The organism is Levilactobacillus namurensis (assembly GCF_032197885.1).
In the GTDB taxonomy this organism is placed as follows: Bacteria; Bacillota; Bacilli; order Lactobacillales; family Lactobacillaceae; genus Levilactobacillus; species Levilactobacillus namurensis_A.
This window is the reverse complement of record NZ_CP134159.1, coordinates 2,476,882-2,592,224: the sequence shown is the minus strand read 5'-3', so window position 1 is coordinate 2,592,224 and position 115,343 is coordinate 2,476,882. Positions and strand designations below refer to the sequence as shown.

At 54.2% G+C, this 115,343-nt stretch carries 100 protein-coding genes, 2 tRNA genes, 1 pseudogene and 1 riboswitch (2 of these 104 only partly in view); of the genes and pseudogenes, 70 read left to right on the top strand and 33 right to left on the bottom strand.

Going from position 1 to position 115,343, the window contains the following annotated elements; translation table 11 throughout:
• Positions 1 to 398, top strand: the 3' portion of a protein-coding gene (locus tag RIN67_RS12285; protein ID WP_265000123.1) for a nucleoside 2-deoxyribosyltransferase. 70 nt of this gene lie to the left of the window's left edge; only the last 398 of its 468 coding nucleotides appear in the window; the start codon falls outside the window, past its left edge; its stop codon occupies positions 396 to 398.
• A gap of 92 nt (positions 399 to 490) precedes the next feature.
• On the opposite strand, the gene RIN67_RS12280 is transcribed toward RIN67_RS12285, so the two are convergent.
• Positions 491 to 1,264: an SDR family NAD(P)-dependent oxidoreductase gene (locus tag RIN67_RS12280; protein ID WP_265000124.1), complete on the bottom strand. Its 774-nt coding sequence runs from the start codon at positions 1,262 to 1,264 to the stop codon at positions 491 to 493.
• A 149-nt stretch (positions 1,265 to 1,413) separates the two neighbouring features.
• The gene (locus RIN67_RS12275; RefSeq protein ID WP_313826127.1) at positions 1,414 to 4,437 is read right to left on the bottom strand and encodes a MucBP domain-containing protein; all 3,024 of its coding nucleotides are present in this window, start codon (positions 4,435 to 4,437) and stop codon (positions 1,414 to 1,416) included.
• Positions 4,438 to 5,075: 638 nt separating this feature from the next.
• Here RIN67_RS12275 and RIN67_RS12270 point away from each other — a divergent pair.
• The 8 genes and pseudogenes from RIN67_RS12270 (at position 5,076) to RIN67_RS12235 (ending at position 12,772) form a co-directional block, all read left to right on the top strand.
• Positions 5,076 to 5,639, top strand: a complete 564-nt coding sequence (locus RIN67_RS12270) for a matrixin family metalloprotease (RefSeq protein WP_265000067.1) — start codon at positions 5,076 to 5,078, stop codon at positions 5,637 to 5,639.
• A gap of 383 nt (positions 5,640 to 6,022) precedes the next feature.
• Positions 6,023 to 7,456: an MFS transporter gene (locus tag RIN67_RS12265; protein ID WP_265000068.1), complete on the top strand. Its 1,434-nt coding sequence runs from the start codon at positions 6,023 to 6,025 to the stop codon at positions 7,454 to 7,456.
• Positions 7,443 to 8,306 (top strand): alpha/beta hydrolase, encoded by an 864-nt coding sequence (locus RIN67_RS12260; protein WP_265000069.1) that lies wholly within the window; start codon positions 7,443 to 7,445, stop codon positions 8,304 to 8,306. The genes RIN67_RS12265 and RIN67_RS12260 overlap by 14 nt, the downstream gene beginning before the upstream one ends.
• 65 nt (positions 8,307 to 8,371) lie before the next feature.
• Positions 8,372 to 8,764 carry a hypothetical protein gene (locus RIN67_RS12255; RefSeq protein WP_265000070.1) on the top strand — a complete coding sequence of 131 codons (393 nt, stop codon included), beginning with the start codon at positions 8,372 to 8,374 and terminating at the stop codon, positions 8,762 to 8,764.
• On the top strand, positions 8,733 to 9,368 hold the full coding sequence (locus RIN67_RS12250) for an alpha/beta hydrolase (RefSeq protein ID WP_265000071.1): 636 nt from the start codon (positions 8,733 to 8,735) through the stop codon (positions 9,366 to 9,368). Before RIN67_RS12255 ends, RIN67_RS12250 begins: the two co-directional genes overlap by 32 nt.
• Positions 9,369 to 9,433: 65 nt before the next feature.
• Positions 9,434 to 9,972, top strand: a pseudogene (locus RIN67_RS13405) (glycoside hydrolase family 65 protein); the annotation flags it as partial.
• A 54-nt stretch (positions 9,973 to 10,026) separates the two neighbouring features.
• Positions 10,027 to 11,586 (top strand): glycoside hydrolase family 65 protein, encoded by a 1,560-nt coding sequence (locus RIN67_RS12240; RefSeq protein WP_265000096.1) that lies wholly within the window; start codon positions 10,027 to 10,029, stop codon positions 11,584 to 11,586.
• 352 nt (positions 11,587 to 11,938) lie between these two features.
• Positions 11,939 to 12,772 carry a histidine phosphatase family protein gene (locus tag RIN67_RS12235; RefSeq protein ID WP_056944492.1) on the top strand — a complete coding sequence of 278 codons (834 nt, stop codon included), beginning with the start codon at positions 11,939 to 11,941 and terminating at the stop codon, positions 12,770 to 12,772.
• Between the two features lie 526 nt (positions 12,773 to 13,298).
• On the opposite strand, the gene RIN67_RS12230 is transcribed toward RIN67_RS12235, so the two are convergent.
• The 3 genes from RIN67_RS12230 to RIN67_RS12220 all read right to left on the bottom strand — a co-directional run bounded on the left by RIN67_RS12230 (position 13,299) and on the right by RIN67_RS12220 (position 15,717).
• A complete protein-coding gene (locus RIN67_RS12230) occupies positions 13,299 to 14,918 on the bottom strand; it encodes a putative polysaccharide biosynthesis protein (protein WP_265000072.1) in 1,620 nt (539 codons plus the stop codon).
• A gap of 157 nt (positions 14,919 to 15,075) precedes the next feature.
• Positions 15,076 to 15,390, bottom strand: coding sequence for a DMT family transporter (locus tag RIN67_RS12225; RefSeq protein WP_107738237.1), 315 nt, complete (start codon positions 15,388 to 15,390; stop codon positions 15,076 to 15,078).
• Between the two features lie 3 nt (positions 15,391 to 15,393).
• Positions 15,394 to 15,717, bottom strand: a complete 324-nt coding sequence (locus tag RIN67_RS12220) for a DMT family transporter (protein WP_024747329.1) — start codon at positions 15,715 to 15,717, stop codon at positions 15,394 to 15,396.
• A gap of 70 nt (positions 15,718 to 15,787) precedes the next feature.
• Positions 15,788 to 15,884, bottom strand: a riboswitch (guanidine-I (ykkC/yxkD leader).
• A 372-nt stretch (positions 15,885 to 16,256) separates the two neighbouring features.
• Here RIN67_RS12220 and RIN67_RS12215 point away from each other — a divergent pair.
• From RIN67_RS12215 to RIN67_RS12190, 6 genes are all read left to right on the top strand, one after another.
• Entirely contained in the window at positions 16,257 to 17,036 is a 780-nt protein-coding gene (locus RIN67_RS12215; RefSeq protein WP_107738239.1) for a fructose permease, read from the top strand.
• Positions 17,037 to 17,763: 727 nt separating this feature from the next.
• Positions 17,764 to 18,639 (top strand): fructokinase ScrK, encoded by an 876-nt coding sequence (gene scrK / locus RIN67_RS12210; RefSeq protein ID WP_265000073.1) that lies wholly within the window; start codon positions 17,764 to 17,766, stop codon positions 18,637 to 18,639.
• A gap of 26 nt (positions 18,640 to 18,665) precedes the next feature.
• A complete protein-coding gene (locus RIN67_RS12205) occupies positions 18,666 to 19,676 on the top strand; it encodes a zinc-dependent alcohol dehydrogenase family protein (protein ID WP_024747332.1) in 1,011 nt (336 codons plus the stop codon).
• A gap of 47 nt (positions 19,677 to 19,723) precedes the next feature.
• On the top strand, positions 19,724 to 20,506 hold the full coding sequence (locus tag RIN67_RS12200) for a hypothetical protein (protein WP_034545371.1): 783 nt from the start codon (positions 19,724 to 19,726) through the stop codon (positions 20,504 to 20,506).
• Between the two features lie 3 nt (positions 20,507 to 20,509).
• Entirely contained in the window at positions 20,510 to 20,899 is a 390-nt protein-coding gene (locus RIN67_RS12195) for a VOC family protein (RefSeq protein ID WP_024747334.1), read from the top strand.
• A 341-nt stretch (positions 20,900 to 21,240) separates the two neighbouring features.
• Positions 21,241 to 22,323, top strand: coding sequence for a hypothetical protein (locus tag RIN67_RS12190; RefSeq protein WP_265000074.1), 1,083 nt, complete (start codon positions 21,241 to 21,243; stop codon positions 22,321 to 22,323).
• Positions 22,324 to 22,453: 130 nt separating this feature from the next.
• On the opposite strand, the gene RIN67_RS12185 is transcribed toward RIN67_RS12190, so the two are convergent.
• Complete coding sequence (locus RIN67_RS12185; protein WP_369075929.1) at positions 22,454 to 23,428, bottom strand: LacI family DNA-binding transcriptional regulator; 975 nt, start codon at positions 23,426 to 23,428, stop codon at positions 22,454 to 22,456.
• 256 nt (positions 23,429 to 23,684) lie between these two features.
• On the opposite strand from RIN67_RS12185, the gene RIN67_RS12180 reads away from it, so the two are divergent.
• The 5 genes from RIN67_RS12180 (at position 23,685) to rihA (ending at position 28,699) form a co-directional block, all read left to right on the top strand.
• A tRNA-Gln gene (locus tag RIN67_RS12180) sits at positions 23,685 to 23,756 on the top strand.
• A 185-nt stretch (positions 23,757 to 23,941) separates the two neighbouring features.
• Entirely contained in the window at positions 23,942 to 24,640 is a 699-nt protein-coding gene (locus RIN67_RS12175; RefSeq protein WP_265000076.1) for a class I SAM-dependent methyltransferase, read from the top strand.
• A 231-nt stretch (positions 24,641 to 24,871) separates the two neighbouring features.
• A complete protein-coding gene (gene nrdJ, locus RIN67_RS12170) occupies positions 24,872 to 27,121 on the top strand; it encodes a ribonucleoside-triphosphate reductase, adenosylcobalamin-dependent (RefSeq protein WP_390894568.1) in 2,250 nt (749 codons plus the stop codon).
• A 9-nt stretch (positions 27,122 to 27,130) separates the two neighbouring features.
• A complete protein-coding gene (locus RIN67_RS12165) occupies positions 27,131 to 27,670 on the top strand; it encodes a cob(I)yrinic acid a,c-diamide adenosyltransferase (RefSeq protein WP_265000078.1) in 540 nt (179 codons plus the stop codon).
• Positions 27,671 to 27,763: 93 nt separating this feature from the next.
• Positions 27,764 to 28,699 (top strand): pyrimidine-specific ribonucleoside hydrolase RihA, encoded by a 936-nt coding sequence (gene rihA / locus RIN67_RS12160; protein WP_265000079.1) that lies wholly within the window; start codon positions 27,764 to 27,766, stop codon positions 28,697 to 28,699.
• Between the two features lie 91 nt (positions 28,700 to 28,790).
• Here the strand turns inward: rihA and RIN67_RS12155 are convergent, their stop codons facing one another.
• Both RIN67_RS12155 and RIN67_RS12150 read right to left on the bottom strand, forming a co-directional pair.
• A complete protein-coding gene (locus RIN67_RS12155) occupies positions 28,791 to 30,722 on the bottom strand; it encodes an LPXTG cell wall anchor domain-containing protein (RefSeq protein WP_265000080.1) in 1,932 nt (643 codons plus the stop codon).
• A 19-nt stretch (positions 30,723 to 30,741) separates the two neighbouring features.
• Positions 30,742 to 32,067 carry a KxYKxGKxW signal peptide domain-containing protein gene (locus RIN67_RS12150; RefSeq protein ID WP_313826128.1) on the bottom strand — a complete coding sequence of 442 codons (1,326 nt, stop codon included), beginning with the start codon at positions 32,065 to 32,067 and terminating at the stop codon, positions 30,742 to 30,744.
• Between the two features lie 473 nt (positions 32,068 to 32,540).
• Between RIN67_RS12150 and RIN67_RS12145 the strand changes: the two genes are divergently transcribed.
• The 3 genes from RIN67_RS12145 (at position 32,541) to RIN67_RS12135 (ending at position 34,945) form a co-directional block, all read left to right on the top strand.
• Positions 32,541 to 33,242 carry a matrixin family metalloprotease gene (locus RIN67_RS12145; RefSeq protein ID WP_265000082.1) on the top strand — a complete coding sequence of 234 codons (702 nt, stop codon included), beginning with the start codon at positions 32,541 to 32,543 and terminating at the stop codon, positions 33,240 to 33,242.
• 243 nt (positions 33,243 to 33,485) lie between these two features.
• Positions 33,486 to 34,175 carry a matrixin family metalloprotease gene (locus tag RIN67_RS12140; protein ID WP_265000083.1) on the top strand — a complete coding sequence of 230 codons (690 nt, stop codon included), beginning with the start codon at positions 33,486 to 33,488 and terminating at the stop codon, positions 34,173 to 34,175.
• 119 nt (positions 34,176 to 34,294) lie between these two features.
• Entirely contained in the window at positions 34,295 to 34,945 is a 651-nt protein-coding gene (locus RIN67_RS12135; protein ID WP_265000084.1) for a matrixin family metalloprotease, read from the top strand.
• Between the two features lie 99 nt (positions 34,946 to 35,044).
• Here RIN67_RS12135 and RIN67_RS12130 read toward each other — a convergent pair whose 3' ends face one another.
• Positions 35,045 to 36,775, bottom strand: coding sequence for an aryl-sulfate sulfotransferase (locus RIN67_RS12130; RefSeq protein WP_265000085.1), 1,731 nt, complete (start codon positions 36,773 to 36,775; stop codon positions 35,045 to 35,047).
• Positions 36,776 to 37,163: 388 nt separating this feature from the next.
• On the opposite strand from RIN67_RS12130, the gene RIN67_RS12125 reads away from it, so the two are divergent.
• Both RIN67_RS12125 and RIN67_RS12120 read left to right on the top strand, forming a co-directional pair.
• Positions 37,164 to 38,111, top strand: a complete 948-nt coding sequence (locus tag RIN67_RS12125; protein WP_265000086.1) for an AMP-binding protein — start codon at positions 37,164 to 37,166, stop codon at positions 38,109 to 38,111.
• 24 nt (positions 38,112 to 38,135) lie between these two features.
• On the top strand, positions 38,136 to 39,281 hold the full coding sequence (locus tag RIN67_RS12120; protein WP_265000087.1) for a glycerate kinase: 1,146 nt from the start codon (positions 38,136 to 38,138) through the stop codon (positions 39,279 to 39,281).
• 64 nt (positions 39,282 to 39,345) lie between these two features.
• On the opposite strand, the gene RIN67_RS12115 is transcribed toward RIN67_RS12120, so the two are convergent.
• The 4 genes from RIN67_RS12115 to RIN67_RS12100 all read right to left on the bottom strand — a co-directional run bounded on the left by RIN67_RS12115 (position 39,346) and on the right by RIN67_RS12100 (position 44,000).
• Complete coding sequence (locus RIN67_RS12115) at positions 39,346 to 41,100, bottom strand: hypothetical protein (protein ID WP_313826129.1); 1,755 nt, start codon at positions 41,098 to 41,100, stop codon at positions 39,346 to 39,348.
• A gap of 280 nt (positions 41,101 to 41,380) precedes the next feature.
• Entirely contained in the window at positions 41,381 to 42,382 is a 1,002-nt protein-coding gene (locus tag RIN67_RS12110) for a DUF5776 domain-containing protein (protein WP_390894570.1), read from the bottom strand.
• Between the two features lie 49 nt (positions 42,383 to 42,431).
• The gene (locus RIN67_RS12105) at positions 42,432 to 43,271 is read right to left on the bottom strand and encodes a C39 family peptidase (protein ID WP_107738268.1); all 840 of its coding nucleotides are present in this window, start codon (positions 43,269 to 43,271) and stop codon (positions 42,432 to 42,434) included.
• Between the two features lie 174 nt (positions 43,272 to 43,445).
• Complete coding sequence (locus RIN67_RS12100) at positions 43,446 to 44,000, bottom strand: cysteine hydrolase family protein (protein WP_265000091.1); 555 nt, start codon at positions 43,998 to 44,000, stop codon at positions 43,446 to 43,448.
• Between the two features lie 219 nt (positions 44,001 to 44,219).
• On the opposite strand from RIN67_RS12100, the gene RIN67_RS12095 reads away from it, so the two are divergent.
• From RIN67_RS12095 to RIN67_RS12065, 7 genes are all read left to right on the top strand, one after another.
• On the top strand, positions 44,220 to 44,537 hold the full coding sequence (locus RIN67_RS12095) for a PadR family transcriptional regulator (protein WP_024747359.1): 318 nt from the start codon (positions 44,220 to 44,222) through the stop codon (positions 44,535 to 44,537).
• Positions 44,530 to 45,165 (top strand): DUF1700 domain-containing protein, encoded by a 636-nt coding sequence (locus tag RIN67_RS12090; RefSeq protein WP_265000092.1) that lies wholly within the window; start codon positions 44,530 to 44,532, stop codon positions 45,163 to 45,165. The genes RIN67_RS12095 and RIN67_RS12090 overlap by 8 nt, the downstream gene beginning before the upstream one ends.
• On the top strand, positions 45,162 to 46,133 hold the full coding sequence (locus tag RIN67_RS12085; protein WP_265000093.1) for a DUF4097 domain-containing protein: 972 nt from the start codon (positions 45,162 to 45,164) through the stop codon (positions 46,131 to 46,133). The genes RIN67_RS12090 and RIN67_RS12085 overlap by 4 nt, the downstream gene beginning before the upstream one ends.
• Positions 46,134 to 46,233: 100 nt before the next feature.
• Positions 46,234 to 47,229 carry a tRNA dihydrouridine synthase gene (locus RIN67_RS12080; protein ID WP_024747362.1) on the top strand — a complete coding sequence of 332 codons (996 nt, stop codon included), beginning with the start codon at positions 46,234 to 46,236 and terminating at the stop codon, positions 47,227 to 47,229.
• Positions 47,230 to 48,166: 937 nt separating this feature from the next.
• Positions 48,167 to 48,442 carry a hypothetical protein gene (locus tag RIN67_RS12075; RefSeq protein WP_265000094.1) on the top strand — a complete coding sequence of 92 codons (276 nt, stop codon included), beginning with the start codon at positions 48,167 to 48,169 and terminating at the stop codon, positions 48,440 to 48,442.
• A 406-nt stretch (positions 48,443 to 48,848) separates the two neighbouring features.
• Complete coding sequence (locus tag RIN67_RS12070; protein ID WP_265000095.1) at positions 48,849 to 49,301, top strand: flavodoxin domain-containing protein; 453 nt, start codon at positions 48,849 to 48,851, stop codon at positions 49,299 to 49,301.
• A gap of 17 nt (positions 49,302 to 49,318) precedes the next feature.
• Entirely contained in the window at positions 49,319 to 49,867 is a 549-nt protein-coding gene (locus tag RIN67_RS12065; RefSeq protein ID WP_024747365.1) for a GNAT family N-acetyltransferase, read from the top strand.
• Positions 49,868 to 49,973: 106 nt separating this feature from the next.
• On the opposite strand, the gene RIN67_RS12060 is transcribed toward RIN67_RS12065, so the two are convergent.
• A complete protein-coding gene (locus RIN67_RS12060; RefSeq protein ID WP_264999748.1) occupies positions 49,974 to 50,441 on the bottom strand; it encodes a hypothetical protein in 468 nt (155 codons plus the stop codon).
• Between the two features lie 424 nt (positions 50,442 to 50,865).
• Here RIN67_RS12060 and RIN67_RS12055 point away from each other — a divergent pair, with 424 nt between their 5' ends.
• The 6 genes from RIN67_RS12055 to RIN67_RS12030 all read left to right on the top strand — a co-directional run bounded on the left by RIN67_RS12055 (position 50,866) and on the right by RIN67_RS12030 (position 57,026).
• Positions 50,866 to 52,230, top strand: a complete 1,365-nt coding sequence (locus RIN67_RS12055; protein WP_264999749.1) for an amino acid permease — start codon at positions 50,866 to 50,868, stop codon at positions 52,228 to 52,230.
• Between the two features lie 36 nt (positions 52,231 to 52,266).
• Complete coding sequence (locus tag RIN67_RS12050; RefSeq protein WP_264999750.1) at positions 52,267 to 52,929, top strand: hypothetical protein; 663 nt, start codon at positions 52,267 to 52,269, stop codon at positions 52,927 to 52,929.
• 191 nt (positions 52,930 to 53,120) lie between these two features.
• On the top strand, positions 53,121 to 53,747 hold the full coding sequence (locus tag RIN67_RS12045) for a WxL domain-containing protein (protein ID WP_264999751.1): 627 nt from the start codon (positions 53,121 to 53,123) through the stop codon (positions 53,745 to 53,747).
• A gap of 130 nt (positions 53,748 to 53,877) precedes the next feature.
• Positions 53,878 to 54,894: a DUF916 and DUF3324 domain-containing protein gene (locus tag RIN67_RS12040; RefSeq protein WP_264999752.1), complete on the top strand. Its 1,017-nt coding sequence runs from the start codon at positions 53,878 to 53,880 to the stop codon at positions 54,892 to 54,894.
• Between the two features lie 22 nt (positions 54,895 to 54,916).
• Complete coding sequence (locus RIN67_RS12035; RefSeq protein ID WP_313872927.1) at positions 54,917 to 56,566, top strand: L-type lectin family protein; 1,650 nt, start codon at positions 54,917 to 54,919, stop codon at positions 56,564 to 56,566.
• On the top strand, positions 56,520 to 57,026 hold the full coding sequence (locus RIN67_RS12030) for a WxL domain-containing protein (RefSeq protein WP_313872926.1): 507 nt from the start codon (positions 56,520 to 56,522) through the stop codon (positions 57,024 to 57,026). Before RIN67_RS12035 ends, RIN67_RS12030 begins: the two co-directional genes overlap by 47 nt.
• Before the next feature lie 66 nt (positions 57,027 to 57,092).
• Here RIN67_RS12030 and RIN67_RS12025 read toward each other — a convergent pair whose 3' ends face one another.
• Both RIN67_RS12025 and RIN67_RS12020 read right to left on the bottom strand, forming a co-directional pair.
• Positions 57,093 to 57,587 carry a GtrA family protein gene (locus tag RIN67_RS12025; RefSeq protein ID WP_264999754.1) on the bottom strand — a complete coding sequence of 165 codons (495 nt, stop codon included), beginning with the start codon at positions 57,585 to 57,587 and terminating at the stop codon, positions 57,093 to 57,095.
• 24 nt (positions 57,588 to 57,611) lie between these two features.
• Entirely contained in the window at positions 57,612 to 58,847 is a 1,236-nt protein-coding gene (locus RIN67_RS12020) for an ArgE/DapE family deacylase (RefSeq protein WP_264999755.1), read from the bottom strand.
• A gap of 353 nt (positions 58,848 to 59,200) precedes the next feature.
• Between RIN67_RS12020 and adhP (RIN67_RS12015) the strand changes: the two genes are divergently transcribed.
• The gene (adhP, locus tag RIN67_RS12015) at positions 59,201 to 60,217 is read left to right on the top strand and encodes an alcohol dehydrogenase AdhP (RefSeq protein ID WP_264999756.1); all 1,017 of its coding nucleotides are present in this window, start codon (positions 59,201 to 59,203) and stop codon (positions 60,215 to 60,217) included.
• A 361-nt stretch (positions 60,218 to 60,578) separates the two neighbouring features.
• Here the strand turns inward: adhP (RIN67_RS12015) and RIN67_RS12010 are convergent, their stop codons facing one another.
• Positions 60,579 to 61,073: a GtrA family protein gene (locus tag RIN67_RS12010; RefSeq protein WP_264999754.1), complete on the bottom strand. Its 495-nt coding sequence runs from the start codon at positions 61,071 to 61,073 to the stop codon at positions 60,579 to 60,581.
• A 24-nt stretch (positions 61,074 to 61,097) separates the two neighbouring features.
• Entirely contained in the window at positions 61,098 to 62,333 is a 1,236-nt protein-coding gene (locus RIN67_RS12005; RefSeq protein ID WP_264999755.1) for an ArgE/DapE family deacylase, read from the bottom strand.
• A 353-nt stretch (positions 62,334 to 62,686) separates the two neighbouring features.
• Here RIN67_RS12005 and adhP (RIN67_RS12000) point away from each other — a divergent pair, with 353 nt between their 5' ends.
• The 3 genes from adhP (RIN67_RS12000) to RIN67_RS11990 all read left to right on the top strand — a co-directional run bounded on the left by adhP (RIN67_RS12000) (position 62,687) and on the right by RIN67_RS11990 (position 66,642).
• Positions 62,687 to 63,703, top strand: a complete 1,017-nt coding sequence (adhP, locus tag RIN67_RS12000) for an alcohol dehydrogenase AdhP (RefSeq protein WP_264999756.1) — start codon at positions 62,687 to 62,689, stop codon at positions 63,701 to 63,703.
• Between the two features lie 948 nt (positions 63,704 to 64,651).
• On the top strand, positions 64,652 to 65,785 hold the full coding sequence (locus RIN67_RS11995) for a vitamin B12 independent methionine synthase (RefSeq protein ID WP_264999757.1): 1,134 nt from the start codon (positions 64,652 to 64,654) through the stop codon (positions 65,783 to 65,785).
• Positions 65,786 to 65,934: 149 nt separating this feature from the next.
• The gene (locus RIN67_RS11990) at positions 65,935 to 66,642 is read left to right on the top strand and encodes a glycerophosphodiester phosphodiesterase family protein (protein WP_264999758.1); all 708 of its coding nucleotides are present in this window, start codon (positions 65,935 to 65,937) and stop codon (positions 66,640 to 66,642) included.
• A 710-nt stretch (positions 66,643 to 67,352) separates the two neighbouring features.
• Here the strand turns inward: RIN67_RS11990 and RIN67_RS11985 are convergent.
• The gene (locus RIN67_RS11985; protein ID WP_024747378.1) at positions 67,353 to 67,910 is read right to left on the bottom strand and encodes an NADPH-dependent FMN reductase; all 558 of its coding nucleotides are present in this window, start codon (positions 67,908 to 67,910) and stop codon (positions 67,353 to 67,355) included.
• A 120-nt stretch (positions 67,911 to 68,030) separates the two neighbouring features.
• Between RIN67_RS11985 and RIN67_RS11980 the strand changes: the two genes are divergently transcribed.
• The 5 genes from RIN67_RS11980 (at position 68,031) to RIN67_RS11960 (ending at position 73,982) form a co-directional block, all read left to right on the top strand.
• Complete coding sequence (locus RIN67_RS11980) at positions 68,031 to 68,459, top strand: MarR family winged helix-turn-helix transcriptional regulator (RefSeq protein ID WP_264999760.1); 429 nt, start codon at positions 68,031 to 68,033, stop codon at positions 68,457 to 68,459.
• A gap of 366 nt (positions 68,460 to 68,825) precedes the next feature.
• Entirely contained in the window at positions 68,826 to 69,674 is an 849-nt protein-coding gene (locus tag RIN67_RS11975; RefSeq protein ID WP_024747380.1) for an aldo/keto reductase, read from the top strand.
• A 532-nt stretch (positions 69,675 to 70,206) separates the two neighbouring features.
• Positions 70,207 to 71,550: an APC family permease gene (locus RIN67_RS11970; RefSeq protein WP_056943606.1), complete on the top strand. Its 1,344-nt coding sequence runs from the start codon at positions 70,207 to 70,209 to the stop codon at positions 71,548 to 71,550.
• Positions 71,551 to 71,563: 13 nt separating this feature from the next.
• Complete coding sequence (locus tag RIN67_RS11965; RefSeq protein WP_264999761.1) at positions 71,564 to 72,463, top strand: ROK family protein; 900 nt, start codon at positions 71,564 to 71,566, stop codon at positions 72,461 to 72,463.
• Between the two features lie 259 nt (positions 72,464 to 72,722).
• The gene (locus RIN67_RS11960) at positions 72,723 to 73,982 is read left to right on the top strand and encodes an ATP-binding protein (protein ID WP_264999762.1); all 1,260 of its coding nucleotides are present in this window, start codon (positions 72,723 to 72,725) and stop codon (positions 73,980 to 73,982) included.
• A gap of 72 nt (positions 73,983 to 74,054) precedes the next feature.
• On the opposite strand, the gene RIN67_RS11955 is transcribed toward RIN67_RS11960, so the two are convergent.
• Both RIN67_RS11955 and RIN67_RS11950 read right to left on the bottom strand, forming a co-directional pair.
• Positions 74,055 to 74,138, bottom strand: a tRNA-Leu gene (locus RIN67_RS11955).
• 87 nt (positions 74,139 to 74,225) lie between these two features.
• A complete protein-coding gene (locus RIN67_RS11950; RefSeq protein ID WP_313825843.1) occupies positions 74,226 to 75,434 on the bottom strand; it encodes an MFS transporter in 1,209 nt (402 codons plus the stop codon).
• A gap of 362 nt (positions 75,435 to 75,796) precedes the next feature.
• On the opposite strand from RIN67_RS11950, the gene RIN67_RS11945 reads away from it, so the two are divergent.
• Both RIN67_RS11945 and RIN67_RS11940 read left to right on the top strand, forming a co-directional pair.
• The gene (locus tag RIN67_RS11945; protein ID WP_390894161.1) at positions 75,797 to 78,562 is read left to right on the top strand and encodes an HAD-IC family P-type ATPase; all 2,766 of its coding nucleotides are present in this window, start codon (positions 75,797 to 75,799) and stop codon (positions 78,560 to 78,562) included.
• 388 nt (positions 78,563 to 78,950) lie between these two features.
• Complete coding sequence (locus tag RIN67_RS11940; RefSeq protein WP_024747384.1) at positions 78,951 to 79,160, top strand: hypothetical protein; 210 nt, start codon at positions 78,951 to 78,953, stop codon at positions 79,158 to 79,160.
• A 139-nt stretch (positions 79,161 to 79,299) separates the two neighbouring features.
• Here the strand turns inward: RIN67_RS11940 and RIN67_RS11935 are convergent, their stop codons facing one another.
• Positions 79,300 to 80,655, bottom strand: a complete 1,356-nt coding sequence (locus tag RIN67_RS11935; protein WP_264999764.1) for a sugar porter family MFS transporter — start codon at positions 80,653 to 80,655, stop codon at positions 79,300 to 79,302.
• Positions 80,656 to 81,074: 419 nt separating this feature from the next.
• On the opposite strand from RIN67_RS11935, the gene RIN67_RS11930 reads away from it, so the two are divergent.
• From RIN67_RS11930 to RIN67_RS11920, 3 genes are all read left to right on the top strand, one after another.
• Positions 81,075 to 81,266 carry a hypothetical protein gene (locus RIN67_RS11930; protein WP_024747386.1) on the top strand — a complete coding sequence of 64 codons (192 nt, stop codon included), beginning with the start codon at positions 81,075 to 81,077 and terminating at the stop codon, positions 81,264 to 81,266.
• Between the two features lie 185 nt (positions 81,267 to 81,451).
• Positions 81,452 to 81,688: a type II toxin-antitoxin system PemI/MazE family antitoxin gene (mazE, locus tag RIN67_RS11925; protein ID WP_056943602.1), complete on the top strand. Its 237-nt coding sequence runs from the start codon at positions 81,452 to 81,454 to the stop codon at positions 81,686 to 81,688.
• The gene (locus RIN67_RS11920; protein WP_225426480.1) at positions 81,654 to 82,043 is read left to right on the top strand and encodes a type II toxin-antitoxin system PemK/MazF family toxin; all 390 of its coding nucleotides are present in this window, start codon (positions 81,654 to 81,656) and stop codon (positions 82,041 to 82,043) included. The genes mazE and RIN67_RS11920 overlap by 35 nt, the downstream gene beginning before the upstream one ends.
• A gap of 115 nt (positions 82,044 to 82,158) precedes the next feature.
• Here the strand turns inward: RIN67_RS11920 and RIN67_RS11915 are convergent, their stop codons facing one another.
• Positions 82,159 to 83,352: a helix-turn-helix domain-containing protein gene (locus RIN67_RS11915; RefSeq protein WP_264999765.1), complete on the bottom strand. Its 1,194-nt coding sequence runs from the start codon at positions 83,350 to 83,352 to the stop codon at positions 82,159 to 82,161.
• A gap of 178 nt (positions 83,353 to 83,530) precedes the next feature.
• Between RIN67_RS11915 and RIN67_RS11910 the strand changes: the two genes are divergently transcribed.
• From RIN67_RS11910 to RIN67_RS11890, 5 genes are all read left to right on the top strand, one after another.
• A complete protein-coding gene (locus RIN67_RS11910) occupies positions 83,531 to 85,564 on the top strand; it encodes a right-handed parallel beta-helix repeat-containing protein (protein WP_264999766.1) in 2,034 nt (677 codons plus the stop codon).
• 176 nt (positions 85,565 to 85,740) lie between these two features.
• Positions 85,741 to 86,988, top strand: a complete 1,248-nt coding sequence (locus RIN67_RS11905) for an MFS transporter (protein ID WP_264999767.1) — start codon at positions 85,741 to 85,743, stop codon at positions 86,986 to 86,988.
• Between the two features lie 89 nt (positions 86,989 to 87,077).
• Positions 87,078 to 87,335 (top strand): hypothetical protein, encoded by a 258-nt coding sequence (locus RIN67_RS11900; RefSeq protein ID WP_264999768.1) that lies wholly within the window; start codon positions 87,078 to 87,080, stop codon positions 87,333 to 87,335.
• 15 nt (positions 87,336 to 87,350) lie between these two features.
• On the top strand, positions 87,351 to 87,590 hold the full coding sequence (locus RIN67_RS11895; protein ID WP_264999769.1) for a hypothetical protein: 240 nt from the start codon (positions 87,351 to 87,353) through the stop codon (positions 87,588 to 87,590).
• Positions 87,591 to 87,669: 79 nt separating this feature from the next.
• The gene (locus RIN67_RS11890) at positions 87,670 to 89,094 is read left to right on the top strand and encodes a C69 family dipeptidase (RefSeq protein WP_264999770.1); all 1,425 of its coding nucleotides are present in this window, start codon (positions 87,670 to 87,672) and stop codon (positions 89,092 to 89,094) included.
• Between the two features lie 439 nt (positions 89,095 to 89,533).
• On the opposite strand, the gene RIN67_RS11885 is transcribed toward RIN67_RS11890, so the two are convergent.
• From RIN67_RS11885 to RIN67_RS11875, 3 genes are all read right to left on the bottom strand, one after another.
• The gene (locus RIN67_RS11885; protein ID WP_313825844.1) at positions 89,534 to 90,049 is read right to left on the bottom strand and encodes a methylated-DNA--[protein]-cysteine S-methyltransferase; all 516 of its coding nucleotides are present in this window, start codon (positions 90,047 to 90,049) and stop codon (positions 89,534 to 89,536) included.
• Positions 90,050 to 90,166: 117 nt separating this feature from the next.
• Positions 90,167 to 92,254 (bottom strand): heavy metal translocating P-type ATPase, encoded by a 2,088-nt coding sequence (locus RIN67_RS11880; RefSeq protein WP_390894539.1) that lies wholly within the window; start codon positions 92,252 to 92,254, stop codon positions 90,167 to 90,169.
• A 35-nt stretch (positions 92,255 to 92,289) separates the two neighbouring features.
• Positions 92,290 to 92,736 (bottom strand): CopY/TcrY family copper transport repressor, encoded by a 447-nt coding sequence (locus tag RIN67_RS11875; RefSeq protein WP_264999772.1) that lies wholly within the window; start codon positions 92,734 to 92,736, stop codon positions 92,290 to 92,292.
• A gap of 228 nt (positions 92,737 to 92,964) precedes the next feature.
• Here RIN67_RS11875 and RIN67_RS11870 point away from each other — a divergent pair, with 228 nt between their 5' ends.
• Positions 92,965 to 94,233 carry a D-alanyl-D-alanine carboxypeptidase family protein gene (locus tag RIN67_RS11870; RefSeq protein WP_264999773.1) on the top strand — a complete coding sequence of 423 codons (1,269 nt, stop codon included), beginning with the start codon at positions 92,965 to 92,967 and terminating at the stop codon, positions 94,231 to 94,233.
• A gap of 392 nt (positions 94,234 to 94,625) precedes the next feature.
• Here the strand turns inward: RIN67_RS11870 and RIN67_RS11865 are convergent, their stop codons facing one another.
• The 3 genes from RIN67_RS11865 to add all read right to left on the bottom strand — a co-directional run bounded on the left by RIN67_RS11865 (position 94,626) and on the right by add (position 97,829).
• Positions 94,626 to 95,477 (bottom strand): alpha/beta hydrolase, encoded by an 852-nt coding sequence (locus tag RIN67_RS11865; protein WP_264999774.1) that lies wholly within the window; start codon positions 95,475 to 95,477, stop codon positions 94,626 to 94,628.
• A gap of 411 nt (positions 95,478 to 95,888) precedes the next feature.
• Positions 95,889 to 96,713 carry a phage integrase N-terminal SAM-like domain-containing protein gene (locus tag RIN67_RS11860; protein ID WP_264999775.1) on the bottom strand — a complete coding sequence of 275 codons (825 nt, stop codon included), beginning with the start codon at positions 96,711 to 96,713 and terminating at the stop codon, positions 95,889 to 95,891.
• A gap of 87 nt (positions 96,714 to 96,800) precedes the next feature.
• Positions 96,801 to 97,829: an adenosine deaminase gene (gene add / locus RIN67_RS11855; RefSeq protein ID WP_313825845.1), complete on the bottom strand. Its 1,029-nt coding sequence runs from the start codon at positions 97,827 to 97,829 to the stop codon at positions 96,801 to 96,803.
• Positions 97,830 to 98,289: 460 nt separating this feature from the next.
• Between add and RIN67_RS11850 the strand changes: the two genes are divergently transcribed.
• The 3 genes from RIN67_RS11850 (at position 98,290) to RIN67_RS11840 (ending at position 103,307) form a co-directional block, all read left to right on the top strand.
• Entirely contained in the window at positions 98,290 to 100,251 is a 1,962-nt protein-coding gene (locus tag RIN67_RS11850) for an acyltransferase family protein (RefSeq protein ID WP_264999777.1), read from the top strand.
• Between the two features lie 243 nt (positions 100,252 to 100,494).
• Positions 100,495 to 101,385: a hypothetical protein gene (locus RIN67_RS11845; protein WP_313825846.1), complete on the top strand. Its 891-nt coding sequence runs from the start codon at positions 100,495 to 100,497 to the stop codon at positions 101,383 to 101,385.
• Positions 101,386 to 101,612: 227 nt separating this feature from the next.
• Positions 101,613 to 103,307 (top strand): oleate hydratase, encoded by a 1,695-nt coding sequence (locus RIN67_RS11840; RefSeq protein WP_264999779.1) that lies wholly within the window; start codon positions 101,613 to 101,615, stop codon positions 103,305 to 103,307.
• An 87-nt stretch (positions 103,308 to 103,394) separates the two neighbouring features.
• Here the strand turns inward: RIN67_RS11840 and lepB are convergent, their stop codons facing one another.
• The gene (gene lepB / locus RIN67_RS11835; RefSeq protein WP_264999780.1) at positions 103,395 to 103,979 is read right to left on the bottom strand and encodes a signal peptidase I; all 585 of its coding nucleotides are present in this window, start codon (positions 103,977 to 103,979) and stop codon (positions 103,395 to 103,397) included.
• A gap of 277 nt (positions 103,980 to 104,256) precedes the next feature.
• Between lepB and RIN67_RS11830 the strand changes: the two genes are divergently transcribed.
• The 8 genes from RIN67_RS11830 (at position 104,257) to RIN67_RS11795 (ending at position 112,347) form a co-directional block, all read left to right on the top strand.
• Positions 104,257 to 105,120, top strand: a complete 864-nt coding sequence (locus RIN67_RS11830) for a diguanylate cyclase domain-containing protein (protein WP_264999781.1) — start codon at positions 104,257 to 104,259, stop codon at positions 105,118 to 105,120.
• Positions 105,121 to 105,134: 14 nt separating this feature from the next.
• Complete coding sequence (locus RIN67_RS11825) at positions 105,135 to 105,272, top strand: hypothetical protein (RefSeq protein ID WP_158267199.1); 138 nt, start codon at positions 105,135 to 105,137, stop codon at positions 105,270 to 105,272.
• Positions 105,259 to 106,563: a glycosyltransferase family 2 protein gene (locus tag RIN67_RS11820; RefSeq protein WP_390894163.1), complete on the top strand. Its 1,305-nt coding sequence runs from the start codon at positions 105,259 to 105,261 to the stop codon at positions 106,561 to 106,563. Before RIN67_RS11825 ends, RIN67_RS11820 begins: the two co-directional genes overlap by 14 nt.
• A gap of 12 nt (positions 106,564 to 106,575) precedes the next feature.
• Positions 106,576 to 107,736: a glycosyl hydrolase family 8 gene (locus RIN67_RS11815; protein WP_264999783.1), complete on the top strand. Its 1,161-nt coding sequence runs from the start codon at positions 106,576 to 106,578 to the stop codon at positions 107,734 to 107,736.
• A gap of 238 nt (positions 107,737 to 107,974) precedes the next feature.
• Positions 107,975 to 108,325 (top strand): PadR family transcriptional regulator, encoded by a 351-nt coding sequence (locus RIN67_RS11810; protein ID WP_107738344.1) that lies wholly within the window; start codon positions 107,975 to 107,977, stop codon positions 108,323 to 108,325.
• A gap of 2 nt (positions 108,326 to 108,327) precedes the next feature.
• A complete protein-coding gene (locus tag RIN67_RS11805) occupies positions 108,328 to 109,857 on the top strand; it encodes a DUF4097 domain-containing protein (protein WP_264999784.1) in 1,530 nt (509 codons plus the stop codon).
• Between the two features lie 820 nt (positions 109,858 to 110,677).
• Entirely contained in the window at positions 110,678 to 111,226 is a 549-nt protein-coding gene (locus RIN67_RS11800) for a MarR family winged helix-turn-helix transcriptional regulator (protein WP_056943585.1), read from the top strand.
• A gap of 725 nt (positions 111,227 to 111,951) precedes the next feature.
• Positions 111,952 to 112,347: an iron-sulfur cluster biosynthesis family protein gene (locus tag RIN67_RS11795; protein ID WP_024747409.1), complete on the top strand. Its 396-nt coding sequence runs from the start codon at positions 111,952 to 111,954 to the stop codon at positions 112,345 to 112,347.
• A gap of 83 nt (positions 112,348 to 112,430) precedes the next feature.
• Here RIN67_RS11795 and RIN67_RS11790 read toward each other — a convergent pair whose 3' ends face one another.
• The 3 genes from RIN67_RS11790 to RIN67_RS11780 form a co-directional block, all read right to left on the bottom strand.
• Positions 112,431 to 113,774 (bottom strand): MFS transporter, encoded by a 1,344-nt coding sequence (locus tag RIN67_RS11790; protein ID WP_264999785.1) that lies wholly within the window; start codon positions 113,772 to 113,774, stop codon positions 112,431 to 112,433.
• A gap of 16 nt (positions 113,775 to 113,790) precedes the next feature.
• Positions 113,791 to 114,309, bottom strand: coding sequence for a DUF1440 domain-containing protein (locus RIN67_RS11785; RefSeq protein ID WP_024747411.1), 519 nt, complete (start codon positions 114,307 to 114,309; stop codon positions 113,791 to 113,793).
• Between the two features lie 77 nt (positions 114,310 to 114,386).
• Positions 114,387 to 114,977, bottom strand: coding sequence for an NADPH-dependent FMN reductase (locus RIN67_RS11780; protein ID WP_264999786.1), 591 nt, complete (start codon positions 114,975 to 114,977; stop codon positions 114,387 to 114,389).
• 220 nt (positions 114,978 to 115,197) lie between these two features.
• Here RIN67_RS11780 and RIN67_RS11775 point away from each other — a divergent pair, with 220 nt between their 5' ends.
• A protein-coding gene (locus tag RIN67_RS11775; RefSeq protein WP_264999787.1) for an excinuclease ABC subunit UvrA crosses the window boundary here: on the top strand, positions 115,198 to 115,343 show its beginning. Its footprint extends 2,122 nt past the window's final position; 146 of the gene's 2,268 nt are visible here — the first part of the coding sequence; its start codon is at positions 115,198 to 115,200; the stop codon falls past the right edge of the window.

Genomic DNA, 115,343 nt, shown 5'->3' with positions numbered 1-115,343 from the left:
CAGGAGAACCGGAACGCTTGGGCGCCTTAGAGAACTTGATGAATGACATGGGCATCAGCTACTATTCACCGCGTCTAGACGGAATCGACTTGACGCCGGACGCGACGGATGCCGACCGGGATGCGGTCTTTGCCGATAACACGGCGCATCTGAAGACCGCCAAGTTGGTCTTGGCCGTGGTCGACGACTACGATACCGGAACTATCTGGGAGACGGGGATGGCCTTCGGGCGCGAGATCCCCATCGCGTACTACATGGAGACCCTGAAGACGGGGGAGACGTTCAACGTGATGTTGGCGAAATCGGCCGTAGCGGTCTTAGAGGACCTCAATCAGACCCGTCAATTCCTAGCGGACCCCACCAGCAAGGACTTCACGTACCATGGGGCAATTCGGTAATTGAAAAGTTGCATCAAAAAAGCCACGGATAAGGTATCCGTGGCTTTTAATTGTCTAACTATTAATAACTAGACAATTAATTATTAGATTAATTACATATTAACGAAGCCGGCATCGACGTTGAGTGTGGTCCCGGTAATGTAGCTGGCCATGTCCGAGGCCAAGAATAAACTCCCTTGGGCAATTTCACGCGGGTCGCCAAAACGGTTAAGTTCACTCAATGTTTTAGCGAATTCTTTAGGATCCAGACCCGCGGCCTTCAAGGAACTGTGGAGCATTGGTGTATCAATGGCACCGGGAGCGAGACTGTTGACCCGAATATTGTGCGGACCATTTTCGAGGGCGGCTACTTTAGTCATTCCCCGAACACCATGTTTAGCAGCGACGTAAGTCATGTTGTTCGGTTGCGGCCGGTAACCGGAGACTGACGAAATGTTAACGATGGAGCCACCGGTGTTTTGTTTGATCATTGCTTGGAGTTCATATTTCATGCATAACGCGGTTCCTTTTAGGTCAACGGCGACTAAGCGGTCAAAGTAATCTTCGTTAAAGTCGGCAACGGGGGCGTTATCTGGTGCTAGTGCGGCGTTATTAATGGCAACATCTAAACTACCATAAGTCTTTAGGGTAGTTTGGATTAGTTGCTGGACTTCTTGACTATTTGAAATATCAACATGGACAAAGGTAGCTTCTAAGCCCTGGTCCTGGATGTCTTGAGCTACGGCTTGTCCTTTTTCATCGTTGAAGTCGGCCACAATGACTTTGGCCTTAGCTTCGGCAAATAGCTTAGCGGTGGCTTCACCCATGCCCATTGCAGCACCGGTTACGATTGCGACTTTATCTTGTAAGATTGGATAAACTGTCATCTATAAAACCTCCTGATTGACCTTTGCGAGCAAACTACAAGTCCAGTATAACAAGTCATTGTTTTGCTTGTAAGCGGATTCATAAAAGAACCATAAAAAGCCGCAGACTTCGTGTCCGCGGCTTTTAGTCTAATGACTAGTTGTTGACTTTAGTGTTCCCGCCGCTTGAACCGCAGGAAGCCTAGGCCACCAATGGCGATAGCGGCCAGCCAACCGATGAGACTGGTAGTCGACTTTTGTTCGTTAGTTTGTGGCAGGGTAGCTTGCGCCGTCTGGTTAGGAGCGGCGGTTGCGGCCGCTTTGCCAGTTATCAGGGCCGTTGGGGTGCTATTATTACCCGTCTGAGGTGTCCGTAAGCCCGTTGCGGCGTTCCCGGAACTTACCAAGTCGCCGGCGCTCGTGTTACCAGATTGGCCAGGAGTGGTTGGTTTGGTTGGCGTCGTTGGAACTTCGGGATCAACGGTATTGCCATTTTCCCCGGTATCGATATCGCCACCGCCATTGTTGCCGTCGCCAGTGTCGATGTCGCCACCGCCGTTGTCACCACCGCCAGTGTCGATGTCGCCGCCACCGTTGCCACCATTGTCGCCACCGCCGTTATCACCGCCACCGTTACCGCCGCCAGTGTTCACGGCTTGGTAAACGTAGGTGATGTCGAGGTTCCCGGCAGTGTATTTACCGGAGGCGTTGTCCGGAGTCTTGACCAGTGTGTAGCCGTCGATGGTCCGCGGCGTCGTGGTGTAGTCGCTGCCCTCGTCACCGGTCATGGTCGTCGGTTCCGCAATAGCTGTTCCGTTCTCATCAACGTAGTGGACAGTGATGGTCCCTTGCGCGGCTTTGTCGGCCGTGTAAACGTAGGTGACCTCTTGCACTTCTGTGGTCACGGTCCCGGTTGGATTGCCGGTGACTTCCTTGAAGGTGTAGCCGTCGATGTCCTTTTGTTCGGTGGTGTAGTCGCTACCCACGTCTTGGGTGAGGACTTCATCTGGGGCGATAGTGTTGCCTTGGTCATCGACGTAGTGGACGGTCACGGTACTCTGTTCCGCGGGATCTTGAGTGTAAACGTAGGTGACCTCTTGGGCTTCTGTGGTCACAGTCCCGGTTGGATTGCCGGTGACTTCCTTGAAGGTGTAGCCGTCGATCTCCTTTTGTTCGGTGGTGTAGTCACTACCGACATCTTGGGTGAGAACCTCATCTGGGGCGATGGTGTTGCCCTGGTCATCGACGTAGTGGACGGTCACGGTACCTTGTTCCGCGGGATCTTGGGTGTAAACGTAGGTGACCTCTTGGGTTTCTGCGGTAACGGTCCCGGTTGGGTTACCAGTAACTTCCTTAAAGGTGTAGCCGTCGATAGCCTTTTGTTCGGTGGTGTAGTCACTACCGACGTCTTGGGTGAGAACTTCATCTGGGGAAATAGTGTTGCCCTGGTCATCGACGTAGTGGACGGTCACGGTACCCTGTTCCGCGGGATCTTGGGTGTAGATGTAGGTCACTTCTTGGTCTTTATCCGTAAATTGACCCGTAGCGTTTCCTTGGATTTCTTGGAACGTATAGCCATCAATGTCCTGTTGCTGGGTGGTGTAGTCGCCGCCCACGTCACCGTAAAGGACTTGGTCGTCGGCGATGGTGTTGCCCTGGGTGTCCTGGTAGTGAACGGTCACCGTTGAATCGTAGAGGATGTAAGGCTGAACCAGGGCGAATTGAACGATTCCCGACACCACAGAGGAACCAGTGAGGAAGTAGCGATCTTTAACGGGGACGACCGTTGAACCGTTATATTCACCGGTAATTCCCGGTTCTTGCTCTTTAATATTGGTAAAGTTTAGGCCTCCATTGCCGTCTTGTGTCACCTCACCCTTATCTGAAGCTGAAAAGTACCAACTATACTTAAATTGAAGGGTGTTAAGATTTATATGGATGGGTTTACCAACCTGAGCATTGGCTTCTAGAGTGACTTTAGTACCGTCGACTAGATAGAGATCGCTAGGAAGATTAGCTGTCTTATCCGTCCGGCTAACGTAAATGGGGGTGTCTTTAATGATGACTTGGTTTCCGTAGGTGATATCTTTCAAGTTAGTCAAACCTTGGAGAGGCCGGAAATCAGAAATGTGGTTAAAGGAGGCTGAAAAACTGGTTAAATTAACCAAATTAGCTAGCGGCGTGAGGTCACTTATGCTGTTGTTTTGGATGTTTAGTTCAGTCAGATTGGTTAATCCAGCCAGTGGCGTGAGATCACGGACGTCACCATAGTACATACCCGAGGGCGCATTAAATCCCTCATTAAGTTGAAGTCTGGTTAAGTTCGTGGCGTACTCTAGGCCGTCTAAGGCATAAGCGGTTTCACCGTCAATATAGGTGTCGGTCATGAAGAGCTTTGTTAAAAGTTGCATGTCTTCCTTGGTAATATCGTCAACACTGGACCAGGTTTTCCCGGTATTTTTTAAACTTTGAAGTTCTTTCAAAACTTCATTTTGTAAAAGTGTATTCGGCATCCAGTCATTGATGGTTTCCGTGGCATCCGTGGTTAGTGCAGTCGGTGCGGTTGCGCTGAAAGCCGCCGGTGCGATGGAATTGTTGAGTTGGTTGTCGTCCGTCCCATCCGTTTGGTTTTGATTTGAAAGGTCATCGGTTAGGTCTTCGGGTGAAGTCGTTGTGTTGGAGTCGTCCGCATCAGTGGTTGCATCGGGATTTTCAGTTTCCGTGGTAGTGTCTGGATCGGCTGGTTCGGTGGTGTTGTCAGTTTCTGTCGTTGTATTTGGATCGGCGGGTTGCGTGGTATCTTCAGTTTCTGTAGTGGTGTCTGGATTAGTCGGTTCGGTGGTGTCGTCAGTTTCTGTCGTTGTATTTGGATCAGTTGGTTGCGTGGTGTCTTCGGTTTCCGTGGTGGTGTCTGGGTCAGTTGGTTCCGTTGTGTCGTCAGTTTCGGTAGCAGGCGCGGGAGTATCCGGGTCCGTGGTTTCCACTTTCGTCGTAGAAGTTAACGTGACCGTCTTGGATGGGGTCACAGAAGCGGTCGTCGCTTGACTCTGCTGGTCCGCCGCCTCAGTCGTCGTGTCCGCCTGGGCGCTGGTACTGGTCGCTGATAAAAAGGCCAGTGAGAGGGCCGTCGAGCTTAAGAGTAGCCATTGGTAACGCTTACTTTTTAGTGTACGTGCATTGTGTGTCGTCATCATCCATACTTCCCTTCTAAAATCAATAAGTTCGGGTTTGGTTGGGTCTAACACCGTCTAAGTCGCTAGATCATTTATCCCAATCTAGAATAACACGTGATAACTATTTAGTCCACACTGCAAAAGATTTTTATGCATTATTACTTAGTAAGTTTGCCGAAAATACCAATTTAAAAGGGTTTTATTAGAAACCATCTCATGTCTTATCCGTTGCACAAACAATAAAATGTGTCTATGCCAATACTGCAAAAATGGTGGGTCGGGTAGCGAATCATCGGCAGTGGACGAACAATGACAGAGATTTTTAACGACTTTAAAGATGAATGTTCGGATTTTTCATCACCCACTTTAATGACTCTCCCCAACAACTAAATCGCCTAGAAAAAAACACCAAGCAAATTAGTTTTAGCCCAGTTTGATGGTTAAGCGTTTTCTCATAATTCACAAGCCTTAAGAATTCTAGGGGATTGGCGGCTAAATTAGCGTAAAAGGTATGAAATATATCCACATCATTAAGATTGTCACCATGAAAATGTCCATAGTGCGTCAGATGGGCATATTGTTCACGGCTCGCTGCCCCCATACTAGGGACTTACAAGTAATGACCCCCTCAATCACGGAAAGCGAGTAATTTAACCTATATGACGTTTAAATCTTTAAAGATCAGTTTCTTAGTAATCTTCACCATGAGCTTAGCCTTCATCGGCAGCACCGCCCACGCCGACGCAGCGGCTAAGACGCCTTCTTGGGGTCATTGGGAATCATCTAAAATCACCTATACTTACAGCGGCAGCTCCAAATACTACCAAAAGATCTGGAAAAGCGCCGTTAAAAAATGGAACAAGACCGGTGCGGTGAAGTTAAAGGCCGTCAAGAGTCAGAAAAAAGCCGACATCGTGTTACAAACGTCTGCTTCCCTGAGTACCCAAAAGGGCCTATTCACCGGCTACACCAACTATTCTTTCTACAACCATCAGGATGAGGATGCCGAGATTGTGTCGGCGAACTCCACGTTAAACCGGGACCTGTTGACGTCGTTCAGCTACACCAAGAAGCAACGGACCAACGTGGCGACCCATGAACTGGGCCACGCCCTGGGCCTGAGCCATTCCAAGAGTCGCCGTAGCGTAATGTACGCCAGCAACCGTTACGAGTCCATCAGCCATCAAGATAAGGTCGCCTTGGAAAAGGCCTACGCGGACTAAGCAGTCGTCCGGGTTAAGTCCAGGTGGCTTTCAGGTTAAGTCAAAATTAAAACGGGTCACTCCGCCGAGGATGGTGGGGTGGCCCGTTTTCGTATGGCCAGCGATGGCGGTAGCGTTTTTAACCCCGAACGGTTGACCAGAATCCCGGGAGCGTCACAGGTTAGTTAAGCACCAACAATAACTTATCCCGGTGAGACGCCATTTATTGAAGGTTTCGTAGAAATTAGGTTAAATAGATAAGAGCGTTAGAAAAGGTAAGTCGATAGTCAAAAAGCGGGATTACGGTTTAGCGGCGCAACCAGTATGCTAGCAATATGAAAACGATTACAAAAACAAGATTATTAAGACAGACCTGATTCACTCTTAAGGAGGAGGGAAATTTCATGAGTAAATGGCAATTATGGAAACAACGGGGGTTCTACGGGGCCACAGATATGGCCGGGAACCTGATTTGGCAAATCGTTGGGCTATACCTTCTGTTCTACTACACCACGGTTCTGGGAATCTCGCCCGCGTTCGTGGGGACCCTGTTCTTGGTGGTCCGGGTGATCGATGCGTTCGACGGCGTGGTCTACGGCTACCTGATCGACCACACACATTCAAAGTACGGCAAGTCCCGACCCTACTTCCTGTGGTTCGGGGTGCCTTTGGGCCTATTGACCATGCTATTATTCTTTAACCCGTCGTTCGGCGGGAACCGGGCCTTCCAACTGGCCTGGATCTCCGTGGTCTACACCTTGTTCAGCCTGGTCTACTCCGGAGCCAATACGCCCATCACGGCGATTCTGCCGAGTCTGACGTCAGACCCGGACGAGCGAACCAACCTCGCCAGTGCCCGGATGGTCATGACCAACATCGGGACCGCCGTGATCGGGGCCATCTCCTTACCGATGGTCGCTAAGTTAGGCGGGGGCAACACCAAGCTAGGCTGGACGATCTGGGCCGTGATTATTGGGGCCGTGATCATGCTGCTGTTCTTCGGCGCCTTCCTGAATTTGCGGGAACACAACGCTGTCGAGACCACCCAACAGACCGATGATGCGAACGGCATCAAGAGCCACCTCTCCGTGGGGGAATCTCTGAAAGGGGCCGTGAAGAACAAGCCGTGGGTGATTCTAAGTCTGGGCTTCATCCTGTTACAGACCTTCTGGGTCATCCGGATGCAAACGGCGGTCTACTACCTGACCTACGTCTACCGGCGGACGGACATGATTGGCCTGTTCAACGGGCTGATTATCGTGGCCGTCATCGGGAACCTCTCCGTGCCGTTCTTGAGTAAGGTCATGAAGCACCGCAACGTGATGATGGTGTCCCTGGTCACCTTTGCCATCGGTGAAGCCATCATGCCACTGGGGCTGAGTTCGGGGAACCTGGTCTTCCTGTTTGCCGGGACCGTGATTGCGACGATCGCTATGGGGGCGGCGTTCTCCATTTCCTTCGTGATGATCGCCGATACCGTTGAGTATTCACGGTTGGCGCTCAAAATCGATGAACCCGGCATCCTGTCCTCGGTCCCCATGGTAGGGGCCAAGCTGGGCATGGGCCTGGGGGGCTTCTTGTCCGGCTGGATCTTGTCCTGGGGCGGGTTCCAAGCCACGGCCAAGGTTCAGAGTGCCACGGCCAACGCGGCCATCTCCATCAGTTTCATCTGGGTTCCGGTAATCTTATCCCTAGCGATTGCCGGCATCCTACTCTTCTACAAGCTGGATGAAGACCAAGTGGCCGCCTCGATGAAGGCCGCAAAAGCGGAACAGGTCGCCGCGGAAGTTGCGCCGGTGACTGACGATGAGGAGTTGAATAGCGATGAAGGTCTCTAAACGGACGTTGGGTGCGGGCGATTACCGGGTGACGGTAACCTATTATCAACCGGACCCGATTGCGGATCTGCACGTGATTCAGAAGCGGCCCTTGGCGATCATCTTGCCGGGCGGTGGCTTTACCTTCTACTCGCAACGGGAAAGCGAAATTATTGCGTTAAATTATCTGGCCCAAGGATTTGCGGCGGTGGTGGTGGATTACCGGTTAGCCGACCAACCCCCAGTATTGCCCACGGCCCTGTACCAGTTAGGGACGGTGGTGGCTTACTTCCGGGCCCGGGCGGTCGCCGATCATCTGTCGCCTGACCACTTTATCCTGGCGGGCTTCTCGGCCGGGGGTTACCTGGCCGCCCTCTATGCGGATCACTGGTCGGCGCCGTTTCTGACCCAGACCTTGGGGGTTGCGTCGGATCAGTTGAAAGTCAACGCCTTAGCGCTAGCGTACCCGGTAATCGGGTTACGCCTGGGCTGGCCTAGCACGGCTCCCGAACGAGAAGCGATTGCCGGGGAATGGCCCTACCATGAAGCAGACCAGCTGGTCACGGCGGCCAACCCGCCGACCTTTATCTGGGCGACCCAGACGGATGAGCTGGTGCCGGTCACCAACGCCCAGCACTATATCCAGGCCTTACGGGCGGCGGGTGTTTCTGTCCAGAGTACCATCTACGCGACGGGGCCTCACGGGTTATCGCTGGCTCGCGCCTTCACGGCGTTTCCCAAGAGCTACGACGCGGCCGATGCGACGTTCGGGGCGGCCTTCGTCCAACCCACGGTCGCCCACTGGTTCGCCGATGAGCTAGACTGGCTGGACCAGGTCTGGAACCTGACCGCATTTTGGCGGAATCAATGAACTTGCGGTAACGCGCGACCGACGGATAACGGCGCAATCACTTGAGTTATGGGGAGGACGATACCATGTTAAATGACACGACAACCAAACGGTCGACGGACTATCAAGATGAGCTGACGCGCTTGGCACACTTGACGGCGCATCAGGTTCAAAACGGGGTGACCAGCTGGTTCAAGGAGCGGGTGACGCCGCACACCTACGAGCCGTTAATCTGGGAGACCGTGAAAGATCTTCCGGAGAATCCGCACCTGGACACCGACCTGACCAGTTTACGGCAGGGGACGGAAACCTCCGGGCAGCGGGACCTGACCACAACTGACATGAAGATTCAGATGCGTCAGATTGTGGCCATGAACCGGCGGGTGCGGGTGATTCGAATCGCCCGGATGGATCACTTGAACGCAGACCACGCTTTGGTGTATTTTCATGGCGGAACAGGCCAACTGCGTGGTCTATAACGTCGATTACGCCTTAGCACCCGAACAACCGTATCCGGCGGGGATCTTGGACGGGTTGGCGGTCATCGCCGATTTGAAAGCGACCTACGCCCAGATCTCGGTCAGCGGGGACTCGGCGGGGGCCTCGATTGCCTTGGCCGTGAGCCAGCTGTGCCGGTCGATGGGCATCTGCGAGATTGCCAGCCACATCCTGTTCTACCCCACCGTGATTCAGGGGTCCGACTATCAAGGGGATCTCTGGAACGACCGTCAGATTGACGTGGTCGCGAGCCAGCGCCCCGCGTTACACCGATCCTACCAACTCTTTGAACAATTAGACGAGATCATGAGCGACTACTACGTCAACGGCCAAGCGGTCGACTTCAAGGCGCCACTCCTGTCGCCGCTCTTGGCGGACCCGCACAACTTCAAGAAGACCACCGTGTTGATTGGAGAGTTCGATCCGTTTCGGCTCCAGGCCGAGGCCTTTATTCGCCAGGTGGGCTCCGCGAATCAGGACGCCCGCTATATTCGCTACGGCGGCATGAGCCACGCGTTTTTGAACTTTACCGGTAACGTTCCGGCGGTCCAGGATGCCTTGAAGATGGCGGCGCAGTCACTTTAAAATTTTGCAGGCATAGGGGAGGAATTATTTTGACGACACAGGATTATCATTTGACCTTACGGGACGTGGGTAGCGACCGGCCGGAGTATCTGGAGACCATCTTCTCGTTAGCCAACGGCCATTTCGGCGTCCGGGCCACGGATCCCATCAGCGGCAACCCGATTAGCGGGACGTTGATCAACGGCTTTTATGAAACCGCACCCATTACTTGGGGTACGCGAAGCAGCACCAGACCATCGTGAACCTGGCGGACTTGCGGCACCTGACCATCACCACGGTTAACGGGCACTTGTTCACGGCTAGCAAACGACTCGCGGCGGACCTGAACCTGACCACGGGGAAACTGACGGAACAGTATCAGGCCAGGTCACAACAGGGGGAGACCATCCAAATCACGGTCGACTCCCTGATTGGTCAGGATCGCGACGACTTCTGGGCGGTGCGGTACACCTTGTCCGCGGACAACTACGCGGGCCCGCTGGTGGTCAGCAAGTCCATCGCAGTCCCGGCCGCGGCCGAAGCCATTGCCTCGGCCGACCCGCGGAAGACCCGGATGGCGGGCCTGCCGAACTGCAAGACCGCGTTTACAGCCCCGAACCTTCAGCGGTACCAGATTCAGACCAAGCAATCCCAACTGGCGGTGACCCTCTACCTGCGGATGAATACGCCGGGGGGGACGCTGTTGAACTACCGGGTCGACCTCAGCGACAACCAGCCGCACGTGCTGGACTACCAGGCCTACGTGGGCGCGGTCAGTGAGTTCAACACCATCGACCCAGTGACCCCGGCGCTAGATAGTTCCCTCGAGGAGCTGGCTGACGATAACCAGCGCTTCTGGCAAAAGGTCTGGCGACACGGTGAAGTCCGGGTGGGGGGCAACCCGTCCCTGGACCTGGCCATTCACTATAACGTCTTTCAGCTGAATCAGTCCGCGGGGCGGGACGGCCGAACCAATATCCCGGCGAAGGGCCTGAGTGGTTCGGGGTACGAAGGGCATTACTTCTGGGATACTGAAATGTTCATGTTGCCCTACTTCATCTATACCCATCCGCAGATGGCCCGGCAGCTGTTGCAGTACCGCTACCAGGTCCTGCCGCAGGCGCGGGAACGGGCTCGCCAGATGGGGGTCGAACACGGCGCGCTGTTCGCTTGGCGGACCATCAACGGGCAGGAAGCCTCGGCCTACTATCCGGCCGGAACGGCGCAGTACCATATTGACGCCGACATAGCCTACGCGGTGGGCAAGTACTACGACGTGACCGGCGACTGGGACTTTATCGCCCAGTGTGGGTTCGAGATGGTCCTGGAGACGGCGCGGTTCTGGGCCGATTTCGGCACTTGGCACCAGGTGGGGGACCTCCGGCGCTTCGAATTCTTGACCGTCACGGGGCCCGACGAATACACGGCGTTGGTCAACAACAACTACTACACCAATCGGATGGCCAAACACAACTTGGAGCTGGTGGTCCAGTTAGCGGACGACCTGGCCAAGCATGACCCGGAACGCTTGATGGACCTGCATGTGACGCCGGCGGACCTAGCACATTTCCGGGACTTAGCGGCGCACATCTACCTGCCTTACAGTCAAGACTATAAGATCAATGCGCAGGACGACAGCTTCCTCAGTAAGCCGCACTGGCCAGCCGACCGGATGACACCGGATAACTTCCCGTTGCTGTTGCACTACCACCCGTTGACCATCTACCGCTATCAGGTCGCCAAGCAGGCGGATACCATGTTGGCGGACTACCTGTTCCCGGACGACCTGGACCCGGAACAGTTGAAACGCGAGTACACCTATTACGAAGGCGTCACTACTCACGATTCATCGCTATCGCGGTCGACCTTTAGCATCTTGGCGGCCCGGTTGGGAGACACCGAGAAGGCCTACCGCTACTTCATGGATACGGCGCGGATGGACCTGGTCAACCTCCAAGGCAATACCGCCGATGGCCTGCATTTGGCCAATCTGGGCGGCAGCTGGTTAGCGTTAGTGGCGGGGTTCTCCGGTTTCCATGTCCAAGCTGGCGTGGTCCACGTGACCAACCATTTGCCCCAGGAGCTGACGGCGCTGTCCTACCGCTTAACGGTGGGCAAGAGTGTCTTGGAAGTTGACTTAGCGGCCGATGTGACGCGGGTGCGCTTAATCAGCGGGCCTAGTGTGCACGTAAGCGTCAACGGCCGACCGGAATCTTTGATTGCGGTGACGAAGAACTAAAGTGAAACCTGCAGCGCAACCCTAGATCGGTTGACGATGTGGGCAAGCACCACCGGTGGGAGAACCTGCCGGTGGTTTTTTGTAGCGAACGTGAGGGGGAAATCCAATCACCAGTTATAGGCTGAAATGTTAGCTATACCAATTTTGAAAGCGGTCGGCAGGTAGGTTGTTTTCTGAAACTAACCGTAAATCCTGAAGCCAATTAAAAATTCACTAAAATAGGGGTTGCGGGTCAAAACAGGTTGTGGTATTTTTAGATTTGTAAGCGATTCCAGTTCTCAATAAAACGATTCACGTGAGATGGCTTTGAAACTAGACCACTTACAACTTACATATAGGAGGCATCATGCTCATGAAGTTAGCACAGACCCTAAAGACCACCCTTAGTATCGCGCTTATCGCGACCGGTGCGTTCGCCTTATCCGGGACCACGTCGGCCCAAGCCAAGAAGAAGACCACTACGAAACCCGTGACGATCTACTTGACGCGGCACGGCGAAACCACGGGTAACGTGATGGGCCGGGTTCAAGGCTGGAGTGATTTCCCGTTGACTAAGAACGGGTTAGCGGTCGCCAACGATTTGGGCCGGGGGTTAAAGGGGAAGACCTTCAAGTACGCCTATGCAGGGAACCTGACTCGGCAGGAAGTCACGGCCAAGCACGCGTTGAAGTACTCCGGTAACGCCAAGGTCAAAGTCAAGATCTCTTCTGCCTTACGCGAAGGCGGCTACGGGAGCTTTGAAGGGGACAGTATCGCCACGGATAACGCCCTGATCGCCGGTGTATACGGCTACAAGAACGGTGACGAGATGATGGCTAAGCAGGGGAAGGCTTACTGGACCAAGTTACAGGACGCCTACTACACCTTAGACAAGCAGAACAGTCAAAAGACTAAGCTGGTCAAGGGTGACCGGGCCGAAAGTTCCAAGCAAGTTCAGAAGCGGATGGCTAAGGAACTGAAGCAGATCGCCAAGACCACCAAGCGCCACGGGGGCGGGAACGTCCTGGTGGTCAGCTCAGGGATGTCGATCAACGAATACCTGGCAAGTATGACCAAGAAGTACAAAGGCACGCCGCTGAAGAACGCTTCAGTGACGAAGCTGACGTACAAGAACAATAAGTTATCGGTTTCCGGCAAGATTGGTTCCCTGTACTACGTGAACAAGGGTGCCAAGCTGGCAAAATAACCCAAGTTAATTGAATTAGTCACCCAAAACGACCGGCGCTCCCTTGCGTGCCGGCCGTTTTGGCGTTGTGGGTCTGGTCATGGATGCTGGGAGTTGACGGGACATTGTTAAAATAGTGTGGGTCAGCGGTTTACCGGGTAGTCAGGACTGAAACACTGTGGGCATCACTTCGAGCCAAAGAGCGGTCTCGAAGCTGGACCTTTGACTAAGAAAGACCAAGACATTCCCCTAGTCAACTTTCACGACTGGTGATGGGGTTGTCCTAACGTCTAAACTGAGTGAACTTTTAAATCTTCTTGGAACCTACCAAGTTCGATTTATGCTTACACATATTGAAGAAGAAAGTATGGTTTTGTTTACCATCGAAAAGTCGGAAAATGAGCATTTGGGTAAATTATTGCAGTCACTGCCTCATTTGAACGGGAAGACATGACCAGGAAATTAAAATGGGATTCCATGACGACACTAAACCGGGCACTAGAAATCAACAATTTCTAGTGCCCGGTTTAATTAAACAATCAATTTTTTAGCCGAAATGCTTGTACCGGAAGTACTTGTAGCCCAGCTTCTTATGGAACAGTTGCTGGGTCAAGCCGGAACGGTTCGCCAACAACAGGTAGATGCCCAGGTAGATCAGGCCCCAGACGGCCACGTAGACCATGGCCACGAACTTGTTGGTGATGCCCGTCATGGGGTGGTACAGGCCGTGGGTCGCAATGATCAAGACCACCATGACGACCAGTAACAGGGCGTTAACGATGCCCGTCTTCTTGAGACTGGTCAGGTTCAAGGCGTAGTGGTGGCGGATCAAGCGAAGACTCGCCAGCAACACGAATCCAAAGGCGATACTGGTCGCGAGGATGGCGCCCAACCCTTGCCAGAAGTAGACCAGCGGGTACTGGAGCGCCAGCTTGATGACCAAGCCGCCCAAGAGAATCCAAGTCGCCTTCTTACTCATCCGTAAGGCCTGCATGACCGTCAATACGTTGATGGCCATCCCCAGGATAAAGCTCTGAAGGACGTTGTAGATCAGGTAATGGCCGCCCAGCCGGTCGAAGTTGAAGAAGACCCCGTAAATCGGAAACGCCAGGGCGCAAATCATCAGTACGGCCGGCAACAGGAAGAAGGTCATCAGGTTGAGGTTCGATTCGATGTCCTGTTCGATTCCTGCGCGGTTGTCTCGCAGGTTCGCGATTTTACTGGAAATCAGCGGAAGCGACGTCTCCGAGATGGCCATGGCCAGCGAGATGACCACCGTGGTGATCTTGTTGGGGTTGGCCGAGAAGATGGTGTAGGCGTACTGGGTCTTGATGGCGGAGAGGTGTAAGGCCCCCTGCATGATTTGTTTGAAAAACAGTTGGTCGAAGAGCTGGCACAGCGAGATGCCGGACCCCACGAAGATAAATGGAATTGACTCGTAGACCACGATACGTAACATCCGCAGGAGTTCGCGCCGCGAGACGGCTGCGTCTGCGGTCGGGGCTTGGGTGCGGTAGCCGCCCAGTTGTTTTAACAGGTACAGGTAACTGGCTACAGCCCCGATGAAGGCGGCGAAGACACTCACGAAGACGGCGTATTTGTAATTATTCCCGAAGACCTCAATGATCAGGTAGGTCCCCAGCAGGATGGTCACGATGCGAATGAACTGTTCCCAGAGTTGGGACAGGCCGTAGGGTTTCAGGTCAGAATTCCCCTGGAACCAGCCCCGCAGGACGCTCATCGATGGAATCAAGATGATGGCCGGGACCAGGCTGCGGATGGCAATGATGGCATCGTTGGGGGACGCCACGGGACTGGAGTGGGCGATGGTGGGCGCCAGCAGGTAGAGCAAGATCCCACACAAGACCCCCGAGGCCAGCATGACCAGGAAGCCAATCTTGGCGACGCTCCGGGCGTTGGCCGGCTCATCCTTCCCGTTGAAGTAGGCGACGCGGCGGGCGACCGCCGAGGGGAACCCGGCCGTCCCTAGCGAGATGAACAGCGCGTAGGGCGTGTAGGCGGTGTTGAACAGGGCCTGCGCGGCGGTCTGATGATAGGGCGAGCCAATCATGTACAGCCAGGGAATCAGGTAGACGACGCCCAGAATCCGCGACACGATGCTCCCGAAGGACAGCCAGAAGGTTCCGGAGATGATTTTCTTATTCATTTTTAGGCACTCTCTTACTCAGCCAAAACGGCGATTAGTTTGATTTAAACGGTCATGGAACCGCATTTGTCCATTTTAAAGGTTCTTAAATCAAAAGAAAAGACCGTTAGCCGGGTCTAGCGGGGATTTTCGACCCCAGATTTGACGAGGTGAGCGATTAGGCGATCAGTTTCAACCCCACCGTGGCACTTAAAATCACGACGACCCAGAGCAACTTACGCCAGTCCCGCGATTCGCCGAAGAACAACATGCCCGTGATCACGCCGCCCGCGGCCCCGATGCCGGTCCAGATGGCGTAGGCCGTACCCATGGGCAGCGTTTGTAAGGCCAGTTCCAAACAGCCGAAGCTCCCGGTAAAGGCCACGACCATGGCAGTCCAGAGCTGCCAGGTATGCCGGTGTAAGGCCCAGTTCATGAAGGTGACGCCCATCATTTCACACAAGCCCGCAATGATTAACCAGATCCAAGCCATGCTTTACGCCTCCTTTTCCGTGACGGTCTGGAGCCCGCCGATTCCGACTAACAACAGTAAAATCAAGCCAATCTTCAAGAGACTGACGGCCTCGCCGAAGAGCAACATGCCCACCGTGGTGGTGCCCAGGGTCCCCAGACCCACGAAGACGGCGTAGGCCGTTCCGGCCGGCAAGTGGCGACTGGCCGTGATCAAGAAGTAGAAGCTCAGGTAGACGGCGATGGCGGTCAGCCCCCATTCCCACCAAGTCGTGGCGTGCTTGAACCCTACGACCCACGAGACTTCAAAGACGGCGCCGTAGATGACGCTGAACCAGTGTTTCCACATCGAAAATTCCTCCTGTACGCAGGTAAAATGGTTAGAAAAAAGCCTGAGGGATTCTGTCGATGACGACAAAATCTCCCAGGCTTTTCTCCTTCCGTGTCCCGGAACGTTTTCCGGGGCCTTCTCTCGGACCAGACTCACGTGGTGACGGAACCCTAGAAGGCACTTCTGCGTGTTTAATTGGGGTTAGCTTAGCAAGAATTGGGACTTTTAGCAAGGAAAATCTAAAAAATTCAATTTAATGTGATTAAAATCACGAAAAAATACAATCGATTACATCGAAAGCTTAACGGGGATTTGCGCAATTTCGGAGCGCTAAATGCCCGTAGAAACGGCTATAATTTAGGATTGTGAATGATATACTAATCTCGCTTTTAAAAATCAGGGCAACTGATAAGTGAATGCGGTGTGCCGAAATTACCGGAGATTGTGATTTAACCGACGATAAATTTTGGTGCCAACCATGACCTTCCCGGGAATTAAGGTGGCGTTCATTGCAACCGGCTGTCCGAAACGGGTTAAGTGAGAAAGGAACATCAAAAATGAAAGTTGAAGCAACTTCGGATTTGGCTGCGACGGCCAATCCTAGCGCGGCTCGAACCATTTCAATGGGGAAAGCCATTGCGTACTTTGCGTTTTCACTGGTCATCAACTCCGCGGGGAACGTGTTGACGTTGGTCACCAGTGCCAAGATTCACCCGTCCTTCTTGGGGGCCGCCTATTGGACGGCGGCGGAAGCCAACTTAGGGACGGCGTTTCACTGGAACCTCTTCTGGGCGTTTCTAATCATGGGCTTCTTAACGGCGGTCTTAAACGCGGTGCTGATGCATCACTGGAGCTGGAAACGAATTATCGGCAACATGGTCTTCATGGTACCGTTCTCCGCGTTGATCCAGGTCTTTGAAGACTTCTTTATGGGCAGTTACCCGACCTTGTTCGGCGGGCTACCGGATGCGCGCAGTACGGGGATGGTCATCTTCTACGTCTTCTTGAACTTTGTTGGGGTGGCATTGATTGCGACCGCCATTTCCATCTATCAACGGGTCAACTTGGTTCTGCACCCAGCGGACGACCTGATGCAGATTCTGCGCTTCCGCTACTTCAAGGGGCAAGCTGCTAAGGCGATGTGGGCGTCCTACATTCCGCCGACTTTGATGGCCATCGTGGCGATCATCGTGACTCGGCAGTTCACCAACTTCGGTTTAGGGACCATCTTCGCTTTCGTCGCCCAAGGCGGCATCACGGGGATCGCCGACAAGTGGGTCTTCCCTAAGCTCAAACACCAAGCCCTCGACGTGGGTAAGCCAACGGACAACGACTAGTCGTGTTGGTGGCCTCTATCCGGTCCCGCTTGGCGCCTTACCGGGCGGCCAGCTAGGGCTGGAACGCAGTGGGCACCACTTCGAGCCAAAGAGCGGTCTCGAAGCTGGGCCTTTGACTAGGGCAGCTGAGAAACGCTTCCCAAGTCAAATTTCACTGCTGAGCCCTAGCTGACCGCCCTCACGGCTCACGTTAGCGTTACATGAGCAACTGTGTCACGCAATATCGCGTACCAACGTGAGGTCCCGTCAGCCGATAGGGCCCAGCCGGTGACATTAGCGTTAGGCCAGCGGCTTTCTGGCCTTAGGCTAAGGCCGAGCTTTGAGATTCGCGCCCTTGGCGAAGCTCAAAGTCGTGCCCACTGGCGTCACGGCCCTGCCAATCGGCTGACGGGACCGGATGTTTTGACCACAAGTTAGACATTAATAGGAAAGATTTGGAAAAAGGAAGGGAGATGAGGCCCGTTAGTGGAACTGATGGAGATGAAAAGTAACGGGAAATGGGAGTAATTGTGAAATAATGGTCGAATGTCGTAATCGATTACATTCTGACCAGCCCAAGCTTTCTTGACCTTTTCATCAAAATAACCGATATGAAAACGGCTAGGCAACGTTGGGTAACGATGCTATGATGAAAGCGTTTTAAAGGTGATGACATCAGTCACGACTAACGATATAAATTTAAGCGGAATCGCGTCTCAGAATTCCGCAACCACTGGAGGTGGCAATTTTGCAACTAGGTAGCATTGAAGCGGGGGGAACCAAGTTCGTCTGTGCCGTGGGTAATGAGGATTACCGGACGCTAGATAAGGTGCGGATTCCAACGACCACGCCCGAAGAAACCTTGGACAAAACCGTCGCTTATTTCAAAAAATTTCCTGATTTAAAAGCCATTGCGATCTCATCCTTTGGCCCCATCGAACTGCGGCGGAATTCGCCAAAGTACGGGTTCATCACGGATACGCCGAAGAAGGGCTGGGCCAATACCGATTTTCTAGGACGGCTCAAGCAAGACTTCGACATCCCGATGGCCTGGACCACTGACGTGAACGGGTCAGCTTACGGTGAGTACGTGACCTCGACGCTCTTCAATGAAAAGATCAATTCATTGGTCTACTTCACGATTGGGACCGGGGTCGGTGCGGGTGCCGTAATCGACGGCAAGTTCATCGGCAGTATGGGTCACCCAGAAGTCGGCCACGTGCGCTTGAAACGTCACCCGGACGACCTGGACTTCCCAGGTATCTGCCCGTTCCACGGAGATTGCTTGGAAGGCCTGGTCAGTGGACCAACGTTTGATGCCCGGCTGGGGAAACCTGGTAAGGACGTGCCGTTGACGAATCACGTCTGGGACATCATGGCGTACTACGTGGCGCAAGCCGCTTTACAGGAAACGCTGCTACTGCGGCCAGACAAGATTGTCTTCGGTGGCGGCGTGGTCAGCGAACCCTTCTTAGTGAAGGTCCGCGCTGAGTTCGCCAAACTCTTGAACGGCTACGTGGACGTCGGTGATCTGACCGACTACATCGTGATGCCATTGGTTAAGGAGAACGGGTCCGCCACCTTAGGGGACTACGCCTTAGCCCTGAAAGAATACAACAAATAATTAGCTTTAAAAGGAGTAATTTAGTTATGAAGTCATTAGTTTTAACGGGTACCAAGAAGTTTGAAATCCAAGATCTGCCAACGCCAGAAGTTAAGCCGGACGAAGTCTTAGTCAACACCGCTTACGCGGGTATCTGTGGGACTGACCGGGCCTTATACGCCGGCTTGCCAGGTTCTGCGGACGCTGTGCCACCAATCGTATTGGGTCACGAAAACTCCGGGGTCGTTGCGGCCGTAGGTTCTGAAGTGAAGAACGTTAAGCCGGGTGACCGGGTCGTCGTAGATCCTAACATCTACTGTGGCAAGTGTGAATACTGCTTGACTGATCGTCCAGAACTCTGTGACAACTTATCCGCCGTTGGGGTTACCCGTAACGGTGGGTTGGAAGAATCCTTCACGGCACCAGAATCCGTGGTTTACCCAATTCCTGACAGTGTTTCCTTGAAGGACGCTGCCACGACGGAACCATTATCCTGTGCCGTTCACGGTGTTCAACTGTTGAAGTTGACGCCTTACCAAAAGGCTTTGGTCATCGGTGATGGCTTCATGGGTCAATTGTTCGTTCAATTGCTGGAAGCTTACGGTGTCCACCAAGTTGACTTAGCCGGTGTGATTGACGAAAAGCTGAACTTGAACAAGGAAAAGTTCAACGTTAAGAACACTTACAACACTGCTAAGGGTGACAAGATTCCAGCCGACTACGACGTGGTTATCGAAGCCGTTGGGATGCCTCAAACTCAAGAAGAAGCCGTTGAAGCCACTAAGAAGGGCGCTCAAGTTCTGATGTTTGGTGTCGGCAAGCCTGATCAACACTTCTCCATGAACACTTACGAAGTTTACCAAAAGCAACTGACCATCCAAGGGTCCTTCATCAACCCATACGCTTTCAAGGACGCTATTGCCCTGTTAGCTAGTGGTGAAGTCAACGTTGACCCATTGATCAGCCATGAAGTTGAATTGAACCAAGTTGAAGATGTCCTTGGCGGCAAGATCAAGGGTGTCAGCAAGGCGGTCGTTAAGGTCGGCGGCGAAAAGTAGTCACTGGACTGAACGACAGTCAGTAAAGGGTCGTGGTAATCGTGAAAATGACGGCAACATCTAAGCTAAGTGAGGCGCAAACTATGACGAATCAACGGACCATGTCCATGTCGAAAGCGCTGGCGTTCTTCGCCCTATCACTAGTGATCAACTCCGCCGGCAACGTGCTGACGCTGGTCACCAGTGCGAAGATCCATCCCTCGTTTTTGGGGGCGGCCTTCTGGACCGCCGCCGAAGCCAATATGGGGACGGCGTTACACTGGAACCTCTTCTGGGCGTTTCTAATCGTGGGGTTTCTGACCTCCGTGTTAAACGCCATCCTGATCCACCATTGGGAATGGAAACGGGTGATCGGCAACATGGCCTTCATGGTCCCCTTCTCCGCGTTAATCCAGGTTTTCGAGGATTTCTTCACGGGTAAGTATCCCCAACTTTACGTGGGACTGCCCGAAGCACATGGCGTGGGGATGGTGCTGTTATACGTGGCGCTGAACTTCTTAGGGGTCGCCTTCATTGCGGTCGCGATTTCCATCTACCAACGGGTCAACTTGGTCTTACACCCATCCGATGATTTGATGCAGATTCTGCGGTTCCGTTACTTCAAGGGCAACGCGACCACGGCCATGTGGGTCTCCTACGTGCCACCGTTTTTGATGGCGGTCTTTGCGGCCATCGTGACGGGTCAGATTGTTAACTTTGGGTTAGGAACGCTATTCGCCTTCCTCTTCCAAGGAAGCATTACCGGTTGGGCCGACAAAGTGGTCTTCCCACACCTGAAGCACCAAGCACTAGACGTGGGAAATACCAGTGTTATGTCTAAGGAGGAGTAACTTATGGCAGTATCAGATTACATTACGGGAGTCCAACATATCGGGATTCCATCCATCGATTTAGATAAGACGATTGCCTTTTACAAGAGCATCGGGTTCGAACAGGCGGGCCTGTTCCACAACGGCGAGAACCGCTGTGCCTTCATGCGGTTGGGCAACCTAACGATTGAGACCTGGGAAGGCGATCCAACCAACCCAGAAGCTGGGGCGATCAATCACGTTTCTCTGAACACTACGGACGTCGATAAGGCGTTCGCTGCGGCCAAAGAGCAGGGGTTGAACTTGGTCAACACCGAGATTCAATCCATCCCAACGTTCTGGGATAAGGGGATTCGCTTCTTCAACATCTTGGGACCCAATCATGAAACGATTGAGTTCTGCCAGATTCTCTAAACACGAACCGTTACTTTAAACGTTATGGCTCCGGAAATCAGTTGATGATTTCCGGAGCCATTTTTTTGGACCTACCTTAAAATAACCCAATTGTGATACCAGACGGCTGACAGTCGGGCCACCCTGCTAGTTGGCTGTTTGAGTGGCCCGATTCACTTTCAGACAGGCCCTAGTCGATAGTGGTTCTAATCAGTAATTGGGTAAGTGGTTATCCTAAGCGATGGTTAGCGGTTGTCAGTGGTTAGGCGGGGTCTCTATAGTGGAAGTAAAGAATGGAGCGGGTGTGGGATTGACCCGCTGCTAAACGTTTCTAATGGGTTGTTTCGGGGGAGTGTCATGACATGAAGAAATGGTTAACGGATATTCTACAAGGCCCGACGTTTGATGCCACGCGCCAAGCGAAGGCCGATATCGCGACGATTGGGCAGGCGGCCGGGTACCACATCATTGATATTCGCCGCTACGGGGGCCTCAAAGAGTCGAATGAGGCCCTGATGGCCCGGATTCAGGGCGCAACGGCGGGCGTGGCCCAGGGCGACTTGCTGGTCTACCAGTACCCGTCCTTGAATGACGGGCGCTACGAGGACTTCTTTATTCGCCAGATGCATCGCCGGGGAGTCCGGGTAGTGGCCCTGATTCACGACATCGAGACGTTGCGGGACCAACACGCTCCACGGTGGATTCACGAGTTTGCCTTCTTCAACCAGTGTGATGTGTTGATCGTCCACAGCGAACGGATGACGGCTTATTTGCGCCAACAGGGGGTCACTACGCCGGTAGTCTATCAGTATCTATTGGATTACTTAGATGACGGTGCAACGGGCGTCCGCCACGTGATTCAGCCGCAGGACTTCCAACGCCGAGTGGTCTTGGCGGGGAACCTACAGAAGTCGCAGTACCTGGGGGATTGGTCGGCCCAGACGCCCATCACGGTGTTTGGGGCCGCGAATCCTCAACTGACCCGGTCCCTGATGGCCAATCCGCAAGTGGACTACCGGGGCTCACGGGTCCGGCGCCAACTCTTGCGGGAGCTGCCGCCGACCTTCGGCTTAGCCTGGGACGGGAACACGGCGACTTACCGCTATAGTTCCTACACCCGCTACAACCACCCACATAAGGTTTCGATGTACCTGTCGCACGGGTTGCCGGTGATCGTCTGGAAGGAAGCGGCGGTTGCCGACCTGATTGTCCGCAACCACCTGGGATTGGCGATTGATTCGTTAGACCAACTGGATCAGGCGGTTCAACAGCTCAGTGCCGCAGATTTGGCGGCCATGTTGGCTAACGTGGCCCAGGTCGGCCAGCTGATTCGCAGCGGCTGGTTCACCCGTCAAGCTTTGGTCGCCGCTGAAGCCAAGGTCTTGGCCCCCAAGTTTACCCTGCAGGTCACGGGACCGCTGAGCCAGAAGGTCTTAAGTCGGTAAGTGACGGTGTTCAAGCGCGTCCGGCAAACGGTCGTGAGTTGGGTCGTGAGTTGGTGCGCACGAACGTTCCATCTATTCAGAGATGCTAAAAAGGAGCCTTGGCGGTTTGTCGGAGGCTCCTTTTGATGTATTAGTGTGTGATAATTTGGGCGGGCAACCGGAATTCCTCTGGGGCCATGCGGGGTTGGCGAATCCGCTCGAGTAGCCGGTCGACCGCCGTTTGGGCAATCTGGGTAATGGGTTGCTTGGCCGTGACAATGTGGTAGGGCAGAAAGTCGAACCAATCCTGGTCATCGAAGCCCCCCAGTTGAAAGGCCGGTAGTTGGAGCTCGGGGATGCGGTGGAGGACCGTGTCCATGATGGTGTTGTCCGCGGCGAAGAGGCCATCGCACCGTTGGTTGACCAACAGTTGCCGGGTCATCTGCGAGACGTTAGAGTTGTCCGTACGGGCGTTGACTTCAATGGCGGGGTCAAAGGTCATGCCGGCTTTCTGCAGGGCTCGATGATACCCCTGTAGCCGTTCAGTGGCCGTCATGGAGACAGCACTGTTGATGATACCCACGCGGGTGGCCCCCCGGTCGATCAACCGGGTGACCAGGTCTTCGGTAGCTTGGACGTTATCGACCAACACCCGGTCGAAGCGCTTGGCCTTGTGGAGGGGCATCCGGTCAACGAAGACCGCGGGGGTGCCCCCTAAACGCGTCGCGTAGTCGGTGGGACCACCGGCGCTGGTGATGATCACGCCGTCGACCCGCTTTTCTAGCATCAAGTCGAGCGCCTTAGTCTCCCGGGATAAGTGCTCGTCGGTGTTCATGATCAGCACGTCGTAACCGGCCGCATCGGCCGCGTCCTCGATGGCCCGGACGATTTGGGTGAAGAAGGCGTTTAAGATGTCGGGGATGATGACGCCCAGGGTGTGGGTGTGCTGAACACGAATGCTTCGGGCCAGACCGTTGGGGTGGTACCCCAGTTGCCGAGCCAGTTCCTGGATCCGCTGGCGGGTGTGGGCCTTGACCTGGGGACTATCGTTGAGCGCCCGGGACACCGTGGCTTCGGAGACGCCAGCTTGGGTCGCAACGTCTTTGATGGTGATTTTGTGCGACATCGTGCGCACCTCCTTTAGATAAATTTGTTTCAGTCAGTCGAAACCGGCGAGTCCCGTAGGATCGCCGGTACTGTAAGCTATCAATTCTATAGTAGCGTTAACTGGTTTTCGCCGTCAACTAATAACCATCGACTGGAGCGGGCCCTGGCGGAGTAAAAAATGGCCAGAACGGTAAAAAGTTTGAAAAAAGAGGTTGCGCGATTGTGGGGTTAAATGCTAAAATTATTACCTGTTGAGTCAGTGATGACGCAATTATTGGGCTATAGCCAAGTGGTAAGGCAACGGGTTTTGATCCCGTGATGCGCTGGTTCGAACCCAGCTAGCCCAATCAAAATCGCCGTTGAAGCCGTCGTGCTTTGACGGCTTTTTTTGTGCGCACAAATGCGGTGATGCCGGGGATGCGTGGCGAATTATAAAAACTGTAATCATTAATTTTGCGTTCCGGGCACTTTGTCACCAGCTATCGGGGGAGTCTTTGCTATACTCATACCAGCAAATAAAGGGGTGAAGAGGATGCAAGTGAGTCGTGAATGGGGACTTGGCGACGGACGCCAGGTTGTCGGCTGGTTCTTGGCAGGGGTCGTGGGATTCGGCGCTTGGGTGGTGTTCCGTCAAGTTGGTTGGTTACTGGTCAGCGGGGCCATCTGGTTACATAAGGCGTGGCTGGGCCGAAAACGGCTCTGGCATCAGCTGTTGGCGACGGTTCCTCTCAATGATCAGACCCGGGCGTTGGACCTAGGTTGTATGTCCGGGCCCTTCCATCAGCTGGCAGAGCGGCTACCAGTGGGTGGTCAGGTCACGGGGGTCGTCCCGGTGGATTTTGCCGCGCGATGCCCGGCGTTGATGTCGCGGTGGCAAGCGACTGATCGGGCCGACCGGATAACCGTTCAGGCGGCCGACCTACGAGATCTGCCCTGGCGGCCGAACCAGTTCAATCTGGTGGTCTCTAGCCTAGCACTTCACCGGGTCCAGCCCAGAGCCGGACGGTTACAGGCGCTCCAGGAGCTGAACCGGGTCCTGGCACCGGGCGGTCGCGTCTTGATCATGGACTGGGGCTTTGCCTGTGCTGAGTACCGTGAGGCCTTACAGCGCTTGGGTTACCAAGACATCCAGGTGACGGGGACCGGCTACCACGGCTGGTGGGGTGGTCCCTGGTTACCCACGCTGACGTTAACGGCGGTCAAACCGCACGAGGGGACCTTAGTCAGCTGAACGAAAAAACTCACGGGGAAAATCGAACCTTTTACCCGTAAAACGGTTAAGGTGGCAAAAACGCGTGGGACGGGTGCGTAAATCGCTAAATCTGGCTTTGTCCAGTTTAGGGGATGGTCTGAAATCTCAAAAGTCAACACCCACTTTCAAATAACTATATATTGTGTGGACTCCGGAATGGGTGCTACTATATATAGCGTAGTTTCATTTGAGATGGGAGCGATGAGAATGATGAATACGGCAACCGCTGCACCGATTACGTTATCCGCAGCATTTATCAAAGAAGTTGAACAGACGGTGACCCCCCACTGGGGCGAACTCGGGTGGGTGACGTATAAACGGACTTATGCGCGCTGGCTACCGGACCAACAACGCACCGAAGAGTGGCCGGAAACGGTCCAACGGGTGGTTGAAGGGAACATCAATCTGGACCCCCGCTTGCAGGGCGATACGGTGAGTGACCAGTTGCGCGCGGAATTGACGCAAGAAGCCCAACGGCTCTTTAAGCTGATCTATGGGCTGAGTGCCACGCCATCCGGGCGGAACCTGTGGATCTCGGGGACCAACTACCAGCACCGTAATGGTGACGCGTTGAACAACTGCTGGTTCATCGCCGTGCGGCCCCAGGCCTACGGGGACAGTCACATTATCCCCGATTACCTGCAGCCGGATCAAAAAGCGGTCTCCATGCCTTACTCCTTCATGTTCGACCAACTGATGAAGGGTGGCGGGGTCGGCTTCTCCGTAGTACCAACGAATGTGGCGCAGATTCCGGCCGTGGACCGGTCCATCGACTTGACGATTCTAATTGACGAAAACAGTCAATCGTACGCGGATTCCGTAGCCTTAGGCGCCGTGAACAAGGCGGACTGGCTGGCGACGCACGAACTGCAAGGTGCGCGGTACTACGAGCTTCCCGATACTCGGGAAGGCTGGGTACTGGCCAACGCCAATCTGATCGATGCACACTTTGATCAGACCAACCCTACGAACGCCAACCGGGTGGTGCTGGACATGTCCAACATTCGACCTAAGGATGCACCCATCAAGGGCTTTGGCGGGACCGCTTCTGGTCCGATGCCGTTAATTGAAATGTTATTTGATATCAACCAAATCTTGAACGCTAAGCAGGGCCACCGTTTGACTTCGGTGGACTGCACCGACCTCGGGAACCTGATTGGAAAGACCGTGGTGGCGGGGAACGTCCGGCGCTCAGCGGAACTGGCCTTAGGCGGTGCCGACGATGACGCGTTCATCACCATGAAGCAAGATAAGAAGCAACTCTACCATCACCGGTGGGCTTCGAACAACAGTGTGGCGGTCGACTCCGAATTCGACCATTACGGACCAATTGCGGACGCCATTGCCCAAAACGGGGAACCCGGTATCGTGAACCTCGAACTGTCCCGGCACTATGGCCGGATGGCCGATGGTTACCAGGCGGGCATCGATGACGCCGTGGAAGGGACCAACCCGTGTGGGGAAATCTCGTTGAGTAACGGGGAACCCTGCAACTTATTCGAAGTCTTCCCGGGCGTTGCGGAACAGCAAGGCTGGCAACTGGAAGACGCCTTCGAATTGGGCACTCGGTTTGCCAAGCGGGTCACCTTCAGTGATTACGATTGGGAAGTCTCGCGTAAGGCCATTCAAAAGAACCGGCGAATCGGGATCTCGATGTCCGGGATTCAAGACTGGATCTTGGATACCTTCAAGACGCGGGTGGTCACGGGCTTCAACGAAGTCAAGGACCCCGAGACGGGCAAGTTAGTGGCCCAACCCATCTATAACCAGGCCGCCGTTAAGCGGGTGGACGCCCTCTACCACGCCGTTGTGGCAGCCGACCAAGCCTACTCGGACGACCTGGGATGCCAGCCGTCGATCAAGCACACCACGGTGAAGCCATCCGGGACCGTTGCTAAGTTAGCGGGGGTTTCCGAAGGGATGCACTTCCACTACGCAGGTTACCTGATTCAACGGATTCGGTTCCAGGAATCCGACCCCTTACTGCCCGCTTTGGCGGCTTGTGGTTACCATATCGAACCGGACGTTTACACCAAGAACACCATGTGCGTTGAATTCCCGGTCAAGGCGGCGAACGCGGACGACCCTAACTTTGCTTCGGCGGGGAACGTGTCGATTGCGGAACAGTTCGCGACCCAGGCCTTCTTACAAACGTACTGGTCCGATAATGCGGTCAGCTGTACCGTGACCTTCCAGCCTAATGAAGCGGGGGAGATTGCGGACTTACTGACGCAATACCGGCACACCACCAAGTCAACGTCGCTCTTGCCATACAGTGGCAGTGGCTTCAAGCAAGCGCCGAAGGAACCCATCGATGTTCAGACCTACCAGGCTAAGTGCGCGGAGATCACGGGCGACGTGGCCCAGGTCTTTGACCAGCAGAACAACCACCACGACCAGAAGGATATCGAGTTAGTCGACCAATCCGACTGTGCCGGTGGGGCCTGCCCAATTCGGTAGGAGGCCAGTATGAAAATTTATACCCGCGTCGGCGACCAGGGGATGACCAAGCAGATCAGTGGCCGGATGGTTGCGAAGACGGATGCCCAAATTGTCGCGCTAGGTGACCTCGACGAACTCGAGTCCTGGTTGGGCAACGTGGTCGCAATTATGGGGAACACCCACACCGCCGAACGGCAGGAGTTGCAGGATATTCAACGGAAGCTCTACGACTTGCAAGCCGATATTAGTGTTAAACGCCACCAGGTTATGGTGCCGGCCGATACCACGCATTTAGAGACCCGCATCGACCAGCTAACGGCGGAGGTGCCAGTGCTTAAGGCGTTCATCTTACCTGGTGGGACGCCGACTGGTGCGGCCTTGCAGTACGCCCGTACCGTGGCGCGCCGGGCGGAGCGGTCCGTGGTTCGCTTGAATCAAGAACACCCGCTGGAACCAGCCATCCTGACTTATTTGAATCGCTTGTCCGACTTTCTGTTCGCCTTGGCCCGCGCCATGAATTGGCGCGAGGGCTACCAGGAAGTTCCCAGTAAACCAACTAAAGCATAAGCTGATGACCGACCGACCCGTTCTGGGCTGGTCGGTCTTTTTATGGTACGATGAAAGCGGTAACAAACGCGATATTAAAGGAGTGTTTCGAAAATGACGACTAAAATTATTCTGGATTGTGACCCGGGCCACGACGATGCGCTGGCCATGATGCTGGCGTTGACCAATCCCGAAATCGAGCTGTTGGCAGTGACGACTTCGGCGGGGAACCAGACGCCGGAAAAGACGTTGAATAACGCCATGCGTTTACTGACCCTGATGCACCACCAGGAGATCCCCGTGGCGGGAGGTAACCGGACGCCCCTCTTGAAGCCGTTGGAAACGGCCGGTAACGTGCACGGTAAGTCCGGCCTAGACGGCGCCGACCTACCCGACCCTGACTTTGCCGTACAGCCCCTGACCGCGATTGAGCTCATCGCGCAGACGTTGCGGGAGAGTACCACGCCGGTGACGTTGGTGGTTACGGGTCCCATGACCAACATTGCGTTGTTCCTGCGGGTTTATCCGGAATTGAAGACTAAAATTGCCCAGATTGTTTACATGGGTGGAGCCATGGGATTGGGGAATTGGACGCCATCCGTGGAGTTCAACATCTACGTCGACCCCGAGGCGGCCAAAATCGTGATGAACGCGGGGATTCCGTTGGTCATGGCCCCGTTGAACGTGACCCACAAGGCGCAGATTCTGAAATCGGAAATCGCCGAAATTGGGCAGATTGATAACCCAGTAGCCCACGTGTTCGCCGACCTTTTGAACTTCTTTGAACGCTATCACGAGGCACCTAAGTGGGGCTTTAAAGGCGCGCCGCTACACGATCCTTGCACGATTACGTGGTTGATTCATCCCGAGTGGTTCAAGACCGAGCAGATGAACGTGGACGTGGAAACGGCTGGGGAGTTGACCCGGGGCGAAACGGTTTGCGACTATTACGAGTTGACCGGTAAGCCTAAGAATACGGAGGTCCTCCTGGATATCGACCGGGCAGCTTTTATCCAGTTGATTAAGGACTCGTTGAAGACGTTTGGGTAACATTTGAACTGAAAAATGCAAAAAATCAGAGGGAACGCTTTATTTTGAGCGTTCCCTCTGATTTTTTCTTAGGATTCAGGTTAACACTGGACTAGTCGTGCTTCCGGGACTTGAGACCGACAAGACTCAGGGCACTGGTTAACAAGCCCATCCCCAAGATGGCCAGACCATTCGGTTTAGCTTCGTTGGTTTGAGGCAATTGGGTTGATGTGGCTGCCGTTGCCTTTGGCGTCGTAGTCTGAGCACTCAGGGTAGTGGCAGGAGTCGCCGTCTGGGCCTTGGCTTGGTTGGTGGCTACTGAAGACTTACCGGTAGTGACCGTAGCGCCGTCACCGCCATGAATGACTTTGGCGGAAGTCGTCGATTCTTGAGTAGTGTTTACGGAATCGGCATCTCCTGAAGTGACCAGCGGCGTTGCGGTTGCGGCCGCATTAGTGTCGATGGTTTCGGCCGAATCATTGGTGGTTGCACTTGGCGTCGTAACCGTGGCCGTGTCACCGGAGCCACCCGTTACAGCGGCTTCGTTGCCGGTGGTTGTATCTGGATTGGTCGGCGTGGATGGGTCAACTGGCGTAGTGGTACCTGGATTGTCCGGGTCGGTCGGCGTAGTGGTACCTGGATTGTCCGGGTCAGTGCTAGGGTCAGTTGGCGTAGTGGTGCCTGGATTGTCTGGGTCGGTTGGCGTAGTCGTACCCGGATTGTCCGGGTCAGTGCTAGGGTCAGTTGGTGTGGTGGTACCTGGATTGTCTGGGTCGGTGCTAGGGTCAGTTGGTGTGGTGGTACCTGGATTGTCTGGGTCGGTGCTAGGGTCGGTTGGCGTAGTGGTGCCTGGATTGTCTGGGTCAGTGCTAGGGTCGGTCGGTGTAGTGGTACCTGGATTGTCCGGATCCGTTGGTGTTGGGTCAACCGGATCAGGGGCATCTACCGTAACTGTCGCCGTCTTGTAAACCATGTAAGGTTCACCCTTACCGTAGTAATCATCGGCAACTTGGTAAGCGTAAGTGACCGTAAAGGTGCCGGCTGCCGTAACCTTACCGTCTTGCACGATACCAGATGGGTCAGAGATTTGGTAGACTTGAACATCACTAGCTTGTAGGGGCTGGTCTTGGTTGTCGAAGCCGGCCACGAAGTTATCGAGTTGGTTCCAGTTGTCGCCAACTTGGAGGGTCTTATCTTGAGTCTGTAAGACCTGACGAACGACCACATAAACTGAAGGATTTTCCGTTGGGTTTTGAATCATGGTAGGCGTCCCTTTAAAAATGTACCCCATCATTTGATAAGGTTGTCCGTCTGAGCTTAGAGCAACTGCGTAACCGAGGTGATTAATCGCATCGGCGAAGTCGGCGTTCTGATAATTGATGGTGATGACACCACCGTTATAAGGGTGATCCGTTGTCGACCCCGACGTGCCGGTGAAGAAGTTATGGTAGGCAATCTGGTCTTTCCCCATGTTAGGCATAGCCGCTTGGATCTCTTTGGGTGCCGCCAAGTAAGGGTCGCCATCCACGGCAGCGTTAGGGTTAGCCACGACGGCCTGATATTGACCACTTAAGTCGTCCAGGGTGTCGGCAATTCTAAAGTAAAAGCCGGCGTTCGTCTGGACGGCGCCATAGGAGTATTGACTCATGATAGAACCCCCATTGATGGTGTATTGATCGGTCTTTTGGGCGGTGAGCGGCACGTTTAACGTATAGCCCGATTGGCTAGCTAAGAAACCGACGACGTGGAACTGGGTTAAGTCAGACCACTGAAAGTTTGGTTCTTTAGCGAGTAAGTCCGCGTAGGAGTTGTATTCTCCTTGGCTGGTGACGTAATGAACGGCTAGGCCGGAAGGCAGGTCTGCAAGGAGGTCAGCCGCATTGACATCGTCTGACATAGTCACGGTGCTTGTGTGGCTGGGGTAAAGGAGATTGTAATAGGTCGGCAAACTAAAGAACGTGTTGACGATTTGGACGGCGTCAGTTGTGTTGGTGACGTCCAAAAGGGCGGTTAGGTCGGTTGCCTGACCATCCACGACGGTCATTGAATCACCGTTGCCAGTGTCACTTTGGGAAGTTAAGGAAACCCCTAACCCATTTTCGTTTTGAGCAGTGAGTCGAATTGTCGCATCGACGGGGGCTGTATTGGCCTTTTCTTGCAGGTCGGGATTGTTCGTAATCGCGGCGATTGGGGGGGGTGACGTCTGGATCAACTGTAGCGGTCGGCGTCTGTTGGGTCGCCGTTGGCAAGTTGGTCGGGGCGTGGTACAGCACAGGGTCCGTGGTTTGAAGCTTCATAGATGAACTGTACCAATCGGGACCGAAGTCCGCAATTCCCAGGTCGGCGGATGTACCGGACTTGGGAATCGTTAATGGAATTGATACCGAGTAGTGGTCTCCTGCGTTCATGGTCCCAGTTAATTCAATTTCTTTTAGCGTTGTCCAGTCGAATCCCGTTGGCACTTTGTAAGAGCCATCCAAAGTGATGAAGGTAAGTTGAACGCCTTCAGGGGTGTTCGTCAAACTATCTGCGTCGATGCTAGGCGAGACGGTCATGGAGGTTGCGTTATTTAAGTAAGCGGGCATTTCCAGGTAGACCCAAAGGCCTTGCTTCGTATCGGAATGGTTGGTGACATTGAAAGTTGCGGTTAAACTGGAATCTTGTGTGTTAACGGCTACTTCTTGATTATGGGATTCCGAAGAGGCTTGCGAGGTCTGGGTCCCTTTACTATTGGTGGCCGTAACCGTTATTGAAGCCCCTAACTTATCTTGGCTTTGATCCTGTGCTACCCCGGTCTTAATCACGGCTAGTGGATCAGTGATTTCCGAGGAATTTGCGAGGTCCTTAGGAGCTGCAAGTTGCGTGTCTTGGTCCTGCTGGGTGTTTGAATCGTTAGAGTTAGTGTTGTCAGAGTTATTGTTAACGTTGGTATCGGTGATATTGGACTCATCGGCTTGGTTGCTAGTATCGGTCCCGTTGGAATTAGTGTCGTTATTTAATTCATTGACGTCAGTCCCGTTGGTATTAGAGTCACCAAGTGAGCCGTTGGTGTTGTCCTCGTTGTTATCAGTATCGCTGTTTGAGGTGTCACCATTTTCTTCGTTAGTCTTCGTATTATCATTTAACTCATTATTTTCGTTGGTCTCGTTGGTATTGGTTGAGCTATCAGTGTTTGCTGGGTCAACATTAGAATTGGTTGCGTTTTCATTATTGGACGATGAATCCGCATTAACGGTTTCAGTGACCGGTGTCGAATCTGAATCCGTGGTCGCCGCGTTGGCCGGGACGGTCAAGGCCAAGCCAGCGCAGAGACTCGTGACACTGATTGCCGCGTAGAGCCAGCGTTTGCCTGCCTTGTAACTCTTATAATGTACTTTAGTCTCCAACATGCTCCTCATCCTCCAGTCAAAGTCGTTTAGTATGTAATCCTCTTTTGCTTTTAACACCCTCATTGTATAACCAATCACAAATAAGTCAATAATTAATTTACAATAGGAAGCATTTTTGGGGTAATTAAGTGTTATAAAGCTCTTTTTTTCTTGTTAAACACCGTAATTGCAAGGCGTTAGTTAATTTTCTTTAGCAAACTACGCGCACTTCTCGGTTAATCTTTTCTGGATAATTTTTCTTATCTAAATAAAGCAAGCGTTAACGGGTAACCCCACAAAATTCGATACTCGTAACACCTAAATTCAAATGGACATAGCTGCCGTGGTGCTGTTAGTTAATCACCGCAACGACTGTTACAGACTCTAACGAAAACGTAAAGATTGGGGATGGGGGTAGCGAATGAGTAGGGGATGACGGGAAAACTATGGTATAAAAGAAGACTACCGGATAAGAAATGGAGGATGAGGTTGTGATGCGGACAATCAGACGATTATTGGGCATGTTGGTTCTCGTAGTGGCGGTTGTCCTGGGTTACCAAAATCGCGCAACGTTGGTCCCGCAAGCTACGGCGAAAGTCAATCAGTTGCGGACGGAGCTGGTCACGGCCCTAGATGGCAACTGGGTCAACCGGTTGGTGGGTCAAGAGCGAGACGTGGCCACGCCAAGTTCCTCGACCACCACCACCCCGATGGAACCCATCGTGGAGGGGATGCGGTTGTCGCCCACCTATTATTACCACTATAGTGCAACGCTTCCTGCTGCCGGCCGCCGGGTCTTTGCGGACGCCGTGTCGCGGTACAACGCCACGGGCATCGTTCACCTGGTTCAAGGGACTGCGCCAGCGGGGAAGAACTCCATTACCTTCTCGGTCTATCACAAGCGGATGGCTCAGAATAGCGCGGAGATCGAATTAGGCCATGGTGGTCCCAGCATCACGCAACGGGTGAGCCTGGCGGGAACCCATGATCAGAATAACGCCAACGCCAGTCTCAATGCGGACTATGGCGGAGCGTTCAGCGACGCGGTGGCGACTCACGAGTTGGGTCACGCCTTAGGTTTAGACCACAGTCAGTCCCTGTTATCGGTGATGTATCCAATCAGTCAGGGACGCAGTCAGCTATCGGCGGGCGACATTGCCGGACTGAAGGCGATTTACCGTTCAGCTAAAGATTAGACAGGTAACGGCTCGGCGAAGGGGGTTCTTTCGCCGGGCCGTTTGTAATCAAGCAGTTTTAATTGGTTAGACCACTTATCTTGCGTATGAGAAAAACGCTTTAAACCGCCGTCTAACGCACTTTAGCGTTTTTAAATCCGAAACATTCGACAATCCCCTACCGTCGGACTTTGATATATGGTACAAACGTCGCAGACGATTTGGCCCGACCAAGTCCTAAAAAATGTAAAAGGGGTGCTAAGTGTGAAGTGGCGAATGTGGTGTGTTGGTGGATTGCTGGTTCTACTGATGATGGGGGGACTCTACCATAGTCAGCTGACACCGGAAAGTACGCGCTGGGTGAACACGCAGTGGGACCGCGTGTTGCGGACCCTGAATCTGCCCAGGCCTGTTCGGCCGACACCCGCACAAGCTGCGACCACTAAGGGGGCCACGCCCATCTTTAAGATCATTCACGGCGAGTCTTTGGCGCGGACCTACTACTACCGGTTCAATCGCAACCTACCTACGGATGGTCGCGACGTCTTTGAGACGGCCGTCGCCACGTTTAACCGGACGGGGTTGGTCCACTTGAAGCCCGGCGTGGGGCCCGATGGGAGTAATCAAGTGGTTTTTTCCACTTACTGGCAGACGGCTAAGGACCCCCAGAAAATCGAGTTAGGTCACGGGGGCCCGGAAATCGTGAATACGTTGAATCCGCGGGGCATGCTGACTAGCAATCAGGCCACGGCTAGCCTGAACCGGGCTTATCCGCAGGCGTTTAACGACGCGGTGGCGATCCACGAGTTGGGGCACGCCTTAGGGTTGGAACATAGCCGGGACATCGATTCCGTGATGTATCCCACAAATCAGGGCAATACGGACCTAACCACCGGGGACTTAGCGGGTTTACGGGGCGTCTACGGATCCCGGCCGCGGGTCGCCCATCCCTGAGTTAAGCAGGAATCCTTATTAATATTGTATAAATAATGCGTTTGACACCATGAATAGTTGTTAACCTATGTTATGATAATAGGACAAAAGTTCAGTTGGCTTTGAGGGGGGCGTTGACCGTGCGACAGCATCGAAAGTTTTGGAAGTGGGTCGTTTTAGGCGCCATGCTGGTCATGGGCGTCTACTACCTGAGTGGATTACCGGTCACGCAGCGTGAGGCGTTGGTTCAACCGGATGAGCCGGTCACCCAGACCACGCCGGTGAAGAACCAAACGCACCGGCCTAAGGCGACCCCCACCGCCGCTATCGTACGTGACGTCCCGCTCTCTAAGACCTACTATTACCACTTTAAACGAAACCTGCCGTTACCGGGGCGTCGAGCCTTTCGCGCGGCGATTGCCACCTATAACCAGACCGGCAGCGTGCACCTGATTCAGGGGAAAGCCCCGGCGCAGGCTAATCGAATCACCTTGCGGGCCTACCACAAGCGGATGCCGAAGCGGGCGAATTACCGCGAACTAGGTGAAGGGGGCCCGGCCATTATCCGGGAGACCAGCTTCTGGCACGTTGCGACTTGGAACCACGGCACGGCCAGCATGAACGCAGACTATCCGGTCTCGATGACCCAAGCAGTCGCTGTCCACGAACTGGGGCACGCGTTAGGGTTGGCCCACAGTCGGTCATCCCGTTCCGTGATGTACCCGTACAAGCAACACCGGGTTCACCTGACTCACCGCGATCGGGCGGGGTTGGCGAATATCTACCAATAGGTATCGTGGTTCTTGAAAGAGCCGAGAATCCAAACGGTATGACGTAAATAATGCAAAAAAAATCCGCGAAATCATTCGCGGATTTTTTAGTGCGCTCATTTATTTTGTGGCGTCGAATTGGTAAGCGGAATCGTAGAACGGTACCCGGTAAGCCCGGTAGGCGTAAGCCTTAGAACCAGCGTTCTTCATGGTTAAGTTGAAGACCTGCTTGCCACTCTTAGTGACTTCGATGACGTTACTTTCGTTTCCGCCATTCTTGTACCCGAAGTCGATCAGGACGTTACCGTTAGGTTGCTTCTCGGCGTATCCGATGACACTGGTGAAGTTGGTCTTACCCAGGGACTTCCCATAAGCCCAAGTCTGCTTGATGGTCATGTTCTTGGTATTGACGTGGTATTGAACGGCTTGTGAGTACTTGCCGGACGTCTTCTTGTTCCCGTTAGTGACGGCAATGTTGTTGTCGTACAGCATGAAGTCTTCGCTGGAAGCCTTAGCACCGTTACCGTTGTTCAACAGGTAAAGTCCGTGTTGACCCCCGGTGATGGTGGTGCCCTTGGTTGGCGTCAAGACATACTTACGGTAAGCCTTTGGCCAGGAGGACTTCTTCTTCCCACTGTAGATCCACTTGATGTGCTTGGTCTTGTAGTCCATCTTCATGATCATATCTTGGTTCCGCGTGGAAATCACGATACTCTTATCGTTCTTGTCGTAGTCGATGGCGTTTTGGTGCAGCCAGTCGATCTTACCATCGGCACCCTTCTTGTAATCCTTGTACATGGACTTCGGCAGGATCTTCTTCATATCGATGACCTTAACGATCTTTCCAGTATTGTGGTCGACTTCGATCATGGTGTCTTCCTTATACTTGGAACCGTCGGAGACCGTGGCTAACAAGTTGTGGTTAGGCAATTCGACCAAGTCATGGTGAATGACCGTGGTTTCAGGGTTAGCCTTAGCGGCGGCCTTACTGATACTGCCGGCATCGGAGCTACTGGTCTTCGCGGAGAAGCTGTATTCCTTGTAGACCCGACCCAAGTAGTCGGTTTCCAGTAAGTCGTTGTACACATCAGAATCCACGTCCTTCTTCGACAGAATCATGATGTGTCCGTTCGACCATTGTTCGATCATGTGTTGGGAGTAGTTGGTGTCGTACCACCGAACAGCCCCGTCAGCGTCGACGGCCATCGGTTGCTTAGTGGTCCGGTTCAAGATGGTCAGCTTGTTCTTGCCGATGCTCATCTTGTCCTTATCCTTATTAGTCACCGTAATCGTGGCGTTCTTAACGTATTTAGGTAAGGCCCCCGTCTGCATCCGCAGCGTCTTGGTCGTGGTCTTACCATTCTTAGTGGTTTCAGTGATTTTAACCGTGTTATTCGTATCGGCGTACAGACCCACCACGGGAACTTGGTGACTGGTGGTGTAGCCACCCTTGACCGTGTTGGTGATGGAGGTGTGGTCCGTCTTCCCGACCACCGTGTAGCTGACCTTCACCGCATCATCCGTGGTGAAAGTCACTAAGGCTGACAATGGTGAAGAGCCATAAGGATTGATTTTAACGTAAGGGTTGTCGAACGTGTAATCCTTATTCTCCGCAGCGGCCTTGTAGGTCGCGGTCAGGGATTTTTGTTTATCCTGCCGGGTCGATAAGATGCTGACATCCAGGTTCTTCTTGATCTGATCCGTGGTCAGGCCGACCTTGTTTTCCTTAATCTTGTAGCTCGCCGTGGTTTTGGTCTTGGTTGAGCAACCAGCCAGGCCGACCGTTAAAATTGCGAGTGAGGCGACTGCCAAGGTCCACAGTCGTTTGTGAGTACGTTGCACGTGCGCCATCTCCTTAAAATTAGATAAAAAGGGGGCGTTTGGACAGTATTGTCCCAACATCCCCCAATGTATGTAACACACTTAATATAGCACAGCTGTGAAACAGAGGTGTTACATAAGTCTAATGAATTTATGAATTAAATGTGATAAAAGTGTGAAGACGACATGATGGCCCCGGTATGCCGGGGATGGTCACCCTTTCTAAGAAAAGCTTAGACAATCCTTACCGGCGTGTTAGGACGCTGAAGACGGCCCCATGCTATAACTAGGGTACGCTATTGGTTCAGCCGATGGCCATCACCGGTGACGGTGATTCCAGAGAATTCATCGTGGCTTGCCGCGTTAGTCTTTCCGTCCGTGAGCGGAACTAGCGCGATCTTGAAAGGAGTGCTTCACCATGTCTAAACTTACCTTAACTTTAACGCAACACTTACAGCGCCATAGCACGCAACCAGTCTTAAAGGACGCGGCGACCCAAGAATGGTATACCGGGGGCGAACTCGCCGCCGACGTTGACCAGTTGAAGGACCAACTCCGGGGCCTCAAAGTGGGGCACGGTGATCACGTGTTGGTGGCCCTGCCTAACGTTCCCGTCTACCCCGTCCTGATCCAGGCCATCTGGGAATTGGGCGCGGTAGTGGTCCCCGTGGCGGGCACGACCACCGTAGAAGACTTACACCGTCGGATGCAGCAACGCGTCTTTGCGGCCTATGTGGTCACCCCGGAGTTACTGAACGCGGCTGTGACGGCGGTCAGTACGGTGACCCGACTCCAATTGAATACCGCCCCGGAATTGACGTTGGTCCGGGACCTGGCCGTTACCGGCCACGTGGCGGCGACGCCTACCGAAGCGGACCCGGCTTTGCGTTTAACGGTCGCCCAATCACCGGTCACGCTGACCTACGCCCAACTTCAACGGGACGTGGCGGCGACCGTGGCGACCTACCAGTTAACGGCCACGGACCGCACCTTGCTAGTGACCGCGCTGACCCAACAGGAAGCCCAACTGGCACTACTGGCGACCCGGTACGTGGGCGGTCGGGTAGTGATGACCCAGCAATTCACCGCGTCACAATTCTGGCCCCAGGTCACGGACAATCAGATCACTCACGTGTCCCTACGCCCTTTGCGCTTGGCGGCGTTGTTACGGCTCGCCGACCCCAGCGGCCTGTCGACCTTACGCTTCATGCCCGAACCTGCGTCGGTTCCTGCCTGGGACCGGGCGTTACGTTACCGGGTCAGTCAAGCTGACCGCCGTGATTCGCGGTTCACTAATCCCCAGAAGAAGGCTATCATAAAAGATAATGTACCCCGGACCGCAGGGATGACTCCCGGTGCGGGCTAACTTCTAGGTAAGGGAATGTGAGAAATGACACGGATCGTGATTGCGGCGGATTCATTCAAAGGGAGTGCCACCTCCCAACAAGTGGGCGAGTACTTAACCAACGGGATCTATCAAGTTGACCCGGAAGCTTCGGTGGTCACGGTCCCCATGGCCGATGGCGGTGAAGGGACGGTCGACAGTGTCTTGGCGGCGTTAGGCGGCGAACGCCGAACCACTAGGGTGACGGGACCGGTGGACCAGCCGGTCGACGCGACATGGGGCTGGTTACCGGCCCAGCACATGGCCGTGATTGAAATGGCCGCGGCGGCCGGATTGAACCTGGTTCAGCCCGACTATGCGCCCCTTACGGCCAGTACTTATGGTGTGGGTCAGTTGATTGACGCGGCGCTGACGGCCGGGGCGACCACCGTTTACGTGGGCCTGGGCGGTAGTGGCACCACCGATGGGGGCGCGGGGATGTTGCAGGCCCTAGGCGCTCGCTTGCTGACGGCTACGGGCGACCCGATTCCGCGGGGCGGGGCCGGGTTACGTGAGCTGGCCTTAGTGGACCTCAGCGGGTTAGATGCCCGCTTAGCCAGGGTCAACCTAGTGGCCCTGACCGACGTGGAGAACGTCTTGACGGGTCCCTACGGTGCGGCGGCCGTTTTCGGCCCACAGAAGGGGGCGACCCCGGAAATGGTGCAAGAACTCGATGCCAATCTAACCCATTATCAGGCGGCCCTGGCCGCACAAAATGCCTTTCCACTGAGCTGTCCGGGCGACGGCGCCGCGGGTGGCACCGGGTTTGGCTTACGGTTATTGGGTGCGACACTGGCACCGGGAACCGCGACCATGCTAAAGCTCACGCAATTGGCGGCCAAGCTGCAAGTGGCGGACCTGGTCCTGACCGGTGAAGGCCGGGTGGACGGCCAGTCCCTGATGGGTAAGGCCCCGATTGGCGTGGCTAAGCTGGCACACGCCGCCCAGGTTCCGGTGATCCTGATTGCCGGGAGTGTCGGTGACGACTTAGCGGCGGTTTACGCGGCGGGCGTCGACCTGGTCTTGTCGTCTACGGTAGCCCCCATGACCGTGGACCAGGCCATTGCCCAGACGGAATCGCTCCTGACGAATGCTGGCGCTACGGCGATGCGGGCTTATCAGTTAGGACAGCCGACAGAACTTAAACGATGAAGATAACCCGGGAAATCCTGACATTTCCCGGGTTATTTTTGCGTTGGCAGGCTAGTTTTAGGCGCTAGTGGAACTTACGGCGCCAACCAACCAGTCCCAGTAAGCTACCGCTACCCAGAAGGATTGCGAACCAGGGGGTGTGGTCGTCAGTCTGGGGGAGCGTCTGGTTGGTCGTGGGATGCGGCGTGGTCGGCCGTGACGTTGAAGCTTGAGCCGGATACTGAGTGGCCGAGTGTTCGGACGGGCGGTCCGGGAGATGGCTAGTCAAGGGGTGTAACAGGCTGGGGGATGTTACGTTGGTCGAACTACCGCTCAACTGTGGCTTGACTGGTGGTTGGGGCGTTGGTGTCGGGGGCGTGGTGGGTTGAGGAAGCTCCGGCTGGGGTTCTGGTGCGGGTTGGGGTTTCGGTGTTGGTTTTGGCGTTGGTGTGGGTAGTGGGGGCACCACCGCGGCCGTGGTTTTGGTTAAGTGGAAGATGATGTTCGCCGAGTATGGTGCTTGTGGGTCGTCGCTGGGAAGCCCTGTGATCCAGTACGCTCCAGCTGGGGTGGTGGCCGTTGGGGTGGCCAGGGTGTCACCGGCGGCGTTTTGGGTTAACTTAAAGAACGCGGTGGCGTCCGCGTCATGGTCCACATCGGGGTGATCACCCTTCATCTGGAGAATGACGGGGGGAATATTGGTGATCAGTTTAAGCCGGGTTGGGGTGGCTTGCCCGGTGGTGGCGTTTTGGACCTGCCACTGGAATTTCTGGACTAACGCCGACAGGTTAATGGGGTGGGCGGGCGTCGTTGACGGGTCTCCCAGTGAGCCGACGTCGAAGGATTGGTCGTACCCGGCGGAATGATTGTCATTATAATTGGGGTGCTGGGGTAAGTTGGTGAGACTGGTTAACAGGTGATTTTGGTCATAAGCAAAGGTACCGTTTAGGGACCGCAGATCCGGCAGGTATCCGGAGAGGTCATTTTGACCAACGGAAAGTAAGGGGGATTGGTCGGATTGGTCGCTTGGTTGTTCATGTAATCGAGGTAACGCCGTGATTTTTCCCGAGAGGTGGTTCGCATTTAGCCGAACGTTGCTGATCAGTGGGAAGTGGTCTAAGTGGGGGATGCCACCCGTCAGGCCTAAGCCGCTTAACTCTAGGGTGGTCAAGTGGGGATTGTTGGGCAGTAGCTGATCAATAAACGTTTGCGCGGGAATCTTGAGGTCGAGTTGCCGATTCCACAGGCGTTGGCTGTTGTCCGGCGCTTGAGTGTCGCCGCCGTATTGGAGTTGGAGAACCTCCAGTCGGGGAGCGAAGCTAAAGGACAACTGATGGAGGCCGGTCAGGTTCAAGCGGTCGGCCTCCACGACCGTGAATTCGGTGAGGTTCGTAAACTTGTCCAGGCCAGTCCAATCGGTGATTTTACCTGGTTGGAGCAGATCCGTGGTGGACGCGCGCGGTTGGGTAATGGGAATGTTGGCGTCTGAAAGGCTGGTCAGTTGGGGAAGGTACTGGGCCAGATTCGCATCGGTGATGGTGGGCGTTGACGCACCGGCTTCTGCGGGTGCCACTTGGCCTTGTAGGTTCTTTTCGATCCAGTTGCGGAGCGTCTTATCGGGGAGCCAGGTCTGAGCGTTCCCTAGATTCGTGGTGGTTGTCCGTGACGCCGCAGTGGGGTGCGTTGTGGCCGGCAGATTGCTTACCGTAGCGGCGTTTGCCGGAAGGGCACCCGCAGATAGCGCGAGGCTCAGGCCTAGTAGTAAGGTGGTTTGCAATATCACGTGGTTTGCAGAATTAGCGTGGGAAGCGTGCTGGTGATCAGAGAATTTAGTGGACAAAGGGGGTCCCTCCTGAATGATGTGGGGTGAACGGTTACGATAACCCCAGTATAGTAGCTCGGACGATAATGACAACCTAATCGTCTTATAAATAATTTTATCAAGAACGTTACTCCCGGTACGACTGATTTGGGAGCAGCACTAAGCGTGGGACGTTGAGGTGCTACCACCAGCGGTAAACGGGTTGGCAGAACGACAAAAACGACTACCCCTTACTTCGGCTGAAGTAAGCAGTAGTCGCGTTTAAATTCTGATACTCAAACGATTTCGCGTGGTCGATCTAATGGAACACCCGCGCAATCCCAGCAATGTTCGACCGTTGGCCATTCTTGATGGGTTGGACCATGATCCGTGGTGGCCAACTTTCGATGACCTTGTTGTGGCCTAAGTAAAGCGCTACGTGCCAGATGGTGTGGGTCCCTGGCTGGTAGTAGAAGACTAGATCGCCGCGTTGCCGGTTTCGGTACGCCACGTGCTGGAACTTCTTGCTGGCCCAGAGGTTCCGTGAATTCCACTCGTTACCTGGGTAGGCGTGGTGGATGGCGCTAATTGGTGCGGGGTTGATGCCTCCAGCGTAGAGGGCCTGCATCACCAGTCCGGAACAGTCCGTGCCGTAGATGGGCTTGGAGGATGAGCCGACTAAGTACGGCTTACCCAAGTACTTGTAGGCCTGGTGAATCATGGCTTCGATGTGGGCGGACCGGCCGTTCCAGGCGTGGGCGCCTAGTGGTGCCACGTAACTGTCGATGCTCTTGAAGCTCGACTTGGAGAAGCCCAACTTGACCCAGGTCTTCTGGTTCACGTTCCCCGTAACCTTCAACCCGTGCTTCCGTTGAAAGGCCTTAACGGCGTTGTAGGTCGCCTGGTTGTATTGGTTATACCCGTTGGCGGTGCCTAGACGACGCATGATCTTCCAGGTCTTGATGCCTTCGTAGTGCCGTTTGACCGTGTAGCCGACCTTCCCGTAAGGCTTGATCTGGGTGTAGTTGACTTGATAGTACTTCTTAGGGTTCTGATACCCAGCTGTCTTGGCAACGAAGGCCTTGTTAGCCGTCACGTATTTCCCAGTGTTGGTCTTTAAGACCGGGTGCTTGCCCGTGGTGATTACTTTACTGATCTTAGCGTAGTGGCCCTTTTTGATGGCTTTGATCTTTTGGGTTCGGGCGGCATTCTTGTAGTAGATAACGGTCTTCTTGACCCGGATGATGCCCGGGTTGGTGGTGTAGTAGGTGCTGGCGGCCTGTGCCGGAACACTTAAGCTGGCCGTTACCCCAGCAATCAGTAATAGGCTGGTCAGTAACTTCTTATGTAACACGATGATCTCCCCTTTGTTAATAGCTTAACGCCCGGTAGGCGTCTTGTTTGCGGTGCTTCGCCAGCGTGGCTAATTTCATACTGGTCTTCTTATGGGTCCAGGGGTCGTTGTAGTACGCCCGGGTCTTACTGTAGCCGCTGAGCGTAATGGCGTGGTTGACGAAGCCGTCCACGTTAGCGACCCAGATGACCACCGGGTGGCCCTTGTTGATCTGCTTCTTAAAGGTGGCAAACGACGCGCCCGTCAGGTTCTTGGCGTGGCCAACGTGCTTGCGCACCACGCCCATCAGGCCCTTAGGATAAATCCACCAGCCCGTTGGTGAGTAGGGACTGCCCACAAACCCCTTGTTGGGATTGTGACTGCGGGGCGTCTCCTTAGCCAGTTGCATCTTGGTGACCTTGGCCCCGGCGTATTGCAACATCATGGTCGTTGCCGTGATTTCGCACCCCGTCGGCAGTTCCGGCCGTTGGGCAATCAGTGGAACCTTGAGCTTCCGCAGGGATTTTACGGTCCCGTTGCGGTGAATCCAGCCGGTCTGGCCCTTGCCGGCGGAAAATTTGAGCCAAATACCTTTAGGCAATTTTTCCTCCTGCGTGACGTGGACCGACCGGTGTGCGTAGGCTTGGCCGGTCGCAATCGGCTTGAGGTTTTCTTCGCTGGACTTGGCTCCGCCCGTCGCGTAGACCTTGTAGTTGTGCGGCCGGTTCGCGCTGATCTTGGTGTAATAATTCACCTTTTTGCGGCTTAAGATGGGCGCGTAGGTGGGGGTGGCGGTGTCGGCGTGGGCCGGCACGGTCGCCCCGAATGTCATCAGGGCGGCTAAGGTGACCATACCCGCCCAGAGATGGTGAAACATACTCGATTCCTCCCTTGAAACTAGTTTATGAGTCCCGTGTTCAGTATAGTCTTGCGAATAACTAACGGCAATCATCATTTTGTGAAACAACCATTCTGACTTGAAAGTAAGACCGCTTAAATACCCCCGCGGAAGCCCATTGGTGGTTTCCACGGGGGTATTTGGATGGAGGCGCTAGACGATTTGGGCGCCTAAAGCGGTCTGGAAGTGCCGCAGGGCCCAGTCATGGCCGGCCTGGTCGAAGCTGGCGACGGCGTCACGGTGAATCACCAACTGGTAGCCCAGGTTATACGCGTCAACGGCGGTGTGCAGGACGCAGATGTCGGTGCAGACGCCCACCAGGTGCAGGGTGGTCACGTGGCGCTCCCGCAGCCGCAGATCCAGGTCGGTCCCGGCGAAGCTGCTGTAGCGGGTCTTGTCGAATTGCCAGACGTTAGTGGCCTTGCGGTGCTGGTCGTACCAGTCTTGCAAGGGGCCGTAGAGTTGCCGCCCCCAGGTGCCACGGACGTTATGCGGCGGAAAGAGCTTGCTTTCGGGATGGTAGGGGTCGTGGGGCGTATGAACGTCGGTGGGTAATAGGACCCAGTCACCAGCCGTGACCATCTGGTCGGCTAAGGCCACGATAGGTTGTGCCAGGGCCTGGCCCGGTTGCCCACAGGTCAGGGCCCCTTGGTCGGCCACGAAGTCGTTAGTGTAATCAATGATGAGTAATGCTTGCGTGCTTGTCATCAGAATCTCCTCCTCAAGGTGGTACTGCCGAGTTTCGGCGCCAACTCAGCGTCGGGGCAGACTTGAGTTCAGTATGCCCAATTGGTCTCGCGGCCGTCAACGACTTAGCTCATTAAAATCGGAATAATCCCCCGTGTGTTGCGCTTGACAGGCGCATGGGGATTTCCTATACTATAACTAGATTAATATTATATGGCATATAGTATGGGGGGAGCAAAAATGGCCATTCAGGTCCCAACGGAATTGTTAGACGGCTGTGTCTTAGGCGCGTTGAGTCGGCAGGATTTTTACGGCTACGCGCTGACCCAGGCAGTCCGGCAACATTTACCCATCTCAGAATCGACCCTGTATCCGGTCTTGCGCCGGCTGAAGAAGAACGGGTGGTTGACCACCTACGATGAAGCCTATCAGGGGCGGAACCGCCGGTACTATAAATTAACGCGGACCGGGCAGCAGCAGTTGACCAAGATTCAGGGTGAATGGGGCGACTTCAAGCAAGCCATGTCCGAACTATTGGAGGGGAAACAAAATGGATGAGTATATTCAGGCCTTGCAGCGGCTCTTGATGCAGCTGACAACGGCGGAGCAACAGGACGTCGTGGAATACTACCGGGAGTACCTACAAGACGCCGGCATCACCAGTTATCAGGGCGCCGTGGACGCGTTAGGAACGCCCCAGTCGGTCGCCCGGAAAGCCCTGGCGGATTATTCAATTAAGATGAACACCCAGGCGGATCAGAAGAGCGCCGCCGCAGCCCAGAAACGGCCGGGGACCAAGGATAACGTGCGGATGATCTGGCTGATTATCTTAGCGTTGCTGTCTACGCCCGTGACCATCCCCATCGTGCTGGTCTTAGGCGCCTTGATCGTAGCTGTGGGGGCGGTCATCCTGGGCATCGTAGCGGCCGGATTTGGCCTGCTATTCGCCGGCCTGGCCAGTGGGGTCGTGGGCGTAGTCGTCGGCATCATGATGCTCTTCACGGCGCCAGCCACGGGGGCCTTTTACCTAGGGCTGGGTCTAGTTGTCCTAGGGGCCAGTTGGCTGATTACCGAAGGCGTGGTCTGGTGCGGAATCCAGCTGATTCGCTGGCTCGCGAACCTGAGTCGGTGGGTCTATAACCGCTGGATGCCTAAGCACCCGAAGAAACGGGGGGGACAATCATGAAAAAACGCTATATTGCCTGTGTGGCAGCCATTGTGGTGGGTATTATCTTAGTCAGTTGGGGAACGGCGCATAAGGGAATCAAGCCGGTGACCTGGGACCGGACCACGAACCGGCTAGTGGTCCTCAAGAAGGTCCGGCACACCACTAAACTCGCTGATTTTGACCGACTGGTGGTCAACACCAAGTTACCAGTCGTGGTCAAGCCGGGGAGTGTGAACCAAGTGACGGTCCAGCAACAGGCGGCCAATCGCCGGCGCCATCCCGTGACCACTAAGGTCCACGATGGGACGTTAACGGTCAGTGGCGGCGACCAGCGCCAACGCGGCGTTACGCTCAACGGGTTAGCGATTACCGGTGACGATGAGGCCTTCGATACCGATGGCGCCATCACCATCACGGTCCCACAATCGGATCAGCTGAAGGTCTTGACGCTCCAGAAGAGCTGGACGGTACGGTTGGAAGACTTGACGGTCCAACGCGTGACTGGTCGGACGGGAGGCAACTTCCAGGCCAAGAACGTTCAGTTTAAAAAGGCCCTGGACCTCTCCCAAGGGGATGCGGACATCTACTTGACCAACGTGACGGCTCCCAAGGTCACGGCCAAGACGTCTTACGGGGATATCCAAGTCCGTCAGAGTCAGTTTAAGAGTACGGCCAACGTTTTGAATTCGCTAGACGGTGACATCACCTTAGAAATGACCGAATTGGGCGGCGGGGACCTCCGCACGTCCGATGGCGATATCACGGTCCGTGATAATCAGGTGGCGAAGACGTTAACGGTTCAAAGTTACGAGGGCGACCTGTCGGGCATGGTTCCCGCCACGGCCGGGGTTTCCGTTCAGGGCTCCACGGATAGCGACATCGAACTCTTCGGACGTTCGCGGGGGGCCACTGCTCGGGTCCGGCCGCACGCCAAGGTCCAGTACCGCTTCATCACGGGCGACGATGGGGACATTACAGTGCGTTAGTTTTCACAGGACTTGACGGAGATGGTAGAATAGAGGGACTTGTGTCGCAGTAGCCAGCACCGTGACACGTGATCTGAATGAGATAAGGAGATTTTTAATCGTGTCTGAATTAACTTACTGGCAAAAAATTGCCGCCCACGCCCAGGCCGAACATCGGCCGTTCTTCTCACTGGCGCCCATGGAAGCCGTGACCAACGCTATTTTCCGCCGGGTCGTCGCTCGGGCTGCTGCCCCCGACGTTTTCTTCACGGAATTCACCAACGCCATTAGCGTGACCCATCCCAAGGCCAAGTTCACGGTCCAGGGCCGGCTCTACGTGGCGCCCGAAGAGGCCCACTTTCCCGTGGTCCAGCTCTGGGGCAACCAACCGGAGGCGTTCGAAGCGGCAGCGGCCAACGTCAAGGAACGGGGCTACGAAGCCATCGACCTGAACATGGGGTGTCCAGATGCCACCGTCATCAAGAACCACGGGGGAAGCGACTTGATTCGCAACCCCGAGGACGCCGCAGCGGTCATCGCAGCGACGAAGACGGCCGGCCTCCCCGTCAGCGTCAAGACGCGCCTGGGCTACAGCCGGGTCGACGAGTGGCACGATTGGCTTCAGTTCTTATTAGAACAGGACATACCGCTGTTAACGGTCCACTTGCGGACTAAGAAGGAAATGAGCCGGGTCGGTGCGCATTATGAACTGATCGACGACATCGTGGCCTTACGGGACCAAGTTGCTCCGCACACGTTACTGCAGATTAACGGAGATATTGAAAACTACCAGGATGGATGTGCCTTGGCGGCCGCTCATCCGGGGGTCGACGGCATCATGATCGGCCGGGGCATCTTCACCAGCCCCTTCGCCTTCGAAAAGACGCCGCAGGACCACGACGTGAAGGAATTGTTGGGCCTGTTGAACTATCAATTGGACCTCTACGATGACTTCTCCGAGCGGTTCGATACCCAACGGTTTGCGTCCTTGAAGCGTTTCTTCAAGATCTACGTCCGGAGCCAACCGCACGCTGCGGAACTCCGCAACGCCATGATGGAGACGCGGACCACGGACCAAGTTCGGGAACTCTTGCGGGAGTCGCCATTAACTAAATGAAAATTGTCGGCATGATTGCCGCGGAGAGGAGCCTAGGGCCAAACGTCCGGGCTCCTTTTTTAGGTTTAGCCAGTGTGGTATTCCCCCGCCTTACCGGTTGGGCCTGAAGAGGCTGGAGCGTGGTGGGCACGACTTGGAGCCCTGAAAACCCCATGTCTTCAAGCTCGGCCTTTGGGTAAGCCAGCTGAAAAACGCTGACTAACCCAAACGACACCACTGAGCCTCTTCAGACCCAACCTCACGGCTAAATTGAGCGTATCAAAAACAGTGTTTCTTGACGTCCGAAATTGAAAATATCACCGGGTGGGACTGTTAAACTAAAACACTAAGGCGTAAATCTTATCAGACCTCGAGTCCGTGGTAGGCATCATACTTGCGCCATGGCTACAAACGGGTGGCAACCTTATTCATACCAACCACTACGGCCCGTTGGCAAATCATGTTTCGCTATGATTTCACGACTGTAAGCCGAGAGGACGGCCAGACAAGGCTCAGCCGTGAAATTTTCCTTGGTGAGCGTTCCTTAGCTCGCCTAGGAAAAGGCCAAGCTTGAAGACCTGCACTGTGGGCTTCAAGTTGTGCCCACGGCGTTCCAGCCTTGTCTGGCCGCCCGGTAGGCGGATGACCATCACAACGGTAATTGGTTTATATGACAGTCTTGAAGTCCAACAGTCTCCGTTCGACTGTCAGCGCCAGATATTTCACCGTTATTCAAATCAGCTCTGTAAACCTATTTTGGTTTTACAGAGCTGATTTTAGTATATTTCTAAGTTTAACCAAGACCAGATTATGGTCATTTGGACCTGAAGAGGCTGGAACGTGTGCCCAGAGATGGCCAACTCCGCTCCCTTTTTGGCGCTGGGTAGGTGTGTTGAGTTGCTGGCGGCACGAAGGGGCGTTACGCTATAGGGGAAACCTAAAATGGGGAGAGATGAGCATGACTAAAAAGTCACGGACTTGGAGGCAGTTGGTCAAGCGGGTCCTCTGGGTGGATGCCTGGATGTTGGCAGCGACCGTAGTGACGGAGTGGCTGTCGACGGGCCAGCCGTTTAACGGGTCCGCCCTGGGCGGCATCTTGGTGGGATCTGGGCTGGTCCTAGTGGGGAAGGGCCTCACGGATTGGCAACGTCGGCGAGTTCAACAGTTGCCGCAGCACAGCTACTCGGATGCCGAGATCAAGGCCTACTTCCGGCAGCATCGGTCATCCAAATAAGCAGTAAGCGACGCGTCTGGGCGAACAGGTCCAGACGCGTTTTTATCCGGTTCTGAGACCATCCGCTCGAGGTTCTGCTCACCGACTTGGCGTGGTCGACCAGTTTTGACCCCGCCAAGCAAAATTTGGGGCCTGAGACGGTAAAAGTGGTAAGTTTAGGTTGGAAGTTGATGAGAAACTGGTCATGGCGTGACGACCAATCAAAAACCGATGAGAACGGGATTGTGAGCGGAATCATGACTTGTGAAATAAGTTCACTTCTATATTATCGATAATTTTTTTGAAAAGTTGAGCAATATGACTAGGGGGTTTTCCGCAAATAGGTTATAATCAAAAATCGGAAATTCGATTGTCAATTTAACCGCGCCCGGATGCCGGGGTGGACACGTACAAGGAGTTCAAACTTATGACACCTACGATTCAAATTATCTTCGCCAGCCAATCCGGCCGTAATCAGGCCCTGGCAATGCATCTACAGTCCGACTTAGCCGCTCACGCCCAGACCGTGGTCACGGAAGTTTCCCAGGCCGACGCGTATGAGTTGGCGCAAAACGACGCCGTCATCGTGGTCAGCTACACCTATCATGATGGGGACCTACCGGACGAGATGCAGGACTTCTTTGAAGACCTGAAGGACGTTGATTTGAATCGGACCAAGTTTGCCGTTTGCGGCTCCAGTTCCAAGACCCACGTGCACTTCGGCCGGGCAGTCGACTACCTGACGATCCAGCTAAATTCTAGTAACGGCGAACAGGTCGCGGATTCCGTGAAAATCGACCGTGACCCCGACCAAGCGGATCTAGCCCGGATCGATCAGTTGGCGCAACAGGTATTGAATCGTTTAGAATCAGGAAATTAAGATGAGGTGACGTAAGTATGTATTTACGGAAAGCAAAACCAGATGAATTAGAACTTGTATTGGACATCATTGAAGACGGTAAGAAGCAACTCGCTGATGCCGGGATCGACCAATGGCAGAACGATTATCCGAACCGTGAGACCATCATGGACGACATCAATGCTGGCCGGGCAGTCATCTACAATAGTGACGACCATGAGACCTTAGGCGTCGCATCCGTGGTACAAGCCCCAGACCATTCTTACGACACGTTAGACGGTGGTTGGTTGGTCAACACGGACCATTACGTAGCGGTCCACCGGGTCGCTATCTTCTCCCACCACCAAGGGAAGGGCTACGCATCGAAGTTATTCCAAGACCTCTTCGCCTACATCGCGAAGAACCATCCGGAAAGCCAAAGCATCCGGATCGACACGCACCAGGATAACGCAAAGATGCAACACCTGATCGTGAAGAACGGCTTCACCAAGGTCGGCGCCATCAACGGGGTCTACCAACCCGATGATGCTTGCTTCGTTTACGAAAAGGACCTGCGTCAAGCCCACATCACGGCTGACGCCAGCTAAGCTAACCCAAGATTAAAGGCATCCCCCAGTCGTTCAGTTGAACGGCTAAGGGATGCCTTTTTGTGTTGCCAGTTGTTAGACTTTCGAAGGTGCAATGGCGAGGTGCTTACCACTCAAAGTTGGATTGTTTGCGGGTCCGGTGGAGGTATTCAGCGCCCTTGAAGGACTTGCTGAAGGTGAAGCGAATCCGGTGATGCCGGTAAGACCGCAGCAGCATCTTAGTGGCGCCGCCATTATTCTTGTATTCGCCGACCAGCCGGTAGGTGTGCTTGCCAATCTTCTTGTACTTATGGGTCACGGCCATCCCCATCATCGGCGAGTTCGTAGAATACTTATGATTATAGTAGGAAAAACTATAAAACGGTGCGCCCTTAGGTTGGATGTACATCTTTTCGAAGCTGTAGTCGCCGTGTTTGAGGCCGCGGTTGTACCCCGTCTTTTTGGACACGTAGGTGCCGCGAAGACTAGCGGGGGTGCCCTTGTGCCATTTAGCAGCTTGGGCGGTCAGGGCTTGACCACCCAGCAGAGCAGCTAGGGTGGTGGCGGTGGTTAGTAGAATCTTGGTGGTGTGCATGGTGGTGCCTCCTATGTAGTTGTTTAGACTAATGATGATTGAACAGTAAAACCATCTGGTTCTAGTATACGCTAAGACCGGTGCTTAGGCTAAAAAATGGTGAGGATGACCGTCAATCTTTGGTGGACTGGGGCTGCGGTGCCGGGGCGGTTTGAATCAAGCCTAGTTGAAGCGCATAATAACAAGGTGGTTTTCCGATTTGGGACGAAAAAAGCTTGCGCGAACGGGTCAAACCAAGTAGCATATGTGAATATACACTATTTTCATCTTGAATCACCGAGTGTGGCCCGTTCGATGAAAGATCGACGGGTAACGGGGCCAGTTCACAATGCCATGTGAGGTTGCTGGGCCAGAGCCGAATGTCAACGGCCGGCCCGGCCCGAGGGTCAGACTCACCATATTTCTATAGAAAGAAGGAATTAGATTGCAGAGAAGACTAAGCTCGCGCCAAATGCAGATGATTGCATTGGGCGGTACTATCGGCGTTGGATTATTTATGGGGTCTGGTTCCACCATTAAGTGGACGGGCCCATCCGTCCTCATTGCCTACATCATTTCCGGGGTATTCCTGTACTTGATCATGCGGGCATTGGGGGAGATGTTGTACGTTCACCCAACGACCGGTTCATTTGCAACCTTCGCTTCCCAATACATGCACCCGGTATTTGGATACCTCACGGCTTGGAGCAATGTGTTCCAATTCATTGTGGTGGGGATGAGTGAAATGATCGCGTTAGGCGGCTATTTCCGCTTTTGGTGGCCCAACTTGCCGGATTGGATTCCCGGCCTGATTGCCATTACCTTCCTGTGTGTCGCGAACCTGATCTCCGTCAAAATGTTCGGGGAATTGGAATTCTGGTTCGCGTTGATCAAGGTGGTCACGATTATCTTGATGATTATCGCCGGGTTAGGCGTGATTTTGTTTGGCTTCGGGAACGGGGGCCACGCGGTCGGCATCAGTAACCTCTGGGCCAACGGCGGGTTCTTCACCGGTGGGGCCAAAGGGTTCATCTACGCGTTAGCCATCGTGCTGGCGTCGTATCAAGGCATCGAGTTGATCGGGGTCACGGCCGGAGAAGCCGAGAACCCGAAACACACCTTAGTGGCGGCGATTCAATCGACCGTTGCCCGAATCCTGATTTTCTACGTGGGGGCGATCTTCGTGATCGTCAGCATCTACCCGTGGGATAAGCTGAACCAATTAGGCTCACCGTTTGTGCAGACGTTCGCCAAGATTGGGATTACCGCCGCGGCTTCCATCATCAACTTCGTGGTGATCACCGCCGCGCTGTCCGGGTCCAATTCCGGGATCTACAGTGCCAGCCGGATGACCTTCACCTTGGCTGAGAACGGCCAACTGCCTAAGAAGATGACCCTGTTGAACCGCCACGGCGTTCCGTTTTATTCCGTGCTCGCGATTTCCTTGGGAATCGCAATCGGGGTGGTCTTGAACGTGGTCTTACCCATGTACTTCAAGGATGCCAGTCAGATCTTCGTGATGGTCTACAGTTCCAGTGTCTTGCCGGGGATGGTGCCCTGGTTCGTGATTCTGGTCAGTGAGATTGAGTTCCGGAAGCAGAATGCGGCGAAGATGGCGGACCATCCGTTCACTATGCCGTTCTCGCCGTGGTCCAACTACATTACGTTGGCCTTCTTGTGTGTCACGCTCTTATTCATGTTCTTGAATCCTGAGACGCGGATCTCGATCATTGTTGGGGTGGTCTTCTTAGCGGTGATGACGGTGGTTTACTTCCGGAAGTACCAGCCACGCGAAGCCACTAAGGATTAAGGCATCTTGCAGGTTTAGAAATAGGGGGCAGATACTGTGAGTCGTCCAGGAAAATTTGCAAAATCAAGTCGGATCAAGCAGTTGCGGCAGTTCAACCGCCGCAAGCAGCAACAGGGGGGCAACACGATTCCCTGGGAGCAGGTCCCCGACTTTCTCTTGGGGCGTTACCACCTGACGCAGGGCGCGCAAGTCACACCCTTGGTGGATGCCACCATGCAACGCTTCTTTAGTGAATGGTTGACCACCGCGCAGGCCGCCGGGCCGCAACAGGTGCAGTGGTCGTTAACGGCATTGACCCCGCCAACGTTGAAGCGGATTGGTAATCAAGTCCCGTGGCAATTCTACGCAGTTCTCGCCACGCAGTTTGTCCAGTGGCAGCACTTCTTTCGCAAGGAGGGACCGGCTGTGCCAATCACGCCTAGACGGCAAATCATTGACCCACTGGCGGCTCCGGCCATCACCCAGATGATTGCCCAGCAATTGGCGGTCAACTTACTAACGGTGATGGCAACCCCCATCACTAATCAACAGCTTATGCAACTGGTTGCTAGTTTCTTATCCAACCAGCAAATCAAGTGGTCGGCGGTGGCCACCCTCTTCGGCCCCTTGGGGTTTGCCGTGACGGCGCCTGAAGGCAGTCCGGCCTATCGGTGGTTAAACGACCTGCAGGCCTTAACCGTCAGCGACTTTGAAGATTGAGCAACTCGATACGAAAGACCAGCCATTGGCTGGTCTTTTTGCGTCTGATGATTATGATTTAAGTTGAACCACCGGTTAGCGCAGCGGTGCGGTGACTTGGTGGGACGCTCAAGCAACAGTGACTGGCGATCACGTGAATCGCGACTGGTTGCGGCTACTTGATCCTAAATGATATAAAGGAGTGAACTTCTATGAAGCGTCGTTTACGTACAACTTTATTGACCGGAGCAGCGGCTCTGGTTTTAGGTCTTAGTGGTCTGGCAGTGCCTGCTTTGGCGGACACCACGACCACCAGTTCGTCGTCGACACCGACGACCAGTCAAAGCACTACGGCGAGTGAAACCTTCACGAACCCGACTAACGCGTCGATCTCATTGGATTCAGCACCAAGCATTGGCTTTGGTGGGGCAATGACTCCAAACACTAAGTCGAACGAGACCTACACGGCAACTAGTGCGGATAATCCGGTAGAAGTCGCAAACCAAGGGCTACCAAGCGGATACAACGTTCAAGTCGCCAACTCAGCCTTCACTAACGCAACGGGTGATAAGCTGGGTGGCGCCGTCTTATCGCTGGGTGCGCCAGAGGTCGCTGCGGCGAACACTGGCAACCCTTCGACAGCACCAGTGGCCAGTGCGGTGACCTTAAAGGGTGACGGCACCAACTCGCTGTTACTGGATGCACCTGCCAAGGGTGGCCTGGGAGTCTTTGACGCCGACCTTGATCTGGCGGATGTCACATTAGCCGTACCTGCTGGGCAATTGCCCGGGACTTACACGTCTAACTTGACCTTTACGTTGGGTGACACGGCTCAATAATAGGTAGTTGTGGAATACGGATGCGCTTCGTCGACCGGTCAACGGCGCGAAGGCATCATGAGTCGGTGTCGCTGCGGTGACACCGGCTTTTTTTAGACAATGGCCATATTTAGTTTGGGGGAAACTTAATATGCGAAAATTTTGGCAAGGACTCTTGGTACTGGGCGCACTACTCGTCGGTGGGCTCATAACGGAGGTGCCCGCGCACGCCGCGGACGTTGGGTATACGGTGCAAGTGGTCAAGCCGAAGAACCAAGACGATAAGACCGTGGGGTACTTTGCGTTACGCACGCACCCCAACGCACAACAAACGTTGGAAGTCATTGTGCATAACCAGACCGATCGGCCACAGAAGTTTAACGTGCACGTGACGCAGGCGGTGACGAATTCTAACGGGATCATTGATTACAGTCAGTACGATCCCCAACTGGACCCATCGCTGAAGGTCAAGATGCGGGACCTGTTCGCTAAGCGGCAACAGACCATCACGGTACTGGCTAATGGTCGGGTGCCCGTCAAGGTGACCTACCAGATGCCGGCGCAACGTCTGCGGGGCTGTGTGCTGGGAGGCATCTACGTGATTCAAGCCCAGCCGCAACAGGTCAAGCAGACCAAGGCGAAGATTCGTCTGCGGGACATCTTCGCCTACGCCGTCAGCATTCGGTTGCGGGAAAGCCCGCATAACGTCACGCCTAATCTGCGCATGAATCGGGTTGGCGTGGCTCAGGTCGACCGGCAGAACTTGGTTACGGCCAACCTGCAGAACTTTGAACCCGGCATTCTCTCAGGGATGTCCGTTCAGGCTAGTGTCAAGGCCCGTAACGGCTTGCGGCCCATCTTGCAGCAGAATCAGAAGCCCTTGGGGATGGCACCCAACAGTAACTTCAACTTCGGGTTACCTTGGGGTAATCATCGGCTAAAGGCGGGGCCCTATACGTTGGAGCTGACGGCCCACGGTGACGGTCAGACCTGGCACTTCGTCCGGAACTTCACGATTACGTCGCAGGAGCTGCGGAAGTTAGGACCGACCAATCCGACCAAGCCGAACAACTGGTTATACCTCTTGTTGGCTGTGATTATCGCCTTGTTGTTGGCTTTGATTGCTTACCTGCTGTACCGCAATCACCAAGCGCGGAAACAGCAGTAGTAACCGCAAAGGGGGAGATTCTGTGAGCAAACGATGGTTGAGCATGAGTGTCATTGCGTTGATGATGGGGCTGGGGTTCGGTGCCGGCACCTCAGCCCAGGCGGCTGATCAGGCGGCTGTGACGACTGCGCCAACGGGCATTTCGCTAGCCCGGTCATCGGCGGCGATTGCCCCCGCACCGGAGACCATGAGTCACGCGCGAATTGTGACCACGCCGGACGGTTCGGCCATTGCGCTGACGTCGGGGCCGTCGCAATTCGGCGCGGCGTGGTCGACGGCCCCAGCGGCCTTGGACCTGCGGCGGAATCAGACGCTTGGTGTCTGGGTCAACTTAGGTGCCCGGCACCAGGCAGGCAGCGACGGCCTGGCGTTAGTCTTGCAGAACAATCGCCGGGGAGCAGCTGCGATGCCGGCCATGGGGTCACGCGTGGTCGGTGAGACTCTGGGTGTCTTGGCAACGGATACCAATCAAAACCAGACTTCCGCGCAGAAGTTAAGTCAAACGGCGATTCAGCGGAGCTGGGCGTTGGGTGTGGTCCCGACCAGCGCATCAGCGACTGCCCAGCCGGGAGCCGCCAACGCCTTTGCCACGTTAACGGGCACTGATCAGCATTTGACGACCTTGTATCCCGCTCTGGCTAGCACCTACCGGCGGTTGCGTGCTGGTGGCCTCTTGAGTGGCTGGCTGACGCCGGCCCGTAACGCCTATGCGCTGGTCCCTAAGACTCTGAATTCAGTCAACGACCTAGCGGATGGGCGGTGGCACCACCTCACGTTGACCTGGAACGCTCAGGCGGGAACCATGACCACCACCTATGATGACCGCAATCCTGCCACGGCGGCGCCCCAACCAGGCGTGAGCCGGACGGTACCGCTTGATCGCCAAGCCATCGATCCGTCCCACACGGGGCACGTCCGTTGGGGATTGACGGCCACTACGAACCGGCAAGATACCACGACGCTGGTGGTCGTAGACCAGACCCCAGCGGCGGCACAGACCAGTGCAGTGACGCGGGTGACGGACCTGACGCAACACCGCGCAGTGACCACCGGCAGCTCGGTCAACGCGGGTGACCGGGTCAGCTTGACTCTGCGGCTGGCGAACCGTAACCCTCAGGCGACCTGGGCCGCCATTGCCGGTCAGTTGCATTTACCGGCTGACTTGCGGCTAACGCGTGGTCAGTGGGTCGCTGCGAACGGCCAGACCAGCGCGCTGAGTTCCCGGGACCTGCACCAAGCGGCCCTCCCCGTGGCACTTAAACGGGGACTGACTCCGCACCAAACGCCGGTCAAGCTACACTTGACCGGGCGAATCGCCGCGGTCCCCACCACCCAGAAGGTGGCCGCGACCACCAGTCGCTTGACCTCTAATCTGGGCGTCACCAGGGTCACTACACCTGATTTCACGGTTGCGGCGAAGCACGCGTTGACCCTGGCTGTGACTAGCGGCCAGCGGGTCCAGTTACCTAGTCGCCAGGGGACCATGGTAACGGGGCGGGTCCGTGATCGATCGGGCGCGTCCCACCCCGCAGTCGTGCTTCAAACCACGCTGAACGGCTTGACCCGCCCAGCGGTGACGGTAGCCGCCTACGGGGACGTTCAAAGTTCATCTTCAAGCGGATCAGTTGCGTATCGGCCCCAACCGGTTACAACTGACCGCGATGACGGCTAAGGGAACGCGGCGGTCGGCGCCGGTCACCGTGAACATTGAGGTGCCGGGCAGCCTGCAGTTCCTGATGCTCAACACGGCTAGCGGGTTTGAACCCGGGCGATTTTCCGGCCAGAATCAGTTTGTCCAGCGTCGAGCTGGCTGGCAGATTGTGGTCCAAGATACCCGGGGAACCGGGAAGCAGTGGACTTTGGATGCCCAGACTACGCCGTTTACCGACGCTGCGGGGCACCGATTAGCTGGCGGACCGGTCAACGTGACGGCCACTGGTACGACCCCCCTGAATACCAGTCCAACGCCAATCCTGACCCATCGAACCGATGACCAGGTGGCTGACGGGGTCACCAACGTCGTCGCGGGATGGACCGACCATACCGGTGTGTTGCTAGAAGTAGATGGTGGCACCCCAACCGGCACCTACCGTGGCACCATTACCTGGACGTTGACCGATGCGCCGAGTTGACCGGCAAAAATCCCCAGCAAGTTCAGCGACTTGCTGGGGATTTTTCGTGGTTAATTGGCGGTTAGTTTAAGCCGCGGGCGTTTCTGAATCGTTGGTCGCGGGCTTCTTGAAGACGAAGAGCTTCGACAAGATATAGTTGACCGCAATCGCGATTCCGTGGCCTAAGACCTTGGTGATGGTCCCGTTGGCGCCCAGTAAGGAGATCCCAATCCATAAGATCACGAATTCAATCAGGTAGGTCGCCACCCGAGTGCCGTAGAAGGTGGTCAGTTCCTTGAAGAGGCTCTCGGTCTTGTGTTTGAAGACGAAGAACTTGTTCACGATGAAGGCGAACAGGACGCTGAAGAACCAGTCGATCAGGTTGGCAATCTGGTATTCCACGCCGAACGTGTGGTACAGCAGGTAGAACAAGACCACGTTGAAGACCACAGTGATCACGCCCCAGACGGCGTAAAGTTGGAGTTCGTTGTTGGCCTTAGTCTCCACGGCGTCGAGTTCTTCTTCGAACTCGGCCTCCGTGGTGGGGTGGTTGTGTTGGTGTAAGTCAGAATTTGGTTTCAAGAGTTTGTAGGGTCCTTTCTACGACTAGGAAAGCAGCCGCGTAATCATACGTTCGTAGATTTTGATGAAGCGGTGGTACATGTCGAGGTCCAGGTATTCGTTGACCTGGTGAGCCGTAATGTTACCGGGTCCAAAGACCACCACGTCGATGTCGGGATTGACCGCCAGGAAGGAGGAGGCGTCGGTCCCCCCGGAGACCCCAATCTTAGGAAGGGCTTGTTCCAGTACGGCCCGACCGATGACGGCGGCGGCCTGAATCAAAGGCCGGTCTTCGGCGGTGTGCATCGGCGTAAAGTCACTGATCAGTTCGAAGGACAGTTCGGCACCTTGAGCGTTCAGGTCCGCAATGATTTGTTGGACGGCTTGGGTGATGGTGGCGTTCGACAGTTCGGGGATGGTCCGGATCTTGACGGCTAATTCCGCACTGGCGGGAACCGTATTGATCTGCTCGCCCCCCTTGATCATGGTGACCACCGGCGTGATGGGCCCTAAGACCGGGTTACGGTACTTGGTCAGCGTCGCGAAGTAGGCTTCTTGCTTCTGGTAGAAGGTAACTAGCGGACCGATGGCGTTCTTCCCGATTTCGGGCATGGAACTGTGCGCGGCGACCCCGCGGGAGTGAATCATGTAGGTCAACGAGCCCTTATGCGCCAGCTCGATGAAGTGTTGTTCGTCGGTGTGGTTGGCGTCCGCTAACTTCTGGGCACCGGCCGCGTCGATCTGGAGCATCTGTTGAATCTGCGGTTGGGCTAACAGGCGTTTGTCCGCGCCGCTGGGTTCCCCCACGATCAACGCGTCTAGGTCCTTAGCGTAACCGGCTTCGGCGAGTTGCCGGGCACCGTACTGGCCCAGCTCTTCGCCGACCGTGGCCATCAGCCGCAGAGTTCCCCGGAGTGGCACCCCGGATTCCTTCAAGTGAATCATGGCCCAGACACCGGCCATCAGTCCCGACTTCATGTCGGCCGCGCCCCGACCGAACAGCTTACCATCTTTCACGGCAGCTGATAGGGCGTCGACTTGCCACTTGCTGCTGTCGCCCAGCGCAACGATGTCTTCGTGACCATCGAAGCCAATCACGGGACCGTTACCGTCACCGATTTCGGCCACCAGACTGACCCGTTCGGGCGTGTACGCGATTTGTTTGCTAGCAATGCCGTGTTCTTGTAATAAGTTCGCGATGTAATCGGCCACCACTTTTTCGTTGCCATTGACGGTATCAAGTTTGATGATATCACGCAACGTTTCAACGACTTCATCCATTATTCTTCGTCCACCTCGTTTTTGATGTCCCCGGAGGCGTGAAAACGCCTCAAACGACTTAACTCGATTACAGCACTTTTCTTTTTGACGGTCAAGGTACAGACTTCGTAATTTTAATAGATGACGATTATTTATGCTGTTAACGGTACGAAGAGTTCCGAAATAAGTTTTCAGAAAACGCTGAAAAGGGTCGTTTTACTTTCTTGTGCGCAGATTAAAATGAAAGGAGACGATTTTTCACAAACTTTTTTAAATTCCTGAAAACTTGGTATTGATGTATTGTAAGCGCTGATCTATACTGTGGGTATACCTGCTAGCACGGGAAGATAAACCACGAAAAGGGAGTTTTTATCATGAAAGCAGCAGTTGTTCGGGATTCTTTAGATGGCTACGTTGAGATTAAGGATGTTCAGTTACGGGACATTAAGGCGAACGAAGCGTTAGTGGACGTTGAGTACTGTGGGTTATGTCACACGGACCTGCACGTCGCACAAGGCGACTTCGGGAACACTGCTGGCCGGATCATCGGTCATGAAGGGGTCGGTCGGGTCAAGGAGATCGGCGCCGACGTCACGAACTTAAAAGTCGGTGACCGGGTCTCCATCGCCTGGTTCTTCGCGGGCTGTGGCCACTGTGAATACTGCCTGACCGGGCGGGAAACGCTGTGCCGCAACGTGGAAAATGCCGGGTTTAACGTGGATGGTGCCATGGCCGAACAGGTCATCGTGAAAGCCAACTACGCAGTCAAGGTCCCCGATGACCTGGACCCGGTCGAAGCCAGCTCCATTACCTGTGCCGGCGTCACCACTTATAAGGCCTTGAAGACCGCCAACCTGCACCCCGGTGAATGGGTCACGATTTATGGTTGCGGTGGCTTAGGGAACTTGGCCGTGCAGTGGGCAAAGAACGTCTTCAAAGCCCACGTGATCGCCATTGACATCAACGATGACAAGCTGGAAACGGCCAAGAAGTTGGGGGCCGACCTGACCTTTAACTCCAAGACGGCCGATTCGGGTGCCTGGGTTCAAGAACAAATCGGGGGCGCCCACGCTTCCGTGGTCACGGCGGTCTCCCAAATCGCCTTCGACCAAGCCATCGACTCCGTTCGGGCCGGGGCACGCGTGGTTGCCGTAGGGCTGCCTAAGGGGGCCATGGAAGTCTCCATTGTGAAAGTGGTCTTGGACGGCATCCAAATCGCCGGGTCATTAGTTGGCACGCGGCAAGACTTAGCCGAAGCCTTTCAGTTAACGGCGGAAGGCGACGTGAAGCCGATCGTGGCGACCCGCAAGCTGGAAGACCTGAACAACATCATCGACGAAATGAAGGCCGGCAAGATCGAAGGCCGAATGGTGGTTGATTTCACCAAATAACGGCTGGGTGTTACGGTCCGGTCCCGCCAGCCGATTGGCAGGGCCGTGACGCCAGTGGGCACGACTTTGAGCTTCGCCAAGATCGCGAATCTCAAAGCTCGGCCTTAGCCTAAGGCCAGAGAACCACTGGCCTAACGCTAATGTCACTGGCTGGGCCCTATCGGCTGACGGGGTCACCAACGTCGTCGCGGGATGGACCGACCATACCGGTGTGTTGCTAGAAGTAGATGGTGGCACCCCAACCGGCACCTACCGTGGCACCATTACCTGGACGTTGACCGATGCGCCGAGTTGACCGGCAAAAATCCCCAGCAAGTTCAGCGACTTGCTGGGGATTTTTCGTGGTTAATTGGCGGTTAGTTTAAGCCGCGGGCGTTTCTGAATCGTTGGTCGCGGGCTTCTTGAAGACGAAGAGCTTCGACAAGATATAGTTGACCGCAATCGCGATTCCGTGGCCTAAGACCTTGGTGATGGTCCCGTTGGCGCCCAGTAAGGAGATCCCAATCCATAAGATCACGAATTCAATCAGGTAGGTCGCCACCCGAGTGCCGTAGAAGGTGGTCAGTTCCTTGAAGAGGCTCTCGGTCTTGTGTTTGAAGACGAAGAACTTGTTCACGATGAAGGCGAACAGGACGCTGAAGAACCAGTCGATCAGGTTGGCAATCTGGTATTCCACGCCGAACGTGTGGTACAGCAGGTAGAACAAGACCACGTTGAAGACCACAGTGATCACGCCCCAGACGGCGTAAAGTTGGAGTTCGTTGTTGGCCTTAGTCTCCACGGCGTCGAGTTCTTCTTCGAACTCGGCCTCCGTGGTGGGGTGGTTGTGTTGGTGTAAGTCAGAATTTGGTTTCAAGAGTTTGTAGGGTCCTTTCTACGACTAGGAAAGCAGCCGCGTAATCATACGTTCGTAGATTTTGATGAAGCGGTGGTACATGTCGAGGTCCAGGTATTCGTTGACCTGGTGAGCCGTAATGTTACCGGGTCCAAAGACCACCACGTCGATGTCGGGATTGACCGCCAGGAAGGAGGAGGCGTCGGTCCCCCCGGAGACCCCAATCTTAGGAAGGGCTTGTTCCAGTACGGCCCGACCGATGACGGCGGCGGCCTGAATCAAAGGCCGGTCTTCGGCGGTGTGCATCGGCGTAAAGTCACTGATCAGTTCGAAGGACAGTTCGGCACCTTGAGCGTTCAGGTCCGCAATGATTTGTTGGACGGCTTGGGTGATGGTGGCGTTCGACAGTTCGGGGATGGTCCGGATCTTGACGGCTAATTCCGCACTGGCGGGAACCGTATTGATCTGCTCGCCCCCCTTGATCATGGTGACCACCGGCGTGATGGGCCCTAAGACCGGGTTACGGTACTTGGTCAGCGTCGCGAAGTAGGCTTCTTGCTTCTGGTAGAAGGTAACTAGCGGACCGATGGCGTTCTTCCCGATTTCGGGCATGGAACTGTGCGCGGCGACCCCGCGGGAGTGAATCATGTAGGTCAACGAGCCCTTATGCGCCAGCTCGATGAAGTGTTGTTCGTCGGTGTGGTTGGCGTCCGCTAACTTCTGGGCACCGGCCGCGTCGATCTGGAGCATCTGTTGAATCTGCGGTTGGGCTAACAGGCGTTTGTCCGCGCCGCTGGGTTCCCCCACGATCAACGCGTCTAGGTCCTTAGCGTAACCGGCTTCGGCGAGTTGCCGGGCACCGTACTGGCCCAGCTCTTCGCCGACCGTGGCCATCAGCCGCAGAGTTCCCCGGAGTGGCACCCCGGATTCCTTCAAGTGAATCATGGCCCAGACACCGGCCATCAGTCCCGACTTCATGTCGGCCGCGCCCCGACCGAACAGCTTACCATCTTTCACGGCAGCTGATAGGGCGTCGACTTGCCACTTGCTGCTGTCGCCCAGCGCAACGATGTCTTCGTGACCATCGAAGCCAATCACGGGACCGTTACCGTCACCGATTTCGGCCACCAGACTGACCCGTTCGGGCGTGTACGCGATTTGTTTGCTAGCAATGCCGTGTTCTTGTAATAAGTTCGCGATGTAATCGGCCACCACTTTTTCGTTGCCATTGACGGTATCAAGTTTGATGATATCACGCAACGTTTCAACGACTTCATCCATTATTCTTCGTCCACCTCGTTTTTGATGTCCCCGGAGGCGTGAAAACGCCTCAAACGACTTAACTCGATTACAGCACTTTTCTTTTTGACGGTCAAGGTACAGACTTCGTAATTTTAATAGATGACGATTATTTATGCTGTTAACGGTACGAAGAGTTCCGAAATAAGTTTTCAGAAAACGCTGAAAAGGGTCGTTTTACTTTCTTGTGCGCAGATTAAAATGAAAGGAGACGATTTTTCACAAACTTTTTTAAATTCCTGAAAACTTGGTATTGATGTATTGTAAGCGCTGATCTATACTGTGGGTATACCTGCTAGCACGGGAAGATAAACCACGAAAAGGGAGTTTTTATCATGAAAGCAGCAGTTGTTCGGGATTCTTTAGATGGCTACGTTGAGATTAAGGATGTTCAGTTACGGGACATTAAGGCGAACGAAGCGTTAGTGGACGTTGAGTACTGTGGGTTATGTCACACGGACCTGCACGTCGCACAAGGCGACTTCGGGAACACTGCTGGCCGGATCATCGGTCATGAAGGGGTCGGTCGGGTCAAGGAGATCGGCGCCGACGTCACGAACTTAAAAGTCGGTGACCGGGTCTCCATCGCCTGGTTCTTCGCGGGCTGTGGCCACTGTGAATACTGCCTGACCGGGCGGGAAACGCTGTGCCGCAACGTGGAAAATGCCGGGTTTAACGTGGATGGTGCCATGGCCGAACAGGTCATCGTGAAAGCCAACTACGCAGTCAAGGTCCCCGATGACCTGGACCCGGTCGAAGCCAGCTCCATTACCTGTGCCGGCGTCACCACTTATAAGGCCTTGAAGACCGCCAACCTGCACCCCGGTGAATGGGTCACGATTTATGGTTGCGGTGGCTTAGGGAACTTGGCCGTGCAGTGGGCAAAGAACGTCTTCAAAGCCCACGTGATCGCCATTGACATCAACGATGACAAGCTGGAAACGGCCAAGAAGTTGGGGGCCGACCTGACCTTTAACTCCAAGACGGCCGATTCGGGTGCCTGGGTTCAAGAACAAATCGGGGGCGCCCACGCTTCCGTGGTCACGGCGGTCTCCCAAATCGCCTTCGACCAAGCCATCGACTCCGTTCGGGCCGGGGCACGCGTGGTTGCCGTAGGGCTGCCTAAGGGGGCCATGGAAGTCTCCATTGTGAAAGTGGTCTTGGACGGCATCCAAATCGCCGGGTCATTAGTTGGCACGCGGCAAGACTTAGCCGAAGCCTTTCAGTTAACGGCGGAAGGCGACGTGAAGCCGATCGTGGCGACCCGCAAGCTGGAAGACCTGAACAACATCATCGACGAAATGAAGGCCGGCAAGATCGAAGGCCGAATGGTGGTTGATTTCACCAAATAACGGCTGGGTGTTACGGTCCGGTCCCGCCAGCCGATTGGCAGGGCCGTGACGCCAGTGGGCACGACTTTGAGCTTCGCCAAGATCGCGAATCTCAAAGCTCGGCCTTAGCCTAAGGCCAGAGAACCACTGGCCTAACGCTAATGTCACTGGCTGGGCCCTATCGGCTGGCGGGACCTCCTGGTGGTGCGCGACAATCAATGGTGCAGTTGGCCAGGCTAGTGCTACTGTGGACTGTGAAACCTGATTTAGGTGGCATTTCTCAGTTGCTCTAGGTACTGTCCGAAAACTAATTAGAAGGTTAGCCATGACTAGAAACTTAAGGCCTTCGGAGCGGTCAACTATTGTTGGGCTTGCGCTATCGTAAGCCGAGAGGACGGCCAGACAAGGCTCAGCCGTGACATTTTCCTAGGTGAGCGTTTCTTAGCTCGCCTAGGAAAAGGCCAGCTTGGGGACTATGGATTTGGGGCGTCAAGTTGTGCCCACGGCGTTCCAGCCTTGTCTGGCCGTCCGGTAAGGCGAATAATCGTTACTATGTTGCCTCCTCCCGGGCAGAAAAATGCGCGGGCGACTTGACAATTCCGTGAATCACGCCTAACATTACCCTTAATTTCTAAGTGATCTGTCATAAATGGCTAGGAGAAGAGTAGTGTTTGCCCGTCCGTTAAGCGAGCCCCCATGGTGGAACCGGGTCGGTAACGGCAACATGAAGATGACCTCTTAAATGCTATCAAGCGGTTAACGCTGCTTGGTCGGTAGGAACCGTTACTTTCCCAGGTATCGCTTTGCGGTACTGTTGAGGCTACCGGTCACCTGACGGTAGTGAATTAGGGTGGTACAACGACGCGCTCGTCCCTAGAACGATATTTTCGTTCTGGGACGGGCGCGTTTTTTTCTGGCCCCGACCATGATAGACCCTTAGGGGATGACTTTTGAGGAGGAATTTGAACGATGACTAATACCAAAACAGAATCAGTGACCTATCCTTACCGTTACGACGTGGTCGGCAGCTTACTGCGGCCCCAAGCACTGAAACAGGCCCGCGCCCGCTTGGCAAAAGGCTTGATCGATGCCGATGAACTGGCGGCGATTCAACACGACGAAACCAAGCGCGTGGTCAACGAAGAACTGAACTTAGGCTTGAAGGCGGTGACCGACGGAGAGTTCAACCGTAGTTGGTGGCACCTGGACTTCCTCTGGGGACTGAACGGTGTGGGACATTACGATTACCACCAAAGCTACAAGTTCCACGGGAGCAAGACCCGGACCGACAACGCAGACCTGGTGGGTAAGATTGCTTACAACCCAGACCACCCGTTCTTCGCGACCTTCAGCTACCTCCAAACGTTGGTTCCGGCCGGCATCGCCGTTAAGCAGACGATCCCGTCCCCGACCATGTTGTTCCGGGACAACCGGAGTGATAACTGGCACCAGTTCTACGAGACCTGGGACGCATACTTAGATGATTTAGCCCAAGCTTATCACCAGACCATCCAGCACTTCTACGACTTGGGTTGCCGCTACCTCCAACTGGATGACACCACCTGGGCCTTCCTGATCAGTCAGCTCAACGCGACCGCCGACCAGCCCGACCAACACGCCAAGTACGTGAAGTTGGCCCAGGACGCCGTACGGGTCATCAACCAGGTCTTAGCTGGGTTACCGGACGACCTGACCGTGACCACCCACGTCTGCCGGGGAAACTTCAAGTCCACGTACCTGTTCTCCGGGAGCTACGACGACATCGCCGATTACCTGGGACAACTGCACTACGACGGCCTGTTCTTGGAATACGATAGTGACCGGGCCGGCGACTTTACGCCACTGAAGCGCATCTGGAATCACGACACCCACAAGCGCATCGTTCTGGGGCTGATCACGTCGAAGTTCCCCGAGCTGGAGAATCCGGACGACATCAAGGCCCGAATCAAGCAGGCCAGCGAGTTCGTACCGCTGGAGAACCTGGCCCTCTCCACGCAATGCGGCTTCGCGTCGACCGAAGAGGGTAACCAGTTAACGGAAGACCAGCAATGGGCCAAGTTGAAGCTGGTCAAGCAGATTGCCACCGACGTGTGGGGCAAGTAATTTTTACAGAAGATTTACCCAATCATGAAGGTTCCCGCACCGTGCCGGCGTATTCTGGAAGGTAGCGTGATGAAATACTCGGCATTTCTACCCGAGAAGCGCTACACTAGGCGTAAATAACCGATGAGATGTCGGGAAGGGGACATAACATGGTCAAGCAAACGATGGTTTTGGGGCACCGCGGGTATCCGGCAAAATTCCCGGAGAACTCCCTGGCCGGCTTCACCTACGCGGTTGAGCACCAGATTGAAGGCTTAGAGTTCGATGTGCACCTGACCAAGGACAGCGTACCGGTCATCATGCACGACGAAAAAATCAACCGTACCACTAACGGCAAGGGGTACATCCAGGATTACACGTTAGCGGAGCTTCGGCAATTCAAGCTGGCAAACGGGGACCCCGTGCCCACACTGGCGGAGTTTTTGAAGTTAGTGGCGAACCAAGAGGTGCAGTTGAACTTGGAATTCAAGACGGATAAGATTCAGTATCCCAATATTGAGCGCATCGTGATGGGGATGGTGCACGCGACGCCGTTACGGCATCCGGTTATCTTCTCGTCGTTCCACCTGCCGACCATTAAGCGTTGTCAGGCCTTAGCACCGGATGAGCTGTATTGTTGGTTGACGGATAAACGGGTCAAGGACCCCGTTGATTTTGTCCGGCAGGAGCACTTGGCGGGCCTGCACTTGAGTCACTACCAAGACGGCGTTCCCGTGGTGGAACGAATCTGGACCGTCGATAGTGTGCGGCAAGCCAAGCGGCTCTTCCAGGACCACGTGGCCGGCATCTTCACCGATGACTTTGTGACCATGATGGCGTTGAAGCGCGAGCTTCTGAACACACCGACCCAAAATTAAGATAGCACGAAAAAAGCCTGGGCGTGTTTCCCAGGCTTTTTTCTACGTTTAGTCAAGGACAGGATGGTGGAAAATGTCCGCCTTACCGGACGGCCAGACAAGGCTGGAACGCCGTGGGCACCACTTCGAGCCACAAAGCGGTCTCGAAGCTGGGCCTTTTCCTAGGCGAGCTGGAAAACGCTCACCAAGGAAAATTTCACGGCTGAGCCTTGTCTGGCCGTCCTCTCGGCTTACAGTTGTGTAACCCAATAGCAAAACATGATTTGCCGACGGGCCGTAGTGGTTGGTATGAATAAGGTTGCCACCCGTTTGTGGCCATGACGCAAGTATGATGATGCCTACCACGGACTCGAGGTCTGATAAGATTTACGCCTTAGTGTTTTAGTTTAAGAGTCCCACACGGTACCAATTTTGGACGTCAGGAAACACTGTTTTTGATACGCTCAATGTAGCCGTGAGGTTGGGCCTGAAGAGGCTCAGTGGTGTCGTTTGGGTTAGTCAGTGTTTTTCAGCTGGCTTACCCAAAGGCCGAGCTTGAAGACCTGGGACTTTCAGGGCTCCAAGTCGTGCCCACCACGTTCCAGCCTCTTCAGGGCCAACCGGTAAGGCGGGGGATTACCACAATCTGTCCCTTGATTAAACGTAGAAAAAAGCGCTGTAAAACCATCGTTTTACAGCGCTGCAACAGCTCAACTCGCGCTTAACGCCGCTTAGTCGGTCAGCACGTGCTGGAATTCGGCACTTAACTGTTGAACGTTAAATTCATACGGGGCCAAGGCTTGGTTGGGCGCCTTGAAGTGTCCGTGGCTGTCGAGATCGGCAGGTTTTAGAGAAATTTCAATGTTGGTGCTTAACCGGTGGAACTTGAGTCCCCGGAGAACCAGCGACAGGGCCAGCGCTGCTTGGAAGCCCCCGCGTCCGCCGTAGGAAACCATGCTGACAGGCTTGCCCCGCCACTCGCTGTAGAGGCAGTCCAGCGCGTTCTTTAGGGGCGCAGGATAGCCCCAATTATATTGCGGGAACAGCAAGACGAAGCCCTGGTAGCCCTGAATCAAACGGCTCCAGTTCTTGGTATGTTCGAGTTCGTAATGGCCGTCGCTGGGCATGGCAATCTCGTCTAGTAGTGGCAGGTCGATCTGGGCTAAATCAATTACGTCCACGTCCAGGTGGGGCGTCTTTAACTGCTTTTGCAACCAATCAGCGATACTGGGACCGATACGACTGGGCCGGGTGGACCCCACAATAATCCCGATTTTAGGATTTGTCATCCAATCACTCCTTCAGGTTAGTCTGTGCGTCATGCACATGGTAGCATGGTTCTGGTATACTAACAATCAATCAGGAGCTGAATGGTTGGTGACTAATCTAGCGAGTAGGGGGTATAAATCGTGGATAGTGATATTTTTGAAGCGTTGTTTGACATCGTGACGTTCTTCGACCAGCCGCAACGGGACCGCTGCCTGTTGCAACGGGCGCGGGTGCACTTGGAGCCAGCGGCCTTACCCATCGTGGTCTGGGTCGCCCGGCAGCCCAACATCAGCGTGGGTCAACTGGCGGACCATATCGGGCGGAACCACTCGTCGGTCAGTCGGCAGGTCGACCGGTTGATGGCGGCGGGGTGGCTTGAAGAGCCCGACCGGCGGGATCAACGGGTCCGCCGATTGACCCTGAGTGCCGCGGGGCACCAAGGCTTGTTACGGATTCAACTAGCTCGAGCGGCTGAGCTTCAAGAACGGCTGAGTGATTATTCGGCGGCTGACCGGGCGGAACTCTTACGGGTCTTACAACGGTTAGCCCAGACCCTGCAGGTCAAGTGAACCCCGAAAATGCATAAAAATTAACCCCATTGAATCAAACTGGGATTTAGTCTGATTCAATGGGGTTATGGTTTGGAGGCAGTTATCGCCGAAGGTAGTTTCCGGGTACCACCGGCACTGGCACCAAAAAAGCTTTAGTTTGTCGTCTGTTTGTGTTAAGCAATCTTTACGACAGAATTATCATAACAGAGAAACCGGTAGTTTTGGGGCTTCCACGCGATTTGTAATATTACAAATTTATGCCAGCAGGATCACAGATCACTTGATGGCCCTGATTCTGGTGGAAACCTTCACAAAATACTTGCCTTCGAGTGACCTTAAGGGACTATACTGGCCCCATAGTCATCTGAATGGAGGTTTTTTGATATGGCAGTTTTAACGGATACCTTTGAATTAGCAAATGGCACCGCCATTCCCCAAGTGGGCTTCGGGACTTGGCAGATCCCAGGTGGGCAGACCGCCTATGACGCTGTCGCTAACGCCTTAAAGACGGGCTACCGGCACATTGACACGGCCAAGGCTTACGCGAACGAGTCGAGTGTGGGGAAGGCGATTCGGGACTCCGGTATCGACCGGAGCGACATCTTCGTCACCACCAAGTTGCCTGCTGAAACCAAGTCGTATAAGGGGGCGTTGGCCGACTTCCAGACTACGATGAAGAATCTGGATATCGATTACGTGGACCTGTACTTGATTCATGCGCCGTGGCCATGGAATGAAATCGGGAAGGACTGTGACGCGGCGAACCTCGATGTTTGGCGCGCGATGGAAGAGATTTACGCGACGGGGAAAGCCAAGGCGATTGGCGTCTCTAACTTCAACGTCCATGATTTGCAGAATATCTTGTCCCACGCCGAAGTGGCCCCGATGGTCGACCAGATTCAATACTACGTGGGCTACACGGAACCTAAGATCGTGAAGTTTGCGACCGACCACAACTTATTGGTCGAAGCTTACTCGCCGTTGGCAACGGGTGACATGTTGAACAACCCGGCTGTGAAGGAAATGGCGGCCAAGTACCACGTTTCCGCGGCACAGTTGGCCCTCCGCTTCTGCTTGGAAAATGGCGTATTGCCCTTACCGAAGGCAACCAGTCAGGACCACATTGAAGCCAACGCTCAGTTGGACTTCTCGATTACCGCCGCTGACATGGCCAAGTTGAACGGGATGGCCGATACAGCTGCGAACCATTTCCACAACGCAACGCAAGGCTAATCGTTTAGTTCGGCTAAGTGAAAATTAAACAGATTAAAGGGACCTTCCGGTGAACTAGCCGGGAGGTTTTTTAGTGGGCTTAGATGCATATTTATTGAAAACATGTGCATAATTCAGACCTTTTCAGTGGCGCGCCTGGTGAGGCTAGTATGCTGAACATGAGAATGGTATTGTTGTGATTTCAAGATAAGCCAATTTAGTTAAGAGGATTAAACCAATTTTATTTGGTACAGACTAGCCAGTCATTTAAACAGCTAGACCAGTCTTTTCTATAGGACTATACCAATTGCGCTTTCCTAAACCTATAAATTTGTGAAAACTATTAATTTTCTATTTACATTAGTCCCTAATCAAACTATGATTATATTCATAAAAAAGGGTGACCATAACGTCAGTTAAGTGGGCTAACCAGACCTGAAACGGGACTGATTCTCCGTTAGCGGCTAGGGAAAGCGCTAAACTGGCGAAAAGTCGTCACAATGGTGATTGGATTCGTGCGGCACACGGATTCGGCGCCTTAGAAGGAGTAGCTATGAGAGAACAGGGAGAATTAGAACGTAAGATTGGGACGTTTCAGGCCATTACCATTAATATGTCGCAGATGATGGGGGCCGGACCGTTCATCACGATTCCGTTGGTGTTGACGGTCATGGGTGGGCCCCAAGCCATGTTTGGCTGGATTGCCGGGGCAGCTTTAGCTTTGTTGGATGGTCAGATTTGGAGTGAGTTGGGTAGCTCGTTGCCCGGTGAAGGGGGCACCTATAACTATTTGAAGGCGGCCTTCCACGACCGCACGGGAAACCTGATGCCGTTTTTATTCATCTGGTCCGTCCTTTTGGCCACACCGTTGACGCTGTCCAGCGGGGCGATTGGCTTGGCGAACTATGCCAAGTTCTTCTTCCCGGGGATGACGGGGCTGCAGACCAAGTTGATTGCGGTTGCGGTGACCCTGTTAGCTGTGGCCTTACTCTACCGGCAAGTCACCAGTGTCGCCAAGATCTCCTTGGTCCTGTGGATCGGGATGATTTTAACGGTGGTTCTGATCGTGGCCACCGGGCTGTTGCACTTTGACCCGCATTTGGCGTTTGATTTTCCTAAAGGGGCCTTTACACCCAACAAGTTCTTCTTGGGCCTAGGTGCCGGAATGTTACTGTCAATCTACGATTATCTGGGCTACTATACCTCCGCCTACATGGGCGACGAGCTGACCCAGCCGGGGAAGACGATTCCCCGGTCGATTACCTTGTCGATTCTCTTCGTGGCGTTGATCGACCTCTTGATGAACATCGGCATTATCGGCTACGTTCCGTGGCAGACCGCCGCTAAGAGTTCGAACATTGGGTCGCTATTCATGACCAAGGCTTGGGGCCCGTGGGGTGGGACCATCATTACGCTATTGATTATTTGGACCTGCTTCGCCTCAGTTTACACTGGGTTGTTAGGTGCTTCGCGGATTCCGTACAATGCCGCCAAGGATGGCGTGTTCTTTAAGCAATTCGCCCACCTGCACCCTAAGATGAAGTTTCCGAACTATTCCCTGCTGGTGATTGGCGCCATTATGGTGGTCTGCTGCTTCTTCGACCTGACCACGGTGATCAACGCGCTGATGGCGGTCCAGATCGTGGTTCAGTTCATGATGCAGATCATCGCGCTGTCCGTCTTACGGAAGAAGCGGCCAACGTTGCAGCGGCCCTATAAGGAATGGCTGTACCCGGTGCCAAGCTTGATTGCGTTTATCGGGTGGGGCTTCGTGTTCTTCTCTTCCGGCAAGTCGGCGATCAGCTTAGCTGTCGTGTGGACGGTCGTGGGGATTCTGGTCTTCTTGGGACGGTCATTCGTGGTCAAGAACGACTGGCCCTTTAAGAAGCGTGCATAGGAGGGCGGCAAACATGACACAGACAGCAACGGGCGTGTTAGCCATCGACATTGGGGGCACCAAGATCGCCTTGGCGGCCATCAGTGCGACTGGCGAGTGGCGCGCACAGGATAAGTTCATCATCGCGGGCTTGGCCGGCGAACAGATTGTGGCCCAACTCTTGGCGGCCAGTCAGGCCCTGCAAGCGCGGGCGCAGTTGACATTCGCCGCCATCGGGGTCAGTACCATCGGCGTGGTCGACGGGGACCACTTGAAGCTGGTCCCGACCATCCAGGGGTGGGACCAGGTGAACCTGCGGGCGAGCCTACAGACGGTCTTCCCCGCGGTACCCGTCTTGATTGAAAACGACGTGAAGTCGGCGACCTATGCCGAACTGCTCAACGGGGCCTTAAAGGGGACCTCGGCGGGACTCTACCTGAATTTGGGAACCGGCATCGCGACCGGATTGACCCTGGGGGATCAGGTGGTGCGGGGCAGTCACGGGGCGGCTGGTGAAGTGGGCTACTGGCTATTGGACGCCCAGAGCTCGGCCGGGTTTGCGACCGGCCACGCACCGCTGGAAGAGGCCACGGGTGGTCAGGGCATTGGGCAACAGCTGACGGCGCTAGTCGGTCACCCTTACACGGCGAAGGACCTGTGGCAGGCCCCGACCTTGTCGCCGGCGTTGCAGCAATTTAAAGATCACCTCCTGACGACCTGGGCGGTCAACCTCAGCAATCTCTGCATTGCTTGGGATCCCGCCGTGGTGGCCGTGGGTGGGGGCATGCAGGCGGCTTACCACCAGATTGCGCCGGCGCTGACCGCTAAGCTAGCCCAGAGCGTTCCCTTTCCGCCGGTCTTAAAACCGGCGTTATACCGGCAGAACGCGTCGTTGAACGGGATTGCGCTGTTGGCGTTACGGACGCTTCAGTAGGGCGGCGTGCGATTCGGTTATTTTAAAAGCGAGTTGAGCTAAGGGTCCCTGAGTCGGCTAACGGAATTAGCCAGTATTTCGAGTACGTGATCATGGTGAACGATTCACTAAAAGTCATAGATATCACCAGCGGTTCTCAATGGTTTTTGTTGGGAACCGTTTTTTGAATATTATATTTTTAATTTGAAGGCTACAAAGATTCCTCGCCTATCTGCTCGCCTAGACATGCTATAATTGACTAAAACGAGGAGTGATTCTGATGGCGTGGGATAAGGACCAAGCAGAAAGCGAACTAGCAAAGTGGTTTACACCTAGTAAGCCGGCCACTAAAAATTACGTTGAGCGTGGAACATTAGACAGAACGATTTTCCGTGAATTTGCGCAGCAAGGTCGTCAAGTGTTAGTCTTTGGTCCCACTGGCGCGGGAAAAACGAGTATGGTACTGGATAATTTGGAACGACTAAAGTCGCGGTACGGAACAACCTATATACGAGTTACCATGACGAATAAAACAACAATTGAAAGCTTCCTGGCAGATATTGCGTTTAAGTTGGGGTTAACGCGTCAGGTTCAACTGGTAGATACTGATGAGAGTCATTCTAAGGTTGGCGGAAATTTTAAACTTTTTCACTGGTTTTCGGTAGGAGCAGACGGTGAAAATCAACGGTCGCAGCAAAGGATTGTTGAGCGTTACACGGGATCCGATGATTTTGCCATTTTGGAAGAAGCCCTGTTTAAGCGGAATACAGTGTTGGTTGTTGACGATATGGAGAATTTAACGGATACTGCTGAAGAGTTGAGAATTCGGTTAGCTGAAATTGCAAAAAATATGTCTGATGATGCCGTTAATTACGAAGACTCATATGCTAAGATCGTTTTTGTAGGGATTGCGACGACGGCCGAACAGCTATGGGCTGATGTGCAGTCACTCAAAAGTCGCTTAGCAACTATTGCAGTTCCTTACTTGAATCAAGAAGAAAGTCAACGCATTATCCAATTAGGGTGGGAAAAAGCGGATTTGAAGAGCACCGCGGAACAAGTTAAGCGAACGGTCTATATTTCCAGCGGAATTGGAAAGGTCGTCCATGATTTGGGTCAAAAGACTGGCTATGCTGCTGTAGATGCAAATAATCGCGTTATTAAGCCACAATATATTGACCACGCGATTCGTGAAATCTTTGAAGTTAATGAGTTGGATTATGAATCGAGCTTTCAAAAGGCGAAGAATAAGACGAGTACGAAAACAACTGTTAGAAACTATGTGTTATATGCAATGGCTAATGATGATCGTATGACCATGACTGTGCAAGATATTTTAAAGGCCGTTAATCAGTTAAGAAATGATCATGAAAAGAAAGCAAATTCGATTAGTCCGGCACTTACGCAATTAAAAAGTCCTAACTTTGGAATATTGACTAGTGATAATCGTCATTCGTGGCGATTCATTGATCCGATGTTTAAAGCCTATGTTCGTGAGCATAAGGACGAGCTTTTACTAAAATCGGAGCGTAAAAATTAAGGGACAAAAGATCCCAAGCAACGCAAAAAGGGCACCACGTCAGCTAAACTCACGTGGTGCCCTTTTTCATGATGCCCCGAGCAGGATTCGAACCTGTACTTGGTTACCCAAACAGCGACCTGAACGCTGCGCGTCTGCCAGTTCCGCCATCGGGGCAAGTCATGACAATAACTATTATCTTACACTATTTGTTCGAATTAGAAAAGGGGTCACCCTAATTTTTTTAGGATGACCCCACGATGGTTAGTGGTGCTCTTTGACGATGTCCCGTTGCGGTTGCCGGTTTTCTAAACGCTGTAAGCCTGCCGCAACGCCGATGCCGAAGACCAACATGCCGACCCCCAACCAAGGCGTGTTGGTCAGCTGACCCTGAGCGACGGCTTGGCCACCTAACCCAGACCCCAACATGATGCCCACGTTGAAGGCGGAAATGTTGAGAGCGGAGGCTAAGGAGACTTCGTTAGGCGTGTAGGTCTCAGCCAACTGGACGATATACAGTTGGAGACCGGGCACGTTCATGAAGGCGAAGAGGCCCATGACCACGACGGCTAGCAGTCCCCAGACCTGCAAGTTAATGGTCAAACGGACCAGCAGGAGGGCCAGCGCTAAGCCCGCGAACATCTTGATGATGGCGGGCAGGGGCCGCCGGTTCGCGAAGCGTCCTCCGAGGGTGTTTCCGATGGCAACGGCAATCCCGTAGAACACCAGGATGACCACGATGGCACTGGTCGACCAGCCCATCTGTTGGTTCAGGATGGGGGTAAGGTAGGTGTAGACCGGGAACGTCGCGCCGTAGCCTAAGGCCGTGATGATCAGGATCAAGAGGAGCTGCGGTTGCTTTAGAATCCGCCAGATTCCTTTGACGCTGGTCGGGCGGGGCAGTGGGAGGTTGCGTGGGACCAGAAGTGCGTTAGTGATCAACCCGACTAGACCCAGCAGAATCAGAAAGAGGAACGAGGCCCGCCAGCCTAGGTGTTCGCCGATAAAGGTCCCCAGGGGCACCCCGGTCACGGTCGCCAGGGTCAGCCCGGTGAACATCACGGCGATGGCCGAGGCCCGTTTCTGGGGCGCCACCACGTCCGCGGCAATTAAGGACGCAATCGCCATGAAGATCCCGTGTGCCAGAGCCGCGATGATTCGGCCGGCTAGGAGAATCCCGAACGTCGGAGCGGTGGCCGCGAGGAGGTTGCCAATCAGAAAGGTAACCATGATTGCCAGCAACAGGTGCTTACGATTCCAGCGGTTAGTTAATAGGGCTAAGACGGGAGCGCCGACCGTGATGCCGGCGGCGTAGAGGGAGACGGTCATGCCGCCTTGAGACAGTGAGATGCCGAAGCTACGCGTCAATAAGGGCAAGAGTCCGACGCTAATGAATTCGGTGGATCCGATGGCAAAGGCGCTGATGGCCAGTGATAGTAAAATCCAGTTTGATGAGATAGTGCGTGATGGCATGGGTAAACCCTCCTTTGAATGAGCGGTGGGCCGGTATTTTGGTCCCGCCGGTTAAGTGAATACTCAAGAGTATACGAGCTGCGCTGACCAAAAAGAAGACGGCACTTTAAAGTGCTCTAGGAACCTTAAGGTGCGTTTAGGCGGGCAAACCGTCTGTTTGGCGAACAAACTGATGGAAAATGAGTTGAAATTGTGAATTCTTTTAGACTTTAATGGTCAATTTCAGCAAATGGTGGGGTAACCTGATAGAATGTAAAGTAATCAAACTAGGCAAAGGGGGTGGCCGTCTTGTACTTCGGCTATCAGACGTTTCGCGTACCAGACCGTTAATTTTTAGAACCCAGAAAGGATGACCTTAATCTATGGCAGAGAAGCCAGATATGCACCAACCTACCCCAGAACCAACCGAGGCTCCCGATTCGGAGCCGAGTCAGCAACCCTTGTGGCAACTCGATGCGCAGCACTTGCAGGCGGCCTACCACACCGATCCCGATGAGGGGTTAAGTGACCAGGAAGCCCAGCAACGGCTGAAGCAATACGGTCCCAACGAGCTGACGGCTAAGCCCCAGTCGAACCTGTTACGGTTCTTAAAGCAATTCAATAACAGTATCATCTACATCTTGGCCGCCGCGGCCATCATGACGTTCTTCATGCACCACTACTCCGACTCGATCGTTATCGGGTTGGTCATCATCGCCAACGCGTTCATTGGGTTCTTCCAGGAACGTTCGGCGGATAATGCCTTGGCTAAAATCAAGGCGTTGTTGGTGTCCGAAGCCGTGGTGTTCCGCGATGGCCAAAAGATCTCGTTGCCGTCCCGGGAACTGGTTCCGGGTGATATCGTCCAGTTGGAGGCCGGGGATACCGTACCCGCCGACTTGCGATTGATTGACGCGGATAACTTGAAAATTCAAGAATCCGCCCTGACCGGGGAAACCGATTCGGTCGAGAAGATTGAAGAGCCGATTGCCGCCCAGGACTTACCCTTAGCGGAACGGCAGAACCAAGCCTTCGCCTCCACGGCCGTGACCAATGGGTCAGGCCGGGGAATTGTGACGGTGACCGGGACCCAGACCGAAATCGGGAGTATCCAACAGCACGTGGCCAAGGTGAAGGCTCAGCCGACGCCGTTGATGAAGAACCTGAATAGCCTGGGCTTAGGCCTGTCATTGGCCATTCTAGTCGTGGCCTTCCTCCTGTTTGGGTTAGGGATGATCACCCACGTCTATAGCCTCCCAACGTTACTGATCGCCGTGATCACCATGGTCGTGGGGTCGATGCCGGAAGGGTTGCCTGCCAGTACCTCGGTGGTCTTGGCGATGGGGACCCAACAGCTGACTAAGCAAAACGTGATTGTCAAGACGTTGCCGGCCGTGGAAACGCTGGGTGCGGTGGATATCGTGAACACCGATAAGACCGGGACCCTGACCAAGAACGAAATGACCGTGACGGATATCTTGACGCCGCACCACACCTACACCGTGACCGGCGTGGGCTACGATGCGGCGGGCCAGATTGTCGATGAACAGGAACAGACAGTTGATTGGCAAGCCAGCTCCGATCTAGATTGGTTGGTTCAGATTGCCGGCCAGACCTCTGACGCCGAATTCCACCAGGAAGACGGTCAGTGGGTTTTGACGGGAGAACCCACCGACGGGGCGTTGACGGCGTTGTACCATAAGATGCTGCACGCGGATCCGGACCCGGCCGAAATCGATTCGTTGCCGTTTGATTCGGCGATTCGCTACTCCGCTCGTCTGGTTGATTTCCGCGACCAACGGTGGTTGCTGGTCAAGGGGGCGCCTCAGACCCTGATTCGGTTGATGCAGGAAAATGGCGAGACGGTCGATGCGGCAGCTTGGCAGGACCGGTTGTCGCAACTGACGCGTCAAGGAAAACGGGTGGTGGCCTTAGGGTACCAGCCGGTTGCCGCGGATGCGGATGAAGTGGACGACTTGCCGGTTGGGAAGAACTTCCACCTGGCCGGGATGGCGGGGATTATTGACCCACCGCGTCCCGGAGTCGCCGATGCCGTCAAGCAGTTACGGTACGCGGGAATCAAGGTTAAGATAATCACCGGGGATGACCCCGAAACGGCGGCCGCGATTGCGGAACAGCTGAATCTGGCCGAACAAGCGCGGGCCATTACGGGTCCCGAATTGAACCAATTAAGTGACGACCAGCTGGTTGAACAGATTGACCGCTACACGGTCTTCGCGCGGACCACGCCTGCTGATAAGCTCCGAATCGTTCGAGCTCAGCAGAAGCGGGGCCATATCGTGTCGATGACCGGGGATGGTGTGAACGATGCACCGGCCTTAAAGCAAGCTGACATTGGGGTCGCCATGGGAATCCGGGGGACCGACGTGGCCAAGGATTCTGCCGACATGGTCTTGGCGGACGACGACTTCACCTCGATCTTAGGGGCGGTCCGGGAAGGCCGGCACGTCTTCGACAACATTCGCAAGACGATTCGCTTCCTGCTCCCTACCAGTTTCGCCGAAGGGTTGATCGTGGTGATGAGTATCTTGATGAGCCAGTCGTTACCATTGTTCCCGACCCAGCTGTTGTGGATCAACATGGTCTCGGCCCTGACGATTCAATTCGCGTTCATCTTCGAACCTACCGAACCGGGCATCATGCGCCGGGGACCGCGGGACGTGGCGAAGGGGATCTTGTCCAAGTATGACGTCTTCGAAGTGGTTTACGTGTCCCTGCTGATTTCTGGCTTAGGGATGTTCGCCTACGACCTGTTGACGGGCCAAGGACTGGCTACCGTGATCGGCAGTACCATGACTTTACAAGTCATCATCTTCGGGAAGGTCTTCTACCTCTTCAACCTGCAGAACGACCACCCCGTGCTGTCGAAGTACTTCTTCCGTAACAAGATGAGCTTCTTGATTGTGGGCGTCTTACTGCTCTTGCAGGCCATGATCATCTACTGGGCACCCATGCAAAGCGTCTTCCACACCACCAGTGCCAACTTCACTTACGGGTGGGGGATTCCGATCCTTGCGGGGATCGTGGTGTTGGTGATTACCGAAATTGCCAAGGCACTGCGGCACCGTTGGCGGCAAGCCGTGCAACGGAAGGAACAACGCAGTACCGCAACGGATGCAGGAGAATAACCTGCGTTCGTTGTCTTCTAATCTGAGTTAAACGTAAAAGCCGATAACCATTGCGCATTATGTGCGGTGGTTATCGGTTTTTTAGCGTTTTTACCAAGGTGTGGTAGTCACAATGATGGGCTAGCGTACCGAGTTAGTAAATTGAACGAACAAATTGGTTTCGAAAATTAGCCGCTTTCATTAGGATTGTCAGCAAGTTATTCGCCATGATTGACCAAAAATTACGGAATTTATTGACAATTGTGTGACAAACTCCCAAGTTAGTTGAATTGATTGCTTAAGCGTGTATACTAAGAGTGGTAATTATATTGTGTACAAATTATTTGTACAATAACGAATCTATCACGTGCTAACTAAGATTGAACACGGACCCTGAAAGGATGTTACTTTGATCAAAACTAACGCAACAGAAGACATTAAAACTTGGACCGCCCGGGAACTGACTAAGATGGGGCGTGACGCTAGCAAGTGGGAGTTATTTGCTACTTCGGCGGAGAAAGATGTCTACCTTTTCCGTAATCCCCAAAAGAACCTGCAGGTGACGGTTTACCAAGATGCCAACGGTGAACGGTCAATGGGGAACGTCTGGGGCGCTTAAGGTAAGGCTCACCATTTAAATGAGGCAGTGATCAAGGGTCCGGCAGCGTAGGTTGCCGGACCCTTTTTGCCACAAAAAGGCCGCTACGATGAGGTAGCGGCCTTTAACTAATCAATGATTAACTGTCAGTGAACTGACATTAGTGCGTGGTGACACCAGCTTGCTTGTGTAAGTCGAGTTCGATCTCTTCCAGAGACTTCCCACGAGTTTCCAAGAACTTCTTGTGAACCACGACAACGGAAATGGCACAGATGACAGCGTAGAAGAGGAAGGAGTTGTCCAAGCCCCATGAGCTGAGCATCATTGGGAAGGTCAGTGAAACGACCATGTCGGCTAACCAGTTCGTTGCGGAGCACAGGGAAGTTCCTAACCCACGAATGTTCAATGGGAAGACTTCACCAATCAGAACCCAGGTAACGGGGGCCCAAGTACATGCGTAGAACGCGATGTAGACGGTCAATGCAATCGCACTGACCATGGCAGCGGCTTGTGACCCGTTATCGAACTTCAGGATAGCGTACATGACTAAGAGGGAAATCCCCATTCCGGAGGCACCGAAGATCAGCATCTTCTTCCGGTCGACCTTGTCCATCAAGAACATGGCAACGACCGTGACCAAGACGTTAACGACCCCGATCCCGATGTGGGCTAACAGCGCGGCGATAACTCCCCAGCCGACATCCGTAAAGATGGTTGGTGCGTAGAAGATAACACTGTTGGAACCGATAACTTGTTGGAAGATAGCGGCACCCAGTCCAGTGATTAAGGCTGGACGAACACCCTTACCAAACAGTTCTTTCCATCCACCGGTCTTCTGTTGCGCAGTTTCCTTGATTTCGTTCAAGGCCTTGTCAACGGCTTCGGTGTTCCCTTTGTTGGTGTTCATCAGAACGTCGCGGGCATCTTGGAGCTTGCCAATCTTAACCAAGAACCGTGGAGATTCTGGTAAGAAGAGGGCCCCGAAGAACAGGATTGCAGCTGGTAAGGCGGCGAATCCTAACATCCAACGCCAACCGGTGTACATGTGAGCGAAGGTGTAGTTCAGGATGTAGGCTAACAGAATCCCGATCATAACCATCAATTGGAACATGGTGGCTACGGCCCCGTGCATGCTCTTAGGTGCCAATTCATGCAGGTAGGCTGGAATCAGAGCGGAAGTAATGCCGACCCCAATCCCGAGGATAACCCGGGTAATCAGCAGAACCCAGAAGTCTGGTGCGAACCCGGAGGTAATGGCCCCGACGAAGAAGATGACAGAAGCCCAGATCAGCAATTTCCGCCGACCATATTTATCCAAGAATTTACTAGTGGCTAAGGCCCCGATAATCGCCCCGATTAAGACGGAACTAACGACCCAACCTTGTTGCCATGGTCCTAAGTGTAGTTGCTTTTGGATAAACAGGATCGCTCCAGAAACGGAAGCGATATCGTACCCGAAGAGTAAACCACCCAAAGCGCCAAACGTATAGATAAAACCGTTTGAGACTTTCTTCAACTTAAACACTCCTTAGAAAAAATTAAGTGCAAACCCTATGTAACTCTGAAAAATAGCATGTAAGCGGTTTTGGTAATCGCTTACAAATGACAGTATAGGTCTATTGTCCGTATAAATCAACATCAAAAACATTTATGAAATAAAAAGTTAGTTGATACTATATTTAGGTTACCCATTAATGCTTGTGGGTTAGACTAGGTATAAATGCCTGAATGGCAACACTCCAGCTAAGGGTGGGATGGACTGTAAAACGGTTTAAATTGGGCAAAAAGTGTGGCCAAAAATTTTTTGATGAAAATTAGGGGTTGTGTAAACGGTATCATTGGCGTTAAACTAAAAGAGGTCTGATTTATCATTAGTCGTTTAGAAAATTTATCCGAATAACCTAATTTGGTTCCGTTTAGAAAGTAGGCTTTAATATGCAAACTGCCTGGTACGTCTTATCAGGGATCGCGGATCTGGCCCTACTGGTGTTCATCTTCCTGTGGGCGTTTGATTACGCGCGCTTAGATAAAAGTAAAGTTAAGCACAAGCGCCACTACGGGCTGTGCACGTTCGCTTCACTGGCCGCAACGATTGTCTTCATGTTGCTCTCCGGTGCCGGGAAGTAAGCGTTATTGAGGATAGTAAAGCCGCCGTCAACGATAGCTCATTGACGGCGGCTTTTTTCGTGTTGTTTGGCGGAACTTTCTTTTAGTTTCATGGTTAGAATTGATAGTTTTTGAGAGGATTAAATCCTTGAACAGCGACGTAATTACATATATAATTACATCAAAACGTGGGAGGAGAATTAGTGATGAAGGTTAAAACTAGAAAGCAAGGAAACTCTTTAATGGTAACCATTCCATCAAGTTTTGAGATTCCGGAAAATGCGGAATATACACCAGTAATGGATGAAAATGGCATCATCTCTTTTATTCCAGTTCATCAAAATTTATTTAAGAAGGATCCGTCGTATGATGTTAAGGCAGCGATGGATGAGATGGGGATTGGCGATCATGGTCAGTCTATTGGTAAAGAAAATGTCTGGTAAGATGCCGGTTCAAGGAGATATTGTGTGGATAGATGCGGAACCTCATGCAGGTCATGAGTATGGTGGACATAGCGTGGTTCAGAAAAATATTCGACGTCCTTTTTTGGTGATGAGCTCGGGCGTTTATAATGAACGTACAAAAATGATTGCTGGGTTCCCAATAACCTCTGCTGTCCCTAACGGCTTTCCGATGGCATTAAAAATAAATGGTAATAAGATACATGGATATGCCATTTTAAGCGGTCTACTAGGATATGACTATGTTGCTCGAAATGGTGAAATTGTCGAAAGCGTTAGCCGGGCTACACGGTATCAAGCCGCTAATGCAATCAAAGATATTTTTGAAATGATGTAGACATCTAAGCAAGGCTTATTTGTCAGTCATTGATAGTAAGGCCGCCGTCAACGATAGCTCATTGACGGCGGCTTTTTTCGTGTCCAATTTTAGATGCAGGCTACCCTTGGGATAATCAGCGTCCCCCAACGTTGATCTTGGTGTAGTCGTAAAGGTTCCACTTCTCTGCGGTATGGGGGTTCTTGCGTACCGTGGAAGGGTCGACCCCCACTAAAGCCTTGAAGTCGCGGGTAAAGTGCGCTTGATCTGAGAAGTTGAGGATTTCGGCGATGCGGGCCATTGAGAAATTCGTCGCATTAATCAGCTGAATGGCCTGATTGACCTTCGCCAATCGCTTGAACTTGGGAATGCTGACGCCAATCTCTTGCTTGAACTGCTGGGACAGGTAACGCGGGGAGCGCCCCAACTGGTTACCGAACTGGGTGATGGTCGTGGTCGTTTCCGGGGAATCCATGATGGCCTGGTAGATGGCCCGCACGTTGGTGGAGAGGTGGACGTTGCGCAGGTGGTTCACCCGGTTCGCCATGTCCACTAAGATCTCCTCGATGGTTTGCATGATTTCGGTAAAGGAGGCGAGTTGCTCGATAGCGCGGACGTACTGGTCGTTTAACGAGTAGGCTTGGTCGTAGTCGAGGCCCGCGTTGATGGCGGCCCGAATCGTGACGGATACGCAGATGATGCCCCAGTTCTTCAGTCCCCGGATTTTACTCTTATCGGATAAAATGCCGATTCGTCCCGACTCGACCAGTCCGGTGAAGGCCGTGTGAATGACGGCCGTATCACCGGCCAGAACGGCGGACTTTAAGGCCTTTTCGTAAACGTAGCTGATGTGCACCCCTTTTTCCTTGAAGTTAACGGTGGTGATGAGGTCGTTGAGCTGGTCCGAGGGGGTCGCGTGCGCAAAGGCTGCGTCGGTTTGGGCCGTGGTGACGGGCATTCCAAGGAGCTGTGAGAAGAATAGGACTTGTTTGTAGCACTGGTCCTTGCCCATCACGGTGGTATTCAGGCGCTTAGCTAGGTAGACGATTTGGTAAGTGGCGTCGAATTGATGCTGGTGGGGCAGATCATTGACGATTTCGGGACCTATCAGGTAGGCAATGTGGTCTTTAATGAAGCAAAAGGTATAGAGCGTCTGGGTGTGGCGGAAGATGGTGAATCCGTCGTGATGGGCAACGTGCTTGAGGAGTTGGAGATACTTGTGGGTCAGAATCTTGCCCGTTTTGAATTGAACAATGTTGCCGCTTGAACTTATTTTCACTTGGGCAGCGGGGAGGTTTAAGGAGCTGATATAGAGCTGTTCTAGCGTCATTGGAGCACCTCGTTTTGTAAATTATGGCCAAAAAATGTCGGTTTATTCAAATCTTATTCGGATATGGCCAGTATACTACAGAATGTAAGCGCTTATAAAATAACTCATGTGACAAATCGCATGAGGGTTATGAGTGGTTTTTCAAGTAAGTTGTCATCATTATTAGGAGTGATTAGACGTGAAAATCTATGTTGATGCTAACGTTGTTCGCGACGGTAACGGGACCAAAGAAGCACCGTACAAACAGATTAATACGGCCGCTAAGCTTGCTCAGCCGGGCGACGAAGTTCTGGTCTTCCCCGGTACTTACCGTGAATACGTCAACCCGATCCATGCTGGAACTGACGATGCCAGAATTACATACCGGAGTGTCGAGCCCTTGAAGGCAACGATTACCGGGGCCGAAGCGGTCAAGAGCTGGCAACCTTACCAGGATAATGTCTGGGTCGCCCGGATCAATAACGGTGTGTTTGGCGCGTGGAATCCGTACACCACCTACGTGATGGGGGACTGGTACTTTGGCCCCGTTGATAAGCACACGGGTGCGGTCTACATGAACGACCGTCAATTCTACGAAACCAATTCCTTACAGGAATGTCTGGAGGCCAAGGTCTACGGGCGTTCTTGGGAGCGGAAGAACTCGGTCTATAAGTGGTATACCGAACAAGATGAAGACAAGGACGAGACCGTCATTTATGCCAACTTCCAGGGGAAGAACCCGAACCACGAAAACGTGGAAATCAACGTTCGGCGAGAAGTCTTCATGCCCCAGGAGACCGGTATCAGTAACATCACGGTTAGTGGCTTTAAGATCAACAAGGCAGCCACGACTTGGGCACCACCAGCTTCATATCAAGATGGGATGATTGGCCCTCACTGGTCCAAGAATTGGATTATTGAAGACTGTGACATCGCCCATAGCCGGTGTTCCGGCATCTCGTTAGGGAAGTACAAAGATCCCGTCAATGACCAGTACTTCACCTATAAACACGTGAAGAGCCCGACCCAAATGGAACGGGATGCGGTCTGCCGGGGCCAATACCATGGCTGGTTAAAGGAAAACATCGGGCACCATATTGTGCGGCGGTGTAACATCCACCATTGTGAACAGAACGGTATCGTTGGCCGCCAGGGGGGCGTCTTCAGTTTAATTGAAGACAACCACATCCACGACATTAACAATATGCAGGAATTAGCCGGTGCCGAAATTGCCGGAATTAAGATGCACGCGGCCATTGACGTGATCATTCGGCGGAACCACATCAACGATTGCACCATGGGAATCTGGACGGACTGGGAAGCACAAGGGACGCGGATTACCCAGAACCTCTTAGACCATAACTATGCGCCTGATGGAACGGCCGTTCGAATCGTGGGGGCCATGCAAAGTCAAGACATCTTCGTGGAAGTTAGCCATGGGCCAACTTTGATCGATAATAACTTGATGCTGTCCAAGGCCTCCCTGCGGTTAGCGACGGAAGGGGTTGCCTGTGTTCACAACTTAATGCTGGGGTCCATCACTTCCATTGGGACCAACACGGATTACCCTGGCGAAGGGAAGACTGAACCACGGTTCACGCCATACCACATCCAACACCGGACCGAAGTGGCTGGGTTCATGACCATCCTGCACGGGGATGACCGCTTCTACAACAACATCTTTGTTCAGAACTGGCCAGTGGAACCTAAGGATCAGGAGACCTTGGTTGACCGGGAAGCGGACGACACCGAACAAGTCGGGACTAATGGCTTTGACGATTACCCAACTTACGACGAGTGGTACGCACCGTTTGCCCGGCTTGACGGGACCTACGCGAAGGAAAACGACATGAACGAGCTGATGAGTGCGCACTTTGGACATTTACCAATCTGGGCGGCCGGCAACATGTACTTCAACGGGGCCAAAGCTTGGAAGAAGGAAACTGACAACCTGGTCAACACTAAGGATAAAGTGGACTTTGAGTTAGTTGAAGATGGTGATCAGACCACCATTAAGACCAACCTCTTTGACCTGATTGGCGACTACGCGGAAGGTATCATCACTACGGATACATTAGGGGAAGCTTTCGAACCAGAACAACGTTATGAAGCACCAGATGGTTCCGACATCATCTTTAACCAAGACTACTTCGGCAACCATCGGGGAACTGCGACGATTCCTGGACCATTTGCGACTGAGGAAGCGGCTAAAGCGGTTCTCTGGAACCACTAATCTAGCATTAGCGACCAACTTACAAAACATAATTTTATAATAGCTAGTTCGTTGTGACCAAAAAGATTCTTGCTAGAGAGGGAGACTTAAAAAACTTCTAGTAAGAATCTTTTTCTATCAAAAATTAACCATAAATAGCTGACGAATTGTTGGACAACAGTTTGGAGGAACTCTAAATGGACAATACAGTGAAGGCGCCGGAGACCCAGAAAGGGAAGTTTCCCTATCGGTTAGGCTTTGGGATTTTATTTGGGCTGTTAGGTTGGCTGATTCCTTACTTGGGGGTCAATTCGACGTTACTGCCCGCCAAGATTCAACAAATTGCACCGACTCAAAAGGTACAGATTGTTGCGTTACTGGCGACAATTGCCATGATTGTGGCGACAATTGCGAATATTATTGAAGGGGCACTCTCAGACCGGACCGTGAGTCGGTGGGGGAAACGGAACCCGTGGATTTTTGCCGGGATGATTAGTACCCTGATCTGTTTTTATTTCTTAACCAAGGTAACCACGATTACGGGAATTATTCTTAACTGGTCTCTGTTTCAAGTTGCGTTGAACATGATGGTGGCACCGTTAGTGGCGTTTATTGCCGATAAAGCGCCGAAGAAGTACCGGGGGTCCATTTCCGCCTTTTATGGTGTGGGGATGAACATCGGGACGCCGGTCGGGACCATGATTGCTTCGCGATACATTACCAACGTTAATAGCGGGATTTACATTTTCATGGTTTTTGAAGTGATCTTTACGTTGATTGGTCTCTTCTTAGTCGGTGATGGCAGTAATAAGGGGGAAAAGGTTCCTAAATTACACGGCTCGGAATTGGTTGAAGCCTTCTCGTTCCCCATTCATGGCGATGTGCGGGACTTCTATTTTGCGGTCTTTGGCAAGTTACTCTTCGTTTCCGCCCAGTTCATTATTACGGGGTATCAGCTCTATATCTTCACCGATTACATGAAACTATCCGCGGCCAACGCAACTCATAATCTATCTATTATGTCGATTATTCTCTTAATTACTGGGGTGTCGTTTGGGATTATTGGGGGTCCCATGGCCGACAAATTCCACAGTTTGAAGTTGCTGGTTGCACTCTCGACCGTTGCCATGGGGATTGGTGTGGCGATTCCTGCCATCGATCCAGCACCTTGGACCATGTTCGTGTACGCTGGTTTAAGTGGGGCTGCCATGGGGATGTACAATTCGGTGGACCAAGCCTTAAACGTGACGGTTCTGCCCAACCCGCATAACTCGGCAAAGGACTTGGGAATCGTGAACCTGGCCAACTCCTTAGGTCAGGTCTTCGGTCCAATCTGTGCTTCGGCAGTTATCGGAGCAGTGGGTTACCGGATGATGTTTCCAATGGCCGGTGTCATGTGCTTAGTGGGGGCCGGTTTGATTTTGATGATTAAGAAAGTGCACTAGCCCGAATTCATGGCGTCGGTTGCCTGGCAATCGGCGCTTTTTGGCGTTTCCAGAAACAAGGTGTATCCTAAAAATGAGGAGGGGACGTCATGCTTTTTACGGACAAAATTGATTGTCAAAAACTACCACGGTGGTGGCACGTCTTAGATGGGGTGGCCCACTGGGCACGATGGGTCTTGGTTGTCGGCGTCATCGCGTTGTTTTGGGTTCAGTGGCCCTGGCTCGAGTGGGTGACGGCGGGGAGCCTGATTATCACGGGGGCTTGGGCGGTGGCCACTTACGTCATCGCCCGGCGCGAGTACCAACGGCAGTGGCGAGCTTCACGCAGCTTTAAATCATCGAAGTAGGGGAGTTTACAAGATATGCACGCCAAAACACAAATTGATTTCACCAATTACAGCCCATTCATTCGCTGGTCGGACCGGTATAAGAACGGGGTGGGAATTATTGAGTTCCTGATTTTGATTGCCTGGTGGGTTCACCCCGTCGTTTGGCTGGGCGTGATCTTCGCCGTGACGATTGGTTACGACGTCGTCTGGAGCGTCTGCTTATTAGTGGAGACCTGGCGGCATCACCGGCGCGGTGATTTGCATTACAAATAACTTTTTCATCATTTTCTCATTATCGGCTAGCGTTGCCTCCCGGTTACTCCTATACTATTAAGCAAAGGGGGCGGAACAATTGAAGATACAGAGTTCCGATTGTACCGAGATTCTAGTCGGTAAAGCCGCCAGTATGGACGGTTCCACGATTGTTGCCCGTAACGAGGACGGTTACGGTCCAGTCAATCCAATTAAGTTCGTGGTCCACGCAGCGCAGGACCAACCGAACGCATCATTTACATCGATCACCACGGACGTGACAGTGCCGCTGCCAGCCCACGCCTACCGCTACACCGGGACGCCACAGGCTGACCAGAGTGATGGCCAGTACGAAGAAGCCGGCATCAATGAGTTTAACGTCGGCATGAGTGCGACCGAGACTACGGCGACCAACGCCCGGGTCTTGGGCTACGACCCGTTAGTCGATGATGGCATCAACGAAGAGGCCATGGTCACGCTGGTCTTGCCGTACATCAAGACCGCCAAGGAAGGGGCCCAACGCTTGGGTGCCTTACTGGAGAAGTACGGGACCGGTGAAAGCAACAGTATCGCCTTTAACGATAAAAACGAAATCTGGTACCTAGAGACCGCCGGGGGGCATCATTGGGCCGCCATGCGGTTGCCGGACGACTGCTACGCCATCGCGCCGAACCAGACGCTGATGCAGGAAGTCAACGTGCAGGATACCGCCAACTTCTTAGTTGCCAGTGACCTGGTAGACTTTGTGGACCAGCACCACCTGAACCCCGAACCCGGTCACTTTAACTTCCGGGAGATCTTCGGGACCCACAGTGAAGCGGATGCTTACTACAACACGCCGCGGACCTGGTACGGGCAAAAGCTGTTCAATCCTGAGATCGACCAAGAGCCGACCAGCCAGGACATGCCGTTTACCCGCCAGCCCGCCAAGAAGATCGCCATCGAAGACGTGCAGTTCTTCTTGTCGTCCCACTACAACGGGACCAAGTATGATCCTTTCGGCACCTTCGCCTCGGGCACGGCCGCGGAACAACGGAAGTACCGGCCGATCGCGATGGACCGCAACCAATGCTCGTCCATCCTACAGATTCGCAACGACGTCGACGCCGATCACGCCGCGATTCAATGGGTCGCCATGGGCTTCTTCGCTTACAGCCCGTACGTGCCGTTCTTTACCAACATCAACGACACGCCGGAGGATTACCAGAACACCACGACCACGGTCTCGACCGATAACGTGTACTGGTTAGAGAAGACCTTGTCCGTGATCATCGAACCACACTTCCACCAGTACGTCGACGCCATCAACGCTTACCGCGACGCCGCCCAATCCTATGCCCGGAGCCGGGTCGAAGCCACGGATCAAGCCGTGGGTTCTGCCAAGGACGTTGCGGCCTTCTTAACGCAGAGCAACGCGGAGACGGCCGGTGAAGTCTCCCGGCGGACGCACGCGCTCTTCGACGAACTGGTCAAGCATGGGCTGAACCTCTCCTTGACCAGTTGGGAAAAGGGTCAGAACCTGTAAGTCCGGTTTAAATCACGGCCGTTGTGTTCGAACGGCCGCTAGTCAGTACGCTAACCATTAAAAAACGTCGGTCTCCCGTAACTTTGTGGGGGACCGACGTTTTAGGCGTTAAGCCGTGTGGAATTTTAATTTATTGAAAAGCGTAACCGAACGGTGCGTTACCCCTTATGTCGCGGGGTCCCTTACACTGGCTGGTAGAGATACGGCTAAGTGGCCGTTACCTCAATCGGTTCAACGGAACAAGGGGAATTGTTCGACGACTACCATCACGCTGAAAACCTTTAATCGACGTTGAATGGGGCCTCCGCTGTGTGCGGGGGCCTTTTTCAGGTCACGCAAAGGGCGGTTCATCGGGGGAGTTGTGGTATACTCAACATACCCTTGGCAGGAGTGACCACCCATTGGTCACTGACGGACGATCTTAGTTGATCGTCCTTTTTTAGTGGGCCTGGCCCGCGCGCAACGCGGCGAGGTCGCAACCTTCCAGCGTCAAGAGGGCAATCTTACGGTCGATTCCGCCGGCGTACCCGGTCAAGGACCCGTCGCTGCCCATCACCCGGTGACAGGGGATGATGATGGAGATGGGGTTGTGCCCCACGGCACCGCCTACGGCCCGGGACGCGGTGGGCCGACCCATCCGCGTGGCGATTTCCTGGTAGGTGATGGTCTGCCCGTACGGCACCTGGCGGATCACACTGAGCACCTGTTGGCGAAATGCGGTGACTTCGGGCTGGAGGGGCAGGGTGGCTGGATCCGGTTGGCGGCCGGCGAAGTAAGCGTCGAGCCAGGTCGTGACCCGGGTCAGCAGGGGCGTGACCTGGCCTTTAGAACGCTCAAGGTCGTAGTTGGCCCCGTAATGCTGCTGGTCACTGAACCAAAGACCGTATAGGGCCTGATTGTCGGCTAACAGAGTCAGGTCGCCCAGCGGGGACGGATAGATGGTGTGGTAAAACATTGGTGACGCCTCCTTGCGTAAAATGTTTCTGGGTTCAGCATACCACGTCCACCAGCAAAAACCGCGTTCAAAGGTGCTGAACGCGGTTTTTACCAGTTTTAGGGGGAGTGCTGTGCGTTAGGCGGGTCGCTTGACCCGCAAAGTCATGGCGTTGATCGCCACGATGATGGTACTCAGGGACATCACCACGGCACCAACCATGGGATCCAAGATGAACCCAATTGGAGCTAACACCCCGGCGGCTAAGGGGATGGCAATCAAGTTGTATCCGGCCCCCCACCAGAGGTTCTGGGTCATCTTGCGGTTCGTGGCCCGGGCGAGGTCTAAGAACTGGATCACGTCGGCGGGGTCGCTGGCGACCAGGATGATGTCAGCGGATTCCAACGCGACATCCGTCCCGGAGCCAATCGCCATGCCGATATCCGCACGCGCCAGACTAGGCGCATCGTTGACCCCGTCCCCGATGAAGAGGACCTTACCCTTAGCCTGGTAGTGCTGGACCAAGCGTTCCTTATCTTCGGGCAATAGGCGGGCCTGGACGTCGGTGATGCCGACTGCGTGGGCGACCTTTTCGGCCGTCTCCTGGTTGTCCCCGGTCAACATGACCGGCGTGATGCCCTGGCGTTTCAGTGCCGTGACCAATTGCTTGGCGGCGGGCTTGATCTGGTCACCCTGGGCGACTAGGCCCAAGACTTGCTGGTTGGCGACTAAGAAACTGATGGAGTTGCCCTCACTGGCGTAGGCCGCGAACTGGTCGTGGTCGTAAGCCAAGTGGTGTTGGTCCAGGTAGTTGACGGCGACTAAGCCGTACTCGGTGCCGGCGATGGTCCCAAACTGGCCCATCCCCGTCACCTGGTGCGGATTCTCCGCCGCCGTGACGGTCACCCCGGCGGCCTTAGCGGCGGTCAGGATACCGGTGGCTAGGGGATGGCTGGACCCGCTCTCCAGGTTAGCCATCAGTTGGAGGATGGCTTGGTCATCGTACTGGTGGTCTAAGCTGACCAAGTGGTTGACCGTGAAGTGGCCTTGCGTCAGGGTCCCGGTCTTATCCATTAAAGCAAACTTCAGGTGGTTGACCTGTTCCATGGCATCTCGGTTCCGAATCAGCAAACCGTTTTGTGCGGCGAGGGCGGTACTCCGCGCGACGACCAGGGGAACGGCCAGGCCTAAAGCGTGCGGGCAGGCAATCACGAAGACGGCGACCGCCACGGGTAAGGCCACGGGAAGACTAGTCAGCGTGACCCAGATGATGAAGGCCAGGATACCCACGAACAGCGCGGCGTAGAAGAGGTATCCTGCGACCCGGTTCGCGAGGTTCTCGGACTTCGACTTGGACTGCTTGGCGTTTTGAATCAGGTCCATGACCTGAGCCAAGTAGCCGGAGTCGCCGGTCCCCGTGACCTTGGCGGTAAAGGTCCCGGTTCCGTTGACCGACCCGCCGATCACGGCATCGCCCACGGTTTTGGCCACGGCCCGCGATTCTCCGGTGACCAGGGACTCGTTGATATCGGAGTGTCCGGTCAGAATCTGTGCGTCGGCCGGGACCTGTTCGCCGGCCCGGACAGCCACCACTTGGCCGACTTGTAGGTCAGCTAAATTAATGTCAGTGACTTGCCCGTCCGTCCCCAGAACGTGGGCCGTTTGGGGAAGAAGTTTACCTAGCGAATCAACAGCCGAACCGGCGTTCATGACCGTATTCATTTCGATCCAGTGCCCCAACAACATGATGTCGATCAACGTGGCCAGTTCCCAGAAGAAGTCGGTCACGACCGGGGTCACCTGGAAGAGGTTATTGGCGATTACGGCATAGAGGCTGTAGATGTAGGCGACGCCGACCCCCATGGTGATCAAGGTCATCATGGCCGGCTTCTTCTGGGCAATCTCCGCCTTGGCCCCGCTGAAGAAGGGGGCTCCGCCGTAGAAGAAGAGCAGTGTGCCGATTAGCGCGACGACCCAGTCACTGCCGGGAAACGTCAACTGGAACGGCAAGCGCATGCCCATCATTGGCGACAAGAGGACGATGGGAATCGTCAGGATCAGGGAGACCCAGAACTTACGCTTGAGGTTCCCCATGTGCATCATGTGCCCGCCGCCCATGTCCATATCTCCCATGTCGCCGTGCATGTCCATGTGGTCCATGGGCATCTGATTGGTCGCCATGTGGTCCATATCGTGACTGAGGTGTTGGCTGTGGTCAGCGTGCATCCCCAGATTATCTTGGTTCATTGGTTGCTTATCATTCAATTGGCACAACTCCCTTCACACCCGTCCGGTAGGCAGTCGCAGTCGACTTGTTCCGGTGCGGTGGCAAGCTTGGCTTGTAAATGCGTGATTAGTTCTTGAACATCGGCGCGGCTGAGTTCCAGCTGGTCGATGGTGTGCACCAGGGCAGTTCCCCGGTGCATCGCACACATCTGGTTCAATTCGTTCATCAGTGCGGCGTCCATGGCCGCTTGTTCGCTGATCTGTGGGGTGTAGATGAATTGCCGCCCCTGTTTTTGGGTGGTCAGCGCGCCCTTTTTGACCAACCGGCCAATCAAGGTTTTGATGGTCGGGGCCTTCCAATCGTGTTGTTGTTCTAGCAGGTCAATGATGGTACGGCTATCCGTTTGTTTTAAGGTCCAGACGATCCGCATGACCCGCCATTCGGCGTCGGAAATCGTCGCAGTTAGTTCAGTAGTTGCCATTGGGGACTCAGCTCCTTTACGTTCGGTTTGATTATTTAGAGTTTACATCTGTAATCCAAAAGTGTCAAGAAAAGGCCTTTGACCATTTTTGAAATTAGATGACGGTTTTTACAATTAATTTGATAATCGGTTAAATTTTTGGCAAGATTAGCGGATTTCTCAGCTTTTCTTGTTACACTTCGTATAATGAAGGATGGTCATTTTTATATTGAAAGGAAGACGCTACTTGTGAAAAGTTTAAAACGCTGGTTGGTGCGGCTAAGTGTCGGACTCTTGGTGGTCACCGGAATTCTTCCCGCCACCACCGCACAAGCGGCCAGCTCAAAAATCTCGAAAGTCCCCGCACGGGCTGCTTACGTGATGGACGCCCAGAGCGGTCAGGTCCTGTACCAACAGAACGCGAACCGCCGGTATCCCATCGCCTCATTAACCAAACTCTTAACCGTCTACTTAACGGTCCAAGCCATTAATGACGGTAAAATCAATTGGGATGATCAGGTTCCCATCGATAGTGACCTGATTCGTCTGAGTCATAACTCGGTCTTCTCCTCACTGCGGATGAAATCAAGCGACAAGTTTACGGTCCGCCAACTGGTCGAAGCCGCGATGGTCGCCTCGTCGAACAGTGCGGCGTCGGCGTTAGGGGACTACGTTGCCGGGAGCAACGCAGCCTTTATCCAGCTGATGAACCAGCAGAGCCAGGCCTGGGGCATCAACGCCCACTTCATCAGTTCGTCGGGACTAGATAATTCCGATTTGGACAAGTACAACTACCGTTTGCCGGGGACGGGGGCCAAGGAAGAGAACTTGGTCTCGGCTAAGGCCATCTCGATTGTGGCCCAGCACCTTCTCCAGGCGGACCCGCAGATCACCAAGATCTCCAGTCAGACCCAGGCGCGGGTCAACGGTACCCAGATCTTCAACGAAAACGGTAGTCTGAAGGGGCAAGCCAATTACGATAAGGACACCCACATCGACGGTCTGAAGACCGGTTACACGGAAAACGCTAACCTGTGCTTCACCGCCACCTTCACGGTCGACGGTGAGCGGATGATTGCCACGATTCTGGGTGGCAACACCACGTTTACCGCCATGAACAAGCTGGTCAAGCAGGTTAAGAAGCAGTATCAGCTCCAGTCCGTGCACCTGACCAACCGTTCAGTCAAGCTGGCTAACGGCACCACGGTCCAGGCAGTTCCGGACACTTCCCAGGTAGGGTCGTGGACCACGCAGGGGCAGGACGGTGGTCAGATCACCACGTCCTTCAAGCCAACATTGACGCCAGCGGCCTTGCAGGCGGGACGGATCCAGGCTAACGACCAGGTCGCCACGTTAACGGTCCGGGACCCCCAGACGGGCGTGACGCAGGAGGTCGCTTACCGCACCCAGACGCCGGTCACCCTGTTCAGCAGTCACCAGACCTTCAGCCGCCCGACCAAGGTCGCCCCAGCCATTCAACGGTTGACGCTCCAGACGGCGGTCTTTGCGTTACGGTAAACTAAACTTTAAACCCTTAACCACTGTGCTGGTCAGCGCCTTATCGGGCGGCCAGACAGGGCTGGGACGCCGTGGGCACAACTTGGAGCCCCAAGTTCAGGTCTCCAAGCTTGGCCTTTTCCTAAGTGAGCTAAAAATGCTCACCAAGGAAAATTTCACGGCTGAGCCCTGTCTGATTGCCCTCACGGCTGACGATTGGATTGGTTGCAACGTTCCGGCAGGGGGTATCTAAACTGACATTGGTTTAAGCTGGAGTTCGGCCGTCGTCGAATCGAAAAATTAAGACGTATTTATGGTAAGAAGCGTTATCGCTCGGAACCCCGTTAAAGGGCCCCGAGCGATTTTTTGGTTTCAGCAGGATTAGTCTTAGTTGAACGGTCACCAATAATCCCTTAATCCAACAAAGCCGCAATATCGTGCAGGGCCAGGGCTGAGTTGCCAGTTCCCGCCACCGTGAAGCCGTGGTGGGAGTTGGCGTACCGGCGAACAGTGACCTTACTGCCGGCCGCAATCAGTTGTTGGCCGAACGCCTCGCCCTCGGTCAATAGGGGGTCCTGGTCGGCAGTCAACAGGAAGGTTTCCGGAAAGTTCGTGAGGTCCGCAGTCGTGGCCTTGCTGGGGGAGATCAACACGTTGTCGGTCTCGCCTTGGGGCCGGTAGTAATCCACGGTGGCCTGGACAGCCCCCAGACTGGCGGAAGAGCAAGCCGTGTGGGGTAGGCGTTTGGTCAGCGGGTCCGCGTCGAGGTCCAGCAAGGGACAGTCGAGGATTACCTGTTGGGCCAAGGGCTTTCCCTGCCGTAGGGCCAACAACTGGGTCCCCACCGCCAGGTTCCCGCCAGTGCTGTGGCCGATGAGCGTCGGCCACCCCAACTGCTCGCGGTACCGGTCTTGAATCTTCTGAACCGTCTCGAAGGCGGCCATTAGCGGAATTGGGAAGGGGTGCTCGGGGGCTAGGGGGTAGTCCACATCGAAGACCGCCACGTTGGCCGCCAGACACAGTTGTTTACAGAAGAGCGCGTCCCGGTCGGTGTGCGGGTAGATGAAGCCGTTGCCGTGGAGGTTGATGACCATGCCGGTAGCGGCGTGAAAGTGGGGCCACCGTGAATAGACGGGGATGTCCCCCGCGCTGGTGTTGAAGACCTGGGTCTCGGTGAATTCGCTGGTCAGGTCCGTAGCCAGGACTGGCGCGGTCTGCTGGGCTTGCTGGTGGCGTAGCTGATTGAGTGCTTGCGATGTGGACATTAGAAAAACTCCCTTATGTAGGTAGCGTGACGCGGGTGATCCGGTAATTCGGGCGGGGCTTATTGCGAAATAAGGTCAGACTGATGGACCCTTAAAAAACAAAAAGCCAGCCGCAATACCGGCTGGCAAAAATAATTGAGTTAATGACGAAACATAAAGATTCCCCGAATGATTTCACCGCCAATCAAGAGTAACATGACGGACCAGGTGATCAATGTCGCAGTGCTTCCCATCTGAATGGCCTCCCTTGTGAGCTACTGAATTTACTAACTTCAGTGTACGCCCAAAGCCGTCATAGCGCAATAGGTACCGCTTACAAAATCGAAACGGGATGGCTTTAAATTTCAGAGATAGCCTTGGGAATGTTGAGGCGCCACAAAAACACCCCCTAAAGTTAGAAGGTGTTGGAAATCAGAGCGCCTGGCGCGCGAGTTTACGGTAATAGTCGATGGAATCGGGCTCCAGGTGGAGCTGCTGAGTCGCCTCACGGTCGGATAACCGGGGATGCCGCCGTAAGTAGTTGACCAGGTATCCCTGATACAAAGTCGAAGGACTCAACCGAAAGCCTACGATGGCTTCGTCGGGCCGTAAGTACTTATGCAATCCCGGGAGCGTCAGGTGTGGGTCCGCGGCGGCGCGTTGTTTCAGCAGCCAGTCGGCACACTGAAAGCGGTCCTGCAAGGGGGCCACGAAGCGGTGCCAGGTTTGAAGAAACGCCTGTTGGTCGGCCGGCCAGTCACTGGTCTTTAGGGTCGCCATGAAGTTGGGTTGCAAGTAGACGCGCGCGGGGTACCCGTGGGCGGTCAGTAACAGGACTGCCCGGGTGTAGACGTGCAGCCGCGAATCAGCCAACAGGTCCGCCAGGTCGTCGACCCAGTGGAAGTTGACCGGACGGGTCTCTTCCTTAGGCTTGCTCTTGAGGTCTAAAGTGGGCAGGTAGGGTGTCCAGTTGTGCGAGAAGAGAAACTTGAAGTAGACGTTGAGGTGGGACAGGACCTTATTATAGGTCGCGTTTAGAATCTGCCGGCTATCGGTCAGCATGGCTAAGTACTGCTCGACGTCTTGGGTCTGAAGCTGGTTGACCCGGTGCTCGCGTTGATAAGTCGGGTTGAAGTTTTCTAAGTAATGGAAGAAGTCTTTTAGCGTGGACGTGTATTCGTCCCGGGTGGCCTGGGCGATGTCCCGTTGCGCCAGGTCGCGTTCGAAGGCGTCTTGATAAGGGTAAACGATCTTCATGGGGAAGCAACCTCCTTGATAGAAGTTACTTTAACATAAGTCAAGGGTGAAAGAAACGGTGATGCAATGGCTTATCCGGTTAATTGGCTAAATCTGAGTTGCTTGGACTTGTCGCCAGAGTGCGGTCTTTTGGTCGGCGGGGATGAAGGCGCCGTCGATGGCGTTACGCGTTAGTTGCGTGAGCAGGGACCAGTCGAGGCCGTAGTGGGTGTGGAGCGCCATGATCTCGGTGGTGAGGTCCGTCTGGGAGACGGTCCGGTCGTCCGTGTTGATGGTGACGGCGAGTCCCGCACTGAGAAATTCACTGAGGGGAAAGTCCGCGTAGCCAGCGACGGCCTTGGTCTGAAGGTTACTGGTCAGGCAGGTCTCGATGGTGGCGTGAGCGGCTTTGGCTTGGGCGATGACGGCTGGGTGTTGACTCATGTGGACGCCGTGACCGATACGCTGGGCGCCTAGGGTCAAGGCGTCGGCCACGTTCTGGGCGGGTCCGGCTTCCCCCGCGTGCAGGGTGCAGGGGAGCCCGGTCGCTAGCCCCGCTTGGATGGCGCTGGTCAGGTCGCTGGTGGGATGGTGAGCCTCGTCGCCGGCGAAGTCAAAACCCACGACGCCTTGGTCGGCAAACTCAGCGGCGGTCCGGAAAACGGTTGCCGATTCGGCGGTGGGCCGGTCCCGCATGGCGCAGATGATGGCGTTGACCGGGACCCCGAAGTCCGCGGTTCCCCGGTGGAGTCCGGTCAAGACGCCCTGAATCCCCTGGGCCAGGGTAAGGCCGCGGTCGGTAAAGAGGCTGGGAGCGAAGCGGGTCTCCAAGTAGATTAGACCGTCCGCCGCGGCGGTTCGAACCATATCATACCCGGCGATTTCGAGTTGCCGGGTGGTCTGCATCAGATCGGTGACCACCTGGAATCGCTTCAGGTAATCGATGAGACTCACCGTGGTCATGGGCGCGGACACCAGTTGCCGTAGCGCGGCGTCACTAGCAGGTAAGTCGTCGCCGGTGACGGCGGCCATTTGCCGGAGGGCGGGTAAGGACAGGGAACCATCTAAGTGACAATGCAACTCAACTTTGGGAAACTGCCGCACGGCGCTGGCCGTGAACGGGGTAACTTGAGACATCTGTAATTCCTCCTCTAAAATGCCGTAATCCAAAACAACATGAAAACACCATGAAAACTTACCTGATAGTATACCATGGTTCGTCGCGAAGCCCGTTTGTTAAGCAACTGAATTAAGCTAATAGGGTTAAACATTAATCGCACAATATGCTTTAGGGAGTATCATAAGCTGGTGGTCTAGGCTAATCCCTTGTGAATCCTAGGCTGATGGCAAATTTTACAAATTTACTTTTTAGGCGAAAACCGTTGTGTCTGGTCACAAAACAATATAAAATTGGGACTGTTCAGCAAAACATGCGATAGACGGCGCTTGCCGGGACCATTCCGGCCGCCGACAGTCTGAACACCGTTAAATTTTAAATCATATTTGAGAGAATAAATCATTTTGGCATAAGGACAGTTGGTGGGATGACCTGTGTTGGGGGAACCACTGACTGGTATTGAGTTGAGGGGGAGAAATTATGAATCAACGGAACACGCCACTTACGCGTGCGTCCTGGCGAAGTCAACGCGCCAATCACAAACGGCGGTACATCACCGGGTTCGACGGATTACGAACACTGGCAGTCTTAGGGGTGATCATCTATCACCTGGTACCGTCGTCATTACAGGGTGGGTACTTGGGGGTCCCGATTTTCTTCCTGATTTCGGGCTACCTCGTGACCTATCTTTTGATTCAAGAATTTGAAACGCATGATCGGATTAATATCAAGAGCTTCTATGAGCGGCGGGTCAAGCGTCTGTATCCCGCGTTGGTCACGATGCTATTGGGAACGACGGCGTACATTACGCTGTTCCAGCGGTCACTTCTGGTCAACATTCGTGGAACCGTGACCACGAACCTGTTGTACGTCTACAACTGGTTTGAAATCAACCACGGGCAATCGTACTTTGACCGGTTTAACGGCGAATCGCCGTTCACCCACCTCTGGACCCTGTCCATTGAAGGGCAATTCTACTTAGTTTGGCCCCTAGTGGTCCTGGCCCTGTTGTTACTAGTCCGGAACAAGTTCCGGTCCATGCTGATTCTTCTGGCCTTAGCCGTGGTCTCGGCAGTCGCCATGGCGCTACTGTTCGACCCGAACAACCTGAACCGGGTCTACTACGGGACGGACACGCGGATGTTTGCGATTCTGATTGGGGCCGGCATGGCCTTCATCTGGCCCGCTTATAAATTACGAGATGATATCAGTAGTGCCCACCGAATGCTACTGGATGCGGCGGGCTTGATCTCGCTGGTGGCCGTGGTCTACATGTTCTTCACCATGAACGGTCAGGCGCCTAGCACCTACCGTGGCGGCATGTTCTGGTTCACCATCTTATCGGCCGTCCTGGTGGGAACCGTGGCCCATCCCGGAAGTGACATGAACCGGATCCTGTCGAACCCGCTCTTTGATTACGTCGGGAAACGCAGTTATGGGATCTACCTCTACCAGTTCCCCGTGATGATTTTCTACGAGGCACGGGTGAAGAATATCGGCAACCATCCGCTGATCAACTCAATCATTGAAGTGATCTTGATTATGCTGGTCACGGAAGCCAGTTACCGCTGGATCGAAAACCCGCTGCGGCGGTACCAGTACCGGAACACCTTCCGGGACTTGAAACGCATCTTGTCAAATCCTGGCAGTCACCGGATTGCTAGCACCATCAGCGTGCTGTCCGCCATCTGCTTGGTTCTGACCATGACCGGCTTCGTGCAACAGCCGGCAGCACCCAAGCAAACGGCGTTGCAGAAGACCATTACCAAGCGGCAGTCTGAGGCACAAAAGAAGAACGCCGCGGCGGCCAAGAAGCAACGAGAACTGGCCGCGGCGGAATCCAAGGAAAAGCACGACAAAGCGGTGGCTTACGCGAAGCTGTCTAAGGCGGACAAGGCCACGGCGAAGTACTACTTCCTAAACGCCGATGAGTTGAACACCAGTAAGAACACGCCGTTGACGGCGATCGGCGACTCCGTCCTCCTGGATGACTCCGGTGACCTGCAGAAGGTCTTCCCTGGCGCCGTGGTGGACGGGCAGGTCGGACGGCAAGCGTCTGCGATGCCCGGCGTGATCTCCAGCTTATCGCAACGGGGTCAGCTGGCGAAGAACGTGCTGGTAAACATTGGGACGAACGGGACCATCACGCAGGATAATGCGGATCAGATCATTCACGGTCTGGGTCCTGACCGGCAGATCTTCTGGGTCACCGCCCACGTGCCAACGCGTGAGTGGCAGGGTCAGGTGAACGCCATGATTCACAAGACGGCTAAGAAGTACAAGAACGTCCACGTGATTGATTGGTACACCACCGCTAAGGGCCAGTCCAGCTGGTTCGTTAACGATGACGTTCACCCCAACAATACCGGGAACCGGCACTTCACGTCATTGATTGCCAAGACGATTACCAAACAATTGAACGCTGAGAACGGGAAGAAATAGCGCCCTGTTTTGGCTAAACGCTGCGTATCCGGTACGGATGCGCAGTTTTTTAGTGGGTTAAGCGGGAATGGAGCCTGGCCGGCTGATCAACGATGTTAACGCTATTTTGTTTAATTAGTTTGCAATCTTCGCGGTTTTTACCCCGGAATCGAACGCTGGGATCGGTGGGCGACTATACTTTAAAGTGGCTTCGCGGAGGTATCAAATGATGAAGCTGATATTTTATTTTGGGGGCAGATTAATATGATGAAGAAAGTTGCAATGGTCGCTGCTGCGGCTGCGATGGTATTACCTTTGGGGTTAGGTGCAATTGCGCCGGTGAACACGGGCGTGACGACGGCTTACGCGGCGACCAAGAAGGCCGCTAAGAAGACCACGCTAACCTTACTGAGCAGTAAGACCTTGAAGAAGACGGCGTACCACGCTAAGCGTCAAGCCGCTTTGAACAAAGCCTTATTCGCGGCCGACAAAGCAACGGTCACCATCAGCAAGAAGGGCGTTTTAACGCCGAAGACCACGGTTTACGCGACTAAAAAGATTGTTGTGAAAACGCGGGCCACTAAGACCGCTAAGGCAAAGACCTTAACCTGCGTTTACGTCAAGAGCGCTAACGGCAAGGTCAAGGGGTGGATCGCGTTGGATCAACTGACCAAGGGCAAGGCGGTCGCTGCTAAGAAGACCACTAAGAAGGCCAATGCCAAGAAAGCAACGGCCAAGAAGACTAACGCCAAAAAGACCACTAAGAAGGCCACAACTAAACAGGCGGTAACTAAGAAGACTGCCAAGAAGGACACGGTCGCTGCGACCGCTGCGGCGAAGGTCGCTAAGAAGACCACCAAGAAGACGACCAAGAAGGCCACTAAGACGTATCAATTGGTCAGTGCCAAGAAGTTAAAGAAGACGGCTTACCACTACACCACCAAGCGTCCGGCCTACTTCACGGGGAAGTTCGCCGCTGATCGGTCCGTGGTCACGTTAAGCAAGAAGGGCGTTCTGCCTGCCAAGAAGACGGTCTACGCCACTAAGGCCATCACCGTTAAGCAAGGTAAGAAGACGGTGAAGTACCTGTACGTCACGACCAAGAAGGCTAAGGGCTTTGTCTTAGCTTCTACGTTGACTGCGGGTAAGTTCTAAAGGATAAGTTCTAAGCGTACTCAAAATGGCCGTCAGTCATGACGACCATTTTTTATGGCCTCACGGATATTGGGTCGACCAATCGGACCGCGGAAACCCAGTCGTGGCGGGCTAATTGGTGGGACCACGTAGGGCTGATCAATCTCCCTAGATAATCCCTTTACAAAGGGACCTGCGGCACGCATAATGGGGGTGTGAAAGCGCTACAATCATACGGAGGTGTTCTTATGGTTAAGACGAAAGCTGTAATGATTGGTGCCGGCCTGGCGAACATGGCCGCTGCCGTTTATCTGATTCAAGAGGCGCACTGGCAAGGGAGTCAAATCACTTTCTACGGGGCGGACCTCCACGGGGCTAACGATGGCGGGCCAACCGCCGACTTCACCGACGAATATTGGAACCAAGCACACCCGATGGCCAATACCACGGGGTACGTTGCTCGGGGTGGCCGGATGTTGAATTACCGGACTTACGTGGACTTGATGGACCTGTTGGACCGCATTCCGTCGGTTACGGAATCGGGGATGACGGCCGCGGAAGACACCCACGACTTTGACGCCCACCACCGGACCTTTGATAAGGCTCGGTTGCTCCAAGGGGGCAAGGGCATTATCGATGGTGGAAAGTTAGGCCTGAATAATAAGGACCGGGTCTTGCTGTCGAAGCTGGTACTGATGCCAGACGATGAAGAGACCAAGTTAGATAACGTCTCCATTGCGGCCTACTTTAAGGACGATCCCCACATCTTCCAGACTAATTTCTGGTATATGTGGGAGACCACGTTTGCTTTCCGGATTCAAAGCTCAGCCCAAGAACTGCGGCGTTACATGCACCAGATGATTTATGAATTTACGCAGATTGAACACTTAGTGGGGGTCAACCGGACCCGCTATAACCAATTCGAAAGTATCATGCTCCCCCTGATTAAGTATTTGGAGGGCGAAGGGGTCACCTTCTTAGACAACCGGATTGTCACGGATTGGGAATTCGCAGATAGTGAGCTGCAGGACGAAATCACCGTGACCGGATTACACGTTAAGAACCTCGAGACCGACACGGAAGACCTGGTCCCGATTGATGACGAGACGGCGGTCATCTTCACCAACGGGTCGATCACGGACTCCGCGACCATGGGGGATTACAACACACCGGCGCCCGAGAACATGGACTACGGGATCAGTGCAGCGCTCTGGAAGAAAGCCACGGAACGCTTCTATAACCTGGGGACGCCGGACAAGTTCTTCAACGACCGCAAGAGTTCCGAGTGGGTCAGCTTCACGTTGACCACTAAGAACCACCTGTTGCTGAACGAAATCACCCGCATTACCACCCAGATTCCCGGTAACGCGCTGAACTCCTTCTTGTCCACGACACCAATCACGCCGTTGGGGCATAAGGACGTCAACATGTCAATCGTGGTTCACCACCAACCCCACTTCACCACGCAAAAGCCTAATGAGTCGGTCATCTGGGGCTACTTCCTGTACCCGCGGCGGACGGGTGAGTTCGTCCACAAGCAGTACATTAAGATGACGGGGAAGGAAATGGCCCAAGAATTGATTGGGCAACTGTCCAAGGTTGACCCGGGGCCGAACAATATCAAGACCAAGGAACCGGAAATTCTCGATAGTATCGTGAACAACATTCCGGTCTACATGCCGTATGCCTCGGCGTTGTTCAATAACCGGGCCAAGACGGACCGGCCGGAAGTCATTCCCGCTCATTCGACCAACTTAGCCTTCACGGGTGAATTCGCCGAACAGCCGTACCAGATGATCTTCACGGAACAGAGTGCGGTTCGTTCAGGTGAGATGGCGGCCTACCACTTTGCCGGAATCTCCATGGACCACTTAGTTGAAACGCCACGGTATGATAAGGATCCTAAGACCTTGATGCGGGCGACGAAGAAGATGTTTAGTTAACGTGAGACGCTTTTAAAATGAAAAGGCACGTGCAAATCATTCCGATTTGCGCGTGCCTTTTTGTAGGTTAACTTAGATGACCGGGTGTTAGTTGGCCATGCTGTTGACGTTGGTCCGGTAGGTCTTGGTACTCTGCCAGAACGGAATCTTGACGACGCCCATGACCTTCTTGGCACTGACGTAGCCCCAGTAACGGCTGTCTTCGGAGACGCTGCGGTGGTCCCCCAAGACGAAGTACTTCCCCTTGGGAACCGTGGCGCCGCGATACTTCCAGTTGCGTTGCTTGGCCAGGCGGCTCAGAGTCCAGTTACCGGTTCCCGACGTCCGTTCCGCCTCGCTGATGTAGGATTGGCTGACCTTTTTGCCGTTGATGTAGAGGGTACCGTTGTGGCTGGCGACCTTATCGCCCGGTAGACCGATGACCCGCTTGACGTAGTTGGTGTTTTTGGCAGCGGTGGGGTCTTCGCCGTAAGCGTCGAAGACGATGACGCTATTTCGTTTGACCTGGAGAGGCTTGATGACCATCATCCGTTCCTTGTTTTCCAGGTTGGGTTGCATGGAATCTCCCATGACCCCGACCATCTCGAAGAGGTAGGTCCGGATCAAGAAAACCGCCGCCAGAGCGACTAGGATGGGGACAATCCAGCTCATAATGTTGCGAAATGTCTTCATAATATTGATTACTCCCGTTTTTGTAAAGTGGTCTCATTGTAGCACAATCTATCCGGGGGTCAGCTGGTTTGGCGAAAACTTAAGTAAAACGGCAAAAGATTGGGCGGCTTAAGCGTTGTGTAGGGGCCCCGGGGACATTAACAGACTAATTATGCGGGTCCACGTTTTTCCCTATAACGCAATCTCGACACGCCTGGCTGGTCAATTTTTGCGCGAAAGCCCCGGACCGGGTGAATCCATGCTACGCTAATGGCCAATGAGAGGAGTTGAATCGGGGATGCGGTTAAAAACGGTCGATAATATTGTCTTTTTCGGGATGCTACTTATTTTGCTGTACCAGTACGCCTTACTCTACCTGAGTATCTTTGCGGGGACCTGGGAGAACTTTGTGATGGTCGCCGGGGCGTTTTTGCTCGGGTTATTTTTAGGACGGACCACCTACATTATCCTGGCTAGTGCCCTGTCCTTTGTCTGCGTTAGCGTGGGTTTGTTGTTACTGATTCTGCACGACACGCGACAACTGTACTTTTGGGGTGCCATTGCACTGATCAGCATTACCCCCCTGACGGCGTACCTGACGTATTTACTCGACCACCGGTTGATGAAGCGCCAAGCGTTGCACACGTACCTGCAAAAGGTTCAGCGGGACCGACCAGAACTCGACGTCATCACCGGCGCCTACAACGGGTTTGCGTTGGACCAAGCACTGCGGCGGGAGCTGGCCCTGTTGGCGGACAATCACGAAGACTACCGGATTACCCTGACCATGGTCAAGATCGATTTCTTGGAAAACGTGGTCAACTTCTTGGGGAACGATCACTTCAACGACCTGTTGCGGGGAACGGCGCGGCAGCTAGAAGGGATGCTCTTTACCGTCGACCGCCTGTACTATATTGGGTCGGGAAAGTTTGTAATCAAGTCCCCGTTGCTCGACGAGGCTAACGCGGGGCTGTTGCGCCGTAAGTTAAAGGCCCATATTAATGAAATCGGGGGGCACTTTGGGTTAGCCCGGAACGGCTTAGTGTTGCGGATCGGTCAGATTTCGTCCACGCAGGAGCGCTTGGAAGACTACCATGCGGAGGAGATTATTGCGAACTTAGAGCGTAGTGCCGAGACGGATATCGTTAAGGAATATATTTAGAGGAGGCGTTGACCGTGCATTGGTTACTGTGGATGAGTTTTTTGATGACCGGCATTTTCGTGTTGGCCGTGGTGCTGTTTGCCAGTTGTTGGTGGGTGATCTTCCAGCGGACGATTCACCGGTTCAACGCTGAGGAGGATGGCCGTGATTGATTATTTATACGTGCTGTCCATTATTTCTATCTGGGTCTCAATCGGGATGACGCTGGTCACGTTGAGTGGTGGGGTGCTCTTTTTGTTGCGCCATCTTCACCGCACTGACGTAGATGACTTACCGCCATTGCGGCGCACGCCCCGGGTGACGGTCGTGGTGCCGGCGCATAACGAAGAGCTGGTGATTCAAGACACGGTCAAAGCCATCTTACGGTTGAACTATCCGGCCGATTGCCTGGAGGTCCTAGTCTACGCAGACAACTGTCAGGACCAGACCGCCGTTGCGGCCCGAAGCCTACTGACCTGGACCGAGTTCCAGGGGCGGAACCTGACCGTGATTGAGCGCACGGGAACCGGCGGAAAGGCGGGAGTTTTGAACGACGCGTTGGCGATTGCGACCGGCGAGTACCTGGGTGTGTATGATGCGGATGCGGCGCCCGAACGCAACGCCCTGTACTTCTTGGTCCAGAAGGTTTTGGAAGACCCGGACCGCTACGCCGCGGCGTTTGGACGTAACAAGACGCGAAACTACCAGCAAAACTTTCTCACGCGGTGCATCAATTTGGAAATCATCAACACCCAGCGGATTCAGCACACGGGGTTGTGGCAACTCTTTAAGATTGGGCGGATTCCGGGAACCAACTTCATCATCAATAAGCAGGTGGTCCAAGAGCTGGGTGGTTGGCACAACGGGGCGCTGACCGAGGATACCGAAATCTCGTTCAACCTGATGCGGCGCGACAAGTTGATTGCGCTGGCCCACCGAGCCGAGGCCTTTCAACAGGAACCCGAAACGCTTTTTGCCTACTACAACCAACGGAAGCGCTGGGCCCGGGGAAACTATGAAGTGTTGGGGGCCAACCTCAAGCACCTATTCGACCGGTCCCCCTGGCGCATCAAGTTGGAGGTGTTGTATTACATGTGCACCTTCTTCTGGTTCAACGCGGCCATCGTCATCTCGAACGTGACCTTCTTGGGAAACGGCTTCTTGGCGCTGATGCAGTGGGAGAACCCGGCGTTGCATACCATGTTGAACCTCGATGGCCCGGTGGCGTTCCTGTTTCTGGTGAACTGGTTTTTGATGTTCTACCTGTACCTGCTCCAGCTCAACATCGCCTTAGCCAGCGATTATGGTCAGGCGACCGTTAAGAACTTTCTCTATAGTCTGGTGGCCTACTTTACCTATGCCCAGTTGTTCATCGTGGTGGCGCTGGCGGCAGTCTGGGATATCTGTCGCGACCGGGTAACGGGGAAACGGCGGACCCAGTGGTACAAGACGCAACGCTTTTAAGGAGGGACTGGGATGCGGCATCATCGTTTTCAATGGCTGATTGGGAGTTTGTTGGTCCTGGTCACGTTGGCCATTTCTGGCGCCATCTATTTCACCCAACACCGACCCCGGACCGTTGCCGTGGTTAAGAGCCACATGATTCAGCAGCATTACCGCCAGTGGCAACGGGAGTACCTTAGCGGGAACCAAGTGAAGCACGTGCGCACCACGACTAAGGGTCCCGAGCAGGCCCTGTCCGAGGCTCAGGGATACGGCATGCTGATTACGGTGCTGGCTGCGGAACACGGAATTGCGACCCGGCGGACCTTCGACCAGTTGACCCGGTACTACCTCGACCACCGGATTGGTCGGCACAACGCGCTGATGGCTTGGCGTCAGCAACAGGTCCAGCATCAGATGAAGGATCGTGAGGCTGCGGCGACCAGTGCGACCGATGGCGACTTGGACATCGCTTACGCTCTGTTGTTGGCCCATGAGCGGTGGGGAAGTATCGGGGATTTAGACTATAAGACCCTCGCACAGCAGTTGATCAGTGATATTGAAAAGTACGAAATCAATCCGCGTACGAAGCTACCGCGGGTGGGGAACTGGGCGACCAGCCGCCAGAGTACCCAAATCATCCGGCCATCGGACTTGTCGACCGCCTACTTCCGGAAATTCGCCAAATACATGCAGGATGGGTCCTGGATCAAGGTGGCCTTAAATAGTCAGAAGGTTCTCCAGAAGATTAGCGACCGCCACTCAACGGGCTTGATTCCGGACTTTATCCGGGTGACCAACCAGGACTTGAACTTGCAGGATGTCCGGCCTAACCAGATTGCGTCGAAGTTCGACAACGCGTATGGTTTCAACGCTTGTCGGGTCCCATGGCGGGCTGCTTACGACTATCAAGTGTCGAAGAGCCCGCTAAGTGGGGAAGTCGCCGAAAAACTCCTGACCTTCTTCAGCCACCAAAAGGAGATTAAAGCCGTCTACACGCTGGGGGGTCAGGCCCAAGAGAAATACAGCAGTCCGGCGTTTACGGCGCCGTTAGCGTACGCGGCCCAGGCCATGGGCCACGAAGGCTTGAGCCAGCGGTACCTGCCCTTCTTGACCGCCAAGCAACCCGCCGATAATTACTACGCGGCGACGTTGCAGATGTTGATGTTAGTGATGAGTGGGGACTTGGCTTAGCGGCGAAGCAGTTACCTTATCGCGGTTTACCGGGCTAATTAGCGGTTCCGGAGACCATTTAGGTTGCTAGATTAGTCTTTCAATTAGAATCTAGACAGTCTCGAGTGTGTAGGCGTCGAACGTGAATTTGCGTTCGGCGCCTTTTGGGTCGTGACAAACTTTTGTGATAAATTACTTTGACACACACAGTAATTGGTGATACATTTAATGCAACCAGAACGAGAGGAGTTGGTTGGGTTTGGCTGAGGTGATTTCTAAAGATCTCATCCGGGGACATACGGACACGATTATTTTGAACATTCTTCATCAAGGTGATAGTTACGGGTATCAGGTGGCCAAGCGCGTCCGCGAACTGAGCGGCGGCCACTACGACCTCAACGAGGCGACCCTCTACACGGTCTTTCGCCGGTTAGGCAAGAACGGTGCCGTGACGAATTACTGGGGGGACGAGACCCAGGGCTCACGGCGCAAGTACTATCACATTACCGCTAAGGGAGAAGAAATCTTACAAGCGAATACGGCGGCTTGGCGGGTGGCCAAGCCCATCATTGACCAGCTGATTACTGGGCAGATCAATCAGGAGGAATAGGCATGGACGAAAAAGTGACGTTAGAGATTCGGACGCGGATGGATCAATTATGCAGTGGGTATCCCGCTTCACGCGACTTAACGGAATTAAAGGAAGAACTGGTGGCCGACCTGACCGAGGCCGTCTCGGAAAAGATCAATCAGGGGATGGCCGTGGACGCCGCCATTGATGCGGCCATGGCCCAACTGGGCGATATTGACAGCCTCTTAAAGGAAGTCACGGGAACGACCAACGCGCAATCTGAGACCACGCACAAAGCCGAACACGGGGCGCAGAACGCAGACCAGACCAGTGAAACGGACGATGATGGGGTCTTCGTCGACCACGACGGGGATGATGTCCGCATTGGCGGGCAGAACGGGCTACACATCCATGGCGACCAAATCACCTGGCGCGGGAAGAAGATTATCGACCATGATCGGGTTCACCTGGGTAACCTGGTCCAGGTCGACGGTGACCATGTTCGAGTGGCGGACGGGCTAGTCGATGTCGATGGTGACAACGTGCGGATCGCCGGACAGAAGATCGTTTCCACCGGGAGTCACCGGCATAAATCTTCCCGGGACCAGACGGCTAAGCAGACCTTTCGGACTTACGTGGAGTCCTTGAAGCTGGTCAACACCCGGCACTTCCTGGTTACGGGCTTGCGTCAGCTGGTCATCAACTACCCGGATGCCGCGATTAAGCTGGGTCCTAGTGCTCAGAATCAGATTGTGGTCAACGAGTACATGAGTCGGGATAACCCGCGCTACTACTTACAGGCCGACCAGTCGGCGGATCAATTGACCCTGCGACAGGGGGACCTCCCCCGGCTCTGGCCCCTGCATATTCGTGCGGAGATCTTCCTGCCGGCTAGTCTGACGGGGAAGGTCCAACTAGATGCGGGCAACGGCAGCCTGGAAATCAGTGATTTAGACCTGGCCACCACGGTGGAGGCCCACGCCACGAACGGCAGCGTCAAGCTATTCAACAACCAGCTAGCGGGGGTGCAGGTCCAGGCCACCAATGGTAGCGTCCGGGTGGATCAGATTACAGCGGCCACAGTCCAAGTCAGCAGTCAAAACGGCTCGGTGGGTGTTCGCCACGGGCAGGGTCAGTTGACCGCAACGTCGCACAATGGCAGTCTCCGCATCGCGGACTTCCAGGGTGACGGCCAGGTGACCAGCCATAACGGTTCCGTCCAGGTCGACGGATTAACGGGGCAGTTGACGGGGAGTACCGCCAACGGCTCACTCACCGTGCACCAGTTACGGGGTGGGGGGACTTTCCACGCCCACCACGGGAGCCTGAAGATTGGTGTCGCTCGGCTGACCGGGGACTTAGCGGCCGATGGGGCGGGCAACGTTCACCTGACCGTTGCTCCGGATCAGGTCTACCGTTTCGACCTCAAGACCCACCACGGCCACGTCGCGTTACCCCAAGTCGTGCACCTCAGCTTAAATGATGATCAGCATAAGATTGGGGCGGTGGGGGATGCCGCGCAGCACCAAATCACCGTCGTCACCACCAACGGCAACGTGCACCTCAAGTAATCTAAAAAAGCTATCGTTCTGCCTATTTACAGAACGGTAGCTTTTTAATTTCAGGTCCCGAAGTATTGCTTAATGGGAACTAGTTATTCTATGCAACATTAGGAATGTTACCATGTAGGGCAATTTGGGGTTACTATTTCTTGACTGACGGGAGTATAATCAGGTGAGATTGTTGTCGTTTGAGGACCTTTCCGGGTGGCCTCTGGTTAGACCACTTTTCGGCGTTAGGCTTAGAACCACGCGGATTCTTCAAATTGTAAAGCAAAGCACGACAATTTTTCAAAAAGGTTGATGTTTTCGGGTAGGGAAGCGATACTATCAGGGGTGTATCTGGTACACTAAGTGTATAGATACCACCATGGTCGTAATTGGTGTAAATTTACTTGGCTGATTTGAGCCAACGGCAGTTCACAAGAACGACCCGCAGCTAATCCCAGGAAAACGGTGGTTGGGGTCACGAAATCCACAGTCCCCGTATACGTTAGTCCTCCGGCAATCAGGGAGGCTAACTGGTTTTCCTGGTAGGCTGTTTGCAAGGTTGATCGAATTTGCTGACTGGCAGGTTGCATATGGTCATCACGTCCTTGAGGTGAAGATTAAATCTATTATAGAACATATGTTCCGTTTTGGGGAGCCCTATTTTTAACATCACCGGATAATTTACTTTATGGTTGAATCGTATAACAGGTGATATACTTGGCTAGAATCATCACTGAACCTGGCAAAGATTGATGGGGACATCGTGACGGAACTGCCGGACAGACAAAAACAATGACTTGGTTCGCATGATGCGCGACCGCAAAGGAGTAATGGGAAGACAATGACAGAAACGACGAATGACACGTTAACGGAAGCACAGCTCAAGCAAGAATTTGACGACTTGTACATGCACATCTTCAAGTACATTGGGGACTTCGTGTCGATCCCTACGCAGAAGTACAACCTGACATTTGAAGCTTACATGGTCATGGAGAACGTGGCGCGGAGCAAGAACGGTCAGACGTTGGTAGAACTGGCCAAGCTCGAGGGGGTCTCCAAGAGCGCGATTGCCCGTCAAGTCAACGTCCTCCTGAAGGAAAACTACGTGATGCAAAAAGTAGATCCTAACGACCGGCGGGTGAAGTACATCACTTTAACGGCGGCGGGGAGTCGGGTTCAACGGAACTTGGCCCAAGCCACGGACGAACGGTTCCACCGGTGGTTAGGCTTCTTCGGTCGCGACGAAGCGGAACACTTTATCGACGTCCTCCACAAGGCTAACGAAAATGCGATTGCGGCAGGCTTTGTTGGGTTTGACAGTTTACATGATAAACGACGGAACTCCAACCGGCACTCTGAGAAACACACCAACCGGATGGGGAATCTCTAGGATAATTTTGGAAGAGTCTGGGACTAGGTGCCCAGGCTTTTTTCGTACGTTGAGCCAAGGGGAGTGACATTCTCATCTGCCTTACCGGTTGTGCCCTGAAGAGGCTGGATTGAGCTACCTAAGGCAGTTTTCCCAACGTTTTAAATTGGAAATATCAACGTGTGGGACTGTTAAAGCCAAATAAGCAGGCAACCTCGAGTCGCTGATGTGCATCACCATACACTTGATGCTACAAGCGATTGGCGGTCTGACTCACATAAACGACCACTATGACCTTATCCTGTTTAGGATGGGGTCTTTTTTAACCAATAATAGTCGTCAATAATATGCTTGAATACCACAGCCTAGTGGCGAATCATGTTCCGCCATGGTTACACGACTGTAAGCCGTGAGGACGGCCAGACAAGGCTCAGCCGTGACATTTTCCTTGGTGAGCGTTTTTCAGCTCGCCTAGGAAAAGGCCAAGCTTGGAGACCTGCACTTGGGGCTTCAAGTTGTGCCCATGGCGTTCCAGCCTTGTCTGGCCGTCCGGTAAGGCGGATGACAAGCGCAGCTGAGGTTTTGCAGAGCTAATCTTAGGATGCTTCGTACCTTGGCAGAGGCGGTGGAGCGTCCTCGGACGGATAATTCCGCTGAATGGCGGAGAAAATTTGGCAACGAGCCCCATAGCGTGTATACTAAGGACACTTATTATTAGTAAGTAATCAAGCAAAGGAGTCGAGCGTATGACAAGTTTAAAGATGAGTGATCGGTTTTACGACTTATTGGTAAAGAAACAGCTGACGGATAAGGACTTGATCCTGATTGCGGACGATGGCGGCGGAAAGTATTCTCTGAATGGCGGGGCTTGTACGATTGGGACCCAGTTCACGCTGATTACGCTGGACCATCCGGATCCCGATTATCCAGTCGCGATTGATAACGCTCGGGGCCTCAAGTTATGGTCATCGGACTACAACCTGTACTTCTTCGATACGGGTCTCACGCTGGACTTCCAGCACAACAGCATCATCATTAAGGACGATGCGCACTTGCTGGACAGCGCGGTACAGATTGCCGATGGGCAACAAGTCTTAGCGGCCTTCGAACAGGGTGTGACGGCCCCCAGTGAAACCTGCTAGTCACGATTAGCTAATTTCTAAACAATAAAATAACCTCCTAGAATCGCCAGTTGGTGGCGTCCTAGGAGGTCATTTTTTACGGTTTAATTTTGAGTGGTGCCCTTAGCCGGAGTGGGCGCTAAGGCCCGGTGAATCCGGTCTTCGTCGTAGAAGAGCAGGACAATCAACATGACCACGTACAATAGGAGTGGAATCCAAGCGTAGTTGAGGATGATCATGTGCTGGGTCGCCAGGTTCTGCGGGCGGTTCGCAACGTAGCCGGAGAAGTGGAAGAGACCGGCCGTCACCAGACCACCTAGTCCTAGGCCCACGTTGACCCCGAAGTCATCCGTCGACGCCAGGATCCCTTCGGCTTGGATGCCCAAGGCGGTGCCGTAACGAATAGTGTCGGCAATCATGATGGAGACCAGCCCGATAATCAGGCCGTTCCCCACGGCGTTAACTAGGATGCCCGTAAAGATGGTGGGCAGGTGGCTGAACGTGGTCCCTAGGGACAGGATCAACTGGCCAATGATGGCCACGACGATGCCCCCTAGCATGGTCCGCTTCTTGCCCCAGTGGTTCGCCGCGTGGACAATCAGCACCACGCCAATCAGCGCCGCGAAGGTGAAACTGTTAGCGATGGGGACCAGGCTTTCTTGGTGCATTAAGTACTTAAAGTAGTAGATGGTGGTCTGGTTCTTAATGGCCGTGGTCAACCAATACAGCAAAATGACCACGGAGATGATCAACCAAGGCTGGTTTTGCCGCAACATCCGCGTCACGGCGCCCCAAGATTGGGTGGGGTGGTCGGGACTGGTGAAGCGTTCGCGAACCTGGAAGAACGTGTTCCAGATCAGAATCAAGGAGATGCCCCCGAAGACGGCGATGGTCAACAGGAAGCCCTTTTGCTGATTCCCGTGACCGAAGAAGGCCACCAAGGGCAACGTGAACACCGCAACCACGATTTGAACCGCGCTACCGCTGAATTGGCGGATGACCCCCAGCAACGTCATTTCCTGGTCGTTGTGGGTCAGGGTCGGGAGAATCGAGGTGATGGGCAGGTTGACCGCCGTGTAGAAGAAGCCCAGTCCCAGGTAAGTCACGTAGGCCCAGACCAGTTTGCCGGTACCGCTAAAGGGCGGCGTGACGAAGGTCAGGATGGCGAACGCCACGTAGGGCAACGCGTACCAGAGAAAGAACGGCCGGCTCTTGCCCCACTTGGAGTGGGTGTGGTCGATCATGACCCCGATAATCAGGCTTTCGACCACGTCGGCGAGCCGGGCGACGATGAAGAGGATGGCGGCAGCGCTGGCGGACAGGCCATAGACGTCCGTGTAGAAGAACAGCAGGTAGGTCGTCATCATCTGAAAGACCAGATTGTCGGCAGCGTCACTCATGCCATAACTGATCCGTTCGGGCCATTTGGTCTGCCAGGGTGATTGCATGCGAGCGCCTCCTAACTTATTGGCGTGCTTGGGCCACTAACCGGCGGTAGACCTCATCGCCGACTAGGTCGTTGGTGACCATCCAGATCACGTGACCCAAAGCTTCCGAGACGTGTTCTTCTTCCGGTTGATCCTTAGCGGATGGGACAGTTCCCATGGCGGGCATGATGCCCAGGTGGAAGGCGACCCAGATGGCTAGACCGAACCAGGTGCCGGCGTCCTTCTTGATGGCCGGAATCTTCTCACCTAGAATCTGGTAGAGGACGGCGAAGGTGGTCGAGAAGCCGAAGTGGATCACGTAACTGACCCAAGGCAACTCGTGGCCGGAATAGTGGTAAGTGGCGTGGGTCACTTTGGCCGGAACGCCGAATTGTTGGAGTAGCGTTTGGGGTGGGTTCGTCGCGTCCCGTTCCTCAGTGCGGGGGGGCAGGACGTTTTCCCAGCCCAGCTTGACCAGCCCGGAGACCACGCCAGCGGCCGTTCCCGCAATGATCGCGGCGGGCAAGTGTAATGAACGTTTCGATAAGAATGACATTGTGAAGACTCCTTTCTAGAATCATCTACTTTTAGTATAAACGCTTCAATCGTGAAATTAAGGGGATTTGTTTGGGATTACGCGTGGTAGGGGTGGGCTTTCAGCAAGCGGCTGTAGAAGGTCACCTCAGCCAGCGCGTCCCGGAGCCGTTGGGCGAAATGGTCACTGTTGGCGACGTCTGGTCGGAGGGTCCCCTCGGCGGTGAAATTCTGGTCAGCGTTCCAGAGGAGCACCGGCGTCGGCAGTACGAACATCTTAAGCATCTGGAGAATCGGCACCACCGATGCGGCGGCCAGCATTCCGCCATCACTATAGTGGGAATAGGTCACCACTTGAACCGGCTTGTGGTCGACCTGGCCGCCAACCGAGTCTAGGGCGTTCTTCAGCCCACCGGGAATCGCGTGGTCGTATTCAGGACTTAAAATCACGTAGCCATCCTGGGCCGCGAGTTGGTCCAACCAGGCCTTTTCGGTAGCGGTCGGCTGGCTAATGGGGCGGTCTAGGGGCGTCTCGGGGTGGTCGTAGAACGGCAACGGGTAGTCACGCAGATCCAGCCAGGTGTAGGTCACGTCCGCGGTGTTGGGAAACTGGTGCTTTAAGTAACTGAAGATCTGGGCACCCAGCGAAGATGACCGGGTGGTGCCGAGAATCAGGGCAATCTTTGTCATGGAAAAGGCCTCCGTAAAATTACTAACTATTAGTAAGAAATGAATCCACTGTAGCACGGTTGAAGGCCGTTGTCGAGGAAACGGGGATAGAAATTGGGGTGCCCCGGTGAGAAAATTCAGGGGGGACTGGCGGACGGTAAGCCTTGAAAGTCGCGGAGAATCCCGCGAATGTGCTAAGCTAATTGGTGACAACTTTTGTGCTTAAGAGAGGGGTAACGGCATGTCATTACCAGAATTTCCACAAGGCTTCATTGAGATTCAAGATGCCACGCAAAATAACCTGCAGCACGTGAACCTGCGGGTACCCAAATACCAGACCACGGTCTTCGTGGGCCTATCTGGGTCGGGGAAGTCGTCGCTGGTGTT

Excerpts from the sequence above, each read along its gene's own strand:
- RIN67_RS11945 (WP_390894161.1), top strand. The coding sequence starts at position 75,797 with ATGGCAGAGAAGCCAGATATGCACCAACCTACCCCAGAACCAACCGAG.
- RIN67_RS12060 (WP_264999748.1), bottom strand. The coding sequence starts at position 50,441 with ATGCACACCACCAAGATTCTACTAACCACCGCCACCACCCTAGCTGCT.
- RIN67_RS12270 (WP_265000067.1), top strand. The coding sequence starts at position 5,076 with ATGACGTTTAAATCTTTAAAGATCAGTTTCTTAGTAATCTTCACCATG.
- RIN67_RS11880 (WP_390894539.1), bottom strand. The coding sequence starts at position 92,254 with ATGCACGCTGACCACAGCCAACACCTCAGTCACGATATGGACCACATG.
- RIN67_RS11840 (WP_264999779.1), top strand. The coding sequence starts at position 101,613 with ATGGTTAAGACGAAAGCTGTAATGATTGGTGCCGGCCTGGCGAACATG.
- RIN67_RS12255 (WP_265000070.1), top strand. The coding sequence starts at position 8,372 with ATGTTAAATGACACGACAACCAAACGGTCGACGGACTATCAAGATGAG.
- RIN67_RS12240 (WP_265000096.1), top strand. The coding sequence starts at position 10,027 with ATGAATACGCCGGGGGGGACGCTGTTGAACTACCGGGTCGACCTCAGC.
- RIN67_RS12205 (WP_024747332.1), top strand. The coding sequence starts at position 18,666 with ATGAAGTCATTAGTTTTAACGGGTACCAAGAAGTTTGAAATCCAAGAT.
- RIN67_RS11815 (WP_264999783.1), top strand. The coding sequence starts at position 106,576 with ATGCGGCATCATCGTTTTCAATGGCTGATTGGGAGTTTGTTGGTCCTG.
- RIN67_RS12145 (WP_265000082.1), top strand. The coding sequence starts at position 32,541 with ATGCGGACAATCAGACGATTATTGGGCATGTTGGTTCTCGTAGTGGCG.
- RIN67_RS12040 (WP_264999752.1), top strand. The coding sequence starts at position 53,878 with ATGCGAAAATTTTGGCAAGGACTCTTGGTACTGGGCGCACTACTCGTC.
- RIN67_RS11805 (WP_264999784.1), top strand. The coding sequence starts at position 108,328 with ATGGACGAAAAAGTGACGTTAGAGATTCGGACGCGGATGGATCAATTA.
- RIN67_RS12070 (WP_265000095.1), top strand. The coding sequence starts at position 48,849 with ATGACACCTACGATTCAAATTATCTTCGCCAGCCAATCCGGCCGTAAT.
- RIN67_RS12190 (WP_265000074.1), top strand. The coding sequence starts at position 21,241 with ATGAAGAAATGGTTAACGGATATTCTACAAGGCCCGACGTTTGATGCC.
- RIN67_RS11995 (WP_264999757.1), top strand. The coding sequence starts at position 64,652 with ATGACTAATACCAAAACAGAATCAGTGACCTATCCTTACCGTTACGAC.
- RIN67_RS11905 (WP_264999767.1), top strand. The coding sequence starts at position 85,741 with ATGGACAATACAGTGAAGGCGCCGGAGACCCAGAAAGGGAAGTTTCCC.
- nrdJ (WP_390894568.1), top strand. The coding sequence starts at position 24,872 with ATGAATACGGCAACCGCTGCACCGATTACGTTATCCGCAGCATTTATC.
- RIN67_RS11845 (WP_313825846.1), top strand. The coding sequence starts at position 100,495 with ATGATGAAGAAAGTTGCAATGGTCGCTGCTGCGGCTGCGATGGTATTA.
- RIN67_RS11785 (WP_024747411.1), bottom strand. The coding sequence starts at position 114,309 with ATGTCATTCTTATCGAAACGTTCATTACACTTGCCCGCCGCGATCATT.
- RIN67_RS12215 (WP_107738239.1), top strand. The coding sequence starts at position 16,257 with ATGAAAGTTGAAGCAACTTCGGATTTGGCTGCGACGGCCAATCCTAGC.
- RIN67_RS12130 (WP_265000085.1), bottom strand. The coding sequence starts at position 36,775 with ATGGCGCACGTGCAACGTACTCACAAACGACTGTGGACCTTGGCAGTC.
- RIN67_RS12020 (WP_264999755.1), bottom strand. The coding sequence starts at position 58,847 with ATGGATGAAGTCGTTGAAACGTTGCGTGATATCATCAAACTTGATACC.
- RIN67_RS12260 (WP_265000069.1), top strand. The coding sequence starts at position 7,443 with ATGAAGGTCTCTAAACGGACGTTGGGTGCGGGCGATTACCGGGTGACG.
- RIN67_RS11965 (WP_264999761.1), top strand. The coding sequence starts at position 71,564 with ATGACACAGACAGCAACGGGCGTGTTAGCCATCGACATTGGGGGCACC.
- RIN67_RS12085 (WP_265000093.1), top strand. The coding sequence starts at position 45,162 with ATGAAAAAACGCTATATTGCCTGTGTGGCAGCCATTGTGGTGGGTATT.
- RIN67_RS11900 (WP_264999768.1), top strand. The coding sequence starts at position 87,078 with ATGCTTTTTACGGACAAAATTGATTGTCAAAAACTACCACGGTGGTGG.
- RIN67_RS12120 (WP_265000087.1), top strand. The coding sequence starts at position 38,136 with ATGACACGGATCGTGATTGCGGCGGATTCATTCAAAGGGAGTGCCACC.
- RIN67_RS11780 (WP_264999786.1), bottom strand. The coding sequence starts at position 114,977 with ATGACAAAGATTGCCCTGATTCTCGGCACCACCCGGTCATCTTCGCTG.
- RIN67_RS11830 (WP_264999781.1), top strand. The coding sequence starts at position 104,257 with ATGCGGTTAAAAACGGTCGATAATATTGTCTTTTTCGGGATGCTACTT.
- RIN67_RS11990 (WP_264999758.1), top strand. The coding sequence starts at position 65,935 with ATGGTCAAGCAAACGATGGTTTTGGGGCACCGCGGGTATCCGGCAAAA.
- RIN67_RS11950 (WP_313825843.1), bottom strand. The coding sequence starts at position 75,434 with ATGCCATCACGCACTATCTCATCAAACTGGATTTTACTATCACTGGCC.
- RIN67_RS11850 (WP_264999777.1), top strand. The coding sequence starts at position 98,290 with ATGAATCAACGGAACACGCCACTTACGCGTGCGTCCTGGCGAAGTCAA.
- RIN67_RS12075 (WP_265000094.1), top strand. The coding sequence starts at position 48,167 with ATGACTAAAAAGTCACGGACTTGGAGGCAGTTGGTCAAGCGGGTCCTC.
- RIN67_RS11920 (WP_225426480.1), top strand. The coding sequence starts at position 81,654 with ATGGTCAGTCTATTGGTAAAGAAAATGTCTGGTAAGATGCCGGTTCAA.
- RIN67_RS12235 (WP_056944492.1), top strand. The coding sequence starts at position 11,939 with ATGAAGTTAGCACAGACCCTAAAGACCACCCTTAGTATCGCGCTTATC.
- RIN67_RS12095 (WP_024747359.1), top strand. The coding sequence starts at position 44,220 with ATGGCCATTCAGGTCCCAACGGAATTGTTAGACGGCTGTGTCTTAGGC.
- RIN67_RS12090 (WP_265000092.1), top strand. The coding sequence starts at position 44,530 with ATGGATGAGTATATTCAGGCCTTGCAGCGGCTCTTGATGCAGCTGACA.
- RIN67_RS11790 (WP_264999785.1), bottom strand. The coding sequence starts at position 113,774 with ATGCAATCACCCTGGCAGACCAAATGGCCCGAACGGATCAGTTATGGC.
- RIN67_RS12220 (WP_024747329.1), bottom strand. The coding sequence starts at position 15,717 with ATGTGGAAACACTGGTTCAGCGTCATCTACGGCGCCGTCTTTGAAGTC.
- RIN67_RS12225 (WP_107738237.1), bottom strand. The coding sequence starts at position 15,390 with ATGGCTTGGATCTGGTTAATCATTGCGGGCTTGTGTGAAATGATGGGC.
- add (WP_313825845.1), bottom strand. The coding sequence starts at position 97,829 with ATGTCTCAAGTTACCCCGTTCACGGCCAGCGCCGTGCGGCAGTTTCCC.
- adhP (WP_264999756.1), top strand. The coding sequence starts at position 59,201 with ATGAAAGCAGCAGTTGTTCGGGATTCTTTAGATGGCTACGTTGAGATT.
- RIN67_RS12185 (WP_369075929.1), bottom strand. The coding sequence starts at position 23,428 with ATGTCGCACAAAATCACCATCAAAGACGTTGCGACCCAAGCTGGCGTC.
- mazE (WP_056943602.1), top strand. The coding sequence starts at position 81,452 with ATGAAGGTTAAAACTAGAAAGCAAGGAAACTCTTTAATGGTAACCATT.
- RIN67_RS12045 (WP_264999751.1), top strand. The coding sequence starts at position 53,121 with ATGAAGCGTCGTTTACGTACAACTTTATTGACCGGAGCAGCGGCTCTG.
- RIN67_RS11895 (WP_264999769.1), top strand. The coding sequence starts at position 87,351 with ATGCACGCCAAAACACAAATTGATTTCACCAATTACAGCCCATTCATT.
- rihA (WP_265000079.1), top strand. The coding sequence starts at position 27,764 with ATGACGACTAAAATTATTCTGGATTGTGACCCGGGCCACGACGATGCG.
- RIN67_RS11795 (WP_024747409.1), top strand. The coding sequence starts at position 111,952 with ATGACAAGTTTAAAGATGAGTGATCGGTTTTACGACTTATTGGTAAAG.
- RIN67_RS12230 (WP_265000072.1), bottom strand. The coding sequence starts at position 14,918 with ATGAATAAGAAAATCATCTCCGGAACCTTCTGGCTGTCCTTCGGGAGC.
- RIN67_RS12250 (WP_265000071.1), top strand. The coding sequence starts at position 8,733 with ATGGCGGAACAGGCCAACTGCGTGGTCTATAACGTCGATTACGCCTTA.
- RIN67_RS12175 (WP_265000076.1), top strand. The coding sequence starts at position 23,942 with ATGCAAGTGAGTCGTGAATGGGGACTTGGCGACGGACGCCAGGTTGTC.
- RIN67_RS11930 (WP_024747386.1), top strand. The coding sequence starts at position 81,075 with ATGCAAACTGCCTGGTACGTCTTATCAGGGATCGCGGATCTGGCCCTA.
- RIN67_RS12065 (WP_024747365.1), top strand. The coding sequence starts at position 49,319 with ATGTATTTACGGAAAGCAAAACCAGATGAATTAGAACTTGTATTGGAC.
- lepB (WP_264999780.1), bottom strand. The coding sequence starts at position 103,979 with ATGAAGACATTTCGCAACATTATGAGCTGGATTGTCCCCATCCTAGTC.
- RIN67_RS11915 (WP_264999765.1), bottom strand. The coding sequence starts at position 83,352 with ATGACGCTAGAACAGCTCTATATCAGCTCCTTAAACCTCCCCGCTGCC.
- RIN67_RS11875 (WP_264999772.1), bottom strand. The coding sequence starts at position 92,736 with ATGGCAACTACTGAACTAACTGCGACGATTTCCGACGCCGAATGGCGG.
- RIN67_RS12150 (WP_313826128.1), bottom strand. The coding sequence starts at position 32,067 with ATGTTGGAGACTAAAGTACATTATAAGAGTTACAAGGCAGGCAAACGC.
- RIN67_RS12005 (WP_264999755.1), bottom strand. The coding sequence starts at position 62,333 with ATGGATGAAGTCGTTGAAACGTTGCGTGATATCATCAAACTTGATACC.
- RIN67_RS12155 (WP_265000080.1), bottom strand. The coding sequence starts at position 30,722 with ATGACCGTCGTGGATGGTCAGGCAACCGACCTAACCGCCCTTTTGGAC.
- RIN67_RS11885 (WP_313825844.1), bottom strand. The coding sequence starts at position 90,049 with ATGTTTTACCACACCATCTATCCGTCCCCGCTGGGCGACCTGACTCTG.
- RIN67_RS12275 (WP_313826127.1), bottom strand. The coding sequence starts at position 4,437 with ATGATGACGACACACAATGCACGTACACTAAAAAGTAAGCGTTACCAA.
- RIN67_RS12100 (WP_265000091.1), bottom strand. The coding sequence starts at position 44,000 with ATGACAAGCACGCAAGCATTACTCATCATTGATTACACTAACGACTTC.
- RIN67_RS11960 (WP_264999762.1), top strand. The coding sequence starts at position 72,723 with ATGGCGTGGGATAAGGACCAAGCAGAAAGCGAACTAGCAAAGTGGTTT.
- RIN67_RS11800 (WP_056943585.1), top strand. The coding sequence starts at position 110,678 with ATGACAGAAACGACGAATGACACGTTAACGGAAGCACAGCTCAAGCAA.
- RIN67_RS12105 (WP_107738268.1), bottom strand. The coding sequence starts at position 43,271 with ATGTTTCACCATCTCTGGGCGGGTATGGTCACCTTAGCCGCCCTGATG.
- RIN67_RS11820 (WP_390894163.1), top strand. The coding sequence starts at position 105,259 with ATGGCCGTGATTGATTATTTATACGTGCTGTCCATTATTTCTATCTGG.
- RIN67_RS12125 (WP_265000086.1), top strand. The coding sequence starts at position 37,164 with ATGTCTAAACTTACCTTAACTTTAACGCAACACTTACAGCGCCATAGC.
- RIN67_RS12280 (WP_265000124.1), bottom strand. The coding sequence starts at position 1,264 with ATGACAGTTTATCCAATCTTACAAGATAAAGTCGCAATCGTAACCGGT.
- RIN67_RS11865 (WP_264999774.1), bottom strand. The coding sequence starts at position 95,477 with ATGTCCACATCGCAAGCACTCAATCAGCTACGCCACCAGCAAGCCCAG.
- RIN67_RS11970 (WP_056943606.1), top strand. The coding sequence starts at position 70,207 with ATGAGAGAACAGGGAGAATTAGAACGTAAGATTGGGACGTTTCAGGCC.
- RIN67_RS12165 (WP_265000078.1), top strand. The coding sequence starts at position 27,131 with ATGAAAATTTATACCCGCGTCGGCGACCAGGGGATGACCAAGCAGATC.
- RIN67_RS11985 (WP_024747378.1), bottom strand. The coding sequence starts at position 67,910 with ATGACAAATCCTAAAATCGGGATTATTGTGGGGTCCACCCGGCCCAGT.
- RIN67_RS12200 (WP_034545371.1), top strand. The coding sequence starts at position 19,724 with ATGACGGCAACATCTAAGCTAAGTGAGGCGCAAACTATGACGAATCAA.
- RIN67_RS11860 (WP_264999775.1), bottom strand. The coding sequence starts at position 96,713 with ATGAAGATCGTTTACCCTTATCAAGACGCCTTCGAACGCGACCTGGCG.
- RIN67_RS12195 (WP_024747334.1), top strand. The coding sequence starts at position 20,510 with ATGGCAGTATCAGATTACATTACGGGAGTCCAACATATCGGGATTCCA.
- RIN67_RS12265 (WP_265000068.1), top strand. The coding sequence starts at position 6,023 with ATGAGTAAATGGCAATTATGGAAACAACGGGGGTTCTACGGGGCCACA.
- adhP (WP_264999756.1), top strand. The coding sequence starts at position 62,687 with ATGAAAGCAGCAGTTGTTCGGGATTCTTTAGATGGCTACGTTGAGATT.
- RIN67_RS11975 (WP_024747380.1), top strand. The coding sequence starts at position 68,826 with ATGGCAGTTTTAACGGATACCTTTGAATTAGCAAATGGCACCGCCATT.